Origin of the sequence: Grimontia celer (assembly GCF_900055185.1) — a bacterium.
Lineage (GTDB): Bacteria > Pseudomonadota > Gammaproteobacteria > Enterobacterales > Vibrionaceae > Enterovibrio > Enterovibrio celer.
Window position 1 is genome coordinate 1 of record NZ_FIZX01000003.1, and the last position, 115,343, is coordinate 115,343.

At 50.1% G+C, this 115,343-nt stretch carries 103 protein-coding genes, 1 tRNA gene, 3 rRNA genes, 1 other RNA gene and 1 riboswitch (1 of these 109 running past the window's edge); of the genes, 63 read left to right on the forward strand and 45 right to left on the reverse strand.

What is annotated here, in order from left to right; all coding sequences use genetic code 11:
* The 5 genes from GCE9029_RS18590 to metA form a co-directional block, all read left to right on the forward strand.
* A 23S ribosomal RNA gene (locus tag GCE9029_RS18590) occupies window positions 1-238 on the forward strand; the annotation flags it as partial.
* 119 nt (window positions 239-357) lie between these two features.
* Window positions 358-473 (forward strand): 5S ribosomal RNA (gene rrf, locus GCE9029_RS18595).
* A 54-nt stretch (window positions 474-527) separates the two neighbouring features.
* A tRNA-Thr gene (locus tag GCE9029_RS18600) sits at window positions 528-603 on the forward strand.
* A gap of 14 nt (window positions 604-617) precedes the next feature.
* Window positions 618-733, forward strand: a 5S ribosomal RNA gene (rrf, locus tag GCE9029_RS18605).
* Between the two features lie 150 nt (window positions 734-883).
* The gene (gene metA / locus GCE9029_RS18610) at window positions 884-1,840 is read left to right on the forward strand and encodes a homoserine O-acetyltransferase MetA (protein ID WP_062665830.1); all 957 of its coding nucleotides are present in this window, start codon (window positions 884-886) and stop codon (window positions 1,838-1,840) included.
* Window positions 1,841-1,880: 40 nt separating this feature from the next.
* On the opposite strand, the gene GCE9029_RS18615 is transcribed toward metA, so the two are convergent.
* Window positions 1,881-3,215, reverse strand: coding sequence for a cation:proton antiporter (locus GCE9029_RS18615; RefSeq protein WP_062665832.1), 1,335 nt, complete (start codon window positions 3,213-3,215; stop codon window positions 1,881-1,883).
* Window positions 3,216-3,409: 194 nt separating this feature from the next.
* Between GCE9029_RS18615 and metH the strand changes: the two genes are divergently transcribed.
* Entirely contained in the window at window positions 3,410-7,084 is a 3,675-nt protein-coding gene (gene metH, locus GCE9029_RS18620) for a methionine synthase (RefSeq protein WP_062665841.1), read from the forward strand.
* A 67-nt stretch (window positions 7,085-7,151) separates the two neighbouring features.
* Here the strand turns inward: metH and lysC are convergent, their stop codons facing one another.
* Window positions 7,152-8,501: a lysine-sensitive aspartokinase 3 gene (lysC, locus tag GCE9029_RS18625; protein WP_062665843.1), complete on the reverse strand. Its 1,350-nt coding sequence runs from the start codon at window positions 8,499-8,501 to the stop codon at window positions 7,152-7,154.
* A gap of 102 nt (window positions 8,502-8,603) precedes the next feature.
* Window positions 8,604-8,779, reverse strand: a riboswitch (Lysine riboswitch).
* 218 nt (window positions 8,780-8,997) lie between these two features.
* Here lysC and GCE9029_RS18630 point away from each other — a divergent pair.
* The gene (locus GCE9029_RS18630) at window positions 8,998-10,116 is read left to right on the forward strand and encodes a pyridoxal-phosphate-dependent aminotransferase family protein (RefSeq protein WP_062665845.1); all 1,119 of its coding nucleotides are present in this window, start codon (window positions 8,998-9,000) and stop codon (window positions 10,114-10,116) included.
* 48 nt (window positions 10,117-10,164) lie between these two features.
* Here the strand turns inward: GCE9029_RS18630 and GCE9029_RS18635 are convergent, their stop codons facing one another.
* The 21 genes from GCE9029_RS18635 to GCE9029_RS18735 form a co-directional block, all read right to left on the reverse strand.
* On the reverse strand, window positions 10,165-11,817 hold the full coding sequence (locus GCE9029_RS18635; protein ID WP_306455701.1) for a Wzy polymerase domain-containing protein: 1,653 nt from the start codon (window positions 11,815-11,817) through the stop codon (window positions 10,165-10,167).
* A 44-nt stretch (window positions 11,818-11,861) separates the two neighbouring features.
* Window positions 11,862-14,696 carry an excinuclease ABC subunit UvrA gene (gene uvrA, locus GCE9029_RS18640; RefSeq protein ID WP_062665849.1) on the reverse strand — a complete coding sequence of 945 codons (2,835 nt, stop codon included), beginning with the start codon at window positions 14,694-14,696 and terminating at the stop codon, window positions 11,862-11,864.
* Window positions 14,697-14,857: 161 nt separating this feature from the next.
* A complete protein-coding gene (galU, locus tag GCE9029_RS18645; RefSeq protein WP_002541270.1) occupies window positions 14,858-15,724 on the reverse strand; it encodes a UTP--glucose-1-phosphate uridylyltransferase GalU in 867 nt (288 codons plus the stop codon).
* A 141-nt stretch (window positions 15,725-15,865) separates the two neighbouring features.
* Window positions 15,866-17,179: a flippase gene (locus GCE9029_RS18650; protein WP_062665851.1), complete on the reverse strand. Its 1,314-nt coding sequence runs from the start codon at window positions 17,177-17,179 to the stop codon at window positions 15,866-15,868.
* 9 nt (window positions 17,180-17,188) lie between these two features.
* A complete protein-coding gene (locus tag GCE9029_RS18655; protein ID WP_062665853.1) occupies window positions 17,189-18,910 on the reverse strand; it encodes an SLC13 family permease in 1,722 nt (573 codons plus the stop codon).
* A 3-nt stretch (window positions 18,911-18,913) separates the two neighbouring features.
* The gene (locus GCE9029_RS18660) at window positions 18,914-19,957 is read right to left on the reverse strand and encodes a glycosyltransferase family 4 protein (RefSeq protein ID WP_062665855.1); all 1,044 of its coding nucleotides are present in this window, start codon (window positions 19,955-19,957) and stop codon (window positions 18,914-18,916) included.
* Window positions 19,957-20,769 carry a putative capsular polysaccharide synthesis family protein gene (locus tag GCE9029_RS18665; RefSeq protein ID WP_062665857.1) on the reverse strand — a complete coding sequence of 271 codons (813 nt, stop codon included), beginning with the start codon at window positions 20,767-20,769 and terminating at the stop codon, window positions 19,957-19,959. The genes GCE9029_RS18660 and GCE9029_RS18665 overlap by 1 nt, the downstream gene beginning before the upstream one ends.
* A complete protein-coding gene (locus GCE9029_RS18670) occupies window positions 20,766-22,010 on the reverse strand; it encodes an O-antigen ligase family protein (RefSeq protein ID WP_062665859.1) in 1,245 nt (414 codons plus the stop codon). Before GCE9029_RS18670 ends, GCE9029_RS18665 begins: the two co-directional genes overlap by 4 nt.
* The gene (locus GCE9029_RS18675) at window positions 21,994-23,046 is read right to left on the reverse strand and encodes a glycosyltransferase (protein WP_062665861.1); all 1,053 of its coding nucleotides are present in this window, start codon (window positions 23,044-23,046) and stop codon (window positions 21,994-21,996) included. Before GCE9029_RS18675 ends, GCE9029_RS18670 begins: the two co-directional genes overlap by 17 nt.
* Before the next feature lie 313 nt (window positions 23,047-23,359).
* Window positions 23,360-24,769 carry a sulfate adenylyltransferase subunit CysN gene (gene cysN, locus GCE9029_RS18680; protein WP_062665863.1) on the reverse strand — a complete coding sequence of 470 codons (1,410 nt, stop codon included), beginning with the start codon at window positions 24,767-24,769 and terminating at the stop codon, window positions 23,360-23,362.
* Between the two features lie 58 nt (window positions 24,770-24,827).
* A complete protein-coding gene (gene cysD / locus GCE9029_RS18685; RefSeq protein ID WP_062665865.1) occupies window positions 24,828-25,745 on the reverse strand; it encodes a sulfate adenylyltransferase subunit CysD in 918 nt (305 codons plus the stop codon).
* Between the two features lie 13 nt (window positions 25,746-25,758).
* Window positions 25,759-26,730: a DHH family phosphoesterase gene (locus GCE9029_RS18690; RefSeq protein WP_062665867.1), complete on the reverse strand. Its 972-nt coding sequence runs from the start codon at window positions 26,728-26,730 to the stop codon at window positions 25,759-25,761.
* A gap of 30 nt (window positions 26,731-26,760) precedes the next feature.
* On the reverse strand, window positions 26,761-28,980 hold the full coding sequence (locus GCE9029_RS18695) for a GumC family protein (protein ID WP_062665869.1): 2,220 nt from the start codon (window positions 28,978-28,980) through the stop codon (window positions 26,761-26,763).
* Window positions 28,981-29,042: 62 nt separating this feature from the next.
* Entirely contained in the window at window positions 29,043-29,567 is a 525-nt protein-coding gene (locus GCE9029_RS18700; RefSeq protein WP_062665871.1) for a polysaccharide biosynthesis/export family protein, read from the reverse strand.
* Window positions 29,564-30,772, reverse strand: coding sequence for an outer membrane beta-barrel protein (locus GCE9029_RS18705; RefSeq protein ID WP_062665873.1), 1,209 nt, complete (start codon window positions 30,770-30,772; stop codon window positions 29,564-29,566). Before GCE9029_RS18705 ends, GCE9029_RS18700 begins: the two co-directional genes overlap by 4 nt.
* A gap of 10 nt (window positions 30,773-30,782) precedes the next feature.
* Window positions 30,783-32,180, reverse strand: a complete 1,398-nt coding sequence (locus tag GCE9029_RS18710) for an undecaprenyl-phosphate glucose phosphotransferase (protein WP_062665875.1) — start codon at window positions 32,178-32,180, stop codon at window positions 30,783-30,785.
* 421 nt (window positions 32,181-32,601) lie between these two features.
* Window positions 32,602-33,894 (reverse strand): HlyD family type I secretion periplasmic adaptor subunit, encoded by a 1,293-nt coding sequence (locus tag GCE9029_RS18715; protein ID WP_062665877.1) that lies wholly within the window; start codon window positions 33,892-33,894, stop codon window positions 32,602-32,604.
* Window positions 33,891-35,600 carry a type I secretion system permease/ATPase gene (locus GCE9029_RS18720; RefSeq protein ID WP_062665879.1) on the reverse strand — a complete coding sequence of 570 codons (1,710 nt, stop codon included), beginning with the start codon at window positions 35,598-35,600 and terminating at the stop codon, window positions 33,891-33,893. The genes GCE9029_RS18715 and GCE9029_RS18720 overlap by 4 nt, the downstream gene beginning before the upstream one ends.
* A gap of 129 nt (window positions 35,601-35,729) precedes the next feature.
* Complete coding sequence (locus GCE9029_RS18725; RefSeq protein ID WP_062665881.1) at window positions 35,730-36,347, reverse strand: calcium-binding protein; 618 nt, start codon at window positions 36,345-36,347, stop codon at window positions 35,730-35,732.
* Between the two features lie 321 nt (window positions 36,348-36,668).
* The gene (locus tag GCE9029_RS18730; protein ID WP_062665883.1) at window positions 36,669-37,286 is read right to left on the reverse strand and encodes a calcium-binding protein; all 618 of its coding nucleotides are present in this window, start codon (window positions 37,284-37,286) and stop codon (window positions 36,669-36,671) included.
* 328 nt (window positions 37,287-37,614) lie between these two features.
* The gene (locus GCE9029_RS18735; protein WP_062665885.1) at window positions 37,615-38,292 is read right to left on the reverse strand and encodes a LuxR C-terminal-related transcriptional regulator; all 678 of its coding nucleotides are present in this window, start codon (window positions 38,290-38,292) and stop codon (window positions 37,615-37,617) included.
* Between the two features lie 356 nt (window positions 38,293-38,648).
* Here GCE9029_RS18735 and GCE9029_RS18740 point away from each other — a divergent pair, with 356 nt between their 5' ends.
* Entirely contained in the window at window positions 38,649-39,179 is a 531-nt protein-coding gene (locus GCE9029_RS18740) for a single-stranded DNA-binding protein (RefSeq protein WP_062665887.1), read from the forward strand.
* A 76-nt stretch (window positions 39,180-39,255) separates the two neighbouring features.
* Here the strand turns inward: GCE9029_RS18740 and GCE9029_RS18745 are convergent, their stop codons facing one another.
* Window positions 39,256-40,134, reverse strand: coding sequence for a LysR family transcriptional regulator (locus tag GCE9029_RS18745; protein WP_062665889.1), 879 nt, complete (start codon window positions 40,132-40,134; stop codon window positions 39,256-39,258).
* Between the two features lie 144 nt (window positions 40,135-40,278).
* Here GCE9029_RS18745 and csrD point away from each other — a divergent pair, with 144 nt between their 5' ends.
* The 24 genes from csrD to tldD all read left to right on the forward strand — a co-directional run bounded on the left by csrD (window position 40,279) and on the right by tldD (window position 68,507).
* The gene (gene csrD, locus GCE9029_RS18750) at window positions 40,279-42,231 is read left to right on the forward strand and encodes an RNase E specificity factor CsrD (protein WP_062665892.1); all 1,953 of its coding nucleotides are present in this window, start codon (window positions 40,279-40,281) and stop codon (window positions 42,229-42,231) included.
* Between the two features lie 142 nt (window positions 42,232-42,373).
* Window positions 42,374-43,828 (forward strand): type IV pilus biogenesis protein PilM, encoded by a 1,455-nt coding sequence (locus GCE9029_RS26575; protein ID WP_062665894.1) that lies wholly within the window; start codon window positions 42,374-42,376, stop codon window positions 43,826-43,828.
* On the forward strand, window positions 43,825-44,481 hold the full coding sequence (locus GCE9029_RS18760) for a type 4a pilus biogenesis protein PilO (RefSeq protein WP_062665896.1): 657 nt from the start codon (window positions 43,825-43,827) through the stop codon (window positions 44,479-44,481). The genes GCE9029_RS26575 and GCE9029_RS18760 overlap by 4 nt, the downstream gene beginning before the upstream one ends.
* Entirely contained in the window at window positions 44,465-44,788 is a 324-nt protein-coding gene (locus tag GCE9029_RS18765; protein ID WP_062665898.1) for a hypothetical protein, read from the forward strand. Before GCE9029_RS18760 ends, GCE9029_RS18765 begins: the two co-directional genes overlap by 17 nt.
* A 47-nt stretch (window positions 44,789-44,835) precedes the next feature.
* Window positions 44,836-46,404: a pilus (MSHA type) biogenesis protein MshL gene (gene mshL / locus GCE9029_RS18770; RefSeq protein ID WP_062666320.1), complete on the forward strand. Its 1,569-nt coding sequence runs from the start codon at window positions 44,836-44,838 to the stop codon at window positions 46,402-46,404.
* A gap of 9 nt (window positions 46,405-46,413) precedes the next feature.
* Window positions 46,414-47,244, forward strand: coding sequence for an ExeA family protein (locus tag GCE9029_RS18775; protein ID WP_062665900.1), 831 nt, complete (start codon window positions 46,414-46,416; stop codon window positions 47,242-47,244).
* Window positions 47,245-47,250: 6 nt separating this feature from the next.
* Entirely contained in the window at window positions 47,251-48,339 is a 1,089-nt protein-coding gene (locus GCE9029_RS18780) for a tetratricopeptide repeat protein (RefSeq protein ID WP_062665903.1), read from the forward strand.
* On the forward strand, window positions 48,329-50,044 hold the full coding sequence (locus GCE9029_RS18785) for a GspE/PulE family protein (RefSeq protein ID WP_062665905.1): 1,716 nt from the start codon (window positions 48,329-48,331) through the stop codon (window positions 50,042-50,044). Before GCE9029_RS18780 ends, GCE9029_RS18785 begins: the two co-directional genes overlap by 11 nt.
* On the forward strand, window positions 50,044-51,261 hold the full coding sequence (locus GCE9029_RS18790) for a type II secretion system F family protein (protein WP_062665907.1): 1,218 nt from the start codon (window positions 50,044-50,046) through the stop codon (window positions 51,259-51,261). The genes GCE9029_RS18785 and GCE9029_RS18790 overlap by 1 nt, the downstream gene beginning before the upstream one ends.
* Entirely contained in the window at window positions 51,262-51,867 is a 606-nt protein-coding gene (locus GCE9029_RS18795; RefSeq protein WP_062665909.1) for a hypothetical protein, read from the forward strand.
* Window positions 51,864-52,295, forward strand: coding sequence for a type II secretion system protein (locus tag GCE9029_RS26945; protein WP_062665911.1), 432 nt, complete (start codon window positions 51,864-51,866; stop codon window positions 52,293-52,295). Before GCE9029_RS18795 ends, GCE9029_RS26945 begins: the two co-directional genes overlap by 4 nt.
* A gap of 9 nt (window positions 52,296-52,304) precedes the next feature.
* Window positions 52,305-52,769, forward strand: coding sequence for a type II secretion system protein (locus GCE9029_RS18805; protein WP_062665913.1), 465 nt, complete (start codon window positions 52,305-52,307; stop codon window positions 52,767-52,769).
* On the forward strand, window positions 52,756-53,361 hold the full coding sequence (locus GCE9029_RS18810) for a type IV pilus modification PilV family protein (RefSeq protein WP_062665914.1): 606 nt from the start codon (window positions 52,756-52,758) through the stop codon (window positions 53,359-53,361). Before GCE9029_RS18805 ends, GCE9029_RS18810 begins: the two co-directional genes overlap by 14 nt.
* A complete protein-coding gene (locus tag GCE9029_RS18815; RefSeq protein ID WP_062665916.1) occupies window positions 53,361-54,110 on the forward strand; it encodes a prepilin-type N-terminal cleavage/methylation domain-containing protein in 750 nt (249 codons plus the stop codon). Before GCE9029_RS18810 ends, GCE9029_RS18815 begins: the two co-directional genes overlap by 1 nt.
* A 31-nt stretch (window positions 54,111-54,141) precedes the next feature.
* Complete coding sequence (locus GCE9029_RS18820; RefSeq protein ID WP_197475406.1) at window positions 54,142-54,537, forward strand: MSHA biogenesis protein MshP; 396 nt, start codon at window positions 54,142-54,144, stop codon at window positions 54,535-54,537.
* A gap of 116 nt (window positions 54,538-54,653) precedes the next feature.
* Window positions 54,654-57,602, forward strand: coding sequence for a DUF6701 domain-containing protein (locus GCE9029_RS18825; protein ID WP_197475404.1), 2,949 nt, complete (start codon window positions 54,654-54,656; stop codon window positions 57,600-57,602).
* Between the two features lie 116 nt (window positions 57,603-57,718).
* On the forward strand, window positions 57,719-58,762 hold the full coding sequence (gene mreB / locus GCE9029_RS18830) for a rod shape-determining protein MreB (RefSeq protein ID WP_002537278.1): 1,044 nt from the start codon (window positions 57,719-57,721) through the stop codon (window positions 58,760-58,762).
* 32 nt (window positions 58,763-58,794) lie between these two features.
* The gene (mreC, locus tag GCE9029_RS18835; RefSeq protein ID WP_062665928.1) at window positions 58,795-59,718 is read left to right on the forward strand and encodes a rod shape-determining protein MreC; all 924 of its coding nucleotides are present in this window, start codon (window positions 58,795-58,797) and stop codon (window positions 59,716-59,718) included.
* On the forward strand, window positions 59,711-60,199 hold the full coding sequence (gene mreD, locus GCE9029_RS18840; RefSeq protein ID WP_039849728.1) for a rod shape-determining protein MreD: 489 nt from the start codon (window positions 59,711-59,713) through the stop codon (window positions 60,197-60,199). The genes mreC and mreD overlap by 8 nt, the downstream gene beginning before the upstream one ends.
* Window positions 60,200-60,211: 12 nt before the next feature.
* Window positions 60,212-60,799: a Maf family protein gene (locus GCE9029_RS18845; RefSeq protein WP_062665929.1), complete on the forward strand. Its 588-nt coding sequence runs from the start codon at window positions 60,212-60,214 to the stop codon at window positions 60,797-60,799.
* Window positions 60,796-62,265, forward strand: coding sequence for a ribonuclease G (gene rng, locus GCE9029_RS18850; protein WP_062665931.1), 1,470 nt, complete (start codon window positions 60,796-60,798; stop codon window positions 62,263-62,265). The genes GCE9029_RS18845 and rng overlap by 4 nt, the downstream gene beginning before the upstream one ends.
* A gap of 17 nt (window positions 62,266-62,282) precedes the next feature.
* Window positions 62,283-66,158, forward strand: a complete 3,876-nt coding sequence (locus GCE9029_RS18855; RefSeq protein ID WP_062665933.1) for a YhdP family protein — start codon at window positions 62,283-62,285, stop codon at window positions 66,156-66,158.
* A 3-nt stretch (window positions 66,159-66,161) separates the two neighbouring features.
* Window positions 66,162-66,980, forward strand: coding sequence for a carbon-nitrogen hydrolase family protein (locus GCE9029_RS18860; protein ID WP_062665935.1), 819 nt, complete (start codon window positions 66,162-66,164; stop codon window positions 66,978-66,980).
* A gap of 81 nt (window positions 66,981-67,061) precedes the next feature.
* Window positions 67,062-68,507, forward strand: a complete 1,446-nt coding sequence (gene tldD / locus GCE9029_RS18865; protein WP_062665937.1) for a metalloprotease TldD — start codon at window positions 67,062-67,064, stop codon at window positions 68,505-68,507.
* A gap of 44 nt (window positions 68,508-68,551) precedes the next feature.
* Here tldD and yjgA read toward each other — a convergent pair whose 3' ends face one another.
* Complete coding sequence (gene yjgA, locus GCE9029_RS18870; protein WP_062665939.1) at window positions 68,552-69,082, reverse strand: ribosome biogenesis factor YjgA; 531 nt, start codon at window positions 69,080-69,082, stop codon at window positions 68,552-68,554.
* A gap of 137 nt (window positions 69,083-69,219) precedes the next feature.
* Here yjgA and pmbA point away from each other — a divergent pair, with 137 nt between their 5' ends.
* A complete protein-coding gene (gene pmbA, locus GCE9029_RS18875; protein WP_062665941.1) occupies window positions 69,220-70,560 on the forward strand; it encodes a metalloprotease PmbA in 1,341 nt (446 codons plus the stop codon).
* A gap of 88 nt (window positions 70,561-70,648) precedes the next feature.
* On the opposite strand, the gene GCE9029_RS18880 is transcribed toward pmbA, so the two are convergent.
* From GCE9029_RS18880 to GCE9029_RS18940, 13 genes are all read right to left on the reverse strand, one after another.
* A complete protein-coding gene (locus GCE9029_RS18880) occupies window positions 70,649-71,701 on the reverse strand; it encodes an acyltransferase family protein (protein ID WP_062665943.1) in 1,053 nt (350 codons plus the stop codon).
* A gap of 235 nt (window positions 71,702-71,936) precedes the next feature.
* Window positions 71,937-73,304: a magnesium transporter gene (gene mgtE, locus GCE9029_RS18885; RefSeq protein ID WP_062665945.1), complete on the reverse strand. Its 1,368-nt coding sequence runs from the start codon at window positions 73,302-73,304 to the stop codon at window positions 71,937-71,939.
* Window positions 73,305-73,436: 132 nt separating this feature from the next.
* The gene (locus GCE9029_RS18890; protein WP_002537296.1) at window positions 73,437-73,712 is read right to left on the reverse strand and encodes an HPr family phosphocarrier protein; all 276 of its coding nucleotides are present in this window, start codon (window positions 73,710-73,712) and stop codon (window positions 73,437-73,439) included.
* The gene (rapZ, locus tag GCE9029_RS18895; protein ID WP_062665947.1) at window positions 73,709-74,560 is read right to left on the reverse strand and encodes an RNase adapter RapZ; all 852 of its coding nucleotides are present in this window, start codon (window positions 74,558-74,560) and stop codon (window positions 73,709-73,711) included. Before rapZ ends, GCE9029_RS18890 begins: the two co-directional genes overlap by 4 nt.
* A gap of 20 nt (window positions 74,561-74,580) precedes the next feature.
* Window positions 74,581-75,024 carry a PTS IIA-like nitrogen regulatory protein PtsN gene (gene ptsN, locus GCE9029_RS18900; protein ID WP_062665949.1) on the reverse strand — a complete coding sequence of 148 codons (444 nt, stop codon included), beginning with the start codon at window positions 75,022-75,024 and terminating at the stop codon, window positions 74,581-74,583.
* A gap of 2 nt (window positions 75,025-75,026) precedes the next feature.
* Complete coding sequence (gene hpf / locus GCE9029_RS18905) at window positions 75,027-75,314, reverse strand: ribosome hibernation promoting factor (RefSeq protein WP_002537302.1); 288 nt, start codon at window positions 75,312-75,314, stop codon at window positions 75,027-75,029.
* A gap of 26 nt (window positions 75,315-75,340) precedes the next feature.
* On the reverse strand, window positions 75,341-76,831 hold the full coding sequence (locus tag GCE9029_RS18910; protein ID WP_062665952.1) for an RNA polymerase factor sigma-54: 1,491 nt from the start codon (window positions 76,829-76,831) through the stop codon (window positions 75,341-75,343).
* Window positions 76,832-76,906: 75 nt separating this feature from the next.
* Window positions 76,907-77,632 (reverse strand): LPS export ABC transporter ATP-binding protein, encoded by a 726-nt coding sequence (gene lptB, locus GCE9029_RS18915; RefSeq protein ID WP_062665953.1) that lies wholly within the window; start codon window positions 77,630-77,632, stop codon window positions 76,907-76,909.
* A 6-nt stretch (window positions 77,633-77,638) separates the two neighbouring features.
* Window positions 77,639-78,148: a lipopolysaccharide transport periplasmic protein LptA gene (lptA, locus tag GCE9029_RS18920; protein ID WP_062665955.1), complete on the reverse strand. Its 510-nt coding sequence runs from the start codon at window positions 78,146-78,148 to the stop codon at window positions 77,639-77,641.
* Window positions 78,129-78,695, reverse strand: a complete 567-nt coding sequence (gene lptC, locus GCE9029_RS18925; protein ID WP_062665957.1) for an LPS export ABC transporter periplasmic protein LptC — start codon at window positions 78,693-78,695, stop codon at window positions 78,129-78,131. The genes lptA and lptC overlap by 20 nt, the downstream gene beginning before the upstream one ends.
* The gene (gene kdsC, locus GCE9029_RS18930; protein WP_062665959.1) at window positions 78,692-79,249 is read right to left on the reverse strand and encodes a 3-deoxy-manno-octulosonate-8-phosphatase KdsC; all 558 of its coding nucleotides are present in this window, start codon (window positions 79,247-79,249) and stop codon (window positions 78,692-78,694) included. Before kdsC ends, lptC begins: the two co-directional genes overlap by 4 nt.
* On the reverse strand, window positions 79,249-80,214 hold the full coding sequence (locus tag GCE9029_RS18935; protein WP_062665961.1) for a KpsF/GutQ family sugar-phosphate isomerase: 966 nt from the start codon (window positions 80,212-80,214) through the stop codon (window positions 79,249-79,251). The genes kdsC and GCE9029_RS18935 overlap by 1 nt, the downstream gene beginning before the upstream one ends.
* A gap of 11 nt (window positions 80,215-80,225) precedes the next feature.
* Window positions 80,226-81,188: a calcium/sodium antiporter gene (locus tag GCE9029_RS18940; protein WP_062665963.1), complete on the reverse strand. Its 963-nt coding sequence runs from the start codon at window positions 81,186-81,188 to the stop codon at window positions 80,226-80,228.
* Between the two features lie 402 nt (window positions 81,189-81,590).
* On the opposite strand from GCE9029_RS18940, the gene mlaF reads away from it, so the two are divergent.
* The 7 genes from mlaF to murA are packed head-to-tail and all read left to right on the forward strand — an operon-like array spanning window position 81,591 to window position 86,153.
* Window positions 81,591-82,388 carry a phospholipid ABC transporter ATP-binding protein MlaF gene (gene mlaF, locus GCE9029_RS18945; RefSeq protein WP_062665965.1) on the forward strand — a complete coding sequence of 266 codons (798 nt, stop codon included), beginning with the start codon at window positions 81,591-81,593 and terminating at the stop codon, window positions 82,386-82,388.
* Window positions 82,389-82,396: 8 nt separating this feature from the next.
* On the forward strand, window positions 82,397-83,167 hold the full coding sequence (gene mlaE, locus GCE9029_RS18950; protein ID WP_192815500.1) for a lipid asymmetry maintenance ABC transporter permease subunit MlaE: 771 nt from the start codon (window positions 82,397-82,399) through the stop codon (window positions 83,165-83,167).
* A gap of 4 nt (window positions 83,168-83,171) precedes the next feature.
* On the forward strand, window positions 83,172-83,648 hold the full coding sequence (mlaD, locus tag GCE9029_RS18955; protein ID WP_062665967.1) for an outer membrane lipid asymmetry maintenance protein MlaD: 477 nt from the start codon (window positions 83,172-83,174) through the stop codon (window positions 83,646-83,648).
* Window positions 83,649-83,652: 4 nt separating this feature from the next.
* Complete coding sequence (mlaC, locus tag GCE9029_RS18960; protein WP_062665969.1) at window positions 83,653-84,300, forward strand: phospholipid-binding protein MlaC; 648 nt, start codon at window positions 83,653-83,655, stop codon at window positions 84,298-84,300.
* On the forward strand, window positions 84,297-84,620 hold the full coding sequence (locus tag GCE9029_RS18965) for an STAS domain-containing protein (RefSeq protein ID WP_062665970.1): 324 nt from the start codon (window positions 84,297-84,299) through the stop codon (window positions 84,618-84,620). The genes mlaC and GCE9029_RS18965 overlap by 4 nt, the downstream gene beginning before the upstream one ends.
* Window positions 84,621-84,622: 2 nt before the next feature.
* Complete coding sequence (ibaG, locus tag GCE9029_RS18970; RefSeq protein ID WP_002537320.1) at window positions 84,623-84,880, forward strand: BolA family iron metabolism protein IbaG; 258 nt, start codon at window positions 84,623-84,625, stop codon at window positions 84,878-84,880.
* A 16-nt stretch (window positions 84,881-84,896) separates the two neighbouring features.
* The gene (gene murA / locus GCE9029_RS18975) at window positions 84,897-86,153 is read left to right on the forward strand and encodes a UDP-N-acetylglucosamine 1-carboxyvinyltransferase (RefSeq protein ID WP_062665972.1); all 1,257 of its coding nucleotides are present in this window, start codon (window positions 84,897-84,899) and stop codon (window positions 86,151-86,153) included.
* A 79-nt stretch (window positions 86,154-86,232) separates the two neighbouring features.
* On the opposite strand, the gene degS is transcribed toward murA, so the two are convergent.
* From degS to zapG, 3 genes are all read right to left on the reverse strand, one after another.
* Entirely contained in the window at window positions 86,233-87,297 is a 1,065-nt protein-coding gene (degS, locus tag GCE9029_RS18980) for an outer membrane-stress sensor serine endopeptidase DegS (RefSeq protein ID WP_062665974.1), read from the reverse strand.
* A gap of 140 nt (window positions 87,298-87,437) precedes the next feature.
* Complete coding sequence (locus GCE9029_RS18985) at window positions 87,438-88,805, reverse strand: Do family serine endopeptidase (protein WP_062665975.1); 1,368 nt, start codon at window positions 88,803-88,805, stop codon at window positions 87,438-87,440.
* A gap of 87 nt (window positions 88,806-88,892) precedes the next feature.
* Window positions 88,893-89,306: a Z-ring associated protein ZapG gene (zapG, locus tag GCE9029_RS18990; protein ID WP_062665977.1), complete on the reverse strand. Its 414-nt coding sequence runs from the start codon at window positions 89,304-89,306 to the stop codon at window positions 88,893-88,895.
* Window positions 89,307-89,487: 181 nt separating this feature from the next.
* Between zapG and zapE the strand changes: the two genes are divergently transcribed.
* The 8 genes from zapE (at window position 89,488) to sspB (ending at window position 95,841) form a co-directional block, all read left to right on the forward strand.
* Complete coding sequence (gene zapE / locus GCE9029_RS18995) at window positions 89,488-90,591, forward strand: cell division protein ZapE (RefSeq protein ID WP_062665979.1); 1,104 nt, start codon at window positions 89,488-89,490, stop codon at window positions 90,589-90,591.
* Window positions 90,592-90,824: 233 nt separating this feature from the next.
* Entirely contained in the window at window positions 90,825-91,253 is a 429-nt protein-coding gene (gene rplM / locus GCE9029_RS19000) for a 50S ribosomal protein L13 (protein WP_002537332.1), read from the forward strand.
* 12 nt (window positions 91,254-91,265) lie between these two features.
* The gene (rpsI, locus tag GCE9029_RS19005) at window positions 91,266-91,655 is read left to right on the forward strand and encodes a 30S ribosomal protein S9 (protein ID WP_002537334.1); all 390 of its coding nucleotides are present in this window, start codon (window positions 91,266-91,268) and stop codon (window positions 91,653-91,655) included.
* A 392-nt stretch (window positions 91,656-92,047) separates the two neighbouring features.
* The gene (gene petA, locus GCE9029_RS19010; RefSeq protein ID WP_062665981.1) at window positions 92,048-92,638 is read left to right on the forward strand and encodes a ubiquinol-cytochrome c reductase iron-sulfur subunit; all 591 of its coding nucleotides are present in this window, start codon (window positions 92,048-92,050) and stop codon (window positions 92,636-92,638) included.
* Complete coding sequence (locus GCE9029_RS19015; RefSeq protein WP_062665984.1) at window positions 92,638-93,903, forward strand: cytochrome b; 1,266 nt, start codon at window positions 92,638-92,640, stop codon at window positions 93,901-93,903. The genes petA and GCE9029_RS19015 overlap by 1 nt, the downstream gene beginning before the upstream one ends.
* Window positions 93,900-94,637, forward strand: coding sequence for a cytochrome c1 (locus GCE9029_RS19020; RefSeq protein ID WP_062665986.1), 738 nt, complete (start codon window positions 93,900-93,902; stop codon window positions 94,635-94,637). Before GCE9029_RS19015 ends, GCE9029_RS19020 begins: the two co-directional genes overlap by 4 nt.
* Before the next feature lie 86 nt (window positions 94,638-94,723).
* Window positions 94,724-95,359 (forward strand): stringent starvation protein SspA, encoded by a 636-nt coding sequence (sspA, locus tag GCE9029_RS19025; RefSeq protein ID WP_062665988.1) that lies wholly within the window; start codon window positions 94,724-94,726, stop codon window positions 95,357-95,359.
* Window positions 95,359-95,841, forward strand: a complete 483-nt coding sequence (gene sspB / locus GCE9029_RS19030) for a ClpXP protease specificity-enhancing factor (RefSeq protein ID WP_062665990.1) — start codon at window positions 95,359-95,361, stop codon at window positions 95,839-95,841. Before sspA ends, sspB begins: the two co-directional genes overlap by 1 nt.
* Before the next feature lie 41 nt (window positions 95,842-95,882).
* Here the strand turns inward: sspB and GCE9029_RS19035 are convergent, their stop codons facing one another.
* Genes GCE9029_RS19035 through GCE9029_RS19050 form a run of 4 tightly spaced genes read right to left on the reverse strand, consistent with a single transcriptional unit; the run spans window position 95,883 to window position 99,227 of the window.
* A complete protein-coding gene (locus GCE9029_RS19035) occupies window positions 95,883-96,431 on the reverse strand; it encodes a BON domain-containing protein (RefSeq protein WP_062665992.1) in 549 nt (182 codons plus the stop codon).
* Between the two features lie 2 nt (window positions 96,432-96,433).
* Window positions 96,434-97,024, reverse strand: a complete 591-nt coding sequence (locus GCE9029_RS19040; protein WP_002537348.1) for a phosphoheptose isomerase — start codon at window positions 97,022-97,024, stop codon at window positions 96,434-96,436.
* Window positions 97,025-97,027: 3 nt separating this feature from the next.
* Window positions 97,028-97,396 carry a YraN family protein gene (locus GCE9029_RS19045; RefSeq protein ID WP_062665994.1) on the reverse strand — a complete coding sequence of 123 codons (369 nt, stop codon included), beginning with the start codon at window positions 97,394-97,396 and terminating at the stop codon, window positions 97,028-97,030.
* Complete coding sequence (locus tag GCE9029_RS19050; RefSeq protein WP_062665997.1) at window positions 97,380-99,227, reverse strand: penicillin-binding protein activator; 1,848 nt, start codon at window positions 99,225-99,227, stop codon at window positions 97,380-97,382. The genes GCE9029_RS19045 and GCE9029_RS19050 overlap by 17 nt, the downstream gene beginning before the upstream one ends.
* A gap of 55 nt (window positions 99,228-99,282) precedes the next feature.
* On the opposite strand from GCE9029_RS19050, the gene rsmI reads away from it, so the two are divergent.
* The 15 genes from rsmI to ftsA form a co-directional block, all read left to right on the forward strand.
* Window positions 99,283-100,143 (forward strand): 16S rRNA (cytidine(1402)-2'-O)-methyltransferase, encoded by an 861-nt coding sequence (gene rsmI / locus GCE9029_RS19055; RefSeq protein ID WP_062665999.1) that lies wholly within the window; start codon window positions 99,283-99,285, stop codon window positions 100,141-100,143.
* Between the two features lie 55 nt (window positions 100,144-100,198).
* Window positions 100,199-100,578: RNase P RNA component class A (gene rnpB, locus GCE9029_RS19060), an RNA gene on the forward strand.
* Window positions 100,579-100,873: 295 nt separating this feature from the next.
* A complete protein-coding gene (gene mraZ / locus GCE9029_RS19065; protein WP_002537357.1) occupies window positions 100,874-101,332 on the forward strand; it encodes a division/cell wall cluster transcriptional repressor MraZ in 459 nt (152 codons plus the stop codon).
* A gap of 12 nt (window positions 101,333-101,344) precedes the next feature.
* Complete coding sequence (gene rsmH / locus GCE9029_RS19070) at window positions 101,345-102,298, forward strand: 16S rRNA (cytosine(1402)-N(4))-methyltransferase RsmH (RefSeq protein WP_062666001.1); 954 nt, start codon at window positions 101,345-101,347, stop codon at window positions 102,296-102,298.
* Window positions 102,298-102,612 (forward strand): cell division protein FtsL, encoded by a 315-nt coding sequence (gene ftsL / locus GCE9029_RS19075; RefSeq protein ID WP_002537361.1) that lies wholly within the window; start codon window positions 102,298-102,300, stop codon window positions 102,610-102,612. The genes rsmH and ftsL overlap by 1 nt, the downstream gene beginning before the upstream one ends.
* A gap of 1 nt (window position 102,613) precedes the next feature.
* Complete coding sequence (locus GCE9029_RS19080; protein ID WP_062666003.1) at window positions 102,614-104,362, forward strand: penicillin-binding transpeptidase domain-containing protein; 1,749 nt, start codon at window positions 102,614-102,616, stop codon at window positions 104,360-104,362.
* Window positions 104,362-105,849: a UDP-N-acetylmuramoyl-L-alanyl-D-glutamate--2,6-diaminopimelate ligase gene (gene murE, locus GCE9029_RS19085; RefSeq protein ID WP_062666005.1), complete on the forward strand. Its 1,488-nt coding sequence runs from the start codon at window positions 104,362-104,364 to the stop codon at window positions 105,847-105,849. Before GCE9029_RS19080 ends, murE begins: the two co-directional genes overlap by 1 nt.
* Complete coding sequence (locus GCE9029_RS19090) at window positions 105,846-107,210, forward strand: UDP-N-acetylmuramoyl-tripeptide--D-alanyl-D-alanine ligase (protein ID WP_062666007.1); 1,365 nt, start codon at window positions 105,846-105,848, stop codon at window positions 107,208-107,210. Before murE ends, GCE9029_RS19090 begins: the two co-directional genes overlap by 4 nt.
* Window positions 107,204-108,286: a phospho-N-acetylmuramoyl-pentapeptide-transferase gene (gene mraY / locus GCE9029_RS19095; protein WP_002537368.1), complete on the forward strand. Its 1,083-nt coding sequence runs from the start codon at window positions 107,204-107,206 to the stop codon at window positions 108,284-108,286. Before GCE9029_RS19090 ends, mraY begins: the two co-directional genes overlap by 7 nt.
* The gene (murD, locus tag GCE9029_RS19100) at window positions 108,287-109,639 is read left to right on the forward strand and encodes a UDP-N-acetylmuramoyl-L-alanine--D-glutamate ligase (RefSeq protein ID WP_062666009.1); all 1,353 of its coding nucleotides are present in this window, start codon (window positions 108,287-108,289) and stop codon (window positions 109,637-109,639) included.
* Window positions 109,636-110,847 (forward strand): cell division protein FtsW, encoded by a 1,212-nt coding sequence (gene ftsW / locus GCE9029_RS19105; protein WP_062666011.1) that lies wholly within the window; start codon window positions 109,636-109,638, stop codon window positions 110,845-110,847. The genes murD and ftsW overlap by 4 nt, the downstream gene beginning before the upstream one ends.
* Window positions 110,819-111,889 carry an undecaprenyldiphospho-muramoylpentapeptide beta-N-acetylglucosaminyltransferase gene (gene murG / locus GCE9029_RS19110; protein ID WP_062666013.1) on the forward strand — a complete coding sequence of 357 codons (1,071 nt, stop codon included), beginning with the start codon at window positions 110,819-110,821 and terminating at the stop codon, window positions 111,887-111,889. The genes ftsW and murG overlap by 29 nt, the downstream gene beginning before the upstream one ends.
* An 11-nt stretch (window positions 111,890-111,900) precedes the next feature.
* Window positions 111,901-113,364, forward strand: coding sequence for a UDP-N-acetylmuramate--L-alanine ligase (murC, locus tag GCE9029_RS19115; RefSeq protein ID WP_062666015.1), 1,464 nt, complete (start codon window positions 111,901-111,903; stop codon window positions 113,362-113,364).
* Between the two features lie 207 nt (window positions 113,365-113,571).
* Entirely contained in the window at window positions 113,572-114,348 is a 777-nt protein-coding gene (locus tag GCE9029_RS19120; protein ID WP_062666017.1) for a cell division protein FtsQ/DivIB, read from the forward strand.
* A gap of 11 nt (window positions 114,349-114,359) precedes the next feature.
* A protein-coding gene (gene ftsA / locus GCE9029_RS19125; protein ID WP_062666020.1) for a cell division protein FtsA crosses the window boundary here: on the forward strand, window positions 114,360-115,343 show its 5' portion. It continues 273 nt past the right edge of the window; 984 of the gene's 1,257 nt are visible here — the first part of the coding sequence; it begins with the start codon at window positions 114,360-114,362; the stop codon falls past the right edge of the window.

The following is a 115,343-nucleotide window of genomic DNA, read 5'->3' on the forward strand; positions in this document are numbered from 1 at the left end:
CGGAGTGGACGAACCTCTGGTGTTCGGGTTGTCACGCCAGTGGCATTGCCCGGTAGCTAAGTTCGGAATCGATAACCGCTGAAAGCATCTAAGCGGGAAGCGAGCCTCAAGATGAGTCATCCCTAGGGCTTTAAGTCCTCTAAAGGGTTGTTGGAGACTACGACGTAGATAGGTCAGGTGTGTAAGCGCTGCGAGGCGTTGAGCTAACTGATACTAATTGCCCGTGAGGCTTAACCATACAACACCCAAGGGGTTTTGACGGACTCGAATAGAACATTGAATGTGTAGAGAACACAGAAACAGCTTTCCAAGATTTTGGTTTTGACCTTTTTAAAGGTGAAGACTTAGCAGAATTTGCTTGGCGACCATAGCGTTATGGACCCACCTGACTCCATGCCGAACTCAGTAGTGAAACGTAACAGCGCCGATGGTAGTGTGGGGTCTCCCCATGTGAGAGTAGGACATCGCCAGGCTTGAATTTCATCTAAATGAAGCAGTTATTGTAAGACTTCAGACGGATAAGAATTGCTGATATAGCTCAGTTGGTAGAGCGCACCCTTGGTAAGGGTGAGGTCCCCAGTTCAAATCTGGGTATCAGCACCAGAATTTAAAATTTGTCTGGCGACCATAGCGCGATGGCCCCACCTGATCCCATGCCGAACTCAGTAGTGAAACGTTGCAGCGCCGATGGTAGTGTGGGGTCTCCCCATGTGAGAGTAGGACATTGCCAGATGTCTCTTCAAACCCGTAGCGGAAACACTGCGGGTTTTTTCATATCTGCCCTCTGATCAATCTCACAAATGTACTTGAACCCCTAAAGGGGATGTTATAGGGTTAATGGAATTCTAGACGTCTATACATCTTAACGAGGGAGTGATTTAAGATGCCGATTAAAATTCCTGATCAGTTACCGGCGGCCAGCACCCTGCGTCAGGAAAACATCTTCGTGATGTCGGAGACCCGCGCAGAAAGTCAGAACATCCGTCCCCTTAAAGTACTACTTCTCAATCTGATGCCCAAGAAGATTGAAACAGAAACGCAGTTTATGCGTTTGCTTTCCAATAGCCCAATTCAGGTTGATGTTGAACTGCTGCGTATTGATGACAGACCGAGTAAGAACACTCCTACCGAGCACTTGGATACTTTCTACAGACAGTTTCAAGGTATCCGTGAGCGCAATTTCGATGGATTGATCGTGACAGGCGCACCCTTGGGTCTGGTTCAGTTTGAAGACGTGATTTACTGGGAACATTTGCAGGACATCATGAACTGGGCGAAAGACCACGTGACATCGACGCTTTATGTGTGTTGGGCGGCGCAAGCGGGCCTGAAGCTGCTTTATGATTTGCCGAAGAAAACACGTAAGGAAAAGCTATCCGGCGTGTACTGGCATAAAACACATAAAGAGCACAGTAAAAACCCTATACTTCGTGGTTTTGATGACTCTTTCCTTGCGCCACATTCCCGCTATGCGGACTTCTCTCCTGAGTTTCTAGCCGAACATACTGATCTCGATATCCTTGCAACCTCCGCCACTGCCGGTACTTACTTAGCCGCAACCAAAGATAAACGAAATGTGTTTGTCACCGGGCATCCGGAATACGATTCTCATACGCTGCATAATGAGTATGTGCGTGATGTAGGTGAAGGCATGGAGCCGACAGTTCCATCTAATTACTATCCGGATGACGATCCAACACAAGAACCATATGTGAGTTGGCGAAGCCATGGGCACATGCTTTTTGCCAACTGGCTTAATTACTGTGTTTACCAGCAAACGCCTTACGACCTCGATCATTTCTCAGAGTCTGCATTTACTAAAGACGACGATGATGAGTAATAAAAAAGCCTGCGATTGCAGGCTTTTTTGCTTTTGAGGTTTAGTCCTGGGTGACTTCTGTTCTTGGTTCGGTATTTTGATAACTGCTAGGTTTGATCTCCATATCCCGCTCAGCAACTTTGGATTTCTCAATCATCTTGGTGATGGTTGAACCCTGAACCAGGATAGAGAAGACCACCACGGCATAAGTCATCACCAGAATGATTTCCCTTACATCAATATTCTTTTCTGGCAGCACCATATAACCCGCAGGAACAGCCATCGCCATTGCTATCGCAAGGCCTCCACGCAATCCTCCCCAGGTTAGAATTCTCACTGAGTAAGGGTTGTAGTCCCGGTAACGGTTAAAACCAACATAGCAAAGACGGACGCTGAGATAACGCGATACCAGCACCAGCGGTACAGCGAATGCCATGATGATCCAGTCTTCCTTATGGAAACTGAATGTCAGCATGCTGAGGCCAATCAATAGGAAGAGCACGCCATTGAGGAACTCATCGACCAACTCCCAGAAGTGGTCGAGATGATCTTCACTTTCTTTTGAGAAGCCGATGTAGCGCGTCCAGTTACCAATCATGATACCGGCTACCACCATTGCCAGCGGCCCAGAAACACCAATCAGGCTGGCAAATACATAGCCTGCAGTTGGTATGCCTAAGGTCAATAACAACTCCATTGAGTGGTCGTCGGTATGACAAATCAGGTAATGGAACAACAAGCCAAGTAAGAAGCCATACACGATGCCGCCAATCGCTTCATGCAGGAAGAGCTCAACGACGCCTATTACGGTTGGAGCTTCAGTGCCGAATGCGACAGTGAACAGGGTGATAAAAATCACCAGACCAAAACCATCATTGAAAAGGGACTCGCCCTCAATCTGCGTCGAGATACGCTTTGGCGCATTGAGCTTTTTAACAATGGCAAGAACAGCGATAGGGTCTGTAGGAGAAATCAGGGCACCAAACAGCAGGCAGTAGATGAAATCGAACGGAATACCGATGAGCTGGAAGAAGAGCCAGGCGACACCACCGATAAAGAAGGTGGAAACCAACGTCGCTCCAAGTGCCAGCACCGTAATTTCCCATTTCTGATCTTTTAGGTTGGGTAGTTTTACTCCCAGGCCGCCAGCGAAAAGTAAGAAACCCAACACGCCTTTCAACAAGAAATCATCGAAGTGAATTTCATTGAGGGTCTCGGCAGCAAGGTCTTTTAAATCAAACCAATTGTTGTGTCCCGAGATAACGATCCCAAGTGAGAGGATAAGGGCACCGGCAGTGATAGCGATAGTTGTCTGCATTTGGCCAATTTTGCTATTGATAAAGGCAATCAGCATGGCTGCCGCAGCGAGAAAGCAGAGCGTTGTGTAGACGGTCATTGATGACCCCGTGTAGGCTGAGATTATGATTCGGAAAGTTGTAACGAAATATAAATCCAAGCGGCGCAGAAAACTACAACAAATGTATGTCAGCAGAGAGGTTAAGGCTTAGCTGAGGTTAATTAGACGTCTAGATTTCCATTTGGTCTGTGATACTATGCGAATAGCGAGAAATATAAGAAGGATCTGCGGTTGTGAGTAGTAAGGAAACACTGGAAAAACTGTTAGCGGAACGCATTCTGATCATCGATGGTGGCATGGGCACCATGATTCAGGGCTATAAGCTCGAAGAAGACGATTACCGCGGTGAACGCTTTGCTGATTGGCATTGCGACCTTAAAGGCAATAACGACCTTTTGGTACTCACGCAACCCCAGATGATTAAAGATATCCACGCAGAATATCTTGAAGCTGGCGCGGATATCCTTGAAACCAATACCTTTAACGCGACCACCATCGCCATGGCTGACTATGAGATGGAAAGCCTGAGTGAGGAGATTAACTTTGCGGCAGCCAAGTTGGCGCGTGAAGTCGCAGATGAGTGGACAGCGAAAAATCCGGATAAGCCTCGCTTTGTCGCTGGCGTTTTGGGTCCAACTAACCGCACCTGTTCGATTTCTCCTGACGTTAACGATCCCGGTTACCGTAATGTCAGCTTTGATGAGCTGGTGACGGCATACTCTGAATCGACCCGCGCGCTTATCAATGGTGGCTCGGACCTTATTCTGATTGAAACCATCTTTGACACTCTGAATGCCAAAGCCTGTGCCTTTGCGGTTGAGACCGTTTTCGAAGAAATGGGCACCCAACTGCCGGTGATGATTTCCGGTACGATCACTGACGCGTCAGGCCGTACCCTGTCAGGCCAGACGACAGAGGCTTTCTATAACTCTCTACGTCACGTCAAACCGATCTCCTTTGGTCTGAACTGTGCGTTGGGCCCTGATGAACTGCGCCCTTACGTGGAAGAACTGTCACGCATCTCTGAAACCTTTGTTTCTGCGCACCCGAATGCCGGCCTTCCGAATGCTTTCGGTGAATATGATCTGTCTCCGGAGGACATGGCTGCTCATGTGAAAGAGTGGGCGGAAAGTGGCTTCCTGAACATGATTGGTGGCTGTTGTGGTACGACACCAGAACACATTCGCCACATGTATGAGGCGACCAAGACGGTTAAGCCCCGTGCATTACCAGATCTTCAGGTGGCTTGTCGCTTGTCTGGCCTTGAGCCATTGACCATTGAAAAAGAAACCCTGTTCATCAACGTTGGTGAGCGTACTAACGTGACAGGTTCTGCGCGCTTCAAGCGTTTGATCAAAGAAGAGCAGTACGATGAAGCGTTGGAAGTGGCACGCCAACAGGTAGAAAATGGTGCCCAGATCATCGATATCAATATGGATGAAGGCATGTTGGATGCGGAAGCCTGTATGGTACGCTTCCTTAACCTCTGTGCCTCTGAGCCTGAGATCTCCAAAGTGCCGATCATGGTCGACTCTTCCAAATGGGAAGTGATTGAAGCTGGCCTTAAGTGTATTCAGGGCAAGGGCATCGTTAACTCCATCTCGCTCAAAGAAGGCAAAGAGAAATTCGTTGAGCAGGCGAAGCTGATTCGTCGCTATGGTGCAGCCGTTATCGTTATGGCCTTCGATGAAGTCGGTCAGGCTGAGACCCGTGAACGCAAACTCGAAATCTGTACCAATGCCTACCGCATTCTCGTGGACGAAGTTGGCTTCCCACCGGAAGACATCATTTTTGACCCGAATATCTTTGCTGTCGCAACCGGTATTGAAGAGCACAACAACTATGCCGTCGACTTTATCGATGCGGTTGCAGACATCAAACGCGATCTGCCGTATGCGATGATTTCAGGCGGTGTGTCGAACGTCTCCTTCTCGTTCCGTGGCAACAACTACGTGCGCGAAGCTATTCACGCTGTGTTCCTTTATCACTGTTTCAAGAACGGCATGGACATGGGCATCGTGAATGCCGGTCAGCTTGAGATCTACGATAACGTCCCCGAGAAACTGCGTGAAGCGGTGGAAGACGTGGTACTGAACCGTCGTGACGACAGTACAGAGCGCCTTCTGGATATCGCTGCGGAATACGCAAATAAAGGTGTCGGCAAAGAAGAAGATGCTTCTGCGCTGGAGTGGCGAACCTGGGCGGTAGAGAAACGTCTTGAGCATGCTCTGGTGAAAGGTATTACCGAGTTCATCGTTGAAGACACAGAAGAAGCTCGCGTTAATGCTTCCAAACCGCTTGAAGTGATCGAAGGGCCACTGATGGATGGCATGAACGTCGTCGGTGATCTCTTCGGTGAGGGTAAAATGTTCCTGCCTCAGGTCGTGAAATCAGCCCGCGTAATGAAACAGGCGGTGGCGCACCTTGAGCCTTTTATCAACGCTGAAAAACAGGCAGGCTCCACTAACGGTAAGATCCTGCTGGCAACGGTAAAAGGTGATGTTCACGATATCGGTAAGAACATCGTTGGCGTTGTACTGCAATGTAATAACTACGAAATCATCGACCTCGGCGTGATGGTGCCTTGCGAGAAAATTCTCAAAGTCGCCAAAGAAGAGAACGTTGATATTATTGGTTTGTCCGGTCTTATCACGCCATCACTCGATGAAATGGTTCATGTCGCGAAAGAGATGGAGCGTCTGGGCTTCGACTTGCCGCTACTGATTGGCGGTGCAACGACCTCCAAAGCCCACACAGCGGTGAAGATTGAGCAAAACTACAATCAACCCGTGGTGTATGTGAATAACGCATCACGCGCGGTGGGTGTGTGTTCGTCGCTGTTGTCTGAGAAGCTCAAGCCTGCGTTTGTTGAGAAGCTTCAGGCGGATTACGAAGTGGTGCGTGAGCAGCATGCGCGCAAGCGTCCGCGCACTAAGCCTGTGACGCTTGAAAAGGCACGTGAGAACAAAGTCGCTATCGATTGGGAAAGCTACACACCGCCAGCGCCAGCGAAACCGGGTGTTCATGTGTTTGAAGACTTTGATGTGGCGACTCTTCGTAACTACATCGACTGGACGCCATTCTTTATGACCTGGTCATTGGTGGGCAAGTACCCGACGATTCTTGAGCACGAAGAAGTAGGGGAAGAAGCGAAGCGCTTGTTCAAAGATGCTAACGATCTGCTGGATCGCGTTGAACGCGAAGGCCTGATGAAAGCCAGTGGTATGTGCGCCTTGTTCCCGGCAGCAAGTGTGGGTGATGACATTGAAGTCTACACCGATGAATCACGTACTGAGGTTGCCAAGGTGCTGCATAACCTTCGTCAGCAAACGGAGAAACCGAAAGGCTTTAACTACTGCCTGTCTGACTACGTTGCGCCAAAAGAGAGCGGTAAGAAAGATTGGATTGGTGCGTTTGCAGTAACAGGCGGTATTGGTGAACGTGAACTTGCGGACGAATATAAAGCGCAGGGCGATGACTACAACGCCATCATGATTCAGGCGGTGGCAGACCGTTTGGCTGAAGCGTTTGCGGAATATCTGCATGCACATGTCCGTAAGGAAATTTGGGGTTACGCTGCGGACGAGAATCTATCGAACGATGACCTTATCCGTGAGAAATATCAGGGTATCCGTCCTGCTCCGGGCTATCCAGCCTGTCCTGAGCACACAGAGAAAGGCACCTTGTGGGAGTTGCTGAATGTAGAAGATACCATTGGTATGTCGCTGACCACTAGTTACGCCATGTGGCCAGGTGCATCGGTATCTGGCTGGTACTTCTCGCATCCTGATTCGCGCTACTTTGCCGTTGCGCAGATCCAGGAAGATCAGCGTGACAGCTATGCCGATCGCAAGGGCTGGGATTTGATCGAAGCAGAGAAGTGGTTGGGGCCAAACCTCAACGGTTAATTTTTGGGAAATTAAAAAGAAAAATGGCGCTCAGTGAGCGCCATTTTTGTATCCACAGAAGAAGAAATTAATCTTCGAACAACTCTTTGTGTAGCGCGCGGACAACTTCTTTAGATTCTGACGTGCTAGTCAGGAAGCAGAGGTTGTGGTTGCTTGCGCCATAACAAATCATACGTAGGTTGTAGTCTTCCAGTGCACTGAAGATCTTGGCGGCTGCACCTTTTGATTCGCTCATGTGGTTACCAATGAGCGCGACCAGACACATGTCTTGCTCTACGGTTACCTTACAAAGTGCAGCCAGCTCCTGTTCTGCCGCTTCAGGCAATTTAGGCGCACCACCTTTGGTGTTGGTTTGATCCAGTGTCAGAGAAACACTGACTTCAGACGTGGTGATGAGATCGACCGACACTTTGTGCTTTGCCAGAATGTTGAACACTTCCGCCAGGAAACCATAAGCATGGAACATATTCAGACTGGTGAGCGTCACCATGGTCTGGTTGCAACGCAGTGCCAGCGCGCGGAAAAGCGGAGATTTCTCTGCTTGATGACGAATCCAGGTACCGCCTTGTTCAGGGGCTTTAGATGAGCCAACGAACACAGGAATGTCCTGACGCATTGCCGGGATAAGCGTCGCCGGGTGTAGGATTTTCGCGCCGAAGTTTGCCATCTCTGACGCTTCACTGAAGCTGATTTCATCGATAGGGCTCGCTGCTGGGGCGACGCGAGGGTCAGTACTGTAGATACCCGGAACGTCGGTCCAGATTTCCAGCGAAGTTGCTTTGACGGCTTCAGCTAAAAGCGCTGCGCTGTAATCACTGCCACCGCGACCCAGTGTGGTGGTGTTGCCTTGTGTATCAGAGCCGATAAAGCCCTGCGTCACGACAACTTTGTCTTCAAACAACGGCGTGAGCACGGTTTCAGCGTGGTGCGCTGTTTCAATCAAATCTGGGGTTGCTTTACCAAACACGTTGTCGGTTTTCAGCACATCACGGACATCAGCGCGAACAGCATTGATGCCTTTATCGTTCAGCAGGTGGGTAAAAATATGGGTCGACATCAACTCGCCACAAGCGACGAGGGCGTCAGTAATTTTATCTGAAGGTGAAGTTTCTGCCGCCGCAGAGAGTGTTGCTACTTCATCGAGAATTGCATTCACACCTGATGCAACTGCCGGTGCTTCCGGAAGCTGTTTCAGAATGCTGAAATGAATATCGTGCAGTTTTGTCAGCACTTCCTGCTGCCTGTCATTGGCAACACCATTTGCCAGTTCAACCAGTAGATTTGTTACGCCAGAACAAGCGCTAATCACTACTAGTCGAGTGCTCAAATTCCCTTTAATCACCGCTGCACAGTTAGACATAGCTGTGTAGTCGGCTACACTCGTGCCGCCAAATTTTGCGACATTTAATGCGTTCACTTCCCTTCACCTCCCATAATCGCGAATGGAGTAATCCTGAATAAACAAAGTAATAAGTTGGGAGACAGATAGAGGGTGCGAGCGGGCAGGAAGAAAGGGTATTTCTCCAGAAGCGCTCCATCTCCGTTGAGATGACAATCCGAAGGATTCAACCTTCTAGACCGACAACCCAGCCCCCAAGGTCTGGTATTGCCTCGGCGTCTTACCCCCTCATCGGATTGCATTGGAGTTGGGGCTCCGCAATTCGACTACCTGGTAGACGCGCCTCTTCTGTCTCTGCAGAGCACAAATTGTGCTGAGCAAAAATTGCCCTCTATTGATAAATGTTTGTAATGTTATTGTCAACGTTTGTTTGAGTTTCAAGCGCCTCTTTTCAGCCGAGTGAAGGACTTTTGCTTGATGATGCTTGGGTTTATTCAACGTTGAGATTTTAGCCAGCCCTATCCGGTGGTAGGGTAAATAGACCCAAGGAACAAAAGGCAATGGAGAGCAAATAATGACAATTTCACGCTTTATCCCACCACAACGTACCCTGATGGGGCCTGGTCCCTCTGATGTTTCACCACGCGTATTGCAAGCGCTGGCTCAGCCAACGATTGGTCATCTAGACCCTCTTTTTGTGGGAATGATGGATGAAGTTAAATCACTGCTTCAATACGCATTCCAGACCGAAAACGCCTTCACCATTGCGGTGTCCGCCCCGGGCAGTGCAGGTATGGAGACCTGTTTTGTCAACCTGATTGAGCCGGGCGATACGGTGATCGTTTGTCGAAACGGTGTATTTGGCGAACGTATGCGTGAAAACGTAGAACGTTGCGGTGCGACGTCAGTGATGGTTGATGACGAGTGGGGTAAGCCTGTTGATCCGGCAAAGGTCGAAGCGGCTTTGAAAGCGAACCCAGAAGCATCGGTGGTGGCGTTTGTTCACGCTGAGACATCGACCGGCGCACTCAGTGATGCGAAGACAATTTCGTCACTGGCGCGTGAGCATGGCTGCCTGACGATTGTTGATGCAGTGACCTCTCTTGGCGGTGTGCCATTGCTGGTGGATGAGTGGCAACTGGACGCTGTGTATTCTGGCAGCCAGAAATGCCTCTCCTGTGTACCGGGCTTGTCGCCAGTGACTTTCTCTCCGCGTGCAGTAGAAAAAATGCAGCAGCGTACTGGTAAGGTACAGAGTTGGTTCCTCGATCAAAGCCTTGTGCTTGGCTATTGGAGTGGTGAAGGCAAGCGTAGCTATCACCACACCGCGCCAGTAAATAGCCTTTACGCCTTGCATGAGTCTTTGCTGATGCTGAAAGAGGAAGGTCTGGAGAATGCATGGCAACGTCATCGTGATATGCATGAGTTACTCAAAGCCGAACTGGAAGCGCTGGGTGTTAACTTCCTTGTTGATGCTGACCATCGCCTGCCGCAATTGAATGCTGTCGCAGTACCTGAAGGCGTCGATGATGCCGCGGTGCGTGCGAAACTTCTCAATGACTACAATCTGGAAATTGGTGCGGGTCTGGGAGCACTGGCAGGTAAAGCGTGGCGTATCGGTTTGATGGGTTATGCGGCTAAACGTGAAAACGTAGCCTTGTGTGCGAAGGCACTGAAAGATGTGCTTGGTTAAGCGGAATTGAATTGAGAAACGCCCCGCATGAATGCGGGGCGTTTTGTTTTATTCCGCTGGAAGCTCAGAAAAGTCAGGTTGAAATTTTCGGTACGGGAAAAGCAGTGATGCTTCATCCTTTAACTGTTTGGCAACCGTTTTATGCCCAGTGAGCATCGCCAGCTCAATCAGAGATTGATAGCCATCAGCATTCGGAGAGGTTTCCAGTCGGGAGATTTGCCCCCGAAGGTACAATTCCTGCGCGCGTAAATCCCGGCTTTCAACACTTTCCAGAAACGCCCGCTTTCCTTCCACTTGCTGATAGAAGTCATTCCACCAAGGGTGCGTTTGATACTGAGTCAGCTTACCGTCGCGTATCTGATAGGTGCGAAGCGCCTGTTCGCCAAGATAGATTGAAGACAACACCAAAACCAGCGTGGCAGTCAGCACCGTGTTAGCGGCGATTTTCATTGGCCGTGGATAAGGCAAAAGTACGCGGCGGTATCTCGCGGTAAGGTTATCAATCCAGTAAAGCAGCACCACAAACAGCATGCCCAGTGCCAGGTTGGTTTCAATGTAGTCTGTCAGTGCTATGCCAATGAGGGATGGCAGAATGATTGCTAGCAGCATCAAGCGGGTGCCATTCGGTGCTTCTAACAACTTACGCACCACCAGTGTGAAGAGCACACCAAAGCTCGCCCAGTAGGCAATGCCGCCCTGAATTAAACTTGCGAGCAGCCAACTCGGATACATTTCTTGAAGCGGCAGAACATGGTTTTGCTCGATGCCAAACAACAGCTGTGCTTTATCGAGCTGCCCCAGACCTATGCCTTCAAACTGAGCCTGCCCCAGTAATGCCCATGCCTGCGATAGTACCTCTAACTCCTCGGCTGAATAACGGGCAGCGAAAAGAGCCGAGTGAGGAACACTTCCAAACTTCCAAGCGATAGCAAAGCCCGCCAATACCGCGAAATTCCAAAGACCATGGTGTCTTTTTTGGCTGAAACGGAATAAGAATGGCTGACTGAAGATCACCAGCACTAAAATCACGGTGATTAGCCAAGGCGATTTCAATGCCGTGAGAGCCGGAATGGTGAGCAGTGGCGTCGCAAGTAATAATGCATGGACGGGCACCCAGTTGCGCTTGTACGCTTTAGTCCGCGCGAGCAAGTAAGCTGACAGCATTAAAGATGTCAGTAGGACGATGCCCAGTACATCACTGTTGCTTTTGAAGTCTGGAAGGCTTGATGACGATATCTCGCTGATATTAGGCAGCAACAAAGGAATAGCGAGCAGCCAGCCGCTTAAAAGCGGTAACCAGAGGAGATATTGCCGTTGAAGATGGTTAAAGCTGAACTGCTGCAAGGTACAAAAAAGCAGTAAGGACAACAGAACGCTGAACCCCTGCCATGCAGCCGAATGCCAGTCGGCGTGAAGATAAAATGACGGTATCAGGGCGAAACTCGTGCTCAGCGCCAGCCATCCTGTCATGGTCGTGTGACTGAAACGCCCTTGTCTTGCTGCTTCCCAAACACCGAAGCAAACGATGGTAACTGCTAACAAGAGCGTTAAGGCTGTCGCAGGATGTTGAACACCGGAGAAAACGAGTGGAATTTGGTTCAGTGGCAGGCAGAACAAAAACAGCGCAGCCAGCGCAATCAGCACTGGCTTAACCAAAGGCTTTCTGGCCACTTTTGATGGCCAGAGGTTTTGAAAACGCATTGTTTGCATAGACTGTTTTTCACTGGCTTACGCCAGTATCCGCCCTATGATGCTTTTTGTTTAAGCAAGGGTTTCAGGAACCTTGCTGTGTGCGAACCCTCAACCAAAGCCACGTCTTCCGGTGTGCCTTCGGCGATGATCATACCGCCACCGCTACCACCTTCAGGGCCTAAGTCGACAATCCAGTCCGCGGTTTTTATCACGTCCAGGTTGTGTTCTATCACCACAATGGTGTTGCCGTGATCGCGCAGTCGGTGCAGTACCGTCAGTAGTTGCTGGATATCATGGAAGTGTAGGCCAGTGGTTGGCTCATCCAAGATATACAACGTCTTGCCGGTATCACGCTTGGAAAGCTCACGCGCCAGTTTCACGCGTTGCGCTTCACCACCGGAAAGGGTGGTTGCAGCCTGTCCCAAGCGGATGTAGGAAAGACCGACATCCATCAGCGTTTGCAGTTTGCGCGCTATCGCTGGCACGGCATCGAAGAACTCTCGGGCATCTTCCACTGTCATCTCAAGGACTTCATCAATGGTTTTGCCTTTGTAGCGGATCTCCAACGTCTCACGGTTATATCTCTTACCTTTGCACACGTCGCACGGTACGTAAACATCTGGGAGGAAGTGCATTTCCACTTTGATAACGCCGTCGCCCTGACAGGCTTCACAGCGGCCGCCTTTGACGTTAAAGCTGAAACGGCCCACTTTGTAGCCACGGGAACGCGCTTCCTGTGTACCAGCAAACAGCTCTCGGATAGGTGTGAAGATGCCTGTGTACGTTGCCGGGTTGGAGCGTGGAGTGCGTCCAATCGGGCTCTGGTCGATATCAATCACCTTATCAAAATGACCCAGACCGTCGATGTCCTTGAAAGGTGCAGGCTCGCCGGTGGTTGCACCGTTCAATCGCTGGTGGGCGATTTTGTAGAAGGTATCGTTGATAAGGGTTGATTTACCCGAGCCGGATACGCCGGTCACACAGGTCAGCAAACCAACAGGAAGAGTCAGGTTAACGCTCTGCAGGTTGTTGCCTGTTGCCCCCTTAAGCTTCACGACCTTTTTCTTGTCGTAAGAAATTCGCTTGGCAGGGACTTCAATCGCCTTTTTCCCGCTGAGGTATTGGCCAGTTAAAGAGTTTTCATTCTTGATGATTTCTTCATACGTCCCCTCAGCAACGATGTGGCCACCATGCACTCCGGCTCCTGGTCCGATATCGACAATGTAGTCTGCCGCGCGGATAGCATCTTCATCGTGCTCAACCACCAGCACAGTGTTACCCAGATTACGAAGGTGCTCCAAAGTCGCCAGCAGGCGTTCGTTGTCACGCTGGTGGAGACCAATGGATGGTTCATCCAGCACATACATCACGCCGACCAGACCCGCACCAATCTGACTGGCTAGACGGATTCGTTGCGCTTCACCACCTGATAGGGTGTCCGCACTGCGCGATAGGTTGAGGTAGTTCAGACCGACGTTGACCAGAAAACTCAACCGGTCATGAATTTCTTTGAGTACCTTGTCGGCAATTTGTGCACGTTGGCCCGTTAGCTCCAGATCTGCAAAGAAGGTGAGTGCTTCGTGAATGCTCATTTCACACACGGCTGGCAGGTTAGTGTCACCGACAAAGACGTGGCGAGCTTCTTCACGAAGGCGAGAACCACCGCAGCTTGAACATGGCTTGTTGGCGATGTATTTCGCCAGCTCTTCACGCACGGCCATGGATTCTGTATCACGGTAGCGGCGGTTGAGATTATTTAAAATCCCTTCAAACGGATGCTTACGCACAGTGATATCACCGCGATCGTTCACGTACTTGAAAGCAATTTCAGTATTGCCGGAGCCGTTTAGAACCACGTTTTGAATGGTTTTCGGTAAATCCTGCCAAGGTGTTTCGATGTCGAATTCATAATGATCGGCAAGCGAGCTCAGCATCTGAAAGTAGTAGAAATTACGGCGGTCCCATCCACGGATGGCACCACCAGCAAGGCTTACCGCTTCATTTTGGACCACGCGGTTTTCATCAAAATACTGTTGTACCCCTAGACCATCACAGGTTGGGCAGGCACCTGCTGGGTTGTTGAAGGAAAACAGGCGTGGCTCAAGCTCTTGCATGCTGTATCCGCAATGCGGACAGGCAAAGTTGGCTGAGAAAATGAGATCATCACCGTCACCATCCATAAAGCTGACTACAGCTGTGCCGCCCGTCAGCTCAATGGCGGTTTCGAAAGATTCCGCCAAACGCTGTTGCAGATCGTCGCGCACTTTGAAGCGGTCAACGACCACTTCAATGGTATGCTTTTTGTGAAGCTCCAGTTTCGGTGGATCAGAAAGGTCACAGACTTCGCCATCAATACGCGCGCGGATAAAACCGTGGGCGACCAGGTTTTCCAGCGTTTTGACGTGCTCTCCCTTACGTTCTTTTACGATAGGAGCCAGCAGCATCATCTTGCTGCCTTCTTCAAGCTCCAACACCTTGTCGACCATTTGGCTCACGGTCTGTGCTTCCAGTGTCACATTGTGCGTCGGGCAGCGCGGGTCACCTACACGCGCGTATAGGAGACGCAGGTAGTCATAAACTTCGGTGATGGTACCAACGGTTGAGCGTGGGTTGTGAGACGTCGATTTTTGTTCGATAGATATAGCCGGGGACAAGCCTTCAATATGGTCGACGTCTGGTTTTTCCATCAGGGAAAGGAACTGGCGTGCATAGGCAGACAGTGATTCTACATAGCGGCGTTGGCCTTCTGCATACAATGTGTCGAAGGCCAGTGATGACTTGCCGGAACCGGAAAGTCCAGTGATCACGATCAGCTTGTCGCGTGGGATCGTCAGGTTAATGTTTTTCAGGTTATGGGTGCGAGCCCCTCTGACGTCTATCGTATCCATGTCTACCTTGCCCTTAGCGCTCAGGTTTGCAGCCTGAAGAAAAAACGAATGAGGAAGTATCCCACATTATCGCGTGATGAAAAAGAAGAAAGCTGTATAAATATACAGCTTTCTTCAGTGTTGCGACATGCAAATTTTAACGGTGCTTCAGCCTGAATCGATCAGCCTGTTTTTACCGTTTTTTGAGGCTGGTTCGGTGCATCAGACTTCAGGTAGATATTTTCGTAGCAATAGTTGGTTGCTTCGATAAATCCTTCAACGCTACCACAGTCAAAGCGTTCACCTTTGAATTTGTAAGCCAGTACACAGCCGCTTTGTGCTTGTTTCAACAGGGCATCGGTGATCTGGATTTCCCCGTTTTTGCCTGGCTCTGTTTTTTCCAGGATGTCGAAAATGTCTGGGGTCAGGATGTAACGGCCGATGATCGCCAGATTACTTGGCGCGGTGCCTTGCTCTGGCTTTTCTACCATGTTGTCGACACGGTAAAGATTATCACGCATCTCTTCACCGGAAATGACGCCGTATTTATGAGTCTCATCTTCCGGCACTTCTTCCACAGCAACGATAGAGCAACGGAACTGCTTGTACAGCGCAACCATCTGGGAGAGTACGCCGTCTTCCAGATTTACACACAGGTCATCTGCCAGCACAACGGCAAATGCCTCGTCACCTACCAGCTCGCGACCAGTCAGGATAGCGTGACCCAAACCTTTCATTTCTTTCTGACGAATATAGGTGAATGACGCTGCATCGATAGTCGCGCGAATGTCTCCCAGCAGGGCTTCTTTGTTCGTGCCGCTGATTTGATGTTCCAACTCGTAGTTTTTATCGAAGTGATCCATCAAGCTGTGCTTACCACGACCGGTAACAATACACATGCCAGTGATGCCGGCTTCAATCGCTTCGTCAACGCCGTACTCAATCAGCGGCTTGTTAACGATTGGCATCATTTCTTTTGGCATAGACTTGGTTGCAGGCAGAAAACGGGTACCGTAGCCAGCCGCGGGAAAGAGGCACTTCTTAATCATAGGTTGTCCTTAATACAATTCATCCAACTATCTAGTCGTCATGATAGAAAAATTAGGCAGATAGGATGTTAACATTAATCAGTTACAAATCTGTCTCATTGTTTGATTATGCGTGCAGAGCGAGTCTTCAACAAGATAGGCTTATCCGATAGGCCAAAAACCGAGTCGTTTTTCGACCTTGTGCACAGCGAGAATGTTCTGTGTGCTCACGCCAATACTCACTGCTAGGGCCGCACCGACGATTCCCCATAATGACGTAAATATCAGTATCAAAGTCACGGTGAGGATCCCGGCAAACAAGGTAATGTTTCGCATGTCTCTCTCATAGCCACACATAGTGAGAAGAAATCCGACAGATCCTGTCATCACATTGATGGTCTGGCCAACGGCCAAGATAACCAGAAGTTGACCTGATTGTGAAAACTCTTTGCCGAACAGTGCCATGATAGTATCCGGCCAGATGAGAACAACCGTTAACACCGGGATGGAAAATACTATCATCAGACGGGTAGAAAATTGAGCCAACCGTTTCAGCTCATCGAACTTATCTGCTTTGAATAGTGCCGAGAACCTCGGAGCAGCAACGAAATTAATGACCATCAACATAAAGCTGATGAGCAGGGACGTTCGTTGAGCTGCAGAAAAATAGGCGACTTCCTCAGAGGTCACAAACAGACCTACAATCACCACGGACGCCCAAGGGATTGCCTGGCTGGTGGCCGAAATCAACCAAAGGTTAGGCACAGATTTCCAAAGTGCCGGCATCTTGCGGTCACTGGTATCGAGGCGATGTGTCGGCACTCGAAACCATAACCACATACCACTTAACACCACTAGCCCGGAGGCAATGACATAAAGCACAGATGCTGTGCCTGCCATCGGATTAGGCTGATAATGGGCGAGCATCAAGAGAGCGGGCAGTGCAAGGACAGTCACACCAAGTTGCATGGAACAGACAGAGGCAATGACTTTGCGCGTTGCTTGAAGCGCATAGCCGTTAAGAAAGAACAGGCTGACAAACGGTATCGCCAGAGAAAAGTATCTCAGACTTTCTGTCGCTTCGGGTTTACTAAACACATTGATTGCTAGCCAAGGTGCAGCCAAATAGGTCATTCCACCGACCATCGCTGAGAAGGGGAGCACTGCAAACAGTGCATTGGTGAAGACTTGATTGGTTAAGTTCGCATTTTCCTGTTCTCCAGCCAGTCCAATAAACCGCAGAAGTGCGTTTTCCATCCCCATCAGGCAGAGAGTGCCCAGCAAAATCGCAAGACTCATACCAAGGAAAAACAGGCCTGATTGTTCTGCGCCAAGTACCCGTGCGGCAACCACGCTAAGTAAAAACGCCGCAGCAGCAGAAAGAACCCGGAAGATGGCTGCAAGGGCTGCGTGAAACAGAAACTGTCGGCGGGCAGGTTCCATGGACTGAATGCGGTGAACAAGTTGAGAAATCATGGAACGGCCTTACCAGGGAAAGACGAAAGGAATAAGAGAAAGCACAAGCACACCATAAACCAGACTCAAAGGCAGCCCGGCTTTAAGGTAGTCTCTCGGCACATAACGACCTGCCGTATAAACCATAAGGTTAGTTTGATAGCCAAAAGGAGAAAGAAAACTGGAGCTGGCTGCAAAGGCCACGGTCATGATAAATGGCATAGGATCAATTTGATACTGAGCGGCAATGGCTAAACCTACGGGAAAGCTTATTGCTGCGGCGGCATTATTGGTGATGAGTTCTGTCATCATCCAGGTGGCGAGATACAAAATCACTAATGCCCCGAAAGCGCCACCTGCGTTCCCGATACTCATAATGATATCTGCAAGCGTATCTGCAAGCCCTGTCAGGGCGATAGCTTGTGCTAACCCCAAAGCAGAGCCAACCACCAGGACCAGTTCAAACGGGAAGCGGCGTCTTAAATCGTGAATAGACACCAGACGTGCACCAACAGCAATGGCCAGCAGCAGAATCAATCCTTTGTAGAGCGGTAGCCATTCCAGAAAGCTCGCGACAAGCGCGCTAATCGCACCCACGCAAAAGAGCAAAGACTGGGAGCGTGAGAGCAACGCATTGTTTTCCTGTTGCCCGACCAAGATGAAGTTTTGAGCCAGATTTCCTCGAGTGAAAAAGTCCTCTCCCACTGCCAGCACTAACAAATCACCACCTTGCAGCTTGACCTGACCCAGACCGCCGCGGATTTGATCTTCACCACGTTTGACGGCGACGACCGCAGCACCAAATTGCGCTCGGAAGTTGAGGGATTTTATTGTTTTCCCTGAAATCACTGCATTAGGAGTAACAACCACACTGACGAGGTTATCAGAGGGAAGCTGCTCACCTTGTGTTTTCAGCGATAACCCTTTGAATTTATCAAGCAGGGCTGTGGCATCTAAATCACCAGAGAAAACCAGAATATCGCCACCCTGAAGGCGTTCTGAGGGAGAAACTGGGGAGATGATGCGATCTCGGCGAACTAATTCAACGAGGAACAAACGCTCTAAATGACGAAGTCCACTTTGCCCGATGCTTTGGCCAATAAGTGGCGAATCTTCATCAAGCTGGGACTCCAACAGGTATGCCTGAGAGGATTCGTCTTGATTGCTTTTCCGGCTCGGGAGCATTCTGATAGAAATAAGAGTGATGACAGCAACACCAACGAGGAAAACCGGAACACCAATCAGCGTAAAATCGAAAAAGCCAATACCTGGCAAACCTGCGTTGAGAGTAAAACCGTTGACCAAAAGATTGGTTGAAGTGCCAATCAAGGTCATGGTGCCCCCGAGAATGGCTGCATAAGAAAGCGGTATCAGCAATTTACTGGTTGGGTGTGAGCTCCTCGTCATGCTTCTCATCAGGGTAGAAACCACCGCCGTATTGTTAATGACGGCTGAAAGCAGGCCCGCAGAAAGTGTGGTCTGGAATGTCACCTTTCGAAGGTTGCCACTGGTACACCAGCGACCCAGCGCACTGATGAGCGGTGTGCGCTCTAAGATCACAGAGACCATGACCAAGAGTACCAGCGTGATCAACGCGGTGTTGGTGAAGTTATTGAAAAGCTGAATAGCAGGGACAATATCGAGCAGCAGAAGTGCAGTGAACACAGCGCCGAACACCAAAGCCGGGCGCAGGTTGGTAAGCAGCAGCGTGACCAGCAACCCTGCAATCAAGAGAGCCACGACCACGCTCATTGGTTAGGCCTCATAAATCAGGTGCAACGCCTCGCGTTGTTTTTCCGCACTGAAATCGCTGTTGAAAGCATCAATCGCTTGCTGATAGTCCGGGTGGTCAGGACGCTTACAGTAGTTAACGATTTGTTTGGCCATGGTGTCTGGTGAGCTCACCATAAACGGATAGTGCAGGTTCTGCGTTGCACCGATAATGCGCAATACCATAGGGATGCGTAGTTTGGCTGCTTCCAGAATAGTGAGCGGCATGCCTTCCCATGCAGCGGTATGAAGGTATAGATCTGCACTGTTTAAGGTTTGCATCAGTTGCTGGTGAGGGATCATTCCGGTGACCTCTACGCCAGCGTCACGCAATGCTTTTTCCATTTCCGGATCGCCACCGCCCAGCCAATGCAGTTTGATTTGGGTGGCTTCTGGGTATTCGTTCAGACTGGTAATAGTATCCAGCAGAAACTGCGGGTCTTTTTGTGGCGAGATTCGTCCAACAACCATCACATTGTATGGGGGCGTTTCACTGTCAGCTTCAAGTGATGCCAGTTCTCTATCAAGGTCAGCATAGTTATTAAGGTGCACGGCTTTTTTTGCGCCCAGTGCAAAGCCAAGTTCACACTCCCTCTCGCTGCAGCCGGCAATCATGTCGATGCGGGATAAGCCTAATTTCTCAAGGCGCATATACACTTCCTGCATGAAATCAGAAATGTCCCGGCGCTCGAATGCGTAGCAATGCGGGGTGTAGACAATTTTGGTGTTGCCTTTTTTGGGTAGAAACCGACCCAGAAACCCAGCAAAGCTGGAATGAAGGTGGATCACATCTGGTTGCAGCTGAAGTACCGCTTTTCTCGCTTCACGGAAGAAAGCCAATAATCCCCCTTCCATGGTTTGAACATCATCGAAAAGGGTAGTGATCGCCATACCGGTATCATCATTGGGGCGTAGCCTGGCAAAGAGGTGATGTCGAATCGGGTCCTCTTGGGTCGATTTCGCATAGCTGCAGAGCGCGGTTTGAATACCGCCACCAAACGCTTCCGTAATATGGAGAACGGTTTTCATTACTGCCCCCATTTCTTCTTAAATTGAGTGATTTCCTCTTCACTGTAGACGGTGCGATACAAAGGCGCATCATAGAGGTGGAACAAACGCTCAAAGGGATAGGTTTCTTTAAAGCGTTGATAAAGCGCGGAATACCATTTGTTGGACGCTTCATTGCTTGATTGCAGCTTGAAGTCCGGCAGTTCAAGAAACTCACCCAGCACATCTGTTGATTGGTTAATCGCTTCACATTTCATTAGCAGCACATCGCAGCCACCTTGCTCGATGCGCCAGTACGTTTGCGATGGGTCCTGAACATGTTTAAGCACATCAATGTCGAACTGACGCTTTAGTTCCCTATCGAACCAATCGGTGAAGTAATCCAGACGCATCTGGGTTTCAAAGGCATCAGTCAGGTGGCGCAGCGTGGCATCCATATCGCCATGAATGGCTTCATTCTTTTTACCAGCAATGAACTGAATGTGCAGATCCTGGAAGAAACGGGAGACCACGGTAGCTATCGGGTCGCGCACCAGAGTGATGATTTTCAGGTGATCACGCTTTTGCAAAATGCGTTTACGGTGCGACAGGGTTAGCTTGTACGCCGCACGAATATGCCAGTCGAAGAAGCACGAAACATCGTCAGTGTTATGGTACATCTGGAACTCTTCGTTATCGTCGAAGGTGTGAATGTGCCAGCTGGGAATATTTGCATGCTCAAGGGATGCTTCAATAGACGATGAGCCAACCTTTCCCATTTGGTAAACCAGGACAAAATCCGGCGCGTTCAGGGTTTGGTCAAAAGCGCGCTGTCGGGCTAGGCTGAACTTCATTTTTTATCCTCTTGAAACTCGATGGTTGAAAGCGGCGTCACGGCGTCCAGAGATTGCGTTGAAGAAATGGATGCTTCGGGTAAAGGTTTTGGAGCTGTACGCGTATTGATGAAAAAGGGAAATAGGAACATCAGCATGATGGTGCTGTTCACAGCGACAAAGAGCACCATGGCGAGAATGTAAACCGCCAGCAGAAATGACACCGGGTTGATAAAGCGTTGCCTAAACAGGTGGCGAAGACCCAGCAGGAAACCACCAATAAGAATGGAAAGTCCTACCAAGCCATATTCAATCGCCACATCGAGGGCAAAGTTATGGGTGTAGATAGCCAGTTCCTGATTCTGAAAATAGTTAGCGATGTAGACGGGCAGCATTTTGGGCCCAACGCCGAATATTGGGTATTCCAGGAACAGAGCAAAACCATTGGCCAGCAGCAGTTTTCGCCATAACTCAGAATCCCAACGCGCCTCATGTTGGTCGGCGAAAAGAATGTCGAATTGGGTAAACTCAAACTTATCGAGAATGGCGTGTGTGCCAACCATATACCAGACAGAAAGCAGTGCCAGTACACCGCCCATCAATCCAAGCGTGCCCAGTGCAAAGGCGGTTTGCCGGGAGCGTGGGTGCGACACGTCACGACAAAACAGCAGATCGCAGGCGATGAGCGCTGCAATGCCTAACAGGGCTTTACGTTCGCCGGACATCAAGAGCATGATGGCTGCTGCCGCAAGCAAGATATGACCAAAGCGAATCTGGTCACGCAGGATGTAGAGCAGGGCGCAGGTAAACCCGAAGAAATACTTGGTGTTTCCAAGCTTTTTGAAGTCGTTGTACTCGGGGTGCATTAAGTGCCACCCCGCCGTGTAAAGCGCTCCCATAAAGGTATAAATCGCAACAAGACACAGAAAACGAGGGGACGCTAACAGGCCGGCTTGATGCAGTACACCGAGAAAGGCGGCCACAGAAAGCCACTGGATCATTTCGATAACGACAAGCTTCGGCGGCACACTGCTAATGATCCCGGTTAGCACGATGTAGGCGGCAAAGACAAAAATGAAGCCACCCGCACGCAAGGTCGATTGCAGCAGTTTTCCGCGAATAGCCGTAAGACCAAGAAAGCCGAGCGCAGCGATACCGACAAAGTCTGCAAGATAAAGACTGACACCGGCTACGCTGATTTTTGTGGGGACAAAAAACAGAACAACGGCGAGGGCTGCTGCATGTTCAAGCGATCTTGTCATCCGCTAGCTCCTGATAAGCTTGATAATATTGCTCGCGGAAAGTCTCCAGTTTATAGAGCTGGCAGCGTGACAAAGAACGTTGCGATGCCTGCGTGTATTTCTTAGGGTCTTCACAAATTGAAGCAATCTTTTGAGCAAGTGCTTCGTCATCGCCCAAGGGAAACAGATATTCTTCGGTGCCGATCACCTCATCGATGCCTTGAACGTTCGATGCAAGAACGGGTAATCCTGCGGCCATGCCTTCCACTGCCGCCAGACCAAATCCTTCGATAATGGTGCTCTGAACATAGATGTTCAGCCCGTCCAAAAACACAGGAATATCTGAGCGCACACCGTGGAAGACCACTCTGTCTTCAAGACCAAGATCTTTGACCAAGGTTTCATACTCGCTCCGGCGATCGCCATCTCCAGCGAGGTGAAGTTCATAGCGGGCTGGCAATCTGGCAAGCGCACGTATCAGCGTTGGGTGGTCTTTATAAGGGTGCAGTCGCCCCGCCATGCCGATACGAACAGGCGCATCTTCTGCAGGTGACTGCTTCTCTTGCATGGAAAACTTGCTGAGGTTGATGCCATTGAGGATCACTGAATAGTGCTTCTTCCAATGCGGGAGGAAATCTTCCAGCGCATTTTGTACCTGCCCTGTGATACACACGGTTTTCTGGTAGCGCCAGTAAAGCAGCCATTCGAAAGGCTTCATCCAGATGTGGTCGCGGCGTCTGTTATGCGAGTTGTGCTCAGTTTGAATTCGCTTCTTACCAAACGCTGCCAGCGCTACATAAATAGAGGGAAAGAGGTGGCCATGTACCACATCAGGCCATCTTAAAATTTGCCACTTTTCCTTTAGGGACAGCTTTTTCCAGACGATGCATTCCACACCGGCAGCTTCCAGCTCGCTGGACAGGTCGTTGATATCGTCCAATATCACGACCTTGCTCTCGTATCCCTCAGGCGTTGGGCACGCCAAATCAACGACAAAACGCTGAGCGCCGCCGTTTCGTGACAGATCATTAATGATGTGCAGTACTTTTACCGCCATGGTGGTGCTTCTCTCTTCCTCAGGGTCTGTTAACCTTTGGGGGTGAAATTTTGTTCTAGCCCTAAGCGTTTTAGGCGCGGCGAGGTGTGTGTCGCCTAGTGGTTCTAAGCAAACACACCTTAACAAAGCATAAAACGCTTAGGGCAGAACCCTTCGGGCAGCGTTTGTGGGGACTTTCTCCTGCGTTATCGGCTTCTCATGTAGGCTAGCTACACATCGAAGCCTCTGCCTTGTATAAAGTCCCCACAAACTGCTGCAAAAATCATCACCAAAGGTCAACAGACCCTCGCCTTTAGCGTCAACGTATCCACGTTCATTCGACCGATTTGGTTTCCCATTCCGGGTAGTGCTCGCGGATGTAACGGTTCAACGCAATTTCTGCCGCGGTGTAGGTACGTTTCGCTTTTTGTTCATGTGGTGCGTGGAGTGCTACCACCATGCCAGCTCCCACCGTGATATTGGTGAGACGGTCAATCACAATGAACGCGCCTGTTTTATGGTTCAGGCTGTAATTATCTGCCGCGACCGGTGCATTCAGACGTAAATCCACTTTGCCGATTTCATTCAGTGCCAACTCATTGGCTGACAGCGTTTCAAAGCTGTTGATATCGACTTTGTGTTCAATGCCAGTAATGCGACCTGTCACGTTATGACTGGCGAACTTGAAGTCATAGTCACGTTTGGTCTTCATGGTGTCCTGCGACATCCAGACAATGCTGGCGCTAAGGCTGTCTGTGACAGTAGGAGCGGTGTCCGGGTGCACTAACATGTCACCACGGGAAATATCGATTTCGTCTGCTAAAGTCACGGTCACCGCATTTTTCGGCGCAACGGCATCGATCTCTCCGTCATAAGTCACAATCGATGTGACTGTGCTTTGCTGGCCGGATGGCAATGCCATAACGGTATCGCCTTTGCGCAGAATGCCTGATGCGAGGGTGCCGCAGTAACCGCGAAAATCGAGGTTAGGGCGGTTCACAAACTGGACCGGGAAACGCATTTGGTCGAGATTTTGGTCGCGACTGATTTCGACACCTTCCAAAAGCCCCATCAGAGAAGGACCCTTGTACCAAGGCGTGTTTTCACTGGCACTGACCACGTTGTCACCTGCCAGTGCTGAAATCGGCACGTAACGGACGTCTTTGATGCCCAATTGGGAAGCCATTGCCTGATATTCTGCCTGGATGGAATCAAACACGGTTTGGTCAAAATCGACCAAATCCATTTTGTTCACGGCAACAACCACATGTTTTATGCCAAGCAGGCTCGCGATGTAGCTGTGGCGTCTGGTCTGGGTCAGCAGCCCTTTACGTGCGTCGACCATCACAATCGCGAGTTCACAGTTAGATGCACCCGTCGCCATGTTGCGGGTGTACTGCTCGTGTCCTGGGCAGTCAGCAATGATGAATTTGCGTTTTTCTGTTGAGAAATAGCGGTAGGCCACATCAATGGTGATGCCTTGTTCGCGCTCGGATTGTAGGCCATCTACCAACAGCGCCAGATCCAGCGCTTCACCGGCGTTACCGACGCGGGCGTTGTCTTTGTGCAGACTGGTGAGATGGTCTTCAAAAATCAGTTTGGTATCGAACAGCAGACGACCAATCAGGGTCGACTTACCGTCATCCACGCTGCCGCAGGTCAGCAGGCGTAGCAAATCCTTGTTTTCATGCTGATGAAGATAGGCTTCGATGTCCGATGCGATCAGCGATGAGCTATGACTCATGAGTCACTCCTTGTGCAGGCAAGCAAATGTTTAAATGTTTTTCGAGGCTTATGATTATTTAGAAGTAGCCTTCGCGTTTTTTCTGCTCCATGGAGCCCGCCTGATCGTGGTCAATCACACGGCCTTGTCGCTCTGAAGTTTTGGTCAGCAGCATTTCCTGAATAATCTCAGGCAGCGTCGCCGCCGTTGATTCCACCGCGCCTGTCAGTGGGTAGCAACCAAGGGTACGGAAACGCACAGATTTCATTTCCGGTTTCTCGCCTTTTTCCAAGGGCATACGGTCGTCATCCACCATAATGAGGGTGCCATCACGTTCGACAACTGGACGCTTGTCGGCAAAGTACAGCGGTACGATGTCGATGTTTTCCAGATAGATGTATTGCCAGATATCCAGCTCGGTCCAGTTTGAAAGCGGGAATACACGGATACTCTCGCCTTTGTTTACACGGCCGTTGTATACGTCCCAAAGTTCCGGGCGCTGATTTTTTGGATCCCAGCGATGGTGTTTGTCGCGGAACGAGTAAACACGTTCTTTAGCGCGGCTTTTCTCTTCATCACGGCGCGCGCCACCAAAAGCAGCATCAAAGCCGTATTTATCCAGTGCCTGTTTCAGTGCCTGGGTTTTCATCACATCAGTGTGTTTGGCACTGCCATGGGTAAACGGTCCCATACCCATGTCCACGCCTTCCTGATTGATATGCACCAGAAGATCGAGACCATGACGCTTGGTGAATTCATCTCGGAAGGTAATCATTTCCTTGAACTTCCATGTCGTATCGACATGGAGCAATGGGAAGGGCGGTTTACCCGGGTGAAAAGCTTTCATCGCCAGGTGGAGCATGACTGCCGAATCTTTACCGATAGAGTAAAGCATCACGGGGTTATCGAACTCAGCGGCGACCTCCCGGATGATGTGTATCGACTCGTTCTCAAGCTGTTTGAGATGGGTTTGGTTTAGCGAAATCTTGTCCACCATGGTCAGTCCTTTTTTACGTATCCAGCGGGTAACGCTGGTGGAACGCATCAATAAAATCGTTAAGCAATTCTGCGGGCAGGGAGTTAATGCCTGCCGCAGCTTTTCGGCCGCCGCCAGTTGGGAAAGAGGCTGCCAGTTCATCAGCACCAACGCGGTTTTTCAGCGGCGCGCGGATGCTAACCAGATAGTTTCCGTCTGCTTTGGCAGTGATCACCGCGTTCGCCACTTCCGGGTCGCGGTTGGTTAAATCATTGGAGTACACGCCGCTGATACGGCGCGCCCAGGCTTCATCCGGCAACATAAACACACGGGAACCTGCTCGCTCGGAGTAAGGCATAATCGCAGCCGCTTTTTCACTGTCGCCGACAAAACCATCTTCCAGTGTCGCGTAGACATCCGGACGCTCGGCAATGAAATTAAATGGCGATGGATAAGCTGCCATTAGGCGGTAAATTTCCGCGGGTGCGAACAGCAAATCGCTGAGCGATGAGCCGTAGCCGTTGTAGTTAAGATAAGTACCGAATTGCATCAGCTTGATGCGGTCTTGATCGCACAGGCCTGATTTATTGGCCAGTGTGTCAGCGGTAGCAATCATGTTGTCGCCATACGCGCCAACCAGAGCCCACTCGCGGTAACGGCCATCCAGCAGTTTGTCGACAATGAGACTTGTGCAGGTATTTGCGGCGGTGTTGATATGTGTGGTCAGCGACGCATGATCCGGCACTTCTCCCGGGTTATGGTGGTCGGCGTAAAATACACGCACGCCCTGTGACAATAAGTTATCCAGCGCAGCGCGGTTTTTCTCCATGGCCACATCCAACACAGTCACGTCTTGGGCGACAGCGGGATCGACCTGTTTCAACAGGGCGATATCACGCTTTACCCCGGTGATCAGTACGCTGTCTTTCGGGGTGGCGAGGCGAAGCTGAAGCAGGGCGCAAATCCCGTCAGCATCGCCGTTAAAAACATCAAAACTGGTTTTCATTGGTATTGTTAATCCTTGTTCTGAAAGCGATTAACTCGCTTCCAGTGTTTCGTCATCCTGCTTGTTATTGTTGTAATAACCATAGTGCAGCTTGTATTTTTCCTCCGCATATTTGGCGGAGAGTTGGTTTAGCACTACACCATCGATGGCGATGTCATGACGAACAAGTTGACTGATCGAACGGTTGACCTGTTTCTCCGTGGTTGCTTCTGCTTTCACCACCAGGATCATGCCACCAGCCAGACGCCCCAGAATCAATCCATCGCTCACCACCTGTACCGGTGGGGTGTCGAGAATGATCCTGTCATAGCTCTGTTTCAGCTGGTTGATCAGTGCCGAGAACTTGGTTGAGCCCAGAAGCTCCTGCGGGTTTTGTGGCAACAGGCCAGCAGGCAGGATATCGAGTTGCGTTTCATCATCGTGATAGATGCAATCCGTCACTGGTGCGCCCATCACCAGTACATTACTCAGTCCCGCTTGGTTGCGTGGCAAGCCATAACGCTGTCCGACAGCAGGCATTCGCAGGTCGCAGTCAATCAAGAGCGTGCGTTCCATCTTGGCAAGGGACTGGGCGAGGCTCATCGCCACGGTAGTTTTGCCTTCAGAGGGCAGTGAAGAAGTCACTGCAAGCACATTGCGCTTACTGTTGGTGAGCGTAAGCAGAATAGAAGTGCGGATAGTACGGACCGATTCGCTGAACAAAGCTTCATCTGGGTCCAGGTAAAGTGTGTGATCAAGCGGTACATTCTTGAATCGCTTTGCTTTTACACGGGGCAGAAATCCTAGGTGCTGCAATCCCAACTTCTCCTCAACATCGTCAGGTTTTTCAATGGTGTTGCGGTAAGCATCCGCTAAAAACGCACCAACGATACCGAGCAGCAGGGCGAATGCGGCGCTGATCACGATCAATTTGCCCGTCTGAGGGCTGGATGGATGTTGAGGGACAGCTGCACGATCTGTGAAGCGTGCGTTCACTGCATCGAAGTCGCCAGCAACTGTGGTTTCTTTCTGGCGGTTCAGGAACAAATCGTAGAGCTGGCGGTTAGAGTCAACGTCGCGCTTGAGTGAATCATACTGTGCACGTTTTGCACTGATATTCTGGTAATCGCTCTTCTTGCTTTCAAGCTGTGCTACCAGCGCGCGCTCTTGCTGACGTGCGCTGTTCAGTTCTTTCTCAATGCCTTGCGCCAGGTTATTGATCACCGAGTACATACGCTCTCGGACCGCGTCCAACTGTGCTTGAGCCTGGATCATTTTGTCATGTTTTGGACCATAGCGTTTAGCCAGCTCTGAAACACGGCGTTCTGCATCTGTTTCGGCATTTTTAACGTCACGTACCTGAGGGTGGTTGGAGATTTCCGGCACTGTCATCAGGCTGCCGCTGGCGTTGTTTTTCAGTTGGTCAAAAAGACTTTGTGCCGCAACCCGACGTTCACGTGCTTCGTTAACGCGAATAGACAGGTTAGTGAGTTCTGAGCCCGCCAACTGGTCGATATCATCAAGCTCTATCAGACCTTCTTCTTTCAGGAAGTTGGTCAGGGCAAGCTCGGCGGCATCCAAATTGTCTTTCAGTTCTGTGAGGCGCTCGGTGATCCAGAACGACGCGGTTTGGGTGGCCACCAAACGGGCTTCCAGATTGGACTCAATGTAAGCCTGACCAAGAGCATTGGCGACTTTTGCTGCCAGTTCAGGATCGATAGAACCAAAATGGATGTTAACTAACTGCGTATTACGAATCGGTTCGATTGTTAGGTGCGATTTAAACTTATTCAAAACAGCTTGGCGCGCAGAAGCATCATCGGTGAGCTCTGAAGGAGAAACCGGCTCCGGAAGGAACTGCTGCAATGGCCCGATGTTATGAAGAAAGCCCAATAGCTTCTCACGGCCTGACAACTCACCAACCTGATTATTGAATTCGCGGATATTGGCAATACCCAGATCCTCAATCACTTTTTCTGCAATGTGGTTAGAGCGCAGGATTTCAAATTGAGTCTGGTAGTACTCTTTCTGGCTGGTATCTAGGGTATATACTTCTTCGATTGATACCGCCTTGTTGGCTTCAGACTCAATAAGCAGCGTTGCGGTCGCACGGTAAACCGGAGTAATAGCAAGGATCAGCACTGTCGCGACCAAGGTCACCACCGCCACGAACGTAGCAATCGGCAACCAGTAACGCAGAAGAATGCCGACGTAACGCTTGAGATCGAGACGTGCAGGTTCGTTGGCCGGGTTAGGCTCGATAAGTTTCATGATGTTTACTAGTCCTTTTTATCTTCCGTGCGCAAAAAAAAGCTGTTCTTTCGGTTGGCTTCTTAGAAGAAGCTCTGATCCACTACGATGATGTCGCCAGGGCCAACAGATTTCGACAGACCAACGTTGTTTTCTGTTCTTCCGCTTTTGGCTTCTGTTTGTTGAATTTTGTTTCTTGAAGCGCGATCCGTGAAACCGCCGGCAATCGCAATGGCTTTGCCAATCGTTAACCCAGGCTGATAGTCATAACCGCCCGGATGATGTACCTCTCCGTTCACGTAGAACTTACGGAACTGCATAACGTTGACCGTCACTTTAGGGTCAATCAGATAGTCGCCTTTCAGCCCTCTCTGAATGATTTCCTGCAGTTGTCCGACGGTTTTTCCTGCTGCTTCCAGCCTGCCGAGATAGGGATAATCAAATCGCCCACGGGTGCTGAGAAGAATGTCCATGGAGAGGTCTTCCTCGCCATACACTTTGATAGAAATTCTGTCACCGTCATCTAGCACGTACTGCTCATTGTCAGCGTACGCGGTGACTGAAAATGTCAGCAGGGCGAAAAGAATAAAGCTAAATCGTTTGATCACAGGCTCACCTCCATGCCGAGAAAAAATCTTGTTTGATCATAACTATAGCCAGTCAACGTAGAGTCACGCTCAAACCAGCTGACGCCTGCCGTTACATCCCACCAGCGGGCAATGCTGTAGGTTGCACTTACGTCAAACTGGGTGTCGTCATCTTTACGGATACCCGGATAGTCATTGGTTCCATACCTAGCGGAGGCCGTTGTTGTCACTAATGGGGTCCATTTATGTTCCCAGTCAATCTTGATGGATTGATCTTCTACGTAGTCAGCGTTGAGGTTCGGGTCGCGCGCGAAGTCACGGCCCTCTAGGCGAAACTCACTGTAATCAGTGGGTTTCCAACTCAATCTCAGCTGCCAGCTGAAACCCTGGAAGTTCTCGCGCTGGTCACTGTCGAAATCTTTATTTTGGAAACCAAGTAGCAGTCGCCCTTGTGTTTTACCTGTGACATCCCAGTCCAAACCGCCATAAAGGAAGGTGTTGTTGTTGTCACGGCTGCCGCCAGGGCCCGTAAAGAGGTTGTCGTAACTGCGTATTTCATGTCGGAAGATAGTCAGCGCATGGAAATAGCTTGAGACCGCGTAATAAAACTCACCGGCCACATAAGGCATGTCCCAGTTATAGAATTTGGTGTCGACAGTAACGCCATTGGTGCGGACAAATACTTCGTCATCATAGTCTTTGGCTTCATAGCCTAAGATACCGACCAGACGGCCAGGTGCACCGTTGGCACCATACATATAGCGGGCGTTGGCATCATGGCGTCTGAAACGTAAAGGTTCATCGACCTGAAGGCTCGAACCTTCAGTCAGCCCTGTTCCGCGTGCTTCGCTCGCCACACGATAGGTGTAATCAAGACGAAGGCGATGGCGGATATCGAACAGCCAGAATGCATTTCCATGAAGCTCGTGGTTCACGTAGTCGTCTTCGCTGCTGTCGGTAAAGCTCACTGCGTCAAGCGTATAGTCGAACTGATAGGCTGAGCGGCGCGTTTCAAGCTGGGCAACAACCTTTGGCGTCACCCTGTACATGGCAGAGTCGACAGGATCGGTTTCTGTCCTGCGAACATTGTCATCGTGCCCAGCGCTGAATTGCAGCGTTGGAATGATGTCGATGCCATTTTCCGTTTGATAAGGAAACGGCTCCACTGCCTGTACAGAGAGAGGGACAGTACACAATGAGTAAAACAATAAGTTACGGCTTTTCACCTATCTCTCCCTAGTACGCCGTCTTACCGACAAACCCTTTGAACACGGTGGCGAAGACAATCTTGATGTCCATCCACAGCGACCAGTTCTGGATGTATTCCAAATCGAACTGAATACGTTTTTCCATTTTGTCCAAAGTGTCAGTTTCACCGCGGTAGCCATTGATCTGCGCCCAGCCAGTAATGCCCGGTTTTACTTTATGGCGCAGCATGTAGCGGTCTACGATGGCGCGGTATTGTTCGTTGTGTGCAACAGCATGAGGACGCGGGCCGACGATAGACATTCTGCCTTGCAGCACATTGAAAAATTGCGGCAACTCGTCAAGTGATGTGCGGCGGATGAAAGCGCCAAAAGGCGTCACGCGTGGATCATTCTTGGTGGCTTGTTTCACATCATCACCATTGTCCATGACAGACATAGAGCGGAACTTCCACACATTGATTTTGCTGCCATCAAGCCCGTAGCGGTGTTGCTTAAAGATGACTGGACCTGGTGATGAAAGCTTCACGCCAATCGCAACAGCCAGCAGCACTGGGGAAATCAGGAGCAAGATCAGAATAGACAGCACAATATCTTCCAGACGCTTCGCCCAGGCAGCAATGCCGCTGAATGGCGTGTCATGCACGCTCAGAGTATGAACGTGGCCAATGGTCTGCCAGCGGCTGTGCAGCAGGTTGTAAGTAAAGAAGTCGGGTACTAGATACGTCGTCGCCGTAGTGTCAGCAAACTGGTTCAGGTAACGGGCGATGCGGTCTTTAGCATGCATTGGCATTGCAATATAGACGTGTTGCAACTCACCCTGGCGCGCCAGTTCAAGTGCTTCACTGACTTTGCCTAACATAGGGGCTGGTAAGGTGCCTTCGACACGATCACTGCTGCGATCTTCATAAAAACCGAGGAGTGTAATTCCCAGCGTGTGGTTGCGCTGAAACTCTTGGGCCAGTTCTATACCGTTGGCTGTTGTACCGATAATGACTGCACGGCGAGTGTTGAAGCCATGGTTGCGCAGGCGGCTTAGCGCAGCTCGCGCCATAAAGCGCCAAAGTACTAAGCCTACAGCTGTACCAGTGAACCAAAGTGTCATCACAACACGGGAAAACTGAATGCCGCTTTTTGAGAAGAAGAAATAGGCAACAAGAAGTAAGCAGGCGCCACACCACGGCAGCAATGTTGCGACCATTTGTCCCTGAAAGTTACTGATACGCCAAGAACGGTAAAGGTGAGAGCTTTCAGCAAATAGCAGATAGAAAATACAAATCAGCGTGGCAAGATGTAACCAGGCTTCACTGATTGAACCCAGGTAGATTTGGCTAACAATTGCCAATGTGCCGCTGATGACGGCCAAATCACACAGTCGATAGAGAATGGCAAATTCAGTTCCATGTGTGCGGATTTTTCTACTATCCATGATTAGGTTCTCTGTAGTGATCAGGACTGAAAGCGATTGGTTCTATTTCATTTCTTCTTATTAAAAAGTAAACCACGCATTCCAAGCTCGCTAGCTCAGGTTTGACTTTCAACCAATTGCGTATCTCGCGATTTCTGAGGTGTAAGTAAACCAGTATGCGACTGAGCAGAGAAGATGAAGTTTGTCCGATTTTGGCATGTGACATTTGTACTTCCCTGTCATTACACTATTTAGCAAGTCATCAATAGCTGTTCAGAAATGCAGACAGCAAGTGACTTTTATTCCACAAATGCTGTGGCGATGTGTTGAAATTGAGATTTAGCGTTGAATTTATCGGATGTTGAATTCACGCGAATTTGATTGAAGGCCATCACCACTCAGTCTTGAGGATTAGAAAAGACTGAGTGACCTATGACGAAGATCACTGTTCACGAAATGCGCGATTAAAGCTTTCTGTGAGTGGTTTCAGTAAATATTCGATTGGCGTGCGCGGTTCGGTCAAAAGCATGACCTCTGCCTGCATTCCCGGATACAGCTCAATGCCTTCCAGAATGTCGCTAACGTTATCAATGAGTTTGACCCGGGCAAGGTAATAAGCGAGGCCTGATTGCTCGTCTACCAATCGGTCAGCCGATACTGTTAGAAGCTCGCCATCCAGTGGTTTGACGCTTCGCATACTGAGCGCTGTCAAACGGATCTGCGCTTTCATGCCGGATCGCACCTGATCGATATCTGAAGGATCTACCTTGGCTTCGATCACTAGCCCCTCATTACTTGGGACGATGTCGAGCAATGGCTGTCCCGGAGTGATAACACCTTCTTCAGAAAAAACCTGAAGATTCAATACTGTGCCGGATAACGGTGCGGAAATCGTGGTGCGGTTGAGAATATCTTTCGAAGAAGCAATTTGTTCATCAAGATCGTAGCGCTCCTGACGGCTTTCACGCAGACCTTCAACGATCTCTTTGATGCGCTCCAGTTCCTGCTCTCTAAGTTGTGCCTGACTCTCTGCTACGTTCTGAGCCAAACGACTGGCATTTGCCTGAAGTTGACTGATGGTACTGAGGATTTGTGCCTCTTCACGCTCCAGTCGTAGCACCTGTGTTTTACTCACATAGCCTTTTTCAGCGAGTTGACGGTTACCATCAATCTCTTCGCCGATAATCGAGAGGCGACGCTTTTCAATTTCCAGACGCTTCTTCTGGCCTTCCAGCTCCGCATTGTTCTGCGCCAGCTGTTTGTTGATGATCTCTTTCTGTGATTCAGAGAATCCGCGGCGGGCGGTGAAGATGCGCATTTGGTTGGTCAGGAGCTCTTCGACACGAGGATTATCACGCACTGTCTCGAGCTCTTCCGGGAAGGTAATGGTTTCGAGATTGTCACGCTCAGCTATCAGACGGGCTTCACGCGCCAGGGCATTTCGCTGACGGGAAGTCAGCTGCTCCAACTGCGCCTGTGGCTGGGTTTTGTCGAGATAAATCAGAGGCTGGCCTTTTTCGACCGTCGCCCCTTCAGTCACCAGCATTTTCTCAATAATACCGCCCTCTAAATGCTGGACGGTTTTCCGCTGGCTATCAACGGTAACCACACCCTGTGCAATCGAAGCGCCTTCCAATGGACTGAAGACAGACCAAATACCAAATGTACCGAAGAAGAGTGCGATGGTGCCGAAGCCAATAATAATCAGGCGTTTGATGGATGGGATCTCGTTCATTTCTGGCCTCCTTTCTGAGCGATGGCTGCACTTTGCTCAAGGAGCGGTTTCAGTACTTCGTCGCGCTCACCAAAGGCGCGGATTTGAGCATCCTGGAGAACCAACAGTTTATCCATGGATTGCATCATGCTCGGTCTGTGTCCGACCAGAATGATGGTTGCCTTGCGGGATTTGAGATAGGCAATCGCTCGTTGCAGTGCCGCTTCACCGACACCATCGAGGTTTGCATTGGCTTCATCCAACACAATCAGGCTAGGGTCGCCATAAAGCGCACGGGCGAGGGCAATGCGCTGGCGTTCACCACCGGAAAGTCCCAAGCCGCGCTCGCCAACGACGGTGTCGTAGCCTTTTGGTTGGCGAAGAATAAGCTCATGGCAACCCGCCAGTTTGGCGGCATGGATGACCATATCCGGGTCACCTTCAGACATACGTGCGATGTTCTGGCGAAGAGTGCCAGGGAAGAGCTCCACATCCTGTGGCAAGTAGCCGCAATGTGGGCCTAAATCGTCAGGGTCCCACTTCGCCACGTCCATATTATCCAGACGAACGGTTCCGGCTGTCGGTGTCAGGTTGCCGAGCATCAGACGTGCGAGCGTTGATTTACCGGTTCCAGATGGGCCGATAATGCCAAGCGCTTCACCGGGTTCCAGCTTGAAGTTAATGCCATGCAGCACTGGCTCCGCACCGCCCGGATGGAAGTAGGTGACTTTCTCAACCGAAATCAGCCCTTTTGGCTTTGGCAGCGGCATAGATTTCGCGCGCTCTGGGAAAGCCGGGATCTGTTCTTTCAGGCGCTGGTAACTTTGACGCGCAGAAATCGCCGTACCCCAGGCACTAATGGACTGTTCAACTGGTGCCAATGCCCGCGCCATCAGAATTGAACCGGCAATCATGGCACCTGCTGTCATTTCGTTTTCAATCACCAGATAAGCACCAACACCCAACATGGAGATTTGCAGCAACATGCGGATGAACTTTGAAGAGGCTGTCAGTAGTGCGCCTTTCGAGTTCGCAGTGACCTGCCCCTGAATGCTGTCATTGTTGAGTGCCGTCCAGCTTTTAATGAAGTTAGGCATAATGCCCATCGCTTCAATGGCATCAGCATTTCGCGCTGCTGACTCCGCCTGTTGCATCGCCATGATAGAGGCTTCATTGGCCTTTTTGTGCGCCTGACGGGTAGACATGTCATTGATAATGGCAATGGCGAACAGGATGAGTGCGCCCACCGTGGCGATAATGCCAAGGATAGGGTGAAGCAAGAAAACAAAGCCAAGGAACACCGGTGTCCAAGGGGCGTCCAGCGCGGGGATAATCGCATTACCACCGATAAAAGCGCGGATGGCGGCAATGTCACGAAGGCTTTGTACGGAAGCGGAAAGTCCCTGACGCAGTTGTAGGGCAATACTGCCGCTCAATATATCGGGAGACAGGCTTTCATCAAACCAGGCGCCAATCCGTACCATAAGACGTGTCCGGATATTTTCCAGCACCGCCATGGTTAAGAGGGCAAAGATGGTGATCATGCTGAGAAGCAGCAAGGTATCGATAGATCGGGAACTGATCACGCGGTCGTAAATTTGAAGCATGTAGATGGGCAAACACAGCACCAGTATGTTGATAACAAAACTGAATGCGATAACGAAAACCAGCGCTTTTTTACATTGCCCGAGAGTGTTTTCTAATTGCTTTTGTGTAGTGAGAGACATGTTATATCCGATGACGTTGCATCGCTATACGTATGGATACAGCCACGTAGCGAAAGATTTAATGAGCCCCAAAAAAAACAACCAGCATAGGAAGATACTGCTGGTTGTTTTGAGTATAGCTCGCCTGAGTTAGACGATAATAAAGTCATCTGCTGACAGGTCTGTCGCAGTGATGTTGTTCAGAGTAAAGCTTGAGCCGTCCGCCAGATTGACCAGCGTATTGTTGCCTACTTGGGTAATGTCCAGTGAAGCAAAGTCGGTGTCGCCAGTTGAGCGAATGATCAGTGTGTCGATGCCAACTTCGAAATCCACAACGCGGTCATTACCAGTGCCTTCACCCAGCAGGTTATGGAAGACAAAAGTGTCTGCGCCGTCGCCGCCAAACATGAAGTCGTTTCCTGTGCCGCTGAACAGCCAGTCATCACCGTTACCACCGTACATGAAGTCGTTACCGCTGTTTGCGTGAAGAACATCATTGCCCTCACCGCCAAGCAGTTTGTCGTCGCCTTCACCACCTTGGAGGTTGTCTTCGCCTGTACCGCCGCGCAGTACATCGTCGCCTTCACCGCCTTTCAGCAGATCGTCGCCTTTACCACCGATGAGTAGATCGTTACCTGCACCGCCGAGGATTTGGTCATCGCCGCTAAAACCTACAATGCGATCATCGCCACCCAGGCCGCTGATCACATCAGCATCGTTTGTTCCTTCCAGTGACTCTGGATTATTGGTTCCTACAATGTCAGCCATTTTTTATATGTCCTTTTGATACTACCTACCTTTGTCTTAACGATGCTCAGGTGATTTTTCACTTCTTCACATCGGCGACTGGCAGACAGGTATGACCTCGCCCAACTAGCCGCGCTACCACTTTGCAGGAATCGCGTTGAGAAAATTGTCTCAATAGTGATTTGATGTGCGAGATTACTGTCTGATCTGTATGACAGATTTATTGCCATGTTATGAGACCCAAATAGGACTGTTGGGATTTCGAGAAGCAGTGTCAGAGAATTGAGAGAAGGCAGCAGAATTCTGCTGCCTGATATTAATTCATTGATATATATGAAGAGATTAAATGATGTTGAAGTCGCTGGCTGATAGGTCGTCGACATCAATGTTGTTCATAATGATGCTTGAGCCGTCGGCTAAGCTGACAAGTGTGTTATTGCCGACCTGAGTCAGACTCAATGAAGCAAAATCGGTATCACCGGTTGCACGGATCCAAACCAAATCGGTACCGATTTCAAAGTCGGTAATACGGTCATTGCCCGTACCGTTACCGAGAATGTTGTCGAACATGAAGACATCTGCACCTTCACCACCGAACAGGAAATCGTCTCCCGTACCGCTGATCAATGCATCATCGCCTTTGCCACCGAAAAGCACATTGCTGCCTTCGCGGGCGTAGAGTAAGTCATTGCCGATACCTCCATTGAGGACATCATCGCCTTTACCAGCGAACAGGATGTCGTTCCCGCTGCCGCCGGCAACGTAGTCGTCGCCTTCACCGCCACGGACAAAATCATCCCCGGCGCCACCGGTGATCCTGTCATTGCCTTTACCGCCATAGACTACGTCATCACCACCAAAGCCCACGATGACATCGTCTTCGAAAAAGCCGATCAATAAATCATCATCATTTGTGCCGCCAAATGTGTCGGCCAGATCTGTACCTAAGATTACGCTCATAATGCTAACCCTCTGTGAGTGAGATTACCTTTGTCAAATAGGGAGATGCGTACGTCGACGAGTGAATAGATGTGTCATCGCATCGGTGCGAAAGACAGCGAGACGCGGCTTTATATAGAAGTGTTTTTGGAAGGCCTGCCTTCGCATCGCATTTATAACTGTGACGCATTGACGAGCGGGGATTTGTCTCAGTTCTGAACGAACATGAGAGAAAGCTAATAAAGTGTAAATAAATCTAACGGTTAATCTCAGGCCAAAGAGCGTTCACTGCAGAACATTGCGTCCCTGCTGATGAAAACCGCAGTGAATGTGGGGGCCGCAGGAATTTTTAGCCTTGGTAGTCCAAACCGATAACTGACAGATTGTTCTTAGCCCAGAACACAGCTTGAACACGGTTCTTCACATTGATCTTCTTAAAGATGTTGTAGAGGTGCGATTTAACTGTGTGTTCAGATACAAACAAGCTATCTGCGATTTCGCTGTTAGAAGCACCGGTGACCAGTTTACGGAGGATTTGCTGCTCACGGTTGGTCAGGCAGATTTCTGAGTAGTCGATAGCGTTGTTGTTGTTCTGTTGGTAATAGTGAATGAGCTCAGCCAGTTTCTGACGTGGCAACCAGTATTCGCCAGACAGCATTTTTTCGATGCCGTGACAAAGGTGCTCTAGATCATCTTCTTTTTTGAATACGCCTTTGATAAACGGCCAACTCGCCAATTCCTTCGCGGAAAGGTCATGTGCATTGAACAGTGCAAAAACATGTTGCTCGCTGAAAGGAGCGAGGCTTTGTTTGACGAAGCTGACGGTATCGCCTTCAAAAGCGCTCAGGTCAATTAACACCAGACCAGAAGATGTAGAGAGTTTCTCACTGATTTCTTGTTTCTCTACCAAAGACACTGCGCTCTTAATTTCCTTCTCCAGGCAAGAAATCAAAGCTGTGATGGTCATGCTTGGCTCTGAAACGAGGAGTATCGTGTATTTGTCTGAGGTGGTCTCGATGTTCTGCATGTGTATCCCTAAATGCCTGTAACTGTGCTAGTTGCATCCCGACGGTGTGTTCCCGTCTATGAAAACGCATTCGCAGCATTCTAAAGCTCAATGACAATGCGATTCGTATCATTTTTAGAACTAACAACCGAAGCTTTGTGTGTAAAACGCGCCCAAACTCATTGTTAGTCTAATACAATTTGATTTTAGGCGCTGATTTCTGCGTAACAGAATTCATTCTTACACAGTAGATTTCATCAGGTTGCATTTCAGTCACACTGTCGACATTAAAGATTGTGACGATTTTTTTTGCTTCTGTTATCATCGCCGTTTACCGTCACCCACGTGATCAATAAATAAAGGTTTGGGAGCAAAATATGGCCAGCCGTGGAGTAAACAAAGTTATCTTGATTGGCAACTTGGGTAACGATCCTGAAGTTCGCTACCTGCCAAATGGCGGAGCGGTTGCCAATTTGACCGTTGCAACCTCAGAAACGTGGCGCGACAAAAACACCGGTGAAAACAAGGAAATGACCGAGTGGCACCGTGTGGTAATGTACCGTCGCCTGGCTGAAATTGCGGGTGAATACCTGAAGAAAGGTTCTAAAGTGTACCTGGAAGGTCGCTTGCAAACCCGTAAATGGCAGGGTCAAGATGGTCAGGACCGTTACACAACGGAAATCGTTGCGAACGAAATGCAGATGCTGGATAGCCGTTCAGGTGGTGGCATGGGCCAAGGTGCACCAATGCAACAGCAACCACAGCAAGGTGGTTGGGGTCAGCCGCAACAACCTCAGCAGTCGAACTACCAGCCGCAACAGCAGCAACCTGCGCAGCAGCCGCCACAACAACAGGCGCCTCAGCAGTACAACGACATGCCAGATTTCGACGACGATATCCCGTTCTAATCAACGCGATATTATCGAATCTGCACAACCCCGCTTTTGGCGGGGTTTGTTTTATCTGGCACTTTGAAAATGTTTTTTAGTGACCGACTTTCTGCTTAAGAAAATCAATGAACAGCCGCGTTTTGGTGTGGTTGTACTCAAGTTTCGGATAGTAGGCGTAAGCCGCGCTTTTTGGCTGGCGTACTTCTGGTAGTACAGGTACCAACAAGCCCTGATCGAGCTCTTTTCTTACCGTCACATCTCCAACCAGAATGATCCCAAGCCCAGCAACAGCAGCATTCACCAGTGCTTCTGGGTTTGGTGAGACAAAGTTTCCACTCAAACGCAGCTTTCGGTCATGTTCAAACTCGTGCTCTTGTGGGTGGCTGGTCGAGCCATAGAGCAGACAGTTGTGATGCAAAAGTTGCTCAGGATCGACAATCGGTGGATGTTGCGCAAGGTAAGTGGGCGAGGCAAAAAAGCGCGGTTGGAAATCAAACAGCTTGGTTGCGATAAAGCTTGCGGAGTTGAAGTCTGCCAGTTCGCGCGTGATCACCACGTCGAGATTTGGGTCTGGGAGTTGCCCGGGTGCGAGAGTATGAAGCTCCACCTGAATGTTTGGATATGCCGAAAGAAACTCGCCGATATTGTTAACCAACAGTCGGCTTCCAGTCGCAAGCGGAGCACCAATTCGCAGCACGCCGCTAACTTCACCGTAAGTGGATGTGGTTTCAGAGACCAGTTGCGTCCAGTCATCTAGTAGCAGTTTTCCGCGCTGATAAAACAAGCGTCCTGCATCGGTCATGGTCAAAGTACGGGTGGTACGCTTTAACAGCTGAACCCCAAGCTGATTTTCCAGCCAGGCCAACCGCTTGGAAAGGGCAGAGCTTGATGTGTTGAGCTTGGTCGCGGCCTGAGCCAGCGAGCCCATCTCTACCACAGTGACATAACTTTTCGCGCAGGTAATCCAATCCATTTATTGACTCATTATCAATCGAGTATCGACTTTGCGTTCACTTTCATAACAGGAACAACGATAATAACTAATTCAAGGCCGATTGGCCTTCTGAACTTATTTTTGCTGAGAAGGGATCAGCAAAACCCTTCATTTGGATAGTACATGAGAAAAGTTGCCGGGATGAAGCTGACCAACAGATTGGTCGCTTTTGTAACGCTTATTGTTGTTTGTGCCATGTTCGTGCTTTTTATCGGCGGCGCAATCAGTTTTCGCAAGCTGGGGACGGATTTCCTCTCCCATTATCTTGGCAAAGTGGTGGTTGAAATTGACCATGCGATTGCTAACCCCACATCTAATGAAAACATCGGTCTTTGGCTGCCGCAGCTGTTAAAAGCCAGTGATATTGTTGAGCTTGAGATCAACAGCAAGACTGGTCTTCTCTATCGCTATGAACAAATTTACACGACGACACAGCCACTTGAACTGATTGAAAACCGCTACGCTCTGCCGAGCAACCCCGGCTTCTATATTAATATCAAGTCGGTGCCGCCATATGCGGACTTTGCTTACTCCATAGGGGCGATGTCTTCGCTTTCGCTCGCGGTATTAGTCATTGTGTTGGCTCTTTCCTGGGGTATTAGATGGCTTCGAACCCAGCTTCTGGGTGCCGAACTGTTAGAACATCGAGGTAGGTTGATTTTAGCCGGGCGGGCGGAAGAAGTGCATACCGGTGATGAACGGGAATGGCCAGCAACGGCCAGTATCGCCCTCGACCAGATGATTGCAGAACTTCGCGAAGCGCGTCAGGAACGCAGTCGCTTTGATACGTTTATCCGTTCCAACACTTTCCTAGACAAGCTGACAGGTGCGGCCAACCGCGTGATGTTCGACAACCGCCTGCAAACATTGCTGCAAGATAAAGGTGCTCAGGGTGCTGTGCTAATGATCCGCATTGGCGACTGGGACACTCTGGTGCATGAGTCGGGCAAAGAAGGCGCAGACGAGTGGGTGAAAGAAGTGGGTAACGTGTTGTCCAATGCCATCCTTCGTTTCCCTGATGCCGTCCTTGCGCGCTATTACGACACCGAATTTGCTGTATTGCTGACGCACCAGTCGGCAAAAGATGCCCGTCTGTTTGCCACCCAATTGATGAAAGCGCTTGAACGTTTAACGCCACCTGAATGCCTTGAAGAAGAAAACTGGGCGCATCTGGGGATGACTTTCTTTACCACCGGTGAACGCCGAGGCCGGTTGATGGAAGAAGCCGACATGGCCAAACGTAGCGCTGTGCTTCAGGGAAGCAATGGCTGGTATGCGTTTAAGAAAGATGTTGTGGCAGACGATGCCCGTGGCAGCGTTCGCTGGCGAACTTTGTTGACCCGGGTGTTTGAAGCGGGTGGCCCAGACCTTTACCGTCAAATAGTGAAAGACGCCAAGGGCGAGGAGCTGCATACCGAGTTGCTGGCACGCATCAAAGATGAAAACGGCCTTATCATCAAAGCGTCGCGTTTTATGAACGGTATCGATCTAGTGGGGATGCACGGTACGCTTGATAGGCGTGTGGTGGGTAAAGCCCTTCACCTTCTTCGTACGGGTGATGGACGTGAAGTGTTATCCATAAACGTCTGCGCCGAATCACTGGGTCAACGTGCTTACCAAATCTGGCTGCGTGACACTTTGCTACAAACGCCGCGCAGTGTGTTGAACCGTCTGCAAATTGAAATCTCTGAAGCCCCGCTGGTAAAACACTTCGATGCGGTGAGACCAACACTACGTATGGTTCGCGCGCTGGGTTGTGCGGTAGTGGTCGATCAAGCTGGCCGTTCTGTGGTAAGTACCCACTACGTAAAAGATATCCAACCGAAGCACATCAAGCTTCACCGAAGCCTTATCCGCGACATTCACCAGCGACCAGAAAACCAACTGTATGTCCGCAGTATGTTGGGAGCCTGTGACCCGACACCAACGCAAGTGCTGGCAGTGGGAGTGGAATCCCAACAGGAATGGAAAGTGCTTTTACAACTGGGAGTTATGGGCGGCCAGGGGCGTTTTCTGGGGGCAGAACTTTCCTCCAGTCCAGCTACGCGAAAGAGGCAACGTTGGCGCAAACAATGATATGGATCGAGCATTGTTTATAAAACGCTCAATTGCGTCATGAAACTGTCGCGCACGTACTTATTTTTTGGCGGGAAATTTGATAGAATATAGTGTACTTCAAACACTTTATTAACATTTCCCGAGCAATTATTAGGTGCAGATGGCAGTTTCTACTCTTTTTGCAAAGTTTTCCCCAGTAAAACAACGGCATGTTGTTAGCTTGGTTGCGTCCGCCGAACAGGTCGTGATTGCGTATCAGGACAACGCTGGAAAGACGCAACTGGATGCGCAAACCGTCACTCAATCTGACCCGTGGACGGCAGCGTCACTACTGATTTCCCGTCACGGGATCAGCAAGGCAGACGTACATCTTGTGCTCGGGCATGGTTTGTATCAATCTCTGTTGATTGATGATCCCGGTTTGTCTGATGAAGACAAACGCGCAGCTTTACCATTCCAGTTAAAAGACTTCATTTCTGATTCGCCGTCGGACATTGTTGCCGATGGCTTTAGCTCGCCGGTGGCTAACCGTTTTCAGGCATTTGTCTGCCACAAACTGCCGCTTATCCAATTCAGCAAAACACTGGAAAAAAATCAGTGCCGACTCACCAACGTATCGCTTGAAGACGTGGCGCTGCGTCAGTGGACACAGCTGGATAAAACCGAGATGGTGCTAAGCCGTGATAGCCATGGCGTATTGCAACTAGCTGCCTTTCATCTTGGCCAGCTTTGCTTCCAGCGCCAGATTCGTGGTGTGATGCTCGAAGGGCAAATGATGCCGCCATCGGTTGTTGACGATTTGGCACTGGAAGTGCAGCGTTCCCTCGATTACCTGCGTTCACAACTGAAAAGCGCCCAGGTGACTGGGCTGGTTATCAGTGTTCATGGCATCGACGATACCGAACTGGCGTTTCAACTGTCTTCACGTCTTTCTGTGGCCGTGCGTCCACAGCAGCTTTTTGATACCGGCACCCATCATCAACACATCGCGATTGCGGCTTTAAGCCACGACTATTCCCCGGATGTGAATCTGTTCAGTGACGATCTGTCGCCAAAAGCGCCGCTGCTGACGTTCGAAAAAATGCTGCTGGTATGGGGCGCAACCTCGCTGCTGGTGGTGTTAGTGGCTGCTTACCAACAATTTTCATTGGCGCAAGCCGAGAAATTCTTTTCACTGGCAGACAGCGAGCGACAGAGCGCACAAAGTCTTTCCGATGAGCTTAACAAGCAAATGGCTTTGCATCTGCCATCGGTAAGCCTGACCAATGAGGTGAATGAGAAAAAAGCCGCCATTGACGCTAAGCGCAAGGCGTTGGCAGCGGTGAAACAGCACGATGCAGCGCTGCAGCAAGGCCATGCAGATACCTTCCGCGCGCTGGCCTCACTTTCTCGCCGCGATATTTCCGTGTCTTCTATTTCTGTTAGTCAACAGTCGCTCGATTTGAGCGGACTGGCTGCTACTCCTGCTTCTGTTCCTGCTTGGCTGCAGACATTCAACACTCAACCACCACTGGCTGATCGTGTGTTTGAACAAATGGCGCTGAGTCGAGATAAAGGCAACCGCCTGAACTTCAATCTGGTATCCAAGCGTGAAAGCGGGGAGAGCGCGAAATGAATGCACTATTGACCCGTGGAAAAGACGCGTTTGACGCGCTGAGTCTTCGCGAGCAGTGGATGATTGCGCTGGCTGGTTGGGTGGCGATTCTCGGTTTGGGTTTGTTCCTCTTTATTGAGCCAGTAAGTAAGACGCTGGCGCAGCTGGAAACGCAGATTCTTCAGTCAGAGCGCACGACCGAAGACTTGGTGACACTCAATCGTCTGAAGCAGGAAAAGCTGCACACCTCACCGAATTCTGAGCTTGAAGCCGAGCTGGCAACACTCAACAAAGAGATTTCAGCGCTTGATAGCGAAATGGAGCGCAAGGTGGATGGTTTGGTTACCGCTGCCCAAATGTCTTCATTGATGGAAGCTGTGCTGAGACAGTCTGAGCGTTTGACGCTGGTATCAATGAATTCCTTGCCACCACAACAACTGACAGACACTGAGGATGCGGGTTACTACATCCATCCTGTCGAAATCACGCTGGAAGGTCGCTACTTCGACATTGTTGATTACTTGAGTGCGTTAGAAGCCTTGCCCGTCAAATACTACTGGCAAGGCGTAGATTACAGCGTGAAAGAATACCCAATGGCGGAAGTCACCATTGAGGTTTACACCCTGGGTGAAAGTGCTGTGTTTATTGGGGGCAAAAATGAAATTACTGAATAGCATTCTGATTATGTTTTTGCTGTTGCTGCCGATAACGTCTTTAGCAGAGAGCGACCCGACGGCGCCTTTGGGTTTTACGCCTTCCTCCCAGCCTACCCAGAAAAAGGTGTACCGCTTACCAAAGCTGGACGCGATTTTGTGTGCGAGCGATGGCAGTTGTTCTGCCGTGCTGAATGGCAAGAGCGTGGGGAAAGGGCAAAGCATCAATGGCTATGTCGTCAGTCAAATTGATGAAGAGCGCGTAACGCTGAGCCGTGGTGGCAAGCGTTGGGCATTGACCGTATTTAATGAGCAGGTAGTACAGTGAAGACACATTCATTACTGAGCAAAGGTTTGCTGACCTTCGCCGCAGCGATGCTGTTGTCGGCGTGTCAGAGCGTGGGACATCAAAAGCCAACTGAAATACAGGAAGCGCTGAACGAGGCCTATGCACAGAGCACTTCCCAGCCATTGACGGAATTACCAGATGCGGTCACTCAGGATTTGATGGGGGATTTCTCTGACACCTCTGGCAGTGGCGTGTTGACCGAAAAACGCCTGCGCATAAATGCCAACAATGTGGATGCCAAAGCCTTCTTTGGTTCTTTGGTGCAAGGCACGGATTTCAATTTGGTGATGCACCCGGAAGTGAGCGGGAAGGTCACCGTTTCCCTGAAAGATGTCACCGTGCCTGAAGCGCTGGAAGTGGTTTCTGATATCTATGGCTACAACGTCGAAATCAGTGGTCGTCTGATCCAGATTTTCCCGGCGGTACTGCGTACGGAAACTTTTCCGGTAGATTACCTACAGCTTCAACGTGCTGGCGTGTCACTGACTTCAATCAGCACAGGTGCAGTTTCGACGGACTCCAGCTCCGGCAGCGGAGATGATGAAAAAACTGAGCGTACCTCAGTGCCGACGGGCGGAACCGTGATTGAAACCCGCGCGGAAAGTAATTTCTGGGCGCAGCTTGAACGTGCTGTGGCCGCCATGATTGGTAATGGCGATGGACGCAGCATTGTGGTGTCGCCACAAGCAAGCCTTATCACGGTGAAGGCATACCCGAATGAACTTCGCGAAGTGAAACGTTTCCTCGACGCATCACAAGCACGCCTGAAGCGTCAGGTGATATTGGAAGCCAAAATCCTCGAAGTAACACTGAGTGACGGCTATCAGCAAGGCGTTAACTGGTCAAACATTACGTCGTCGATTGGCAGCGGTGGTGTGGAAATTACACGAGACGCGGCTGAACTGACCGGCGACTTTATTTCCAATGTGATTGGCGGACAAACCAATATCACCATCACGGATGGTAACTTTTCTGCTGTGATGAATTTCCTTGATACTCAGGGCGATGTGAACGTGCTGTCGAGTCCACGTGTCACAGCGGCAAACAATCAAAAAGCGGTCATTAAAGTCGGTGGTGATGAGTACTTCGTTACGGATATTTCATCCAGCGACACCTCGGGCGATAACTCAGACTCTGGCCCAAACATCGAGTTAACACCTTTCTTCTCGGGTATTTCTCTGGATGTGACGCCACAAATCGATGATGAAAATGGCGTGCTGCTGCATGTTCACCCCGCGGTGATTGATGTAGTGACAGAAGAAAAAACCATCCAGCTTGGCACTTCCGCCCAACCTTATGTGTTGCCACTGGCGAAGACCTCTATCCGCGAATCGGACTCTATCATCCATGCTCAATCCGGCGATGTGGTCGTCATTGGCGGCTTGATGAAATCGAGCTACGAAGAAATGGTCTCTAAAGTGCCACTTCTCGGCGATATTCCGGGTCTTGGCCATTTGTTCCGTAACGTGAATCGCATGAAGCAGAAAACCGAGCTGGTGATTTTGCTACAGCCTTCTGTGGTGGGTGAACAAACCTGGCAGGAAGAAATCAACCGCTCGCGTCAGTTGCTGAACGACTGGTTCCCGGAAAATTAAGCCAGCCCTATGTATATGTCGCACTTTGGCCTCAATGCCGCGCCATTTAGCTTAACCCCAGACACACGTTGCTTTTTCGGCGTGCGTTCTCACGTGGATGCGATAAATACCTGCGTGTCGGCGATGGAAATGGGCGAAGGCTTGGTCAAAGTGACAGGCGAAGTAGGTACAGGAAAAACCATGGTGTGCCGTTTGGTGCTCAAAGCATTGAGCGACAGCTTCACCTTGGTATTTCTGCCAAACCCGGCCAATACGGTGGCAGGGTTGCACCGCCTGATTGCTGATGAGCTTGGTATTGATGAACAGGTGACAGAAGACAAGCTGCTTGGTGCAATCCAACAGGCAGCTATTGTGGCTGCACGAGATGAAAAGCCTGTCGTGATCCTTTGCGATGAAGCGCAGGCCATGCCGGATGAAGTGCTTGAAGCGATCCGCTTGCTGGGCAATCTGGAAACCGAGCAGCGTAAGCTGATTCAACTAATTATGTTCGGCCAGCCAGAGCTTGATGAGCGTCTGTCACAGCACAATATGCGCCAGCTACTGCAGCGTATCAGTTTCAGCGCAGAATTAACGCCGCTGAGCTTTGCCGAAACGTCGGCCTATATCGACCATAGATTACAAGAACAGGGCGCTTCGCCACTGTTCTCTACGTGGGCAAAGCGCCGCATTTGGGTCGCCAGTCAGGGCATTCCGCGACTGGTGCATCAGCTTTGCCATAAATCGCTGTTACTGAGTTTTGGCAGGGGTAAACGCTGTGTCAGCGCGCATGCTGTTCGCCTTGCCATTAAAGATACACCTCTCGCCCGCAAGCACTCAGTGCTTCAGGCCGTTTGGGGGTAGGAAATCATGAGTGAATTAAACCGCATGTTGAGCGACCTATCGTCGCCGAAAAACAATGAAAAACATGTCAATGTGGCGCCAATCCCTTCTGTATGGGGCTTTCGTTTTGCACGTGTCGTGCTGGCACTGATAGCGACTTTGGTGGGAGCGACGGGTATTTCGTGGGCACTTTCGAGTGGCAGTGAGAGAACGGTTCTACCGGCGTCAACTTTGATACCTGAACCCGTATTCGTTGAGCCGGCACCTAAAGCCGTCCCTTCGCCTACCCAGAAAGTAGTGAAAAGTGAAGTCAGCTATGTGGCAATGAAAATGACGCCGAAGGTGGAAGCTGTTGAGCCTGTCTCTGAGGCGAAAGTCGAAACCAGAGCAACTGCACAGGTAGCTGAACCTGTGCTGATTGCGAAAGCAGAGCCAGTTAAAGCTGCGCCAGTGCAAGAAACAGTAGAAGTTGAACAAGCGGCCTCACTGTCAGTAGAAACCATCGAACTGACTGGCGAACAGTTGGCAGATATCGCTTACGAAAAAGCGCAGAAACGCGCTCAGGTTGGCGATACACAAAAAGCCATCGCTTTTCTGCGTGATGCGGTGAAATACAACCCGAGCCACATTGCTGCCACCAATCAATTGGCTGGGCTTTTGTATGGGCGCAGCCAATTGCGAGATGCAGAAAACGTGCTGCGTAAAGGCATCAGCGCCAACCCAAATTCCGCAACATTGAAACTCACACTGGCGCGCATGTACCAGCAAAGTGGCAGCGAAGAATCTGCGCTGAATGTGCTGTCTTCTTCGGTGAACTTGCTGGACGGCGAGCAGGTACGATTTGTATCCATGCGCGCGGCCTTGGCACAAAAGCTGGGTAAGAACCTTGAAGCCAAGCAAAGCTATCAATGGCTGACAGAGCAAGAACCGATGGACGGTCGCTGGTGGCTCGGACTGGGTGTGTCTGCTGAGAAAACCGGTGCCAATGAGGAGGCCGCAAAAGCCTATGGCAAAGCTGTGAAGTCCGGCGGTTTGAGCAACCAGTCAGTGAACTTTGCCCGCCAGCGTTTGCTTTACCTCCAGAACCTGAAACAGGGAGCGACAGATGGCCGTTAAATTACGAAAGCGTCTTGGCGACCTGCTGGTTGAAGAGCACATCATCACTGATGCACATCTGAATGCTGCGCTAGCCCGTCAGTCTGAGACCGGACGTAAGCTTGGCGATACCTTAATGGAGATGGGCATTCTGACCGAAAGTCAGATGCTGGACTTCCTTGCCCGACAGCTTGGCGTACCACTGATTGATCTCAGTCTGACCCAAGTCGATCCAAGTGCCGTCAGTTTGCTGCCAGAAGTGCATGCTCGACGCCTTCGCGCGCTGGTGATTGGTCGTATCGGGAACACGGTTCGTGTGGCGATGTCCGATCCCGCGGATCTGGCCTCACAGGAAAGTGTGCTGAATCAGCTGCATCAATATCAGGTAGAGCTTTTGATCACGGCAGAGCAGCCGTTGATCGACGCATTTGATCGCTACTACCGCCGCACCAGCGAAATCGCTTCTTTTGCTGAGCGACTGCAGGCCGAGCATGGCGTAAAGCTGGAACAAAACTTCGGGGCAGACGAAGAGCAATCTGAAGAAGTCACCGTCGTTAAACTGATTAACTCGCTGTTTGAAGACGCTGTACAAGTGAATGCTTCGGATATTCACATTGAGCCTGATGCCGATGCTCTGCGAATTCGCCAGCGTATTGATGGCGTGCTACACGAAACGCTATTGAAAGAACGAGCGATTGCTTCTGCACTGGTGCTTCGCCTGAAACTCATGAGCGGCATGGATATCTCTGAAAAACGTCTGCCGCAGGATGGCCGCTTCAACATCAATGTCCGTGGCAATGCCATCGACGTGCGTGTGTCGACGCTTCCTGTGCAATACGGCGAGTCTGTGGTGATGCGTCTTCTTAACCAGTCGGCCGGTGTGCTGCAGCTGGAAGAGGTCGGTATGGATGCGCAGATGCTGGTGCGTTTCCGAAACCAGCTTCGCCGTCCACACGGCATGATTCTGGTCACCGGCCCGACAGGCTCGGGTAAAACCACCACGCTTTATGGCGCGCTCAATGAACTGAATGTGCCGGGCAAAAAGATCCTGACTGCGGAAGACCCGGTGGAATACCGTCTCCCACGTATCAGTCAGGTACAAATTCAAAGCAAGATTGGCCTGAGCTTTTCTTCCGCGCTTCGCACCTTCCTTCGTCAGGATCCGGACATCATCTTAGTCGGTGAGATGCGTGATCTTGAAACTGTGGAAATCGGTCTTCGCGCGGCACTGACAGGTCACTTGGTGCTCTCGACCTTGCACACCAATAACGCCATTGACAGTGCGCTCCGCCTTTTGGATATGGAAGCGCCGGGTTATCTGGTGGCGAGTGCAGTGCGCGCGGTGCTGGCGCAGCGATTGATCCGCCGCATCTGCCCGGACTGTAAAGTGCCCCACGCCACTGACGATGTTGAGCAGGTTTGGCTGACAACCACCCGCCAAGAAATGGCAGGGCATGGCTTCTACAAAGGCCGCGGCTGTCAGAGCTGTAACTTTACCGGTTACAAAGGGCGAATTGGTGTGTTTGAGCTTCTGGAAATCACGCCAGAGTTGATGGACGCCTTGCGCGCTAACGACACTCAATTGTTCTCTGCGCTGGCGGAGCAACAAGCGGGCTATAAGCCGTTAGTTCACAGTGCGCTGGATTTTGCCAAGCAAGGACAAACCTCGCTGGAAGAAGCGATGAAGCTCTCTGAAGCGGCAGCAATGTCGCTGATAGGTGCCTGATGCCAAGGTATCGCTACACCGCGCGCAAGCCGAACGGAAAACGTGTTTCGGCGATTATTGAAGCTGCCAGCGAGAGTGATGCGATCGCTAACGTGTCAGCGTCTGGCGCGGTGTTGTTATCACTGGAAATCACCAAGGCGCGGGCACAAAAAGCCAATGCGCCGCTGTTTCAGCCAAAGGTGAAACTGGAATCGCTGGTGATTTTCAGCCGTCAGGCATACAGCTTGATAAAAGCGGGTGTCCCGCTGCTGCGTGCCATTAAAGGCTTAGGGCAAAGCACCACGGATAAGCCATTGAAAGCTGCGCTTGAAAGCGTCGCCAATGAGCTTTCAAACGGTCGCCCGATGTCGGCGGCAATGCGTGACCACGAAAATGTGTTCAGTGATTTGTTTGTCTCGCTGGTACAGGTGGGGGAAAACACGGGTCGTCTCGATGATGCCATGCTCCAGCTGGCTGAATACTACGAGCAGGAAATGGAAACCCGCCGCCGGATCAAATCGGCGCTGCGTTACCCAACATTTGTGTTGATGGTGATCATCGGTGCGATGGCGTTTTTGAACGTCAAAGTGATCCCGCAGTTTGCAGGCATGTTTGCCAAATTTGGCTCTGATTTGCCACTGCCGACCAAGATTTTGATGGCGACATCGAGCTTTTTTGTCGATTTCTGGTGGCTGCTGGTCTTCGGCACCGTTTGCTTGGTAGCAGGCTTACAGGTGTGGAAAAACACCGAGCAAGGCCGGGTGAAGTGGGACAAATTCAAACTGCGCATTCCGCTGGTCGGCAACCTGGTTAATCGCGCTTTGATGTCGCGCTTCTCGCGAACATTCGCCTTGATGCTGCGTGCTGGTGTGCCGCTCAACACTGCACTGCAAATGTCTGGTGAAGCGCTGGATAACCACTTTCTTGGTGGCGAAGTGGACAAGATGAAAGCGGCGATAGAGTCGGGGATTAACCTCAGTTCCGTCACCGCAGACAGCCAACTGTTTACGCCACTGGTTCACCAGATGATTCAGGTGGGCGAGGAAACCGGTCAGATTGATAACCTGCTGCTGGAAGCGAGCGACTTTTACGACCGCGAAGTGGATTACGACCTGAAAACCCTGTCAGCGCGGATGGAGCCTATCCTGCTGCTGATTGTGGCGGGCATGGTGTTGATCCTCGCATTGGGTATTTTCCTGCCAATGTGGAACATGCTCGACCTGATCCGCGGCGGCTAAATGCGCTGGATTTTTAGGTTCAGGGAAAGCAGTGCTACCCAGTGGGCTTTGCTTACCGCGATTATCGGTATTGTCGTGATGGCAGCGATTCCCGCTTTTGAGCGTGTGATGCAGTTTGCCGATGAAGTGGAGTTTCGTTATCTCGCCAATGCGTTTGAAGGCTCTGCCAAGAATGTGCATTTGCGAGCTGCTTTAAAAAACGAGAGTAAACAAAAAGATATCGTTACTGTTGAGGATGTCAGTTTCCGATTGAATCCAACAGATAACCATCAACAAGGTTTTCCTTTTGCGCTGGAAAATGGCGCAAAAACACTGGCAGATTTACACAGCCAAGATTGCGGTGCGCTGCTGGAAAAATTTACCGACCAGTCTTACTGGCTGGATGACAGATTACAGGCTGTGGCAGAGCAAATTTCGCAGCCAAAGATTCGCGCAATAGTGGTGAAGGACAAAGGTAACAACGCCCAACCTTATTGCCGATTTGAGAGGCCGGCACGCGCCGGTATTTGGAGTGATGGCACGTCAAATTCGGCGCGTCATGTTTTTACTTATTACCCGGCATCTGGTCGCGTAGAAGTATTGAGAGAAACTGGAGAAGTAAAATGAAACGTCAAGGCGGTTTTACGCTGATTGAAATGATCGTTGTGATCGTAATCCTGGGTATTTTGGCGGTTACGGCAGCACCTAAGTTCATCAGCTTCCAAGATGATGCACGCAAGGCATCACTAAGTGGTCTTGCAGCAGCAATGCAAAGTGCAGCATCCATGGCCCACGGTAAGTACTTGATTGATGACACCTACGAGTCAGCTAATATGACCAATGGTTATCCATCTGCGACAGCAGAAGGTATTGGCGCTCAAATTGTTACTGATGGCTTTTCGGCAAACGGTTTTGCTCCAGAGAACTCAATCCAGTACAAGTTGACAGAGAACTCTGGTACTGACTGTGTCCAGTACACTGCTGCGGAAATAAAAGATGGAGAAACAGAGGTTTCACCGCCAGTTGTGTCAATTGAAACCTGCGCGACAAGCTAAATACCGTAAATGAACAAAGGCTTCACCCTGATTGAGCTGATCACCGTACTGGTGATACTTGGGGTCATTAGTATCTTTGTCGTACCGAGCCTGTCGGGATCTGAAGCCTTTTCAGTGACCAGCGCTCGGGATACGGGTTTGTCTGTTGCCAGACAAGTCCAGCTCAGGGCGATGCAGCAGGAGACGCCGTCTTCTGCCTGCAATGCCTTGTATGTTGCTGCCTCCCGAATGGGGGGCAGTAGCAATTCTGCCTGTGGTTTTGGTGAAACCCGCAGTGATGCGGTGGATCTTTCTGAATCACAGGTGCGCATTTCACCTGCTCAAACGATTTATTTTGATTTGCTGGGACGTCCGGTAAATTCAGTAGGCGGCCGCCTTTGCACTTCTGAACGGTGCGAGTTCACCTTCTCCCAAGGCAATTCAGAAGCCAGAATTTGCTTAAACAGCGAGGGCTATTTCCATGCCTGCAGCTGAAAAAACCTATCGAATTTCAATCTATCAGCGTGGCTATACGCTGGTGGAATTAGTGATTGGCATCGTCGTATTTGGTGTTGCCATGGTGCTACTCAGTACCACCCTTTTCCCTATGTTCGCCAAATCTGCCAATCCGCATTATGAAGCCCGCGCAGCCGCGTTAGGGCAAGCGGTGATGAACGAGATCCTGGCACGTCAGTTTGATAAAAACTCTGATCCCAACGGCAGTCGCTGGCGCTGTGATGAAGACGCTGACGCCGTTTTGGCGCAGGGTATTGTTGCCCCGAATCCTATTCAAACCTGTTCTTCTCCACTTACAGCAGGAACGGGTTTTGTTGCTGTTGAAGACTATATCGGGTGCTGGGGAGGAAGCTCGTCCTGCACTCGAACCCACAGAGGCGATTTGAGTGCTCTGGTTGGAGCCTCTGCGTCGGATTACAAAGGCTTCACTGTCGATATCAATGTCGAGTACGACAGCAGTACTTTTGCGGACAGCACCAACAACGCCAGACTCTACAAACGCATCGACCTGTACGTCGATACCGGCAGTTTTGGCCGATATGACTTCACGTCCTATCGGAGTAACTTCTGATGATTCTGTTCACCCGTAGACCTAGCGGATTTACGCTGGTTGAGCTAATCGTTACCTTGACGATTTTGGCTATTGTTTCGGTCGGTATCTTTGGTTTTATCGAATCCAGCGCATCAGGCTATGTTGAATCGCGAAACCGTGAAGCTTTGCAATCTGAAGCCCGTTTTGCGGTTGAGCGGGTAGGCCGGGAGCTGCGTCATGCGGTGCCAAATAGCCTGCATGTATACAGTGGTGGGGAATGTTTGGTATTTACGCCGATTCGCTATTCCGGCACTTACCATCAGTTAGTTGAGGGAGAAAATACGCTGAGCGTTGCACTCTCTACCAAAGAGACAGATTGGCAATCCAATGTGAGCGAGAATCATCGGATTGTGTTCTTACCTTCATCGCCTGCAGATTTAACAGGAGACAACAGCTACCAGATCACTGGTGTTGTTGGCAATACAATCACAACATCGAAAACGGCTGCGGACCTGTGGCCTGCTGAGTCACCCTCCCGTCGTTTCTTTATATATGAAAACTCAGTGAGTTTTTGCTTTGATAACAATACAGATTCGCTTGAACGCCGCATCAATAACGGCACTCAGAACAGTACGACCTTGGCAATGAACATTGCTGCGGGCAGCGGGTTTAACTTGGGCACCACATCTTTAGCCAGCGGTAACCTAATCAATATCACTTACAAGTTCAGCCAATCCGGCGAGTCTTCGGTTTATAACCAACAAGTGCAGGTTCTCAATGCACCGTAAAGTTACTTCTCTCAAACATCAAAAAGGCAGCATGTTAATCATCGCGGTATTTGCGATGACAGCCTTGGCAGCTCTCGGTGCAGCGCTGATGCAAATCACCACCTCACAAAGTGATACAACGACCCGTGAAGTGTTGGGTGCCCGCGCCTGGCTTGCGGCAAACAGTGGCACTGAATTGGCGATGGCGAGACTATTTCCGCTGGCCAAAGATGCTAACAATCTACCTGCAGCAACGTGCAGCGAAACACCTGTTGTGACGAATTTTGGTAGTGCAGGTCTTAGAGGCTGTTCTGTGTCAGTGACTTGCGAAACCATTGATGCTGGGGAGTTTGTTCAATACCACGTTGAAAGTAAGGGGCAGTGCGGTAGCGGTGCGTATCAGGTTGTTAGGGTTCAGGAAAGCTGGGCAAGGGGAATAAGCGAATGAAGAGAGCTTTTCTTTGCTTACTGTTACTACACGTTATTCCTATGTCTGTATGGGCGAATCAATTGTATTTCCCGGGACCTGCACAGTCTGTGGTTAACACTTCCTCAAAGCTAGATATGACTGGCTATGGACAATTGATTTATCCAGGGAAAAGAGACTTTGAAGTCGGTTTTTCTGAATTTCAGTGGCGTTGGGGTTTTTTACATTGTTCCGATTTGACTGATAGTTTCGAATGTAATGAGGCTCCTGGCTTCAGAGTTCCTGACCCCAATTTACCTCCTTTATCAGGTGAACTGGATAACATTTCCCTTCCAGATGACTGGCCACAGCCTTGGCCAGGTGACTGGCCATCAAACACCTACTATGTGAGTCAGTCTGATCCGAGCTTCAAAATCGTGAGAATTCCTCAAAATGGGGTTCTGTACCTTGAGTCAGGAACCTATTATTTTGGGCATGTGGAGCTAGGACAGTATGCTCGCATACATATTTCAGGTGATGTTGAGTTACATGTAAACAGTTTCAAAACGGCTAACAACGCAAAAGTTAACGTTGATGATAATGGGCTTCCAACTGACCATAAGCTAGTAATTTGGTCGCGAGGTACGGATGCCTCCGCAGCGGGCTATGCAGTACAACTTGGAGCAGATTCTGACACCAGTGCATTTATTTATTCATCCGATACCGTAAAGCTCGCGGGGTCTTTATCGGCTGGTGATGACATCACTCGGTTATGGGGTGGAGTAACTGCAAAGCTACTCAGCATGGCTGATCAAAGTGAAATTGTTTATACAGAACCTGATAGTTATGAACTTCGCCTGAGCCCCACTCAAAGTCAGTCAGATACTTGCTCGAGAATCCCTATAACGTTCAATGTTACGAATGACAAAGGGGAAGTTCTTAGGAATATTTCAGGAGATCTGACTGCCAAGGCTCTAAATTTTAGGGATACAGCATGCTGGGCCACTAGTGAAAACGGGGTATGTTCGAATGGCCCAGATAAAACCGTTGTTTTACGCTCAGGGAGTACCAGACTCTGGCTACAAAACAAAGCCATCGGAACTGTCAACGCAGAAGCTACTTTTACCTCAAATGAAACCGGCGAGCTAAAATCCGAGCAAGGTAATTACACTTTTACTGCTGGTGGGTTCCGCTTCTCTCCTTCGCCATTAAAAATGGTGGCAGGTAAACCGGAGAAGTTAACCATTGAAGCAATTTATGGCGATTGTGACCCAACGCCTATCCCTGAATATGAGGGGAGAAAACAACTGAGTGTTGGGAATGCCAGCTATCAGCAACCCAACTACACCTCCACAGGAGCACCACATAAACCATCGGTAAATGGAACTGTCGGTGAGCAAACCATCGAAGTGGAGTTTTCTAAAGGCGTAGCAACAGATGCTCTGACCTTAAATTATTCTGATGCAGGTGTGCTCTCTATTCCCATCTCTGAAGTTCAAAGTGCAAATGCTGCTGGTAGCGATAGCGCCACTGAAGTTGAAGAAGATTCGAATGGTGTTGAAAGTAGGCAATTGAATGGGGATGTCTCTCTGCATGCGCGCCCATATACTTTTGCTGTTTGCGGCAGCTTACCTTCACTCTCAGATGTGTCGAATCAGAAAGCTTTTATCAAAGCGGGTGACCCGTTTACCGTCACATTGAAACCTGTTGTGTGGCAAAGCGGAGATTTGACAGGGGCCGCACTGACCAATGGGAGCGTTGTATCGCTTAAACCAAATTTCTGTAATCGTTCACCAACGCCGAGCTTTTGGCACCAGAAAGCGCCTGACGCCACAGTAACTTTGGATGAAACAGCCTATGTCGTCACGCCAGTTGACGGAAGCAATGCAGCGATAACTGGCATTGTTCCTCTTACGCATACAGAAACGAATAATGCGGGTGATGTTAACAATGTTCGTTATCGATTTGCGGATATTTCAGTTGATGAAGTCGGCGCATTTGGAGTTCGTTCAAAGCTGGCAGCAAATTACCTCGATATGACAGTCAATCCAGGTGAAAGGCCATTAGGACGTCTTTATCCCTCCCACTTTTCTGTTTCTGGCAGTTTGACTTCTGCTATCACTGCCAGTGAAGACAGTGGTGGCGATGGGTTTACTTACCTCAATCAGCCTTTCGATGGTCAATACACGATTTATGCGATGACGGCCAATAATAGGGCGGTCAAGAATTACCATTTACTTGGCGACGCTTACAAAGCTGAATTTGAGGATTGGGTAATTAACCCAACTTCGACCAATCCGGTTGTTGGCCAAGACCTCTCTGAGCGTTGGGTGAGGGCAGGGAAAACAGGCTGGAAGGCTGGAAGTGATGGTACGAGCCAGTTATCGCTTAATTCGGAACGCATGATCCTAGAAAAAGGAAACGCGCCTGAACGACCTTTTGACCCGCTGCACTTTGCGGTTGGGGTGATCAAAGACGATATCGATAACACCGGCTTCATCTATTGCGACGTTCAAAATGTCGCGGGGTGCGAGACCAAGGTTGTCAGGCCTGTTAGTGGTGATAGACCATCAATAGATGGTGCCGAATTTTCTTCGGGTGAATTTATGTTTGGCCGGATGCGCATGGAAGGATTTACTGAAACCCAAGATCTTTCGCGTGAACAAAAGATGCCTGTCGTAGTCGAAGTCTTTAATGGTCAGCGTTTTTTCACCAATACACGAGATAATGCATCAGAAATATCGACCGATATTGGTGAGAAAGAAGTGCTATTCAGCAGTACCAGCGAAGAAGCCAACCGTGCCCAGATTTTCTTGCGCGATAGCGCCAACCACACCATAACGAAGAAAACTGTCGAAAATGGCCGCTCCGAGTTTGTCGTGAAGGCTCCGGTTCAAAATGGCAATTTAAACCGGGAGCAGTTCCGTTACTGGCAGAGGCTTGATAGGGCGATCGGCAGCGCTGCACCACAAGCCTGGTTGCAACATAATTGGCAGGGTACGCAATTTGATGATGATCCCAGCGCTATAGGAACCTTTGGGTTTTATCGGGGAAGTGATCGTGTCATCTATAAAGGTGAAAAAAACATCACATTGACAGGGGAATGAAAAAAAAGACAGATCTCATTCAGGTTTGTAGATCATCACCTTGCCGCGCCCCGTCAGCGTTGGTACATTTAGCGGAATTTGAAGAATTTTAACGCTTGCAGGATTAACCGAAGATTATGTTTAAGAAACTTCGTGGCATGTTCTCTAACGATCTGTCTATCGATCTGGGAACAGCTAACACTCTCATCTATGTAAAAGGACAAGGGATCGTTCTGGATGAACCTTCCGTTGTCGCAATTCGTCAAGATCGTGCAGGCTCACCAAAAAGCGTCGCGGCAGTCGGTCATGAAGCAAAACAAATGCTGGGCCGTACGCCAGGAAACATCGCAGCAATTCGTCCAATGAAAGACGGCGTTATCGCTGACTTCTACGTGACTGAGAAAATGCTGCAGCACTTCATCAAAACCGTTCACGACCACAGCTTTATGCGTCCTAGCCCACGCGTGCTGGTGGCAGTTCCTTGTGGTTCTACCCAAGTTGAGCGTCGTGCAATTCGTGAATCTGCATTGGGTGCAGGCGCGCGTGAAGTGTATTTGATTGACGAGCCAATGGCGGCGGCAATCGGTGCAGGTCTGCCAGTGTCTGAAGCGACCGGTTCTATGGTGGTCGATATCGGTGGTGGTACGACAGAAGTTGCCGTTATCTCTCTGAACGGTGTGGTTTACTCATCTTCTGTACGTATCGGCGGTGACCGTTTTGACGAGTCCATCATCAACTACGTGCGTCGTAACTACGGCAGCCTGATTGGTGAAGCAACGGCTGAGCGTATCAAGCATGAAATCGGTTCTGCGTACCCAGGTGACGAAGTACGTGAAATCGAAGTACGCGGTCGTAACCTCGCAGAAGGTGTGCCACGTAGCTTTACGCTGAATTCCAACGAGATTCTGGAAGCGCTGCAAGAGCCGCTGACAGGTATCGTGTCTGCTGTGATGGTTGCACTGGAACAGTGTCCGCCAGAACTGGCATCTGACATCTCCGAGCGCGGTATGGTTCTGACTGGTGGTGGTGCGCTGCTTCGCGACCTTGACCGTCTGCTGACAGAAGAAACCGGCATTCCGGTTGTTGTTGCTGAAGAGCCGCTGACCTGTGTTGCACGTGGTGGTGGTAAAGCGCTGGAAATGATCGACATGCACGGTGGCGATCTGTTCAGCGAAGATTGATCTTCTTCCATCAACAAACAGGTTGTAACTGAATGAAACCAATTTTTGGCCGTGGGCCATCGCTACAATTACGCCTGTTCTTCGCTCTTTTAATATCAGCCAGCCTCATGCTGGCTGATAGTCGTTTGGGTGCTTTCACTAATTTCCGTTATTTGTTGAACTCGCTGGTGGCACCGCTGCAATACGCATCAAATGTACCACGTGATCTGCTCGATAACGTCTTCCGTCAGTTCACCTCGCACCAACAGCTGTTGATTGATAACACCAAGCTCAAAGAAGAAGTGCTGCTGCTGCGAAGCGGACAGTTGATCCTGGATCAACTAGAGCAAGAAAATCGGCGTTTGCGCGAGCTGCTGGGCTCACCGTTTGTGCGTGACGAACGGAAGATGGTAGCGGAAGTAATGGCGGTAGACTCTGACCCTTACAAGCATCAGGTGATGATTGATAAAGGGCGCACAAACGGTGTGTACGAAGGCCAACCAGTGATTAACGAGCGCGGTATTGTGGGGCAAGTTTCCTACGTAGGCGCGCACAACAGCCGCGTATTGCTAATCACTGACCCAACCCATGCGATTCCGGTACAGGTGGTGCGCAACGATATTCGTGTTATCGCTTCAGGTCGCGGTGACAACGACAATATCCAACTGGAAAACATTCCAAGCAGCACGGACATTGAACCTAGCGACATGCTGGTCACGTCTGGCTTGGGTGGTGTATTCCCTGAAGGTTATCCGGTGGCGAAGGTCACGTCGTTCTCTTTCGACAATAAGCGCCCGTTCGCGCAAGTGGATGCTAAACCAGAAGTACAGTTTGACCGTTTGCGATACCTATTGCTGGTGTGGCCAACTGACGTCGAGAAAAAAGAAGTGGTTGAAGGGGAAGAGCCAGCACCTGCAAGTGAAGAGGCCCAACCTTCAACGACCGAAGAACAAACCGAAGAGGTAAGCAATGGCTAATTCAAGCATGCGTGGCCGTGCGCTTATCTGGCTGTCGTTTATTATCGCACTGATCCTTCAGGCCGCGCCGTGGCCTGGTGAGCTGGCACCTTTCCGCCCGTCTTGGGTGTTGTTGGTGGCTTTCTATTGGGTATTGGCACTGCCACACCGCGTGAATGTCGGTACGGCATTGGTAGTCGGTTTGCTCTGGGATTTGATGCTGGGCTCCACACTCGGTGTGCGCGGCTTGATGATGTCAGTGCTGGTTTATATTGTCGCACTGAACTTTCAGATGCTGCGTAATATGTCGCTCTGGCAACAGGCAGCACTCTTGTCTTTGCTTACTTTGGCAGGAAAAGTGCTAGAGTTTTGGGCGGAGTACTTGGTATCCAATGTGCAGTTCGATCCCGCGCAGCTTTGGGCAGGTCTGCTTAACTTCTTATTATGGCCTTGGCTGTTTTTGCTGCTGCGACGGGTGCGCCGTCAGTTTTCGATTAAGTAATCTGGAGAAATCATGGCAGATCTTCAACTTTATCTCGCGTCTGCCTCACCTCGCAGAAAGGCGCTGCTGGAACAACTCTCTGTCCAGTTTGAGATTTTACGTGTTGACGTTGAAGAACAGCGCCAGCCTCATGAACAAGCGGCGGACTATGTCCGCCGTTTATCCCTCGATAAGGCAAAAGCCGGCGTGGATGTCGCGCCTATCGACCTGCCAGTGCTGGGCTCAGACACCATCGTTGTCTGTGACGGTAAGGTATTGGAAAAGCCCGCAGACCTCGATGCTTCGCGCACCATGCTACGACAGTTGTCTGATCGTCAACATCAGGTGATGACAGCTGTCACGCTGGCAGATCGGAACCATTCTCTGACCACACTGGTCACAACCAATGTATGGTTTAAACCTCTGAGTGATGAAGAAATCGAGACCTATTGGAATAGCGGTGAGCCCTGTGATAAAGCGGGAAGCTATGCCATTCAGGGGTTGGGTGGTCGGTTCGTGACCCGAATTGACGGCAGTTATCATGCTGTGGTCGGTCTGCCACTTTACGAAACAGATACTCTGTTAAAAGAATTCCAAAAATTACGCGGTAAAAACCTATGAACGCAGAGTTATTGATTAACGTGACGCCTTCAGAAACCCGGGTCGCCATGATTGAAGCGGGTAATCTACAGGAAGTGCATATTGAGCGCGAAGCGAAGCGCGGCATTGTCGGCAACATTTACAAAGGCAAAGTGAGCCGCGTACTTCCAGGTATGCAGGCAGCTTTTGTTGATATCGGTCTGGATAAGGCGGCGTTCCTGCACGCCTCAGATATCGTTCCTCACACCGAATGTGTGGCCGAAAACGAAAAGCAACAGTTCCAGGTGCGCGATATTTCTGAGCTAGTCCGCCAGGGGCAGGATATCGTGGTACAGGTGGTGAAAGACCCTCTGGGTACTAAAGGCGCGCGTCTGACCACAGACATCACCTTACCCTCGCGCTACTTGGTGTTTATGCCGGGGGCGGCACATGTGGGCGTGTCTCAGCGTATTGAAAGTGAAGAAGAACGCGAGCGCCTTAAGAGCATCGTGTCTGACTACTGTGATGACCTCGGCGGCTTCATTATCCGCACCGCGGCAGAAGGCGCATCGGATCAGGAAATGGCTCAGGATGCGGCTTTTCTAAAACGTCTTTGGAACAAGGTGCTGGAGCGTCGTGCCAAGCGTCCTTCCAAGTCGATGCTTTATGGCGAGTTAGGTTTGGCCCAGCGTATTTTGCGTGATTTCGTTGGTACTGAGCTCAATATTATCCGTGTTGATTCCCGCACAGCGATGGAAGCACTTCGCGAATTTACTGAAGAGTTTGTGCCAGAGCTATCTGACAAGCTTGAGCTCTACACCGGCGAGCAGCCAATCTTCGATATGTATGACACCGAGAATGAAATTCAGCGCTCACTTGATCGTAAAGTGGAGCTGAAATCTGGTGGCTACCTGATTATCGACCAAACCGAAGCCATGACCACGGTGGACATCAACACCGGCGCGTTTGTGGGTCGACGTAACCTTGAAGAGACCATCTTCAACACCAACACCGAAGCTACCCGTGCCATTGCGCGCCAGCTTCGTCTTCGTAACCTCGGTGGCATTATCATCATCGACTTTATCGATATGAGCTCGGAAGAACACCGTCAGCGCGTATTGCAGTCACTTGAGCAAGCGCTGTCGAAAGATCGCGTGAAAACCAACATCAATGGCTTCACTCAACTTGGTCTGGTGGAGATGACCCGTAAGCGCACCCGTGAAAGCATTGAGCACGTCCTTTGTGGCCAATGTCCTACTTGCGAAGGTCGTGGTTCAGTGAAGACGGTGGAAACGGTTTGCTACGAAATTTTGCGTGAAATTACCCGAGTGAACCGTGCGTATGATGCTGACAAGTTTGTGGTGTATGCGTCACCGTCTGTAGGCGAAGCGCTCGAAGGTGAAGAATCGCATGCAGTTGCGGAGCTTGAAGTATTCATTGGTAAACAAGTAAAAGTGCATGTAGAGCCGCTGTATACCCAAGAGCAGTTTGATGTAGTGATGATGTAAGCGAGACCGTTCTTTTAATGGCGAAATTTGCTCAACGCTTAGCAGTGACGGTGAAATGGCTTCTCGTTGTTTTACTGGTGTGTGCTGCGGTATTTACCGCGGCCATGCGTGTTGTATTGCCTAACTTGGATGCTGCTAAAGCGCCGATACAACGTTGGGCAAGTGACACCTCCGGCTTTACCATCGACTTTTCTACCTTCAAAGGGCACTGGCGTTATCTGGTGCCTTCATTGTCTTTACACGATCTGACACTCTCTACTGAAACTTCCCATCTGGAAATTCTGACAGCCGAAAGTATCGACATGCAGTTCGATCTCTGGGCAAGTCTCCAGCGCCGGAAGCCGACATTTTCCAATGTGACTATTACTGGCTTAAATGTCGATTTGACCCAATTACCAGAGCGTGACAATACAGGCAACGAAAGTCTGAAGTCTCAGTTGGAACGCCTGTTTCTGGTTGGGCTTGGGCAGTTTGCGATTCATGATGCCAAAGTCACTTTGCTGTCGCCGTCTGAAGAGCGCAAAACCATTGATATTAACTCCCTGCTTTGGGACAACCGCGCAGGGACTCACCATGTTCAAGGTGTGGTGAGTGTTCAGGGCACATCACTCAATAAGCTTGATGTGCAGGGCGTGTTTACTGAACGTAACGGTTTGGGGTCACTTGATGGCGAGTTTTACCTCAAAGCGGATGATGTGTCGCTGAAAAGCTGGATCAGCAAATTCATTAATCCAGAGGTATCACTGGCAACGGCTAAAGTCGGTGGCGAAGCTTGGCTGACCGTCGAAAAAGGGAATGCGCGATCAGCCCTTATCAGCGTGAATAAGAGCGACATTGCCTGGTTCCCCAATGCTCCTTCACTGCAAAGCCAGAAAAGCAGCACCCAATCGGTTCAGGTTCAGCGTGGACAACTTCTGATCGAACAATCTGGCGAAGGCTGGCATATCGCTACCGATAACTTCGCGATTAAAACTGATGGCAAACTGTGGCCCGAACCGAACTTGCGCGCAGATATCAGTGATGAAGCTTGGAGAGTTAACGCCAATTATTTCGATGTGGGCTTACTCCTTCCGTTGCGTGAACTGATTGCTTTGCCAGAGGGTGTTGAAGATGCTATCAGTGCTTTGTCTCCGGAAGGGATAGCGCAGGACATCCGCATCGAGCAGCCAAAAGGTGGAGAGGTTCGATATTCTGCCGCGCTGAAAAATGTCAGCTTCAACCATTGGAGCTACTTGCCAGAAGTTCACAAGCTGGACATGACACTTGCAGGCGTCGGCAAGAACGGCAAAGTCACGTTGGCCATGACAGACGACATCCTGCCGTATGGCGGCTTCTTTCAGGCGCCGCTCAATATTGAGCAGGGTGATGTAGTCGGCTACTGGCAGCTGCATGAAGATAGCGTCACTATTTGGTCTGACAGTGTGGCTGTTCGCTCACCTCACCTTGATGTGATGGGTGAGTTTCGTTTGGATATCCCGTTTGATGAACGTAGTTCCTGGCTTGCGTTTTACGCCGAAGCCAGTCTGAACAATGCTGGGGAAACCTGGCGATACCTTCCTGCTTTAGCACTTGATGAAGAGCTTACCGACTACCTTTCTGCGGCGATTCGCGGCGGACAGGCTGATCACGCCAAACTGGTATGGTACGGAGATTTTGAAACCTTCCCATACCTTGAGCATCAGGGGATTTTCCAAGCTTATGTGCCGCTTAAAAATGGACAGTTCAGCTTTGATACCCAATGGCCGACACTGACTGATTTGGAGCTGGATCTGCTGTTCCAAAATGACGCCCTATACCTTGATGCATCCCATGTCGGATTGATGGGTGCTCGCGGCTATGGGTTAAAAGGGGAAATCCCTTCTTTCAGCGCAGACTACAGTGTGCTTTTGATTGACGCGAATGTGGCATCAAGTGGTGCTGACTTGCGTGACTATATGTTGGCGACACCACTTGTAGACTCTGTCGGTGCTGCACTGACCCATGTTCAGGTTGATGGAAAAGTGAATGGCAAAATTTCACTGAATATCCCGCTCAATGGGGATGATGTATTGGCTAAAGGTCAGGCATCGCTGAAAAGTAGCACCGTCTCCATTGTCAGCCCTGAAATGACATTTGAGAAAGTCAGCGGCACCATCAAATTTGATAACGATGTGGTGTGGGCGAAAAAGCTCAAAGCCAATCTGTTGGCTCAGCCCATCAATATCGGGTTTAAAGGTGAAACCGAGTCCGATAACTATCTGGTCAACATTGATATTGATGGTAACTGGGAAGCAGACAGACTGAAGGCCGCGTTGGCTCAGCCAGACATGTCCTTCATTGAAGGGAAATCTGCATGGGACTTAAATGTTGGCATTGCACTGAAAGATGTTGGCTTTACCTATGACGTGAAGCTGGATGCTGATCTGACGACCTTAGATTTCAACTTGCCGTCTCCACTGGATAAGCCTTCATTTATCAAAGGTCAGGGGAGCATGAAAGCCTCTGGCGATGCACAAAGTCTTGTTGGGCAGGTAGAGCTGCCAAACGTGAAATATCAGGCCAACGTCGATATCAGTGGTGAGTTGCCAGTTGTCACCAAGAGCCGCACTGTGATTGGCGATGGTGAATTATCATTGCAGCCGCTTTCCGGCAACGCGCTCAGCATTGATGTGCCGCTGTTGGACATTCACGCTTGGAAAGAAGTGGTGGCAAAAGCTGAGGCCGCGCACCGCAATTCCAAAGATTCCATGCCCGTTGTTTTGCCAAGCCCTTCGCGCCTGAATGTCAAAGCTGACAAGGTTAAAGCTGGAGAACTAGTCTTCAATAACTTTTCCATGGCAGCACGAAAGAAAAGCGATGGCTTCCATGTATTGGTTGGTAGTGAAGAGCTGGCAGGTGATGCCTGGTGGGATGAAGATGATTTCCTGACTGTTTCTATTGATCACCTTTTCCTCAATGTGGATTTGGACAAAGAGACGCCGGAAGAAGGTTCTGAGCGCAAAGGTGCCCGACTGGCAAATGATGTGGACCAAGCCCTGATGCACTACATCCCATCGACCGATCTGACTATCAAGGAGTTGTGGTTGCAGGGGTACCGCGTTGGTAAGGTTGAAACCCAACTGCTGAAGCGTGGCAAGACGATCACCATGCCGAAGTTTTCCATCGACAGTGGCGGCACCCGGATTCGTGCCAATGGTGATTGGTCTATCTCGAATAAAGGGTTTAACCATTCTGAACTTACCTTTGATGTATCAGCGAAAAACAGCAGCGATCTCATGGGGCGCTTTGCTGTGACGGGCGGCATTCAGGACGCAACGGTGAAAACCTCGGGTGAGCTTAGCTTCGATGGTGCGCCTTGGTCTGTGAATGTTGAAACCTTGAATGGCGTGCTCGAAACCAAAATCGAGAACGGATATATCAGTGGTGTTGGTGGCGCAGGGCGTTTGCTTGGTCTGTTTAGCCTGGATTCTATCTTGCGGAAAATGCAGCTCGACTTTACCGGTGTGTTTGAGGATGGTCTTGCTTTTGATGAGATCAGCGGCAGTGCCTCAATCACTAACGGGGTAGTTGTCACGGATAATATCCAGATGAATGCGCTCGCAGGTGATATGTTTATTAGAGGGATAGCAAATCTTGCGAAAAATCAGGTTAATGCGGACGTGAGATTCGTGCCTGATTTAACCTCGGGGATTCCGGTTTTGACCGCATTTGCTGTCACCCCTCAAACCGCACTCTATGTTTTGGCAGTCACTACCGTGCTCTCGCCAGTTGTAGATGTGTTCACACAGGTTCGTTATCAGGTAAGCGGGGCCATTGATGATCCCGTCGTCAGGGAAGTTTCGCGCAGCACAGGCGAAGTGACGTTGCCTGAGCAGGCCACCAAGCGCTTGCGGGAACAGCAGAAGGAGCAATGAGTAATGACCAAATTTGGCGTCGTACAAATGAATTCAGGGATGGATCCCGAAGCAAATCTGGAAGTGCTGGAAGGCCAGCTTAAACATCTGAAAACACAAGGTGCCCGTTTGGTGCTGACGCCGGAAAACTGTCTGGTGTTTGGCACAAAGGAAGACTATGACAAGCACGCCGAGGTACTTGGTCATGGCCCTTTGCAAAAGAAGCTTTCCCAGCTGGCATTTGATCTCGGTATTTGGCTGGTGATGGGTTCATTTCCCATCCGCAACAACGACGGTACCTTGAGCACAACCTGTCTGGTTTACGATGCCGCCGGTAATCTGCGCGCCTCCTATGAAAAGCTGCATATGTTTGATGTTGATATCGCCGACAATCACCGTAGCTATCGAGAGTCAGATACATTCAAGTCCGGTGACAATTTGGTGCTGGTCGATACGCCTTTCGGTACCCTTGGGCTTTCTATTTGCTATGACATCCGTTTTCCACAGCTCTATTCTGCACTTCGCCAGCGCGGCGCAGACATCATAGTGGTGCCAGCAGCGTTTACGAAAGTGACCGGTGCGGCGCACTGGGAAGTGTTGCTGAGAGCACGTGCGATTGAAACACAATGTTGGGTGCTTGCAGCGGCGCAATGTGGCAGCCATCAGGGCGGCCGAGAAACCTACGGCCATTCAATGATTGTTGACCCGTGGGGACAAGTGGTCACAGGTCTGAACGAGCAGATTGGCACTGCTTGGGCAGATATTGATTTGGCCTCTAACAGCGCCATTCGCAGCAAAATGCCTGTCATGCAACATGCCCGGTTGCAATGCGCGATGAAATAGCGCAGTCTCGAACCCATATCTCTCCCGCAATACACCTCATTGCGGGACATTCCTTTTTTAGCGCTAAAGAGCAGTTTATTCATGAGCCTGGAACACGTGGAAGAAACCATGCTGCACCTTTCCGGTGTCAGTAAAAGTCAACTAAGCCAAACGCTTGAACATTTGGCGGCAAGAAACATCGACTATGGTGATGTTTACTTCCAGTCGTGCTGGCACGAATCGCTGGTGCTTGAAGATTCGATCATCAAAGACGGCTCATTCAACATTGATCGTGGTGTTGGTGTCCGAGCTATCACTGGCGAAAAAACCGGATTTGCTTATTCAGACCAGATCAATGCCGATGCCTTGATGCAAAGCGCGACCGCTGCACGTGGAATCGCAGACAAAGGCGGAAAGCTAAAAGTGTCTGCGTTTGCTTCACGCCAATACCCAATGATTTATCAGGCGATTGACCCGCTGAAGAGCATGTCCAAAGAGGAGAAAATCGCACTGCTGAAAGAAGTCGATGCTTATGTTCGCGCTAAAGAGCCTTTGGTGCAGGAAGTATCAGTCAGCATTGTGGGTGTGTATGAGCAGGTTTTGATTGCGGCAACCGATGGCACTTATGCAGCGGATGTTCGCCCTCTGGTCCGTTTCTCTGTTAGCGTGCTGGTGGAGAAAGATGGTCGCCGTGAGCGCGGTTCTGCGGGCGGTGGTGGCCGTTTTGCTTATACCTATTTCATCTCGGAAGAGGACGGTAAAACCGTCGCAATGAATTACGCGGATGAGGCAGTCAGACAGGCGTTGGTGAATCTTCATGCCAAAGGCGCGCCAGCAGGTACCATGCCGGTGGTGCTGGGCGCAGGTTGGCCTGGTGTTTTGCTGCACGAAGCGGTAGGCCATGGCCTTGAAGGGGACTTCAACCGTAAAGAGTCTTCTGTGTTTACCGGTCAGGTTGGCGAGCAGGTGACTTCCCCACTTTGTACCATCGTTGATGATGGCACCTTACAAGATCTCCGTGGCTCGCTGAACATTGACGATGAAGGCGTACCGGGTCAGTACAATGTGTTGATTGAAAACGGCATCTTGAAAGGTTACATGCAGGATAAACACAATGCGCACCTGATGGGTGTAGCGCCAACGGGCAATGGCCGCCGTGAATCTTATGCGCACTTGCCAATGCCTCGTATGACTAACACTTACATGCTGGCAGGTGAAAGCTCACCGGAAGATATTATCAGCAGTGTGGAATACGGCCTATACGCACCTAACTTTGGTGGCGGGCAGGTGGATATCACCTCAGGCAAATTCGTGTTCTCTACCAGTGAAGCCTACCTGATTGAAAATGGTAAAGTGACGACGCCGGTGAAGGGCGCGACGCTAATTGGCAGTGGTATTGAAGCCATGCAGCAGGTGTCTATGGTCGGTAACGACCTGAAGCTGGACCGCGGTGTGGGTGTATGTGGTAAAGCAGGTCAGAGCGTGGCGGTTGGTGTGGGTCAACCTACCTTGAAACTGGACGCTATGACGGTAGGTGGCACGGAATAATTGCTGCGAGTGAAATACAAAAAAGCCGGGTAACCCCGGCTTTTTTAGTCTTCAGACTCTGCTTTCAGTGTTTTCAGCATCTGGAAGATTTCGCGGTAAGCTTTTGGCGGCTTATTGCCTTCCTGTTCTTTCTTCGCCTGACGGGCTAGTTGACGCAGCTTCTGGCGGTCAGCACTTGGGTACTGCGTCATGACATCGTTGATGGCTTTGTCGCCTTCAGCCACCACGCGATCACGTAGCTTTTCCATCTTGTGCAGTTCAATAGACTGTTGGCTGTGCTTATTGCGTAGTAAATCCAAAGCAGCCTGAATCGGCTCAGGATCGCGGGCACGCATCATTTTGCCGATAAATTGCATCTGGCGACGCTTGGCTTCTTTATCAAAGCGTTGCGCATCGGTAATGGCGGTGCGCAGATCGTCGTCCAGCGGAAACTTTGCCAGTACAGAAGGTTTCAAAGCGACCAGCTCTTCACCCAGTTTTTGCAGCTCTTCCATGTCACGTTTCATTTCGGTCTTGCTGACCCAAATGATCTCTTCTTCCTCTTCCCAAGGCTCACGTTTGTTCTTACGGCCCATAATTCTTCCCGAGGTTGTTTGACGGTTTCGATAACGGCGTATCTTATCAAGAATGTCGAATTTTGCTGGTGTTTTTTAAGCATTGCGGCCCTTTCGAGTGGTATGCTTATCAGCAACACTCATTAATTTAAGACCTTATGGACGTGAAACAACAGGTTGCTCAGCAACGTACTGAGCTGGAAGCGGCGGTGACCCGTGCATTGGAGTTGGCCGGTAAAAAAGCTGACGCGGCTGAAGTGGCGATCACCAAAACGACTGGCATCAGCGTATCAACCCGCATGTGCGAAGTGGAGAGCGTCGAATTCAACAGCGATGGTGCGCTGGGTATTACCGTTTATCGCGGCAACCGTAAGGGTAGTGCTTCTACGTCTGACTTGTCTGAAGAGGCGATTGCCCAGACGGTAGAGGCGGCATTGGATATCGCCAACTATACCTCTGAAGATCCATTCTCTGGGCCAGGCCCGAAAGAGATGATGGCGTTTGATTATCCGGATTTGGATCTTTTCCACCCAGATGAGCCAGAACCCGATCACGCGGCAGAAAAAGCGATTGCAGCCGAACGTGCAGCACTGGATCACGACAAGCGCATCAAGTTCAGTGACGGTGCTAGCTATGACAGCCATTACGGTGTGCGCGTTTACGGCAACAGCCATGGCATGCTGGGCAGCTATGCCTCCAGCCGCCACAGCATCAGCTGCAGCGTGATTGCTGAAGACAGCAAAGGTATGGAACGCGATTACAGCTATACCGTTTCCCGTGATAAAGATGAGTTATGGGCACCGGAAAAAGTGGGTATCGAGGCGGCGAAACGCACTCTTTCCCGCATGGAGCCGCGCCGTCTGGCGACAGGGCAGTTCCCTGTTATGTTTGCAGCTGATGTGGCAACCGGCCTGCTAGGCCATCTGGTAATGGGGATCAGCGGCTCAAACCTATACCGTAAATCTTCCTTCCTGCTGGACAAGCTGGGTCATCAGATCCTGCCTGAATGGTTTGAGATCAACGAGCGTCCACACATTTTGAAAGGCATGGCGAGCGCACCGTTTGACAGTGAAGGTCTGGTGACCCGCGATTTAGATATTATCAAAGGTGGTGAGCTACAAACCTACCTGGCAACCAGTTATGCGGCTCGCAAGCTGAACATGCAGCCGACAGGCCATGCTGGTGGCATTCACAATTGGTTTGTGAAGAACACAGGTCAGTCGTTTGAACAGATGCTGCAAGAGTTGGGAACGGGTCTTTTGGTGACAGAGTTGATGGGCCAAGGCGTTAACATCGTCACGGGTGACTATTCGCGTGGCGCGGCGGGCTTTTGGGTCGAAAACGGTGAAATCCAGTATCCTGTCAGTGAAATCACGATTGCAGGTAATCTGGCTGACATGTATAAGCAAATAGTGGCGGTTGGTGCAGATACGGAGTTCCGTAGCCAAATCCAGACTGGCTCAATCCTTATAGAGTCAATGAAAGTGGGTGGTGAGTAAGCTCAACACTTAGCTTATCCTGACGACTAAATGAAAAAGCCACCTGCGATAAGGTGGCTTTTTTGTCGGTTCTATCTGATTGCTAGTGCTAGTAGCCAATGATATAGCGGGATTTCACTTTCCCTGTCAGGAGTTTGTTCAGGGCAACGGCTATCAACACACTGAGCGCAATGACGACAAAACAGGTCACAAGATAGTAGGGAATATTGGTCGATTCCGGGTGATCCAGAAATGGAAGCCTTTTAATGGTGGTTAACACCCAAGGGTGGATAAAGAAAATCGCAAAACTGGTATCAGATATCAGGTCTGTTAATTTAGTTTTGAATACGAAGGTTTCCAGCAAGAAATAAAGCCCAATAGATAAAAACATTTTCTGAATAAACATGATGTCAATACCACCATATTCAAAAATACTCTTTGAGTAACTTCCCTCGTGTCCTTGAATGTATTGATAGAATGCTAAGAGTAAAGCAAAAGAAAGGAATATTGATGCCTTTGTCCCACAGCTCTTGTTAATGTCTTCTCTATAAAGAGAAATGTATATCCCAACCAAATAGAAAGGTGTGAAATATACCAGCATCTGTATTGGGTTTATATTCTCATATGATCGATGCAAGAAAATAGAAACAACAGAAAATAAGGCTATGAGGACGATCTGTGTACGCTTGGATAGCTCAATAAATTTAAAATGAAGAGGAGAAACCAGGAATAATAGAATCGCAAAAGGAATATACCAATAGGCGGTTAGCATTCTCCCCGTCAAGTAATATTTAATGGTTGTTGAGAAGGCACTGTCATCTGGAGAGAAAAATACAATTCTGTAATAGTCCGCATCAGGAGCGAAGAAACCAGATTTAATAACATAAACCAGAGGGATAGCGAGTGACGTAAGAATTAAATAAGGAACAATGATCCTCTCAAACTTGCCTTTCATAAAGGATTTATATTGATATCTCTTATAGAAAATATGATGAAACATATATCCTGAGATAAAAACGAAAAGTGCAGTGCCACCAGTGAGAATATTCTTAAGAACAGAAACGAATCCGGTTGTATCTTCAAAGCCGTAAACATAAGAATGGCTCATAACAATAGCGATAATAGCCACGGCTCTGTAATTATGGATCGATTGCAAGAACATTATAAACTCCTGTGCTAATATTCCAGCTGCATATTTTACTTTTGTTATGTTAAGAATAGTGTCTAACTTTTGATTGTCGAGAAAAAATCAACAGTATGAAGTTTCGATGACTTTTTCATTTACAAAAGTAGGGGTAATGTGTTTTTTGGGAGGGTGTCGATAAAGGAATGTGACTTTTTCTACGAAAAAACCTCCCGAAGGAGGCTTTGTTATATTGATGTTAAATTTGATGATATTAAACTAAAAATAGGGTTGCGAGGCCCAAGAAAACAGAAAGACCAACCATGTCAGTGATGGTAGTCAGTGCCATACCTCCAGCCAAGGCGGGGTCAACCTTCATCTTCTTGAGCAATATTGGGACTGTCACACCCGCAACACCGGCAACCACTAGATTGGTCAACATGGCTGCGGCAATGATACCACCCAACATCAAGTTGCCTTTCCAAAGTACTACAACACCGCCAATGATACAGGCCCAAATAACGCCGTTCAGCAAACCAACCAATGCCTCTTTGTTCAGAAGCCAGCGGGTGTTGGAGTCACCAATATGGCCAACAGCGAGACCGCGAATGACTAGGGCAACAGTCTGGTTACCTGCAACACCGCCCATGGAAGGGACGATGGTCATCAATACTGCGATGGCTGCCATCTGATCGAGAGTGTTTTCGAAAAGGTTTGATACAGAAGCAGCAGCAAGCGCGGCAAGGACGTTAGCTCCCAGCCAGATGCTGCGGCTGCGGGCTGATTTCAACACAGGTGCGAAGGTGTCTTCTTCGTCATCCAGACCCGCCATACTCATCATTGAGTGCTCAGCATCTTCACGGATGATATCAACCACGTCATCGATGGTGATACGACCGACAAGCTGATGCTCTTCATCGACAACTGGTGCAGATACCCAGTTGCGGCGCTCAAACAGGCTGGCAACATCGCTGTCGCTCATGTCGACGGGGATCGCGTCATCCACATCTTCCATCACTTCCAGCACTTCGGTATCGGGCTGGGAAGTGAGCAGTACGGTAATGGGTAATTCACCAATCAGGCGGCTGTTTTCATCGACCACATAAAGAGCATCAGTGGCTTCAGGCAGTTCACCCTTCATACGCAAGTAGCGCAGTACCACGTCCACGGTGACGTCTGAGCGAATGGTCACCACGTCGGTGTTCATCATCCCACCGGCGGTTTCTTCCGGGTAGGCAAGGGCTTGCTCTACACGCGCACGGTCTTGTGCGTCCATCTGCGATAGAACGTCCTGAGAGACGTTGTCAGGCAGGCTTCGAAGCAGGTAAGCCACATCATCGGTATCCATGCCTTCCGTCGCAGCTGCAAGCTGCTCAGGCTGCATTCGCACCATGATGCCGTCTTTGACATCTTCAGAAAGCTCTTCGAGGATCTCGCCTTGTTCTTCAGGATCGGTCAACTGCCAAAGAACCAGACGGCTCTTCGGTGGAGATGCTTCCAGGAGGTGCGCAATGTCCTCGGGCTCCATGTCTTCGAGCATGCGACGGACATGAACAAACATGCCGTTTTCGAGGGCGCGACTTACTTCCTGCAGCGTTTGGTGCGTTTGGCTAGGTTGTTCTACTTCGTAATTCTCTGCCATGGGAGTGTCCGTATGACGGCGGGTGACGCAATGACATGAATATTAACGCAAACAACCAAAGCTGTCTTTGGAGTTTAAGAAGGAAAAGAGTGGGAAATGAGAAAATGTTTCTTTGGGAACGAAGGAGAAGGGTTAGTTCTCCTCGTCAAAGCCTGCTTCAATGAGCGCAGTTATGGCATCAAAAGCCTGCTGTGCTTCGGAACCCTCTGCTGAAACCGTGATTTGTTCGCCCTGACTGGAGTCGAGAAGAAGAATACCCATCACGCTGTCTGCGGTGACGGTTTGTTCATCTTTGGTCAACATCACCTGTGCATCAAAGCTTTGTGCTAATTCGACCAGTTTGACTGCTGCGCGGGCATGCAACCCTAACCGGTTGCGGATCAATACGTCCTTGCTGAGTTGACTCATACTTGTCCTTCGAGAGTACGGTGGCGAACTTGAACCTGGTGACCTGTCGCGGCAAAGTAATCGGCAAGGTATTGCGCGATATATACAGAGCGGTGCTGACCGCCGGTACAGCCGATAGCAACCGTCAGGTAGCTGCGGTTATTGTTTTCCAGCGCGGGCAGCCAGGACTCAAGGAAGCTTTTTACCTGCGCAATCAGCATGGCGACATCCTGTTCGCCTGCGAGGAACATTTTCACTGGCTCATCCAGTCCTGTGAGTGGTCGAAGTGCTGGTTCCCAGTGCGGATTAGGTAGAAAACGAACATCGAACACATAGTCAGCATCTGATGGCAAACCATGTTTGAAACCAAAAGATTCAAACACCATCACCAAATCACGGTTGGTGCGGCCCAGCACGAGTGAGCGTACCGCTTCACTTAAATCATGCACCGAGTGTTTGGAGGTGTTGATGACTTTGTCGGCGCGCTCTTTGAGTGGTGTCAGCAGTTGCTTTTCACGCTCAATGGCTTGCTCAAGGGAGAGATTATCACGGCTGAGTGGATGAAGGCGTCGGGTTTCACTGAAACGTTTGACGAGCTCTGGGTCGTCGGCATCGAGGAAGAAAATATCAATATCGACATCATTCGGCAGCTTAGCCAGTGTGTGCGTAATTTCGTCGGGATCGGCCGGCATATTACGGATATCAATACTGACAGCAATGAGGCTATCTTGGTCATTCTGCGCGGCAATAAACTGCGGAAGAAGGTTCACCGGTAGATTATCAACGCAGTAATACCCCAGATCTTCTAAAACCCTGAGTGCAACAGATTTTCCAGAGCCAGAGCGACCGCTGACAATTTTTAGCTGCATGATGCGCGTCCCTGAGCTGCTTAGCTTGTAATTATATCGTAGAGCTCTTGGTCAGAGCTTGCATTGCGAAGTTGGCGGCAAACCTTTTTGTCACCGAGCTTTTGTGCAATCAATGAAAGTGTTTTGAGGTGCTCCTTACACTGGTCATCCGGCACCAGTAGGGCAAACAGCAGATCAACAGGTTGGTTGTCGATAGCATCAAACTCGATAGGCTCAGCACATTGAACAAGCACACCAACTGCATGATCACTGTTGAAGATACGGCCATGGGGAATGGCAATTCCATTCCCTATGCCCGTACTGCCCATTTTCTCTCGGCCAAGCATACACTCGAACAGCTTTTGCGGGTTTTGATCCAATTGGCTGGCAGCCAGTTCGCTAATCACTTCAAGTGCACGTTTCTTACTTGAACAAAGGACTGCACTTTTGGTGCAGTCCACTTTGAGTACGTCTTTGAGTTCCATGATTAATGGTGATTCATCTTTTCTTTGTGTTTGGTTAACTGTTTAATCAGCTTATCGGTCAGCGAGTCAATCGCCGCATACATGTTTTCGGAGTCGGCTTTTGCGTGAATTTCGCCGTTATTCACATGCAGGGTCGCTTCGGCAATCTGCTGCAGTTTTTCGACGTTAAGCACTACATGAACGTTATTGATGTGATCAAAAAAGCGCTCAAGCTTATCAAACTTGGTTGTCACGTAGTCTCGCAGAGCGTCGGTAATTTCAACGTGGTGACCGGTGAGGTTGATTTGCATAAACATCTTCCTTTTGGTTGAGACGCCTAGATAAGGCGCTTGCGCTGATTGGACGGTGCAATACCCAGAGACTCACGATATTTTGCTATCGTTCGTCGCGCGACCTGGATCCCTTGCTCCGCCAGCAGTGTGGCAATCTTGCTGTCGCTGAGTGGTTTAGCCGGATTCTCGGCTGCAACCAATTTTTTCACCAGCGCGCGTATTGCCGTAGAGCTGCATTCACCGCCATTGTCAGTGCTGACATGGCTTGAGAAGAAGTATTTCAATTCAAATATGCCACGTGGTGTGTGCATATATTTCTGCGTGGTAACACGGGAGATAGTGGACTCGTGCATGTCCACAGCCAGCGCGATGTCATTAAGGACCATCGGCTTCATGGCTTCCTCACCGTATTCAAAGAAATCCTGTTGATGCTCCACAATGCAACGCGCTACTTTCAGCAGGGTTTCATTGCGGCTTTCGAGACTCTTAATCAGCCATTTGGCATCTTGCAAATGACTGCGGATAAATTGACTGTCTGCAGCACTGCAGCCATTTTTGGTGAGTGCTGCGTATTGTTGGTTTACTTTAAGACGCGGTACTGCATCCGGGTTGATTTGCACCACCCACTTGCCACGGTCTTTGAACACGGAAACGTCAGGAATCACGTATTCCGCTTCATTGGTGACGATGAGATTACCCGGACGCGGCTCCAGACTATGGATAAGACGCATCACTTCTTTGAGTTCAGGCTCGCGAAGCTTGGTATCTTTCATTAACTGGCGATAGTCACGGTTGGCAAGCAGATTCATGTGCTCACGAAGCACCATTCTCGCTTCTGCCAGCCAAGGCGTGTCTTCGGCAAACGCAGCCAATTGGATCAACAAACACTCCTGCAGTGAACGCGACGCGACACCCAGCGGGTCAAATTGTTGAACGCGTTTGAGCACTGCTTCGACTTCATCGAGTTCCACTTCACCTTCTTCTGCGCCAAGGCTTTCGAGAATATCTTCCGCAGAAACGGTGAGGTAGCCTTTGTCGTCTACCGCATCAATGATGGCGGTAGCAATGGCGAGGTCGAGTTCGGTAAATGGGGTGAGTTGCAGTTGCCAGTTAAGGTAATCGTAGAGGGTTTCGGTGGTTTCGCCTTGATAGACGGGCGTGTCATCACTGACGGAGATTCCAGTGCTGCCAGTATTGGCGCTATAGAAATCATCCCAGGTCGTATCGACGGGTAAGTCGTCGTGTATTTCCTGCTGGCCCAGCGCATCAGAACTGTCCATGGTGTCAGGTCCTTCATTTTCGGACTCTGACGCCGAAGCGCTGACTTTCTCTTCACCCTCAAACTCCTGAGCGCTATCGCCGTCGATATTGTTATCGGCGTTTTCGTCTTGCTCTAGGAGTGGATTAGCCTCCAGCGCTTCCTGGATCTCCTGTTGCAAATCAAGCGTCGACAGCTGAAGCAGGCGAATTGCCTGTTGCAGCTGTGGAGTCATTGCAAGTTGTTGGCCAAGCTTGAGCTGAAGCGAGGGTTTCATAGTTATACTGGCACCTTTCCTTTTATCTATTATCAGTGCATATATTGGAGCGATTCGCCAACCGTTCTCCTTTAACTATAGCCTGAACTGGTCTCCGAGATAGACTCGTTTCACGTGCTCGTCGTTGAGCACTTCATCAGGTGTGCCGTGGGCAATCAAGTGCCCTTGGCTAACAATATAGGCGTGTTCACAAACACTGAGTGTCTCACGTACGTTGTGATCGGTGATTAATACCCCAAGACCGCGGTCGCGGAGATGCTCAATGATTTTTTTAATGTCGATAACCGAGATGGGGTCTACGCCTGCAAACGGCTCATCAAGAAGAATAAATTTCGGATTCGCTGCCAATGCTCGTGCGATTTCCACGCGGCGGCGTTCACCCCCTGATAAAGCCATGCCCATGCTGTTGCGAATGTGCTGGATATTAAACTCGTCCAGCAGATCCTCCGCTTTGTCCTGACGCTCTTCTTTGGTCAGGTCCGAACGGGTTTGCAACACGGCCATCAGGTTATCGTAAACGCTGAGTTTACGGAAAATAGACGCTTCTTGAGGCAGGTAACCGATACCCATACGGGAACGGTTGTGCATCGGCTGGATGCTAATATCTAATTCGTCGATTTTAATGGTGCCTTCATCGCGTGCCACTAGACCAACAATCATGTAGAAAGAGGTGGTTTTACCTGCGCCATTTGGGCCAAGTAGCCCAACGATTTCGCCAGACTTAACTTCCAGACTAACATCCGTAACGACCTTGCGGCCGTTATAGCTTTTCGCGAGATTTTGAGCGGTGAGAATAGCCATGCAGGGTTAGTTCTTCTCTTGTTTTGACTGTGGCTGCAACACCGTGGTGACGCGACTGCTGTCATCACTTTCGGCAACCAGCAATTGTTTGTCGATGTTGTACGTGATCTTCTGACCTTCCACCTGATTGCCGCCTTCCTGAGTCAGCACAGCATTGCGCTTCATGGTGAGGAAACTTTTACCGGTTTCGTAGCGAAGGTCGAAAGCTTCACCGTTAATTTTCTTTCCGTCGTCCATGGTTTGTTCGAAAGTGGCCGGTTTGCCATAGGCATCGATCACTTCTACTCCTTCTTCACCACTTGGGCGGGTCACGACGACCTTGTCCGCGTTAAGGCGAATAGAGCCCTGACGCAGATAAACGTTACCGGTGAAAATCACGGTGTTGGTGTTCATGTCGAGGTTCTGCGAGTCGGAGTCAATATAGATCGGCTGCTCGGAGTCTGTTGACAGTGCCATCGCAGTGCCAGATAACAGCACCAATACCATGGCAAAAAATTCAGTTCTTTTGTTGTTCATATCTGCTCTTCACTTGGTCAATCAGTTCCATTTGGTGGGAGCCAAAATTGCCTTTTACTCTCTCGCCACGGGTTTGCAGACCCACGCCGGTAATTTCGGTTTCGGTGTCTGACCAGAAATCACGGGTCACGAGATCCAGAGTTAGTTCTTCTGTGGTGACAACTTTTATTTGTGCGTCGGGCAACAGGTTAAAAATCCTGACTCTGCCAGTCATCACCAAGGTTTTTGTATCTTCGAGAACGGCGAACTCGGAACTGACACGCCACTCTTCTTCTTCCCCGTTACTATATGTCCAAAGCACGGGCTCATTAAAGTGAGTCTCGTCGAGTTGCTGATAGTTCTCTACATGCACGGACTCGATGCGGTAGCTTCGGATCCCTTGCATGTTGTATGTGGTGGAGTTGATATTGTCAGCCGTGAAAAGTGGCTTCTCAGCATCGGGAGCAACCTGTATCTCTGCTTCCCAGTAGTGCTGGGTTAGCAGGTAGTACCCTGCATAACCACATACTGCGAGAAGGGCAACGATACCAAGGCGTTGCAACATCATATACTGAGTCCCTTATGCGCATCGAGTTCCCCGCGCGCTTCGAGAATCAAATCGCAGACTTCACGTACGGCTCCGTAACCGCCTGGGGTGTGGGTAACCAAATCAGCGCGTTTGGCCAAAAGGGGATGACCGTCATTCACACAAACAGACAAGCCAACCTGAGACATGACCGCCCAGTCGATAAGATCGTCACCGATGTACGCGGTTTGCTCAGCAGGCACGCCTAAGCGGTTGACGAGATCTTGATACGCAGAGGCTTTGTCATCCTGTCCCTGATAAATGTGCTGTATACCAAGGGCGCCCATACGACGTTCGACAATGGCAGACTTGCGACCAGTGATGATAGCGATTTCGACACCGGCATTCATCAGTGATTTGACGCCGTAACCGTCACGGGTATGAAAGGCCTTCAATTCCTCGCCATCGTTACCCATATAGATGCGGCCATCAGAGAATACACCGTCAACATCGCAAATCAGCAATTTGATGTCACGGGCACGTTCCACCAATTCAGTGGATACAAGGCCATAAAGGGTTTCAGTCATGGGTTGCATTACATCACTCCAGCTTTCAGCAGATCGTGCATATTCAGTGCGCCAATCAGCTTGTCATTATCTGTGACCAGCAATCCGTTGATTTTCTTCTCTTCCATTAGCTTCAGGCCTTCAGCCGCCAACATATCAGGGCCAATGAGTGTTGGCTTTTTGCCCATCACTTCGCCGATTTCGGTAGCGTGAACGTCTATACGCTGATCCAGAAGCCGACGCAGATCGCCATCGGTGAAAATACCGAGCACGGCGTCGCTGTCATCAACAACAGCCGTCATGCCAAGGCCTTTGGCAGACATTTCCAATAGCGCGTCACGGATGGTGTTGTTTGATGAGACTTTTGGCAGTTTGTCGCCAGAGTGCATGACATCAGCAATACGCATCAATAGCTTGCGACCCAGTGCGCCGCCTGGATGGGATAGGGCAAAATCGTCGGCTGTGAAACCTTTGGCTTGCATGAGTGCAACTGCCAGTGCATCACCCATGACCAGTGTCGCAGTGGTACTGGACGTCGGCGCAAGACCAATCGGGCAGGCTTCTTTCGGCACTTTAATGCAAAGGTTGATTTGTGCCAGACGTGCCATGGTTGAAGAGGGATTGCTCGTCATGGTGATGAGCGTAATACCACGGCGTTTAACCACAGGCAGCAGCGTGATGATTTCTGAGGCTTCGCCAGAATTTGAAATTGCCAGTACTACATCGCCTTTTTCAATCATGCCTAAGTCGCCATGGCTGGCTTCACCCGGGTGAACAAAGAAAGAGGGCGTGCCGGTGCTTGCCAGTGTCGCAGCAATCTTGTTACCGATGTGGCCGGATTTTCCCATGCCCATCACAACGACTTTGCCTTTGGCTTCAAGAATGAGCTTACAGGCATTGTTAAAGTCTTTGTTGATGTATTGCTCGAGCTGGGAGATTGCATCCAATTCAGTTTTCAGTGTTGCAATGCCTGCCTGGCGAAAATCAAAAGTCATAGTTAATCCGGTTATGCCGCGAGATGCGAGAACAGGTAGCCTTGGTAACCCACGAAGCAAACAAGAAGTGCAATGCCTTCCCAGCGGTTAATCGTACGCGCTTTGCCGACAGCGAACAGGAACAGCAATACTGACAGTGCCAGCATGACGTAAAAGTCACGATCCATCGCCAGTGGGTTAATGGCAGATGGTGCCAGTATACCCGGAATACCCATGACCGCGAGAATATTGAAGATGTTAGAGCCGATGATGTTACCCACCGCCAGATCGTCTTCGCCTTTCATCACACCTGCAATCGATGCTGCCAGTTCAGGAAGGCTGGTGCCGACCGCAACGATTGTCAGACCAATCACCAGGTCGCTCATACCAAAGGCTTTTGCAATGATAACGGCAGAATCAACCACCATGTCTGCGCTGAAAATGAGAAGCACCAGACCAACAACCACCCAGATACCCGCAGACACGTTACTGACGCCTTCAGGAATTTCAGATTCCTGCTCAGCGAGCATAGGATCCTCTTCCCCGCTTTCACGGCCGAACTTCATCATCAGAAGCAGGAAACCCGCAAAAAACACTGCGAGGAGAACACCTTCAAAAAAGCTCAGGTAGTTGTTCCACAAAATAGCACCAGCAAGCAAAGTCACACCTAGCATCAGGGGCAACTCGCGGCGGAGAATGCCGGAACTGATAGCGAGAGGCTTTATCAGAGCCGTCACACCAAGAATCAGAGCGATGTTGGCAATGTTTGAACCGAGAACGTTACCTACAGCGGTGTCTGTTTTCCCGCTGAGCGCGGCCGTTGCCGAAACCACCATCTCTGGCGCTGAACTTCCCATTGCCAGAATAGTCATACCGATGACAAGGGGAGAGATGCCCACATTACGGGCAATAGCGGCTGCTCCGTAGACGAGTCTGTCGGCACTCCATACCAACAAACATAGGCCCACGACGAGAATGGCGGTCGCTTCAAACATTTAGATACCTTCAGAATTAGCTGGGGCTAACAACAATACAAAAGGGCAATTTTGACCGCTAATTGAGTAAATGTGAAGGAAAAGGACGGATGAGTTTTGGCAAGCTAGACGGGAATTCGTCAGACAGTGAAGTATCTTCCATTGAATTACCCTGTCTTCAATTCACAGAATCATAAAAAACCTTACTCATTGAAGGTAAAAGTAGCTGACGGTTTCTAGTCTGAAAATGAGTGATCTTAATTCCAATGAGTGCATATAGGAAAAGACAGTGATTGTCTGAAAATTGATAGATTTCTAATAAAGATTTTGCAAATGAATGGTGTACAATTACTTGTTTTGCCTTTGTTACCCTTCTATGATCGGGCAATTAACACTCAAGGAAAACAACGTCAAAGGGCCTTGATGAGTACTACGAATCTGGTTGAAGTGAACAACCTGACTTTCTCGCGTGGCGAGAGGGTGATTTTTGACAATGTCAGCCTCACTGTTCCTGTCGGTAAAGTCACGGCAATCATGGGGCCTTCAGGTATTGGTAAGACGACTCTGCTGAGATTGATAGGCGGACAACTCCAGCCAGAAAATGGCACTATCGAATTCGCAGGTCAAAACATTCCTACACTGTCGAGAAGCAAGCTCTATGACGTGCGAAAGCGCATGAGTATGCTGTTTCAGTCTGGCGCATTGTTCACGGACATGACGGTTTTCGATAATGTCGCTTTTCCCCTGCGCGAACACACAGAACTTTCTGAATCTCTGATTAAAACCATAGTGCTGCTTAAGCTCGAAGCGGTTGGCTTGCGAGGAGCTGCCGATTTGATGCCAAGCAGCCTTTCCGGTGGTATGGCAAGACGTGCAGCACTGGCCCGTGCAATTGCGCTCGATCCTGAATTGATTATGTTCGACGAGCCTTTTGTTGGTCAGGACCCTATCACTATGGGTGTTTTAGTTTCCCTTATCCGCAACCTCAATCAAGCATTGGGCCTGACCTCTATTGTGGTTTCCCACGATGTGCCGGAAGTCATGAGTATCGCCGACCATGTATATCTGTTGGCAGATGGCAAGATCATCGCATCAGGCTCTCCGCAGTCTTTGCGTGACAACCCTGATCCGCGTGTCAGTCAGTTCCTTCAGGGTGATGCCGATGGTCCGGTACCTTTCCGCTATCCGGCAAAGGACATTAAACAGGAGCTTTTCTCGTGATTGTAAGCATGGTGCAGGCAATCGGCGCTCGTGCAATGGCAGTATCCCAAACCATGGGGCGTGCGACCTTTGTGCTGCTTGGTGCGTTGATCGGCAAACCTCAGCCAAGAAAAATGTTCCCGTTGTTGCTGACCCAGATTTACTCCGTGGGTGTGCGCTCACTGGCGATCATCATGGTGTCTGGCCTTTTTATCGGCATGGTATTGAGCCTTCAGGGCTATCTGGTACTGGCGGACTTTGGCGCGGAAAGCTCTCTCGGGCAAATGGTGGCATTGTCACTGTTACGTGAACTTGGCCCGGTCGTGACGGCACTCTTATTCGCCGGCCGTGCGGGCTCAGCATTGACGGCAGAAATCGGTTTGATGAAAGCGACAGAACAGCTTTCAAGTCTCGAGATGATGGCGGTTGATCCGCTGCGCCGTGTGGTTGCACCACGCTTTTGGGCGGGTGTCATCTCCATGCCGCTTTTGGCAATGATTTTTATGATGGTAGGCATCTGGGGTGGACAGCTCGTGGGTGTCGACTGGAAAGGTATTGATTACGGTAGTTATTGGGCGGTGATGCAGTCCTCCGTTGAGCTGGGTTACGACATTGGACAGTCCTTTATTAAGAGTCTGGTGTTTGCCATTACGGTGACCTGGATAGCTTTGTTTAACGGCTATGATGCGATTCCAACGTCAGAAGGGATCAGCCGCGCCACTACACGTACCGTTGTGCATTCATCTTTGGCAGTGCTGGGATTGGACTTTGTCCTCACGGCACTGATGTTTGGGAGCTAATTAAATGCAACAAAACCGAAAAACAGAATTTTGGGTAGGCACTTTTGTCATCGCAGGTATTGCTGCAGTGCTACTGCTCATTTTTCAGGTCGCTGATGTGAAGAGCTTTTCGCGCTCTGAGCATTACTCGCTTGAAGCGCATTTCGATAACATTGGTGGTTTGAAAGTTCGCTCTCCGGTGAAAGTAGGCGGCGTTGTTGTGGGTCGTGTTAGTAACATCGCTTTGACGGCACCGGACTACGTCCCAACCGTGACGATGGAAATCGAGCGTAAATACGGCTACTTCCCGGAAACCAGTTCGGCGGCGATTTTAACGTCAGGACTTCTGGGTGAACAATATATTGGCATTCGCCCAGGGTTTCTGGATGAAGACATAGATGTCCTACAGGATGGCGATTTGCTGGAAGATACACGCTCAGCGATGGTGTTAGAGGACCTGATTGGTCAGTTCCTTTACAGCGTCGGTGGGTCTGAGGAGTAAAGTAATGAAAAAGTGGTTTGTTACTCTATTTGCTGCGCTGACAGTGGCATTCTCATCAATTTCTTTTGCGGCAGAGATTGACGCGAAAGACCCATACTTTTTGATTAATGGCGTAGCTGAAAATGCATTTAGCCGCTTGAAGGCTGATAAAGATCAGTACATTCAAAACCCAGAGCTTTTGCGCGTTGTCGTTAAAGAAGAATTGATGCCCTACATCAATGTCCGCTACGCGGCGATGAAAGTCCTCGGTCCTCAGGCACGCAAAGCCAGCAAAGAAGAGCGTGACTTGTTCACCGAAGCGTTTTACGACTACCTGGTTGCTTCCTACGCCCAAATCCTGACCCAATATACGGATCAGGAAATCAACGTGGAACCGGCAAAGAAAATTGATGCCAAACGTAAGGTGGTGTCTGTTCGCGTTGATATTTTGGATAGAGCGCGACCGCCAATTCGTCTGGATTTCGCTTTGCGTAAAAACCGCAAAACGGAAGAATGGCAGGGCTTTGATGTACAGGTTGAAGGTGTAAGTATGCTGGACACCAAAACCAGTGAATGGAGTGCAGAACTTCGTCGTAATGGTATCGAAGACGTTGCCAAGCAGTTGATTGAACGCTCGAAAGCGCCAATCACCCGCGATGAGGCAGCGTCGTGAGTGAAGCATTATCACTTCAGCGACTCACAAATGGTCATTACTGCTTGTCAGGAGAGCTTGATCGTGACACAGTTCCAGCATTTTGGAGCCGCCGCGCCAATTGGCTACCGTCAGACAAGCAGGTTGTAGTCGACCTGTCTTCGTTAAAGCGTGTCGATTCGGCGGGTATGGCAATGTTGCTCCACTTGCAGCAAGAGCTCAATGACAGACAACAAACTCTGATGTTGAGCAACACTCCTTCGCAGCTTAGCGTCTTGCTGCAGCTGAGCAACGTGGAAAGTCTTTTTACTGATGAAAGTGCATCGGTTGACGGGGAATAGTTGTGGAACCTACTGAAATCAAAGCCATTCTAGAGCAAGCTCTGACGCTGGAAGAAATTCATGTTAAAGGTGACGGCAGTCACTTCGAAGTGATAGCAGTTGGCGACATGTTCGATGGCATGTCACGCGTGAAGAAACAGCAGACTATCTATGGCCCACTGATGGAACACATCAGAACTAATGCAATCCATGCTCTTAGCATCAAAGCGCTGACTCCGACTGAGTGGGCGCGCGACAAAAAACTGATGCAACCGCTATAAGTTCACGAGGAACAGCATGCAAAAATTCCGTGTCCACGGTGGTGGCCCACTGCGTGGTGAAGTCACAATTTCCGGTGCCAAGAATGCGGCACTGCCTATTTTGTTTGCCGCGCTACTGGCTGAAGAGCCTGTAGAAGTCGCGAACGTTCCTAAACTGCGTGATATTGATACCACCATGGAGTTGTTATCACGTCTGGGCGCCAAAGTAACCCGCAATGGTTCTGTTCATGTTGATGCCAGTGAGATCAACGAATTCTGCGCGCCTTACGATTTAGTCAAAACCATGCGCGCGTCGATTTGGGCGCTTGGACCGTTAGTGGCGCGTTTTGGTAAAGGCGAGGTATCACTACCTGGTGGGTGTGCTATCGGCGCACGTCCAGTTGACCTGCACATTCATGGTCTGGAGCAGCTTGGTGCCACTATTACTTTAGACGAAGGCTATGTGAAAGCCCATGTTGATGGCCGCCTTAAAGGCGCACATATCGTCATGGACAAAGTGAGTGTGGGTGCAACGGTGACCATTATGTCTGCGGCGACGCTGGCAGAAGGCACCACAGTGATTGAAAATGCAGCGCGTGAACCTGAGATTGTGGACTGCGCGAAATTCCTGAACATGTTGGGTGCGAAAATCACTGGCGCGGGCACTGATGCCATCACGATTGAAGGTGTTGAGCGTTTGGGCGGTGGCTATCACGAAGTGGTGGCGGACCGTATTGAAACTGGCACCTTCTTGGTCGGTGCGGCGGTATCTGGCGGCAAAGTGATGTGCTACAACACTTCGCCAAAACTGATGGAAGCGGTACTGGCTAAACTGGAAGAAGCGGGCGCGCTGGTGGAAAGTGGTGAAGACTGGATTTCGCTGGACATGACGGATCGCGAGCTCAAGGCTGTGAACATTCGCACTGCTCCACACCCAGGTTTTCCAACTGACATGCAAGCCCAATTCACGCTACTTAACCTAATGGCGAAAGGCACAGGTATCATCACAGAAACGATTTTTGAAAACCGTTTCATGCATGTGCCTGAACTTCAACGCATGGGTGCTCATGCCGAAATCGAAGGTAACACGGTTGTCTGTGGTGATTGTGATGGCCTGAGTGGTGCGCAGGTGATGGCGACTGACCTTCGTGCATCAGCCAGCCTTGTCATTGCTGGTGCTATTGCGAAAGGCGAAACCATCGTTGACCGCATTTATCATATTGATCGCGGTTACGAGCATATCGAAGATAAGCTTAAAAAGCTGGGTGTTAGCATTGAGCGTTTCAGTGACTAATCGCTGATCTGACAGAATAAAAAAGGCCGCTTTTAGAAGTGGCCTTTTTTGTGTCTGTAGAATTGTTGAGTAACAACGCTTACTGAAGTTTTTCTTCGCCAATCGTTACGATGACATCAATAGGCTGACCGCCGCGTATCACTTTGAACGGTACTTTAGTGCCTGGGCGGGTATCAGCAACGATATCCAGAGCGTTGCGGAAGCTGCTTATTGGCTTGTCATTAATGGCAATGATGAGGTCATTGACCTGCAAACCCGATGTTGCAGCAGGGCCACTCGGCTCCATGCTGGCAATTAGCACACCACGTAACTGTTCCGCATCAAGAAGCCTTGCCATTACAGGGTTGACCTCACGTCCTTCCACGCCAATGTAGCCACGAATAACGCGCCCATCTGCGATCAGCTTCTGCATGACTCGCAAAGTGAGGGAGTAGGGGATCGCGAAAGAAATACCGTAGGTGTCTACATCAGTGGCTTGTTGGAATGACGCAGTATTGATACCTACCAGCTCACCACGGCTGTTGACAAGTGCACCGCCTGAGTTGCCTTTGTTGATTGCAGCATCGGTTTGCAAAAAATCTTGCTGGCGGTTGAAGCTCATCCCCGGACGGCCAGTCGCGGAAATAATACCAAAGGTGGTGGTTTGGCCAAGGTTGTAGGGGTTACCAATGGCAAGCACCACATCACCGACATTGGGTTCATAGCTGTCGTTGAAAGGAATGACTGGCAGGTTTTCCAGCTCAATTTTCAGCACGGCTAGATCAGTTCGCTGATCTTTACCTACCAGTTGCGCAGTACTGATACGTCCATCTTGCAATGCAACAATGATTTGGTCTGCGCGTGCGACGACATGGTAGTTGGTGACGATGTAGCCTTTGTCGCTCATGATTACGCCAGAGCCAAGCCCTTCAGCGTTGAGCTGTAAGCGGTTCTCTGCACTGTAGCGGCGGGTGTAGATGTTTACAACGGCAGGTGAAGCTCGTCGTACTGCATAATTATAGGAAATGAGGCTGTTATTGGTTTCAAAAGTGGCGAGGGTAGCTTCGGGCAAAAGCTGGGCATTTCGCAATGAGGGAATAGCAATAAGCAGCACTGCAGCGACCAAGACGCCATAAACCACAGAACGTGCTAAAAAAGCCAGCATGCCATTCCCCATAAAACCGTTAAATACGAAGCAATGAGAATACCATTGAATCCCTGATATGAGTAGTTGGTGAAGGTGAATAAAGAAGAGCCTGACACTGTCAGGCTCCTGATTTGAAACACTTTGCGTAAAGCGTTGAGTTAGCGGATCACTAGGTACATGGTGGAATCTCCGCGCAGGATATTCAGAGCTAATACCGATGGTTTGCTTTCTAGTTGTTTGCGCAGGTCACCAAGGTTTTTAACTTTGTTGCGGTTCAAGCCAACAATCACATCGTCTTGCTTCAAACCATAACGTGCGGCGATGGAGTCTTTTTCGACACTTGAAACACGGACACCTGACACTTTGCCTTCTTTATAATTTTCCAGCTCTGCGCCTTTTAGTGCTTCATGTAGCGTCTCTGCATTGGCCTTGGCAAGGCTAGCTTCCTTAAGCTTGGCGGTAACGGTCTTTTCTTTGCCGTCGCGAATGATGCCAAGTTTTACTTCTTTACCTGCCCCTAGCGTGGCAATTTTCGCGCGAAGTTCGCCAAAGCTGCGAATTTCCTTGCCGTTTACAGAAACGATAATGTCACCGGCTTCAATACCCGCGTTTTCAGCTGCAGAGTCAGGTACTATCTGACTGACAAAGGCACCATGGTTAGTTTCATAACCAAACGCTTCCGCGAGTTCTGATGTTAGCTCGCCACCTTGAACTCCTAACACCCCTCGCTTCACTTCACCAAACTCCAGGATTTGGTCGACGAGGTTTTTCGCCATGTTCACGGGAATCGCAAAGCCAATGCCGACATTACCGCCGTTTGGCCCCAAGATAGCGGTGTTGATACCAACCAATTCACCGTTTAAGTTCACCAGCGCACCGCCAGAGTTACCGCTGTTAATGGCTGCATCGGTTTGAATGAAGTTTTCAAAGTTCTCCACATTCAGGCCGCTTCGACCCAGCGCTGAAATGATGCCTGAAGTGACGGTTTGGCCTAGGCCAAATGGGTTACCAATGGCAATGGCAAAGTCGCCAACGCGCAGAGCATCAGAGTCAGCAAGCTTGATTTCGGTAAGATCTTCCGACTCCTCCAGCTTCAGTAGGGCGACGTCAGACATACCATCGCTGCCAATAAGCTCTGCGTCGTATTCACGACCATCGTGTAGCTGCACACGGATTTTGTTTGCACCATCAATGACGTGATGGTTAGTGATCACATACCCTTTGTCTGCGTCAATAATGACGCCTGACCCCAGACCTCTAAATGGACGTTCTCTAACTTGTTCAGATGGAAAATCCGGGCCGAAGAAGAAACGGAAAGACTCAGGAATGCGTTGTTTTGATGTGTGACTGCCTTCCACAGCAATGCTGACAACTGCCGGGCTGACGGCTTCCAGCATGGGTGCAAGGCTTGGTAGGCTCTCACCAGCAACCGCAGCGGGTAGTGCTGCAGTTGTCGGCAAGGCTGTCATGGTTGTACTAACGGCGAGTGCAATCGCACTCAAAGTAAGCAAAGACTTCTTTTTCATAAACACACTCCCCTCTATAGGTACGTTTTAAGAGTGGGGGTGGGTCAAAAAAGTTCAATGCCCTATAACGTGATATTTGTGATCGAGTTAACTCGCTTTGCTGGTTTCTTTCTGATCTTTTAGTAAGCCTGATGCACCATCAGAGTAATCACGTGGTGGTTCCTGCGAAGGAGCTGGTTCCTCGGTCACTTCAGAAAGTTTGCTGATGCGTTTAGCGAATGGATTGTCTTGCTCTGGCAGGTTCGGCATTAGCTCTGCTGAAGTATTCGCCATGTGTTGATAGAGCTTGCTGTAATCACGAGAAATATTATCGAGCAACTCTGCACTCTGAGCGAAGTGGTCGACTAACTCCTGACGGTACTGTTCAAGCTCGTAGCGCGACTTCTCAAGCTCTTTTTTCAAATCTTTCTGTTGCGAGTTATCACGCATTGTCAAACGGGCAATAATGAAGCCAATGACAATACCGATGACCACAAATACTAACGTGTTGATCCAAGCCATAAGTGCTCCTTAACTTATATCTAACGGTTTGGATGAATTGCAGTTTTTACCATTGAGACGGCAAAGAAAAAGTAAACTGCAATGCCCCTAATGCATTATCTTCACTATACATGGCAAGCCAGACGCATGGTACTATTGATTTTGAGAACGCCACGGGTGCAAGTGAGAGCTAGGTTCAAGGATGACACCACTAGAGCAATACCATAACGACTTACAAAGACCGGACTTTTTTGAAGATGCTTCCCAGCGCAATGCGGTAGAGAAACTTGAAGATCTTTATCACCGTTTGGTGGTGAGGGCGAATGCGCCAGTTGAGAAGCCGGGTTTTCTAGAGTCCCTCTTTAATAAAAAAACGTCCGTCAAAGCGCCGGAAAAAGGTCTCTACTTTTGGGGCGGCGTCGGCCGCGGAAAAACCTATCTTGTTGATACCTTCTTCGAAAGCCTGCCGTTTGATAAGAAACTGCGGATGCATTTTCACCGCTTTATGCACCGCGTTCATCATGAGCTGCAGCTTCTCGATGGCGAACAAGATCCTTTGCAAAAAATCGCTGATAAGCTCGCCGGTGAAGCCCATATTCTTTGCTTTGATGAGTTTTTCGTTTCTGATATTACGGATGCGATGATTTTAGGCACGCTAATGGAAGCTCTTTTCGAGCGTGGTATCTGTCTGGTTGCGACTTCTAACATTGTTCCGGATGAACTGTACCGAAATGGCTTGCAACGTGCTCGGTTCCTCCCTGCCATTGCTTTGATTAATCAGCACTGTGAGGTCGTCAATGTGGATGCAGGAACGGACTACCGTCTTCGTACCCTGGAACAAGCAGAGATCTTTCATTTTCCTTTAGATGAAGCTGCAGGTGAGAACTTAAAAGAATATTTCTATAAACTCGCCACTGAGCCTTGTCATGAATCACTGGAAATAGAAATTAACAACCGAAAGCTTATTGCGGAACGGGAAGCAGAGGGCGTGGTTCATTTTGAATTTGCCACGTTATGCGACAGCCCACGTAGCCAATCGGACTATATCGAGATAGCGCGTCTCTATCACACGGTTTTACTGGCAAACGTACCGCAAATGGGGCTCTCGAAGGATGATGCTGCGCGTCGATTTATCGCGATGGTCGATGAATTCTACGAAAGACACGTGAAACTTATCATTTCGGCTGAAGTTGCCTTGAATTCACTGTACACAGACGGGCGCTTGTCATTCGAATTCAAACGCTGCATTTCGCGTTTGAAGGAGATGCAAAGCCATGATTACTTGGCTTTGGAGCATCTTCCATAACCAGCCTTGCGGTAATGACAGTATTGATAAAAATCTAATGGAGAAAAAGTCGGGACTTTTTTTGAAAAAAAGGTGATTTTTTCTCCACCCTTCCTTATAATCCTGCGACCCACCGTTACTGTTGAAAGGCTTCGGCCGAGGGAACCACCACTCGAAGGGGTGCTGAATGGGCTCTTAACAGTGGGAGCGAGAGCTCCTTAAGTGAAATCTAAATTTATCGGGTAATTATTAGCATGAAAACATTCGTTGCTAAACCAGAAACTGTAAAACGCGACTGGTACATTGTAGACGCAGAAGGTAAAACTCTGGGTCGTATCGCAACTGAAATCGCATCTCGTCTGCGTGGTAAGCACAAGCCGGAGTACACTCCGCACGTTGACACTGGTGACTACATCGTAGTTATCAACGCGGAAAAAGTTAAAGTAACTGGCGCGAAAACTACTGACAAGATGTACTACCACCACTCTGGTTTCATGGGTGGCATCAAGTCAATCAGCTTCGACAAACTGATCGCTAAGAAACCAGAAATGGTTATCGAGCTTGCTGTTAAAGGTATGCTACCACGCGGTCCTCTAGGTCGTGCAATGTACCGTAAACTGAAAGTTTACGCGGGCGCTGAGCACAAGCACGCGGCACAACAACCGCAAGTACTGGACATCTAAGGGGACTTCAAAATGGCAGAACAATACTACGGCACAGGTCGTCGCAAAAGCTCCGCAGCTCGTGTATTCATCAAGCCGGGCAGCGGCAACATCGTAATCAACAAGCGTTCTCTGGAAACCTATTTCGGTCGTCCAACCGCTCGCATGGTTGTTATGCAACCTCTTGAGCTGGTAGAAATGACTGAGAAACTTGACCTGTACATCACCGTTGCTGGTGGTGGTATCTCTGGTCAAGCAGGTGCAATCCGCCACGGTATCACCCGTGCGCTGATGGAATACGATGAGACTCTGCGTCCTGCACTGCGCGCAGCTGGCTTCGTTACTCGTGACGCACGTCGCGTTGAACGTAAGAAAGTTGGTCTGCGTAAAGCACGTCGTCGTCCACAATTCTCTAAGCGTTAATTCGCTTCCGGATTATCCGGGAATTCTGGTCCAAAAAGCCTGGCTTATGCCGGGCTTTTTATTATCTTCATTCAGGCATTTACCCCTCCCGTCAACGCGTGAACTGTGCGCTTGTCCCCAATTTCCTTATTTTGATATTTCCGTAAATTTTTTCTTTTTTGGCAGTTAGTTAAAAAAACGGTGTATACCTCACATTTGTTACAAAAAGGTAGCTTTATCTTGTCAAAAAGTGGGGTTTTCCTTATCATTTAGGCGACGTATTAATAGGTTTTTGTTGGACAAACCACCCGTTTCTACGCAATAAAAATACTTAATTTGAGTTAGCCGTACGCTCCAGGGACGCATAAGGAAAGTTATAAGAATCCATGCGGGAGCACATGGGAGAATGTTGGATGAGCAATGCGCCAGTGAATTCCGGCCGACGTCGTTTCCTGACTCTATCAACCGCAGTGGTTGGTGGTGTGGGTGCAGCTGCAGTCGCTGTACCTTTCATCAAGTCTTGGAATCCAAGCGCCAAAGCGAAAGCTGCCGGTGCCCCGGTCGAAGTCGATGTGAGTAAGATTGAAGAAGGTCAGCTTGTTAGGGCGATTTGGCAGGGTAAACCCGTGTGGATCGTGCGCCGTAGTAAGCAGACGTTAGAAAAATTAGACCAGATTGGGGACAAATTACGTGATCCCGAATCCCTTGAACCACAACAGCCTGAATACATCGTTAATACGTACCGTTCTGTTAAACCAGAAATCTTCGTCGCTGTAGGCCTGTGTACACACCTTGGCTGTTCACCAACTTACCTGCCAGATAGCTTTGGCGAGCAGGTAGAAGGTGTATCTTCCGGTTTCTTCTGTCCTTGTCATGGTTCCAAGTTTGACATGGCTGGCCGTGTATTTAAAAGCGTACCAGCGCCACTTAATCTGGTTGTCCCACCTTACACGTACCTTAACGATAACCGTATTTTGGTTGGCGCAGATGAGGGGACAGCGTAATGGAAAACTTGCTTAACTGGTTTGAGAAACGTCTTCCAGCGGTGAATGCTTATAAAAAGCATTTATCCGAATACCCAATGCCGAAAAACTTTAACTTCTGGTACTTGTTTGGCTCACTGGCCATGCTGGTACTGGTAAACCAGCTATTAACCGGCATTTGGCTAACGATGAGCTACAACCCTTCTGCAGAAGGGGCTTTTGCGTCAATTGAATATATTATGCGAGACGTGGAATACGGATGGCTGTTGCGCTACATGCACTCCACCGGTGCCTCTGCGTTTTTCGTGGTCGTTTACCTACACATGTTTCGTGGTCTGATTTATGGTTCGTACCAGAAACCACGCGAGCTACTGTGGATCTTCGGTATGTTGATCTTCCTTGCACTGATGGCGGAAGCTTTCATGGGCTACCTGCTGCCATGGGGGCAGATGTCTTACTGGGGTGCACAGGTAATCATTTCCTTATTTGGTGCTATTCCGGTTATCGGTGACGACCTGACATTGTGGATTCGTGGTGACTATGTTCTGTCTGGTGCAACACTGAACCGCTTCTTTGCACTCCATGTTGTAGCGCTACCCATCGTGATTCTGTTGCTGGTTGTACTGCACATCTTGGCACTTCATGAAGTGGGCTCAAACAACCCGGATGGTATCGAAACCAAGCTGCCTAAAGGCACTAAAGGCGAAGGTTACGAAACTCAGTTCCCATTCCACGAGTACTACACCAAGAAGTACGACATCATCGACTCTGTGCCTTTCCACCCATACGGTACAGTGAAGGATCTGATTGGTGTGGGTCTGTTCGGTATTCTGTTTGCTTACGTTATCTTCTTCAATCCAGAGATGGGCGGCTACTTCCTTGAGCCACCTAACTTTGAAGCAGCTAACCCGCTGAAGACACCTGAGCACATTGCGCCAGTGTGGTACTTCACCCCGTTCTACGCCATCCTACGTGCAGTTCCTGACAAATTGATGGGCGTTGTGCTGATGGGCCTCTCCATTGCTGTTCTGTTCCTGCTGCCATGGCTGGACCGCTGTAAAGTACGTTCATACCGTTACCGCAGCAAAATCCATCTGGCAAACATTGCGCAATTTACTGTTTCGTTCATTGCGCTGGGTATTCTGGGTGCGCTGCCAGCAACCCCAACTTATACCTTGATGGCACAGATCTTTAGCTTTGGTTACTTCATGTTCTTTGTTGCGCTGTTCTTCTACAGCAAAAACGAAGCAACGAAACCATTACCGGAGAGGGTGAACTACAAATGAAGAAGTGGATTGTAATGCTGTTTGCTCTGCTGCCTTCTCTGGCGATGGCAGCAGGTCCAAGTATTCCTTTGGACGCAGCAAACAACGATTTGTCAGACAAAGCATCACTGCAAAATGGTGCGAAGCTGTTCATGAACTACTGTTTTGGCTGTCACGCCACTCAGTACCAACGCTATGAGCGTATTGCAGAAGATCTGGATATCCCGAAAGAGCTGATGCTGGAAAACTTGGTTTTTGACAGTAACGCGAAAATCGGTGATCTGGTGACCAATGCGATGACTGCAGAAGATGGTGCGACCTTCTTTGGTGGCCCAGCTCCAGACTTAACGTTGGTTGCACGTGTTCGTGGTACAGATTGGATCTATACCTACCTGCGTTCTTTCTACCAGGATGATTCCCGTCCATTTGGTGTGAACAACTCTGTGTTCCCAAGCGTGGGTATGCCTCACGTACTGGAAGAGCTTCAAGGCACACCTGTTAAACAGTACAAAACGGTACTGGTTGACGGTGAACAGGTTCAGGAGTTCATCGGTATCGAATCATTGGGTAACGGTGAGTTGAGCCCTGAAGAGTACGATGATGCGGTTCGCGATTTGGTGAACTTCCTTGAGTACTCAGGTGAGCCTAACAAGCTTGAGCGTCAGCAAATGGGTTACTGGGTGATTGGCTTTATGGTCATTTTCCTCATCCTTGCCATTCTGCTCAAGAAAGAGTATTGGCGTGACGTTCACTGATCGGTTAATCTAGTGAGTTGCTGATCCACAATGGGAGCAGGTGCTCCCATTGTTTTTTCTATAGATGAAACATTCTGGAGGGGTTAATGGCTGTTGCTGCCAATAAACGCTCGGTGATGACGTTGTATTCAGACGCATCAGACATGTATAGCCATCAGGTTCGCATCGTTCTGGCAGAGAAAGGTGTGACATACGAGATTGAGCTTGTTGATCCAACTAACCTGCCAGAGGATTTACTCGATCTGAATCCGTATAACTCGGTACCGACTCTGGTTGACCGTGAATTGGCGTTGTATAACGCGAATATCATCATGGAATACCTGGATGAGCGTTTCCCGCATCCACCGCTGATGCCGGTTTATCCGGTTGCGCGTGGTAACAGCCGTTTGATGATGTACCGTATCGAACGTAACTGGTACACACTGGCTGAGAAAATTGAAAAAGGCAATGCAGAAGAAGCTGATAAAGCGCGCCGTCAACTGCGTGAAGAGCTATTGGCTCTTGCTCCTGTGTTTGCTGAGTATCCGTTCTTCATGAGCGAAGAGTTTAGCTTGGTTGACTGCTACCTAGCTCCGCTACTGTGGCGCCTGCCGGTTATGGGGATCGAACTGAGCGGTCCTGGCGCTAAAGAAGTGAAAACTTACATGGCGCGCGTATTTGAACGTGACTCTTTCCTGGCTTCTCTGACCGAAGCTGAGCGTGAGATGCGTCTGGCGCAATAATGAGCGACATCAATCTCAAGCCTCGACGCCCGTATCTGTTACGGGCGTTTTACGACTGGTTACTCGACAACGATCTGACGCCACACTTGGTTGTGGATGCGACCATGCCCTACGTGAACGTGCCTTTTGAGTACGTGCAGGATGGACAGATCGTATTGAACATTGCACCACGTGCGGTGGGCAATCTTGAATTGGGGAATGACGAAGTCAGTTTCAATGCACGATTCGGTGGCCGGCCTATGCTGGTGACTGTGCCTATGTATGCTGTGATGGCTATTTATGCACGTGAAAATGGTGCTGGCACCATGTTCGATCCAGAGCCAGCATTCGATGAAGAGCTGGAGCGCATTGAATCTGAACCGGAACTCAATGCTGTCGAGGAAGTAACGGAAGACGAAGAAAATGTTTTGGAGACTGAGGAGCCAACTTCAGAACCAGAACAGAAGCCGAAAGGTCGTCCGACACTCACCGTCGTCAAATAAAAAAAGCAGCCCAGGCTGCTTTTTTCATTTCTGAATCTGACTTACTCGCTATTTGCGCTTGGCTCATAGTATTGAAAGCCTTTGATGACTTGCTTAACACCACTTAGGTTACGGGCAATTTCAGTGGCTTCATTCGCTTGCTCTCGGGTGACATAACCAAGCAAGAATACTTCGCCGTCCTCTGTGATCACTTTGATATTCACGTTGCGGAGCTTCTTGCTACCGATAAGAGCGGATTTTACCTTGGTGGTGATCCAGGTGTCTTTAGACACATCTCCCACAGACAAAGGCGCCTTGATGCGTATTTGGTCATAGACGGTCTCTACGCCTTCCAGTTCCCGGACTTTAGCAAGGATGCCGTTTTTAAGCGCTTCGGTTTTCGCCTGACCAATTAATAGCAGCTTACCATCATAGGAAACGGCATTAACACGGGTGTCGCCTTTGAAAGGCGCCTTGTTAACGATCCCGGCGACTTCCATTCCCAATTGTGTATCCTGCCACTCCGTTTTCGCGGTACGGGTATCCTGCTCGTAAATCGCTGAACAGGCACTCAACCCCAATACTGCTGCAAGTAAAAGCGCCTTCTTCATGTTTATTCTCCGTGTGTTGGAAACAGGTACTGGTCAATAAGATCGCAGAGGGTATGCAAAGTGATCAAATGAACTTCCTGAACGCGCGAAGTGCGTTGTGAAGGAATACGGATTTCCACATCCTGTTCACCCAAAAGTCCCGCCATTTCGCCACCATCTTTGCCAGTAAGCGCTACGATGGTCATGTCGCGTGTTACGGCTGCTTCCATCGCCTTGATGATGTCTTTGCTGTTGCCACTGGTAGACAGCGCCAATAGTACGTCCCCGCCTTGCCCGAAAGCACGGACCTGCTTGGAGAATACTTCATCGTGGTGGTAATCGTTCGCGACCGCTGTCAGCGTGACGGTATCCGCTGTCAACGCCAATGCAGGCAGGCTAGGGCGTTCAGTTTCGAAGCGGTTGAGTAGACAGGAAGCAAAATGCTGGGCATTCGCTGCGGAGCCACCATTACCACAACACAGGATTTTGTTGCCGTTAAGCAGACACTGCACCATCACCATTGCGGCTTTGGAAATCTGCTCTGGCAATGCCTCTGCCGCGGCGATTTGTGTCTGGATACTTTCGGTGAAACTCTCTTTGATGCTATCTAGCATTGATTACCCTTCAAATACGATATTTTTCATCCAGTTTACCGAGTTTACGTCGCCTTCAAAAGTCACGGCATCAAATCTAAACTCGGTATGTGTCGCGGACAGGCCATTTTTCGCCAGCCACAAATAGGCTGCTTTGAGCATGCGCTGTTGTTTTCGTGGAGAAATACTGGCTGCGGCGCCACCATAAGTGGTTTGGTTGCGGTATTTGACCTCAACGAAAACGAGGCAGCTTTGCTCCCGCATGATGAGGTCCAATTCGCCGCCCTTGAAGCGGGCATTTTTTTCGACGGTCTTAAGGCCCTGCCGCTCGAGAAAGCGGCAGGCTTGTGTTTCATAGTGGTCGCCGGTTTGCTTTTTACTTAACCGAAACAATCCCCTGATCCCCAAACATCGCCCAGGAAACGCTACGGTTGACGGTACAGTAATCGCCAAGTGACAACTCGCCGGACAGTCCTTCGAAACGGTATTCTGGCAATGCCTGCATTTGAGGAAGTGCTTCAATCAACGCATAAGCGTCCATTCCCAGTGCATAAAGGCGAGTCATGCCATTATCCAGCCCCGGCCAGAGTTGGTTGAAGCGCGCAGCGGTGGGATTGTTAGGCTCAACAAGAAGGGGCACGTCACTGAATTCGATACCGTGAAGTTCACCAATTTCGCCAACGCCGTTCACTCGGTTGTTAGAGCGTGAGCTTGCGTAAAGTTTCGGCGGTTGAACGTCCGGGTTGATGGCGACTTCAATGAACGGTTTAAGCAGCGTGAGTTCGCCTGCATTGGCGACAAGGTAGACGGCATCCACATCACGGCGGCTGCGCTGCTCTGATTCCATCTCCAATCCCAGAAGCTGCTGCATCTGTTGAATACGTCCTTGGCTCTCGGTCAAACCAAATACGCGTTGGACGGTCTTCTGCATGGCTGTGCGGTTTTTGAAAAACTCAATTTCCGCGGGCTCGCCGGTTTGCTCTTCCCACTGTTTAGAGAAGGCTTCACTAACGCGTCGACCAAAGCCATTGTCCGGGGCAATCACCAATGGGTATTGGTGCTTGTTCTGTTCAATATGTAATGCCGCTTGCTCGGCTTCTTGCTCTGGGGAGAGTGTGAAGAAGCAGGTGTTTGCTGCGCCATCTTCCTCTTTAGGGATATTCAGAGCAAGCGTAGGAATCGCGTTCTGGCTCACTGTCAGAAACTCTTCCACTTTGTCTTTGCGAAGAGGGCCGATAGCAAACTGAATGCCATCAGTACGCATTTGATTCACGATGTCAGTCGTTGAAAGCGCATTGGTATCGTAGAACATCACTGAAGGCGCAGTGTTCCCAGAATCATCATCTAACAGGGCCTGAACTAGGCCATTGCGAATGGCTTCACCCTGTGCCGCGAACTTGTCGCTCAGAGGCAGCATCACACCGATGCGGTCAGGGCGAAGGATCTCCATCGACTGAAGCGCAGTAAGATCGTTTGGCAAGTAGCGGTTGGCCGGGTGCGATGGATTGGCAGCGAGCCATTGGTTCAGCGCTTCTTGTTGTTGCGCAGGACGACCTGAGTAACGGCGCAGTAGGTTCACCAGCTCGACCCAGCCATTTAGAACAGGGTTGGTTGTTGCAGACAGAGAGTTAAGCTCAGACGGCGGCATTTTTACCAGCAGTGTCCAAACGTTTTCCCAGTTTTGCTGCTTATCGTAATTGTCCGTAATGTAAGGTGAGCCTTCAGCGTAAGACAATACAGCACCTGGCAAATTCCCCAGCGCTTCGTAAAGCTCACCTTTCAATTGGTAATAGCGCTGGTATTGAATAGCTGGAATACCCCAAGATGGCTGGAAGTTCAGGTTATCAACAGCGGTCTGCAGATCGCCTTTTTGCTGAGATAACAAGGCACGGTTCAGTTGCCATTCGGAAAGTTGCAGTGGGGTCAGTGGTAGTTTTGCTAAACGACTGACTAAAACGTCTGCTTGTGCGTACTGTTTTTCAGCAATCAGTGCTTTTAACGCCAACAGATACCAGTCAGCTTTTGCTTCTCCGGTTTCGGTTTCGGTTTCTGCTTTCAGCAAATAGAAAGTCGATGACTCCAGCGCTGGCGCCGTGATGTCATATTGCGGTCCTTGCTCAACAGGTGGTGTGGTGGTACACGCCGAAAGCACCAACGCCAGCGCGATTGGTGGAAGAACTCGTGATACACTTTTGCACTTATGGGTTATTTTACGCATGAACATCTTCTGTCCGTAACTTGTTGCCCTCTATATTAATCGCCGAAGGGTTGTGAAACAAATGACTGATGAAACTTCAACCATGGTTGACGTCTCAACTTTATATATCGTGCCGACACCGATCGGAAACCTGGGAGATATCACCCAGCGTGCTTTGGAGATTTTGCAGCAGGTCGACATCATCGCTGCCGAGGATACCCGCCACACTGGTAAACTACTGTCCCATTTTGGAATCACCACCCGAACTTTCGCGCTGCATGACCATAATGAACAACAGAAAGCAGATTTTCTGATTGAAAAATTAGTCAGTGGGCAAAACATCGCGCTGGTGTCTGATGCGGGCACGCCGTTGATATCCGATCCAGGTTACCATTTGGTGACCCGTTGTCGTCAGGCGGGTGTCAAAGTTGTTCCTTTGCCGGGGCCTTGTGCAGTTATCACCGCGTTGAGTGCGTCTGGTTTACCTTCTGATCGCTTCAGCTTCGAAGGCTTCCTGCCCCCGAAAAGTAAAGGGCGCCGAGATAAGTTTTTTGATATTGCAGAAGATCCACGAACTCTGATTTTTTACGAATCACCACACCGTATTCTCGATACGCTCGATGACATGCTGGTGGTATTGGGCGCGGAACGTCAGGTAGTGTTGGCACGGGAGCTGACCAAAACCTATGAAACTATTCATGGCGCGCCGCTGGGCGAGTTGATTGAATGGCTGAATGAAGACAGCAACCGTATCCGTGGTGAAATGGTGCTTTTGATTGCGGGTCACCGTGCAGAGAAAGAGGATTTGCCATTAGAGGCAACCAAAGCGGTTACCTTGCTGGCGAAGGAGTTGCCATTGAAGAAGGCGGCTGCGATTGCAGCTGAGCTATATAATGTGAAAAAAAATGCCCTCTATAAGTGGGGTTTAGAAAATCTCGAGTAAGAAGTCCGGTGTTTTCACTGGATCCATGGCGGTGAACTCTATATAATCCGCCGCCTGAGTTGGCCGGGTAGCCGCTGCTTCGTTGATGTCCTTTGGGAGACTGGCGAGGGGGAGGAAAGTCCGGGCTCCACAGGGCAGGGTGCCAGGTAACGCCTGGGGGGCGCAAGCCTACGACCAGTGCAACAGAGAGCAAACCGCCGATGGCTCTTCGGAGATCAGGTAAGGGTGAAAGGGTGCGGTAAGAGCGCACCGCGCGACTGGCAACAGTTCGTGGCACGGTAAACTCCACCCGGAGCAAGACCAAATAGGTCCCCTTTGGCGCGGCCCGCGTTGGGGACGGGTAGGTTGCTGGAGCCTGTGAGCGATTGCAGGCCTAGACGAATGGCTACCACCGTTTTTACGGTACAGAACCCGGCTTATAGGCCGACTCACTAAATTAAATGGGCGAGTTTATCAATAAACTTGCCCCAGAGAAGGCGAGCATTAGCTCGCCTTCTTTTGTTTTGGCTTCATTAAAAGTTAGCGTCTGCAAGGGCGGAATGCCGTGCGGTTAAAAAATGCATGGCTTAGCAAGGTGTTCAAGCTGTTGAAATAGAATGCGCTTCGCGATTACGTGATCTTTGTCGCGCTCGATGCTTGCTTGACTTTCTTTTTGCCTGATACTTACACTTCCTAGTGGGAAAATGTGGAATAAAGTGGGTTATTCTGGTGAAAAAGGGTAGTCAGTGACATGTTGAGGGGCGTCAGCGCCATATCGCCCGACGCGAAAGGTCGCGTCGCATTGCCAAAGCGTTATCGGGAAGAACTCGATGCGTTGTGCGATGGCGTGTTTGTCTGCACCATTGATCATCAGTTACCATGCCTGCTGCTTTATCCCTTGCCTGAATGGGAGCGCATCGAAGCCAAGCTATCCCGCTTATCCAGCCTCAATCCAGCCGAGCGTCGTTTACAGCGATTGCTGCTTGGTCATGCGTTTGAGTGTGAGATGGACGGACAGGGGCGAATTCTGATTGCACCAACACTGCGCGATTACGCCGGTTTGAATGGTAAAGCCATGCTGGTGGGACAGCTCAACAAGTTTGAGATTTGGAACAGTGATAAGTGGCAGCAACAGATCGACCAGGATATTCAACATCAAGCCGAATCAGCGGAAGCGCTGAGCGACAGGCTCAGTAACTTATCGCTTTAGGTAATCAAGATTATGTCAGAGCAGTTTTCACACATTTCCGTCCTCCTCCACGAATCCATCGAAGGTCTCGCACTCAAACCTGACGGCATTTATGTCGATGGTACGTTTGGCCGTGGTGGACATACCCGAGAAATTTTGCGTCGTCTGGGTGAAGGTGGTCAGCTTTATAGTATTGACCGCGATCCGCAGGCGATTGAAGAAGCAGGCACGATTGATGACCCTCGCTTCAACATTATTCATGGCCCATTTTCCGGCATCCAACAATACATTGAAGAACGCGGTCTGAGTGGCAAGATTGACGGCGTATTGCTGGACCTTGGGGTGTCTTCACCGCAATTAGATGATCCAGAACGTGGCTTTAGCTTTATGCGCGATGGTCCTTTGGACATGCGCATGGATCCGACTTCAGGTATTCCAGCTTCTCAATGGCTTGCCGAAGCGGACGCAGACGACATTGCCTGGGTGTTGAAAGAGTTTGGCGAAGAGCGATTTGCCAAGCGTATCGCTCGTGCCATTGTTGCCCACCGAGAAGATGAAACCAAAGAGCCGTTGACCAGAACTTTGCAGCTGGCCAACTTGATTGCTGCGGTATCACCTTCCCGTGATCGTAAAAAGCACCCGGCGACCCGCTGTTTTCAGGCGATTCGCATCTACATCAACAGTGAGTTGGAAGAGATTGAAACGGCGATGCAAGGTGCGCTTGAAGTGTTGGCGCCGGGGGGGCGACTTTCCATCATCAGCTTCCACTCATTGGAAGACCGTTTGGTGAAACGCTTTATGCGCAAGCAGAGCAAAGGGCCGGATGTACCGCATGGCGTGCCACTGACCGAAGATCAAATCCGTGCACTGGGTCAGGCAAAGATGAAGCTGGTGGGCAAAGCATTGAAACCGTCTGACGTGGAAGTCTCAGACAACACTCGCTCCCGAAGCTCGGTGCTGCGTGTGGCAGAAAAATTGGGTGACTGATGTCGGCAGAAAATCCAGGACTGACAAGGCAAATTCTGCAGGACCTGACCAGTATTGGTCGGGTTCCTATGGTGCTTTTGGTTCTGGTACTGCTTTCTGCATTGGGCGTGGTTTACATCACCCAGCAAACGCGTGCTGCGATAGCCCATCATGACCAACTTTTGATGGAGCGCGAGCAACTGGAAGTCGAATGGCGTAACCAGTTGCTTGAGGAACATGCGTTATCAGAACACAGCCGTGTCGAAGCCATGGCACGGCAGGATCAGGACATGATCCGTCCAGACAGTCGACGTGAAGTCATAGTGAGTCAATAGCGTGAAGGGAAAAACGAAACCGACCAATCAGCGAGCAAAAAAGCCCGCACCGAATTTGATTCGGTGGCGCTTTGTCACGGTCTGTTTCTGTATTTCTCTTGCCATGGTCGCGTTGATTGCCCGCGCCGCATTCATTCAGGTCATCGAACCGGATCGCCTTCTTCAGGAAGGCGATATGCGTTCTGTCCGTGTCAAAGCCCTTCATTCAGCACGCGGCATCATTACCGATCGCAATGGCGAGTCATTGGCTGTCAGTGTGCCGGTAGAGGCCGTGTATGTGGATCCGGTGACTGTATTTAAAAACGGTGGCCTGAAAGATATCGACCGCTGGTACGCGTTGGCTGATGTGTTGGGTATCGACCGTCAGGCGATGGTAAACCGCATCGAGCGCAATAAAAACAAACGCTTTATCTACCTGCAGCGTCAGGTTGGCCCTGCTGTTGCAGATTACGTATCTGGTCTTCGCTTACCGGGTATTGGTATGAATGACGAGTCCCGTCGTTTTTATCCGGCAGGTGAAGTTAGTGCTCACCTTGTGGGTGTAACCGGCATTGATGGCCGCGGTCTCGAAGGTATCGAACGTGGCTATGATGGTTGGCTGAGTGGTGAACCAGGCCGCCGTACTGTGCGCAAAGACCGCTATGGTCGCGTCGTTGAAGTCATTTCCAAAGAGGCCAAGGAAGAAGGCAAACCACTTCAACTCAGTATCGATCAGCGTCTTCAGGCGATTTCTTATCGCGCCATTAAGCAAGCGGTTGCGGACTACCGCGCGACTTCAGGCTCTTTGGTCATGGTAGATGTCCGCACGGGCGAAGTGCTGGCGATGGTGAATGCACCATCTTACAACCCGAATAACCGCGCCGATCTGAAAAGTTTCAAAATGCGTAACCGCGCCATCACTGATGTTTTCGAGCCAGGTTCCACCATCAAGCCTCTGGTGGTTTTGGCGGCATTGGAAAATGGCGTAGCGGATGAGTCGACCATCATTGATACGGGTAACGGCGTGATGAGCATCGGCGGAGCGCGTGTCCGCGATGTTTCCAAAGTCGGTGAAGCAAACCTCCGTAAAATCCTCCAAAAATCCAGTAACATCGGTGTCAGTAAACTGTCTCTTTCTATGCCGGTCGAAGCACTGCTTGGCCTTTACAGCAGCTTTGGCATCGGTGACGCAACTGGTGTGAATCTGGTCGGTGAGTCTTATGGACTGTATCCGAACCGTCGCCGTTGGTCTGACTTCGAACGTGCGACCCTCTCTTTTGGCTATGGCCTTTCTATTACGCCAGCTCAGCTTGCCCGTGCTTATGCGGTACTTGGCGCGGAAGGTGTGAATCGCCCGCTGTCGATTTTGAAAACAGAATCAGTGGTACCGGGTAAACAAGTGGCATCACAAGAAAACACCCGAAAAGTTCTCGACATGCTGGAGTCCGTGACGCAGGAAGGCGGAAGTGCCCGCCGCGCAGCGGTTGACGGTTACCGTGTCGGGGCAAAAACAGGGACAGCGAAAGTTGCGGTGGCCGGTGGCTACGGTGATGAATATATCGGTTATACGGCGGGGATCGCACCTTTGAGCGAGCCACGCATTGCCATGGTGGTGGTGATCAATGAACCCCAAGGCGACAAATATTACGGTGGTCAGGTTGCGGCCCCCGTGTTTTCTGACGTGATGAAGAGCTCGTTGCAGATCCTCAATATCGCACCGGACGCTCAGCAGCCATTTTTACAGATTGCTAATACGGACAATCGGAACTGATGCCGAACACGAGCTTTAAAGAATTATTGGCGCCTTGGTATGACGCCATCCCAGAGACACCTATTACCGGTTTGACGCTGGATAACCGCCAGATCCAACCGGGTGATGTATTTATTGCCGTTCAGGGGCATTCCCTGGACGCACGACGCTTTATTCCTGCTGCTATTGAAGCCGGTGCAGCAGCGGTGATTGCCGATGATGGCGATACTAACGGCCAGTTTGATGTCACTTTGCAAAATGGTGTGCCAGTCGTTGCCTTCCCTCACTTGAAATCCACCTTGTCGGAAATTGCTGACCGTTTCTATCAATCACCAAGCAAAATGATGAAAGTGATTGGTGTGACAGGCACCAATGGTAAAACCACGGTGAGCCAGTTGGTTGCGCAGTGGATTGACCTGCTCGATGGTAAAGCAGCAGTGATGGGTACTACAGGTAACGGCTTCCTTGATGCATTAGAGCCAGCTTTGAACACCACGGGCAGCGCGTTGGATATTCAGCAGCAACTGGCGGCGTTTAACCATCAGGGTGCGACTCACGTGGCGATGGAAGTGTCTTCTCATGGTTTGGTGCAGGATCGTGTGAAAGCCGTGGCTTTTGATGCTGCTATCTTCACTAACCTCAGCCGTGATCACCTTGATTACCACGGCACCATGGAAGCATACGCAGAAGCCAAGCTTCGCCTCTTTACCCACTATGGCTCACCGGTTTCCGTGATCAACGTTGACGATCCGGTCGGTGCTAACTGGGTCAGCAACATGCCGGAAGCGGTGGCGGTTTCACTTTCTGAAAGCAATGTCCACGCGCATGAAGGCCGCAAGCTTTGGCTAACATCTGTCGACTACGCGACAAGCGGTGTGACCATCAGCTTTGACTCTTCATGGGGTGCTGGTCAATATACTGCGCCGCTGGTTGGCGAATTCAACGTCATGAACCTTTTGGTTAGCCTGACCACGCTTCTGGGACTTGGCTACGAAAAAGAAACTCTGATGGCAGCTGCCAGCAAGTTGCAGGCGGTGATTGGACGCATGGAAGTTTTTCATCGTGCTGACAAACCTATGTTGGTGGTGGATTATGCTCACACGCCCGATGCCCTTGAAAAAGCGCTGATGGCTCTTCGTCGTCACTGCGATGGTAAGCTGTGGTGTATTTTCGGCTGTGGTGGCGATAGGGATACAGGTAAACGCCCAATGATGGCAGACATTGCTGAAAGAATGGCTGATGTGGCTATCCTGACCGACGACAATCCCCGCTCAGAATCTCCGGAAGCGATTGTGGCTGACATGCTCAAAGGCATGGTCGATCCCGCTCAAGCAATTATCCTTCACGACCGCGCGGAAGCGTGTGGCTATGCATTTGAAAATGCGTCAGAAAAAGACGTGATTCTGGTCGCAGGAAAAGGACACGAAGACTATCAAGTGCTGGCATCAGGTACTGTTCACTATTCCGATCGTGAGACCGTACGCCGTTTGTTGGAGGAAGAGGCATGATCCCAGTTTCGTTGAAATCACTGCAGACTGTTTTAGACGCTGATCTGGTCGGCGAAGATGTGGTGATTGATGCCGTTTCCACCGACACGCGAACGCTTGGCAATGGCGCTTTGTTTGTCGCGCTGGTGGGCGAGCGATTCGATGCTCATGATTTTGTAGAAACTGCGAATGAAAACGGCGCGTCAGCACTTTTGGTTTCCAAACCTGTCGATATATCACTGCCACAACTGATCGTGAAAGACACCAAGCTGGCTTTGGGGCAACTGGGCGCATGGGTGAAATCTCAATGTGACGTGAAGACGATTGCGCTCACAGGCAGTTGCGGTAAAACCACAGTCAAAGAAATGCTGGCTGCCATTCTGTCTCCAAAAGGCCAGACGCTGTATACCGCGGGTAACTTCAATAACGACATCGGTGTGCCGCTGACCTTGCTTCGCCTGCAACCTTCCGATGAGTACGCGGTGATGGAATTGGGCGCTAACCACATTGGTGAAATTGCATATACCACGTCTTTGGTTAAGCCGGATCTGGCGATGGTCACTAACCTGGCGGCAGCGCATTTGGAAGGCTTCGGTTCCCTTGATGGCGTAGCGAAAGCCAAAGGCGAGATCTTCCAGGGGCTTGATGATGGCGAGCTTGCAATCGTTAATCAGGACAGCAATGGTGGCGCATTTTGGGATGACGTACTGAGAAGTAAGCAAGTACTTACCATGACAGTGACTGACAAGCCTGCCGACTACCGTGCCGAGAATATTCATCAGGTCGACAACGGCTGCTATGCCTTCGATTTGGTTTCACCACAAGGTACCTATTCGGTGACACTCAGCCTTCCCGGTGAACATAACGTTTCGAACGCGATTCTCGCAGCCATCGCAGCGACCAAGATAGATAGTAAGGTGACAATGGACGATGTGGTCCGAGGTCTCGCTTCTGTGTCGCCTGTCAAAGGTCGTGGTGCGATAAGCTTCCCGCGCCCAGGTCTTCGTCTGATTGATGACAGCTACAACGCCAGTCTTGCAGCAATGAAAGCGGCGGTGGATTTGCTGGATGGCTTCGACGGAGACAAAGTTATCGTCTTGGCTGATATGGGCGAGATGGGCGAACACTCCGATTCGGTGCATGGAGAAGTGGCAGAGCACCTCAGCAAGGCCTCAATTCAAACCGTGATTACTTATGGACCTGCCAGCGCCGCGATCAGCGAGCGTTGTGGTGGTCAGCACTTTGAAGATAAAAGCGCATTGATTGCGCATGTAGTAGAACTGATGAAAACAAAACGCGAAGTATCCGTTTTGGTCAAAGGGGCCAACGGAATGAAGATGTCTGAAGTGGTTGCAGCAATAGAGGAGGCAGCCAAATGCTAGATTGGCTATCAGATATCCTAACCCAACACATTCCGTTTTTCCGACTGTTTGATTACCTGACATTCCGCGCCATCCTCAGCGTGTTGACTGCATTGACGCTGTCACTTTGGATGGGGCCGCGCCTGATTGCCCGCTTGCAGATGCTGCAAATCGGTCAGGTAGTGCGTAACGAAGGTCCGGAGTCCCACTTCAGCAAGCGTGGTACGCCGACCATGGGCGGCATCATGATTTTGACCGCGATTACGGTCACTGTGCTGCTGTGGGCTGACCTTTCCAACCCTTATGTTTGGGCGGTGCTATTCGTGACTCTGGGTTACGGTGCCGTTGGCTTTGTCGATGACTACCGTAAAGTGGTGCGCAAGAACACGGACGGCCTGATTGCCCGCTGGAAGTATTTCTGGCAATCCGCCATTGCGCTGGTAGTGGCCTTCGCGCTCTATATCCACGGTAAAGATACTGCCGCCACCCAACTTGTGGTGCCTTTCTTCAAAGACGTGATGCCTCAGCTTGGCCTGTTCTACATCGTCTTCACCTATTTCGTGATTGTCGGCTCAAGCAACGCGGTGAACCTTACTGACGGTCTTGATGGCTTGGCTATCATGCCAACCGTGATGGTAGCCAGTGGCTTTGCCTTTATCGCCTGGGCGACAGGTAACGTGAACTTTGCTGAATACCTGCACATCCCTTATATCAAAGATGCCGATGAATTGGTGATTGTCTGTGCGGCGATAGTTGGCGCAGGTTTAGGCTTCTTGTGGTTTAACACCTATCCGGCCCAGGTGTTCATGGGGGATGTGGGCTCTCTGGCACTGGGCGGTGCACTGGGCACGATTGCCGTGTTGGTGCGTCAGGAATTCCTGTTGGTCATCATGGGCGGTGTGTTCGTGATGGAAACCTTGTCAGTGATCCTGCAAGTGGGCTCTTACAAACTGCGTGGTCAGCGCATTTTCCGCATGGCACCTATCCACCACCACTACGAATTGAAAGGCTGGCCAGAGCCGCGCGTGATTGTACGATTCTGGATTATTACCCTGATGCTGGTTCTTGCAGGACTGGCAACATTGAAGGTGCGCTAAATGAAGACAGACGCCGCGAAAAACATTGTGGTGATTGGGCTCGGTATGACCGGGCTCTCTGTCGTTAATCATCTTGTGAGAAAAGATGATGGCGCGACTGTGAAAGTGATTGATACCCGTGCTAATCCGCCGGGCGCAGAGCAGTTACCGAAAAATGTGGCATTGCATGCCGGTGGCTGGAATATGGATTGGTTGCTTTCAGCAGACCAGATTGTGGCAAGCCCAGGCATTGCGCTGGCAACACCAGAGCTTAAAAAAGCGGCTGCGAAAGGCATTGAGATTGTCGGTGACATTGAACTCTTCGCCCGTGATGTAAAAGCGCCTGTCATTGGTATTACCGGCTCAAACGGTAAAAGCACTGTGACCAGTCTGGTTGGTGAGATGGCAAAAGCGGCAGGCATCAATGTCGGTGTTGGCGGCAATATCGGCTTTGCAGCTTTGGATATGCTGGCCAGTGAGCACGAGCTTTATGTACTGGAGCTGTCGAGCTTCCAGCTTGAAACCACCTCCTCCCTGAATTTGGAAGCGGCAGTGTTCCTCAATCTTTCAGAAGATCATATGGATCGCTATGAAGGGATGGATGACTACCGCGATGCCAAATTGCGTATTTTCGACCAAACCAAACTGTCGGTTTGGAACCAAGACGATCTCCAGACCAAAAATACACAGACCAAAGGCGGCAATGTGCCTGCTATCAGCTTCGGCTTCACGTCAGGTGAGTACACACTCACCGAGAAAGACGGCGCAGAGTGGCTGACAGCAAAAGGCGAGCTTGTGATGGCGGTGTCTGATATCGCGCTGGTAGGTCGTCACAACGTGGCTAACTGTCTGGCGGCGATGGCGCTGGCTGATGCGACGGGTGTGAACCGTGAAGCGCAACGTCAGGCAATGCGTGAATACCGAGGTTTACCTCATCGTTGTCAGCAAGTGATCGAACACAACGGCGTACTTTGGGTGAATGACTCAAAAGCGACCAACCCCGCGAGCACTGAAGCGGCGCTTGATGGCCTGCAGTTGGCAGGGCGTCTGCATCTTTTGGTGGGTGGCGATGGCAAAGGCGCCGATTTTTCTTCGCTGAAACCTATCCTCGACAAGCTGAACGTGACTTTGTATTGCTATGGCCGTGATGGTCATGCTTTTACAAATCTGGTTGCGTCGCCTGTGGTGATTGAAACCATGCAGGAAGCCATGGATATCGCGGCATCAACTGCGACATCTGGTGACATGGTGTTGTTGTCTCCAGCATGTGCGAGCTTCGATCAGTTCACCAACTTTATGGTGCGAGGTGATACCTTTGCTGCGTACGCGCAAGAGATTGCACAGCGAAGTGCAGAGGAGAGCGTGACGGAATGATGAGTGCGAAGTGGGACGACAACCGTTTTATGCGCTGGATTTCGAATCCAGCGCCAACGGCATTGTATGACCGCCAGCTGGTATGGCTCTCATTCGGCCTGATGATGGTTGGTCTCATCATGGTGTCCTCTGCTTCTATTCCTGTTTCTGTCCGTTTGGTTGATGAGCCGTTCTATTTCGCCATGCGTCAGGGCGTGTATCTCATAGGCGCACTTATCATTGCTGGCGTGGCCATGCAGATACCCTTGTCGCGCTGGCAACAACTTAGCATTCCTTTGCTGTTTATCTCGCTTGGGCTTCTTTTAGCAGTATTGGTTGTAGGTAAATCGGTGAATGGTGCTTCCCGTTGGCTGCCAATGGGCTTTTTTAACCTGCAGCCCGCAGAAGTGGCCAAATTATCACTCTTCCTGTTTATTGCAGGCTATCTCGTGCGTCGCCATGGCGAAGTAAGGGAGAGCGTCACAGGCTTTTTGAAACCACTGGCAGTGCTGGTGGTGATTGCAGGCCTGTTATTGCTTCAGCCCGACCTCGGTTCTGTTGTCGTCATGTTTGTCACGACGGTGGGCATGCTGTTTATTGCTGGCGCCAAGCTATGGCAGTTCGGTGTCTTGCTGTTTACCGGTCTTGGGCTGGTCGGTCTTTTGATCATTGCTGAGCCCTACCGTGTCGCTCGTGTCACCTCCTTCTTGGATCCTTGGCAAGACCCGTTTGGTAGCGGTTACCAGCTTACGCAATCTTTGATGGCCTTTGGCCGTGGCAGCTGGTGGGGACAAGGGCTCGGTAATTCTATCCAGAAACTCGAATACCTGCCGGAAGCGCACACTGACTTTGTTATAGCGGTGCTGGCAGAGGAGCTCGGCCTGATTGGCGTCACTGTCGTTTTGCTGATGGTATTCGCATTGGTTTTCCGCGCACTCTTTATCGGGAAACGTTGCCTTGAAGCGAACCAGCTTTTCGGCGGTTTTCTGGCATTTGGTATTGGTATCTGGTTTGCGTTTCAGGCACTGGTGAATGTTGGTGCTGCGGCAGGTATTATGCCGACAAAAGGTTTGACGTTGCCGCTGGTCAGTTATGGCGGTTCCAGTTTATTTATTATGTCGACGGCGGTGGCGCTACTTCTTCGCATTGACCACGAATACCGTTTGGAAACGGCGCAGGCGCACCAACGAATTGTCTCTCATGAAAAACGAAAACGAACAAAAACATAAACGATTATTGGTGATGGCCGGTGGAACTGGCGGTCACGTTTTCCCAGGACTTGCGGTAGCGAAAGAGTTGCAGGAACAAGGTTGGGAAATCCGCTGGCTGGGAACGGCAGACAGGATGGAAGCGGATTTGGTGCCAAAACATGGCATTGAGATCGACTTTATTGAAGTAAAAGGGCTGCGTGGTTCGGGCTTTGCGCGTAAACTTCTCGCCCCTTGGATGGTACTTAATGCTGTTGTTCAGGCAAAGCGCCATATCAAAAACTGGCAACCGAGTGCTGTGCTGGGCATGGGCGGATATGTGAGTGGGCCGGGTGGTTTGGCCGCATGGCTAAGCGGCATTCCCGTTGTGCTTCACGAGCAAAATGCTGTCGCGGGGTTAACCAACCAGTGGCTGGCAAAGATTGCCAAGCGTGTGTTGCAGGCTTTTCCTGGAGCGTTTGCTGACAAAGAAGTGGTTGGCAACCCGGTAAGAAAGGATGTTTGCGACTTGCCAGAACATAAGGCTTATGAAGATGGCGCACCGCTGAAAGTGTTGGTGATGGGAGGAAGCCAGGGGGCTCGAATCTTAAACCACACAGTGCCTGAAGCGATGGCAAAGCTGGACCGTGAAGTGGTGATTCGTCATCAGGCCGGTAAAGGCAATCAGGCTGACACGGCAGAGCGCTTCAAGAAAGCGGGCGTGGTAAATGCCGAAGTCACCGAGTTTATTGATGATGTCGCTGAAGCCTACGATTGGGCAGACATCCTGATTTGCCGCTCTGGTGCTTTGACAGTGTCTGAAGTGTCTGCGGCAGGCGTGCCATCGATCTTCGTGCCTTTCCAGCATAAAGATCGCCAGCAGGCACTGAATGCTGAGCACCTCGTCGAGAGTGGCGCGGCGCTAATGATAGAACAACCGGATTTGAGTGCTGACGCATTGGCGGCGGCACTGGAAGATAAAGATTCATCGTCATTGATGGCGATGTCGAAGGCTGCTAAAGCCGCGGCAATAACCAATGCCGCTGAGCGTGTAGCCAGTGTCATCAAAGACGTAGCGAAGTAGAGAACAAAGTGATGGGCAAATTTGATAGTCATCAATTAGAAAAAATTCGAACCATGGTGCCGGAAATGCGCCGTGTGAAGCGCATTCACTTTGTGGGTATTGGCGGTGCTGGTATGTGCGGTATTGCGGAGGTGCTGATCAACGAAGGGTATGAGATCACAGGCTCTGATCTGTCAGAAAACGCCGTGACCCAACGTTTGGAAAGCAAAGGTGCCAAAGTATTCTTTGGTCATGCTGAGACCAATGTCGATGGCGCAAGCGTCGTTGTGGTTTCTACGGCTATCCGTCAGGACAACCCAGAACTGGTTGCTGCGAAAGCCGCACGTATTCCAGTGGTTCGCCGTGCAGAAATGTTGGCTGAGCTGATGCGTTACCGCCACGGCATTGCCGTGGCAGGTACGCACGGTAAAACCACCACCACAGCCCTGACCACGTTGATTTATCAGGAAGCAGGTCTGGATCCGACGTTTGTGAACGGTGGTCTGGTAAAAAGCGCTGGCACGAATGCACGTTTGGGCTGTAGCCGCTACCTGATTGCGGAAGCCGATGAAAGTGATGCCTCATTCCTGCACTTGCAGCCGATGGTGGCGATTGTTACCAACATCGAAGCGGATCACATGGATACCTATGGCGGTAACTTCGACAACCTGAAGCAGACCTTCATCGATTTTCTACACAAGCTGCCTTTCTATGGTCAGGCGGTGATGTGTGTTGACGATCCTGTAGTACGTGAGTTGATCCCAAGCATAGGTCGTCAAGTCATCACTTATGGTTTCTCAGAAGATGCTGATGTGCGCCTGAAAGATTACCGTCAGGAAGGTCAGAAAGGTATTTTCACTATTTTGCGCGCGGGTAAACCGGAGGTTCACATTGAACTGAATATTCCGGGCCGACACAATGCATTGAATGCGGCAGCTGCGGTTGCAGTGGCAACGGAAGATGGTGTGGAAGATGACGCTATCTTACGTGCTCTGGCGAGCTTTGAGGGCACTGGCCGTCGCTTTGATCAGCTGGGTCTGTTCCCGGTGGAAGAGGGTCACGCGCTGCTGGTGGACGATTACGGACATCACCCAAGCGAAGTCGACGTCACCATTCAAGCTGCGCGTGCGGGTTGGGAAGATAACCGCCTGGTCATGGTGTTCCAGCCACACCGTTACAGCCGCACCCGAGATTTGTATGACGACTTCGCCAATGTGCTTGAACAGGTTGACGTACTGCTGATGCTGGATGTGTATTCTGCCGGTGAAGCGCCAATTGCGGGTGCCGATGGCCGAAGTCTTTGTCGTACTATTCGTGGCCGAGGAAAAATCGATCCGATCTTTGTACCGGATGTAGATGCTCTGCCTGCAGCACTGGCTGCGGTAATTCAGCCGGGCGATCTTGTGCTGACACAAGGTGCAGGTGATATTGGTAAGGTGGCTAGAAAACTGGCCGAATTGAAACTGGATAAAAAGGCGTTGAGCGAGCAGGTATAAACCTGATTACATGCGAAATTACTGAGCTCTGACAGAGTGATGTCTAATTTTTAACCTGTTTTTGGTGGTTTTGCATGTATTTGATCTCAGCTTCACCACTTCAACGCCAAGAAGGGTTGGTGACCTGTCAAACTGACCGTTATAATCGGTCGGCTTTGCTAGAGCAAAGCCGCAGGTTGCCTGACGATAGAGAGGCAATAGCCTGATATGACAAATATGACCGTTGAGGACATACCGGCTCAGCCTTCAATGTTGAAAGAACATTGGGGGGGGCTGGTGTTTTTAGTATTTGTCATTCTGGTAATTCTTTGGTCTCTGCTCCGGGTCATTGCCTGGATGGGTGACGAGGAACAACTGCCGCTATCCCAAATTGTTGTACAAGGCGAGCTTGAGCATTTAACACCGTTGGAAGTCCGTAATGCGGTTTTGCAACTCGGTGGCTTGAATAGCTTCATGATCCAAGATGTGGATGACATCCACAGTGCGATTTCTGCACTACCTTGGGTCGCTAATGTCGCAGTACGAAAACAGTGGCCGGATACGATCAAAGTCAATGTGACTGAATACCAGCCTCAGGCAGTCTGGAATGGATCGTTTCTTTTGGATGTTGGCGGGGACGTGTTTGGCGCGGATCCTGCTGAGGTAAAAAATTTGGGTCTGGTTTCACTCCATGGCCCAGATGGCAGTGAAAAAGAAGTGCTGGAAGCATGGCGAGAAATGCGCAGTATTCTGGCACCAACAAAATTAGAAATTGCTGCCTTGGCGCTCAACGAGCGTCGCTCGTGGCGAATTGTCACCCGTGATGGTGTGAGAATTGAATTAGGACGGGAGTCCCGCAACGAGAGATTAGAACGCTTTGTCGATTTACTTGACGACTTCAGGTCAACTGACAGGGCGATTCAATATGTAGACTTGCGCTATGACACTGGTGCTGCGGTGGGGTGGAAAGCCCCTGAAGCGGACGCTGGTGACGAAAATACCTGAGAGTAGGTGGAATGAAACAAACAACTGACAGACCGCTGATTGTTGGATTGGATATCGGAACCTCCAAGGTTTCTGTTCTGGTCAGTGAGATTTTGCCTGACGGTGCGATCAATGTGCTAGGCGTGGGCTCTACGCCTTCACAAGGCATGGATAAAGGCGGTGTCAATGATCTTGAGTCTGTCGTGAAGTCAGTGGAACGCGCGGTTAATGACGCCGAACTGATGTCTGACTGCAAGATTCGCTCCGTCTACCTGTCGCTGTCAGGTAAGCATATTCATTGCCAGACCGAACGCGGTATGGGCACGATTTCCGACGAGGAAGTCACGCAGGATGATGTCGACATGGTCATTCACACGGCGAAGTCGGTGAAGATCAGCGACGAGCAGCGCGTGCTGCACGTTATCCCGCAGGAATATAAAATCGACTACCAGGAAGGGATCAAGAATCCTGTTGGTCTTTCCGGTGTGCGTATGGAAGCCAGCGTGCACCTTATCACTTGCCACAATGATACCGCGCGAAATATCGAAAAAGCGGTGGAACGTTGTGGCCTGAAAGTGGACCAATTAATTTTCTCTGGTCTGGCGGCTAGCCACGCGGTGATCACTGCTGACGAGAGAGAGTTGGGGGTATGCGTCGTCGATATTGGCGGCGGAACCATGGACATTGCAGTATGGACTGGCGGTGCTTTGCGTCATGCAGCCGTTATTCCATACGCAGGAAATGTCATCACCAGCGACATTGCTTATGCCTTCGGTACACCTCTTAGCGACGCTGAGAAAATCAAAGTGAAGCATGGGTGTGCGTTAAGTGAACTGGTGAACAAAGATGCCAAGGTTAATGTGCCAAGCGTTGGAGGGCGTCCTTCACGGAGCCTTCAGCGCCAGACACTGGCCGAAGTCATTGAGCCACGTTGTAGTGAATTGCTGGGGTTGGTGCAGCAAGAACTGGAACGTGTGCAGGAACGTCTGCGCGGACAAGGTGTGAAACACCAATTG

What these genes read in the sequence shown, in the direction of transcription:
- GCE9029_RS18815 (WP_062665916.1), top strand. Translation starts at nt 53,361, where the DNA reads ATGATTCTGTTCACCCGTAGACCTAGCGGATTTACGCTGGTTGAGCTA.
- rplM (WP_002537332.1), top strand. Translation starts at nt 90,825, where the DNA reads ATGAAAACATTCGTTGCTAAACCAGAAACTGTAAAACGCGACTGGTAC.
- rpsI (WP_002537334.1), top strand. Translation starts at nt 91,266, where the DNA reads ATGGCAGAACAATACTACGGCACAGGTCGTCGCAAAAGCTCCGCAGCT.
- GCE9029_RS18670 (WP_062665859.1), bottom strand. Translation starts at nt 22,010, where the DNA reads ATGACAAGATCGCTTGAACATGCAGCAGCCCTCGCCGTTGTTCTGTTT.
- GCE9029_RS19040 (WP_002537348.1), bottom strand. Translation starts at nt 97,024, where the DNA reads ATGCTAGATAGCATCAAAGAGAGTTTCACCGAAAGTATCCAGACACAA.
- GCE9029_RS18790 (WP_062665907.1), top strand. Translation starts at nt 50,044, where the DNA reads ATGCCAAGGTATCGCTACACCGCGCGCAAGCCGAACGGAAAACGTGTT.
- GCE9029_RS18635 (WP_306455701.1), bottom strand. Translation starts at nt 11,817, where the DNA reads ATGCGTTTTCAAAACCTCTGGCCATCAAAAGTGGCCAGAAAGCCTTTG.
- galU (WP_002541270.1), bottom strand. Translation starts at nt 15,724, where the DNA reads ATGATTAAGAAGTGCCTCTTTCCCGCGGCTGGCTACGGTACCCGTTTT.
- GCE9029_RS18735 (WP_062665885.1), bottom strand. Translation starts at nt 38,292, where the DNA reads ATGCAGAACATCGAGACCACCTCAGACAAATACACGATACTCCTCGTT.
- GCE9029_RS18910 (WP_062665952.1), bottom strand. Translation starts at nt 76,831, where the DNA reads ATGAAACCCTCGCTTCAGCTCAAGCTTGGCCAACAACTTGCAATGACT.
- ftsW (WP_062666011.1), top strand. Translation starts at nt 109,636, where the DNA reads ATGATGAGTGCGAAGTGGGACGACAACCGTTTTATGCGCTGGATTTCG.
- GCE9029_RS18710 (WP_062665875.1), bottom strand. Translation starts at nt 32,180, where the DNA reads ATGGATAGTAGAAAAATCCGCACACATGGAACTGAATTTGCCATTCTC.
- ptsN (WP_062665949.1), bottom strand. Translation starts at nt 75,024, where the DNA reads ATGGAACTCAAAGACGTACTCAAAGTGGACTGCACCAAAAGTGCAGTC.
- GCE9029_RS18675 (WP_062665861.1), bottom strand. Translation starts at nt 23,046, where the DNA reads ATGGCGGTAAAAGTACTGCACATCATTAATGATCTGTCACGAAACGGC.
- GCE9029_RS19035 (WP_062665992.1), bottom strand. Translation starts at nt 96,431, where the DNA reads ATGAAGAAGGCGCTTTTACTTGCAGCAGTATTGGGGTTGAGTGCCTGT.
- GCE9029_RS18650 (WP_062665851.1), bottom strand. Translation starts at nt 17,179, where the DNA reads ATGATTTCTCAACTTGTTCACCGCATTCAGTCCATGGAACCTGCCCGC.
- GCE9029_RS18795 (WP_062665909.1), top strand. Translation starts at nt 51,262, where the DNA reads ATGCGCTGGATTTTTAGGTTCAGGGAAAGCAGTGCTACCCAGTGGGCT.
- mreB (WP_002537278.1), top strand. Translation starts at nt 57,719, where the DNA reads ATGTTTAAGAAACTTCGTGGCATGTTCTCTAACGATCTGTCTATCGAT.
- GCE9029_RS18690 (WP_062665867.1), bottom strand. Translation starts at nt 26,730, where the DNA reads ATGAAAACCAGTTTTGATGTTTTTAACGGCGATGCTGACGGGATTTGC.
- lptC (WP_062665957.1), bottom strand. Translation starts at nt 78,695, where the DNA reads ATGATGTTGCAACGCCTTGGTATCGTTGCCCTTCTCGCAGTATGTGGT.
- GCE9029_RS26575 (WP_062665894.1), top strand. Translation starts at nt 42,374, where the DNA reads ATGGCAGTTTCTACTCTTTTTGCAAAGTTTTCCCCAGTAAAACAACGG.
- GCE9029_RS18855 (WP_062665933.1), top strand. Translation starts at nt 62,283, where the DNA reads ATGGCGAAATTTGCTCAACGCTTAGCAGTGACGGTGAAATGGCTTCTC.
- murC (WP_062666015.1), top strand. Translation starts at nt 111,901, where the DNA reads ATGGGCAAATTTGATAGTCATCAATTAGAAAAAATTCGAACCATGGTG.
- GCE9029_RS18785 (WP_062665905.1), top strand. Translation starts at nt 48,329, where the DNA reads ATGGCCGTTAAATTACGAAAGCGTCTTGGCGACCTGCTGGTTGAAGAG.
- GCE9029_RS18630 (WP_062665845.1), top strand. Translation starts at nt 8,998, where the DNA reads ATGACAATTTCACGCTTTATCCCACCACAACGTACCCTGATGGGGCCT.
- cysN (WP_062665863.1), bottom strand. Translation starts at nt 24,769, where the DNA reads ATGAGTCATAGCTCATCGCTGATCGCATCGGACATCGAAGCCTATCTT.
- GCE9029_RS18890 (WP_002537296.1), bottom strand. Translation starts at nt 73,712, where the DNA reads ATGAGTCAACTCAGCAAGGACGTATTGATCCGCAACCGGTTAGGGTTG.
- GCE9029_RS18715 (WP_062665877.1), bottom strand. Translation starts at nt 33,894, where the DNA reads ATGAACGAGATCCCATCCATCAAACGCCTGATTATTATTGGCTTCGGC.
- GCE9029_RS18940 (WP_062665963.1), bottom strand. Translation starts at nt 81,188, where the DNA reads ATGTTTGAAGCGACCGCCATTCTCGTCGTGGGCCTATGTTTGTTGGTA.
- mshL (WP_062666320.1), top strand. Translation starts at nt 44,836, where the DNA reads ATGCTGTTGTCGGCGTGTCAGAGCGTGGGACATCAAAAGCCAACTGAA.
- zapE (WP_062665979.1), top strand. Translation starts at nt 89,488, where the DNA reads ATGACACCACTAGAGCAATACCATAACGACTTACAAAGACCGGACTTT.
- murG (WP_062666013.1), top strand. Translation starts at nt 110,819, where the DNA reads ATGAAAAACGAAAACGAACAAAAACATAAACGATTATTGGTGATGGCC.
- mreC (WP_062665928.1), top strand. Translation starts at nt 58,795, where the DNA reads ATGAAACCAATTTTTGGCCGTGGGCCATCGCTACAATTACGCCTGTTC.
- GCE9029_RS26945 (WP_062665911.1), top strand. Translation starts at nt 51,864, where the DNA reads ATGAAACGTCAAGGCGGTTTTACGCTGATTGAAATGATCGTTGTGATC.
- GCE9029_RS18725 (WP_062665881.1), bottom strand. Translation starts at nt 36,347, where the DNA reads ATGGCTGACATTGTAGGAACCAATAATCCAGAGTCACTGGAAGGAACA.
- GCE9029_RS19120 (WP_062666017.1), top strand. Translation starts at nt 113,572, where the DNA reads ATGACAAATATGACCGTTGAGGACATACCGGCTCAGCCTTCAATGTTG.
- GCE9029_RS18880 (WP_062665943.1), bottom strand. Translation starts at nt 71,701, where the DNA reads ATGTTCTTGCAATCGATCCATAATTACAGAGCCGTGGCTATTATCGCT.
- GCE9029_RS19020 (WP_062665986.1), top strand. Translation starts at nt 93,900, where the DNA reads ATGAAGAAGTGGATTGTAATGCTGTTTGCTCTGCTGCCTTCTCTGGCG.
- GCE9029_RS18935 (WP_062665961.1), bottom strand. Translation starts at nt 80,214, where the DNA reads ATGACTTTTGATTTTCGCCAGGCAGGCATTGCAACACTGAAAACTGAA.
- GCE9029_RS18985 (WP_062665975.1), bottom strand. Translation starts at nt 88,805, where the DNA reads ATGAAAAAGAAGTCTTTGCTTACTTTGAGTGCGATTGCACTCGCCGTT.
- rsmI (WP_062665999.1), top strand. Translation starts at nt 99,283, where the DNA reads ATGACTGATGAAACTTCAACCATGGTTGACGTCTCAACTTTATATATC.
- sspB (WP_062665990.1), top strand. Translation starts at nt 95,359, where the DNA reads ATGAGCGACATCAATCTCAAGCCTCGACGCCCGTATCTGTTACGGGCG.
- mraY (WP_002537368.1), top strand. Translation starts at nt 107,204, where the DNA reads ATGCTAGATTGGCTATCAGATATCCTAACCCAACACATTCCGTTTTTC.
- degS (WP_062665974.1), bottom strand. Translation starts at nt 87,297, where the DNA reads ATGCTGGCTTTTTTAGCACGTTCTGTGGTTTATGGCGTCTTGGTCGCT.
- mlaF (WP_062665965.1), top strand. Translation starts at nt 81,591, where the DNA reads ATGAGTACTACGAATCTGGTTGAAGTGAACAACCTGACTTTCTCGCGT.
- GCE9029_RS18615 (WP_062665832.1), bottom strand. Translation starts at nt 3,215, where the DNA reads ATGACCGTCTACACAACGCTCTGCTTTCTCGCTGCGGCAGCCATGCTG.
- mlaC (WP_062665969.1), top strand. Translation starts at nt 83,653, where the DNA reads ATGAAAAAGTGGTTTGTTACTCTATTTGCTGCGCTGACAGTGGCATTC.
- uvrA (WP_062665849.1), bottom strand. Translation starts at nt 14,696, where the DNA reads ATGGATACGATAGACGTCAGAGGGGCTCGCACCCATAACCTGAAAAAC.
- GCE9029_RS18660 (WP_062665855.1), bottom strand. Translation starts at nt 19,957, where the DNA reads ATGAAAACCGTTCTCCATATTACGGAAGCGTTTGGTGGCGGTATTCAA.
- GCE9029_RS18845 (WP_062665929.1), top strand. Translation starts at nt 60,212, where the DNA reads ATGGCAGATCTTCAACTTTATCTCGCGTCTGCCTCACCTCGCAGAAAG.
- lptB (WP_062665953.1), bottom strand. Translation starts at nt 77,632, where the DNA reads ATGGCTATTCTCACCGCTCAAAATCTCGCGAAAAGCTATAACGGCCGC.
- zapG (WP_062665977.1), bottom strand. Translation starts at nt 89,306, where the DNA reads ATGGCTTGGATCAACACGTTAGTATTTGTGGTCATCGGTATTGTCATT.
- murA (WP_062665972.1), top strand. Translation starts at nt 84,897, where the DNA reads ATGCAAAAATTCCGTGTCCACGGTGGTGGCCCACTGCGTGGTGAAGTC.
- GCE9029_RS19015 (WP_062665984.1), top strand. Translation starts at nt 92,638, where the DNA reads ATGGAAAACTTGCTTAACTGGTTTGAGAAACGTCTTCCAGCGGTGAAT.
- GCE9029_RS18720 (WP_062665879.1), bottom strand. Translation starts at nt 35,600, where the DNA reads ATGTCTCTCACTACACAAAAGCAATTAGAAAACACTCTCGGGCAATGT.
- ftsL (WP_002537361.1), top strand. Translation starts at nt 102,298, where the DNA reads ATGTCGGCAGAAAATCCAGGACTGACAAGGCAAATTCTGCAGGACCTG.
- cysD (WP_062665865.1), bottom strand. Translation starts at nt 25,745, where the DNA reads ATGGTGGACAAGATTTCGCTAAACCAAACCCATCTCAAACAGCTTGAG.
- sspA (WP_062665988.1), top strand. Translation starts at nt 94,724, where the DNA reads ATGGCTGTTGCTGCCAATAAACGCTCGGTGATGACGTTGTATTCAGAC.
- mgtE (WP_062665945.1), bottom strand. Translation starts at nt 73,304, where the DNA reads ATGGCAGAGAATTACGAAGTAGAACAACCTAGCCAAACGCACCAAACG.
- yjgA (WP_062665939.1), bottom strand. Translation starts at nt 69,082, where the DNA reads ATGGGCCGTAAGAACAAACGTGAGCCTTGGGAAGAGGAAGAAGAGATC.
- GCE9029_RS19090 (WP_062666007.1), top strand. Translation starts at nt 105,846, where the DNA reads ATGATCCCAGTTTCGTTGAAATCACTGCAGACTGTTTTAGACGCTGAT.
- murD (WP_062666009.1), top strand. Translation starts at nt 108,287, where the DNA reads ATGAAGACAGACGCCGCGAAAAACATTGTGGTGATTGGGCTCGGTATG.
- GCE9029_RS18780 (WP_062665903.1), top strand. Translation starts at nt 47,251, where the DNA reads ATGAGTGAATTAAACCGCATGTTGAGCGACCTATCGTCGCCGAAAAAC.
- GCE9029_RS18740 (WP_062665887.1), top strand. Translation starts at nt 38,649, where the DNA reads ATGGCCAGCCGTGGAGTAAACAAAGTTATCTTGATTGGCAACTTGGGT.
- GCE9029_RS18745 (WP_062665889.1), bottom strand. Translation starts at nt 40,134, where the DNA reads ATGGATTGGATTACCTGCGCGAAAAGTTATGTCACTGTGGTAGAGATG.
- GCE9029_RS18860 (WP_062665935.1), top strand. Translation starts at nt 66,162, where the DNA reads ATGACCAAATTTGGCGTCGTACAAATGAATTCAGGGATGGATCCCGAA.
- GCE9029_RS18805 (WP_062665913.1), top strand. Translation starts at nt 52,305, where the DNA reads ATGAACAAAGGCTTCACCCTGATTGAGCTGATCACCGTACTGGTGATA.
- GCE9029_RS18730 (WP_062665883.1), bottom strand. Translation starts at nt 37,286, where the DNA reads ATGAGCGTAATCTTAGGTACAGATCTGGCCGACACATTTGGCGGCACA.
- GCE9029_RS18775 (WP_062665900.1), top strand. Translation starts at nt 46,414, where the DNA reads ATGTATATGTCGCACTTTGGCCTCAATGCCGCGCCATTTAGCTTAACC.
- GCE9029_RS18820 (WP_197475406.1), top strand. Translation starts at nt 54,142, where the DNA reads ATGTTAATCATCGCGGTATTTGCGATGACAGCCTTGGCAGCTCTCGGT.
- mlaE (WP_192815500.1), top strand. Translation starts at nt 82,397, where the DNA reads ATGGTGCAGGCAATCGGCGCTCGTGCAATGGCAGTATCCCAAACCATG.
- GCE9029_RS18825 (WP_197475404.1), top strand. Translation starts at nt 54,654, where the DNA reads ATGACTGGCTATGGACAATTGATTTATCCAGGGAAAAGAGACTTTGAA.
- petA (WP_062665981.1), top strand. Translation starts at nt 92,048, where the DNA reads ATGAGCAATGCGCCAGTGAATTCCGGCCGACGTCGTTTCCTGACTCTA.
- pmbA (WP_062665941.1), top strand. Translation starts at nt 69,220, where the DNA reads ATGGACGTGAAACAACAGGTTGCTCAGCAACGTACTGAGCTGGAAGCG.
- tldD (WP_062665937.1), top strand. Translation starts at nt 67,062, where the DNA reads ATGAGCCTGGAACACGTGGAAGAAACCATGCTGCACCTTTCCGGTGTC.
- rapZ (WP_062665947.1), bottom strand. Translation starts at nt 74,560, where the DNA reads ATGCAGCTAAAAATTGTCAGCGGTCGCTCTGGCTCTGGAAAATCTGTT.
- GCE9029_RS19050 (WP_062665997.1), bottom strand. Translation starts at nt 99,227, where the DNA reads ATGTTCATGCGTAAAATAACCCATAAGTGCAAAAGTGTATCACGAGTT.
- GCE9029_RS18655 (WP_062665853.1), bottom strand. Translation starts at nt 18,910, where the DNA reads ATGAGCGTGGTCGTGGCTCTCTTGATTGCAGGGTTGCTGGTCACGCTG.
- metA (WP_062665830.1), top strand. Translation starts at nt 884, where the DNA reads ATGCCGATTAAAATTCCTGATCAGTTACCGGCGGCCAGCACCCTGCGT.
- csrD (WP_062665892.1), top strand. Translation starts at nt 40,279, where the DNA reads ATGAGAAAAGTTGCCGGGATGAAGCTGACCAACAGATTGGTCGCTTTT.
- mreD (WP_039849728.1), top strand. Translation starts at nt 59,711, where the DNA reads ATGGCTAATTCAAGCATGCGTGGCCGTGCGCTTATCTGGCTGTCGTTT.
- mlaD (WP_062665967.1), top strand. Translation starts at nt 83,172, where the DNA reads ATGCAACAAAACCGAAAAACAGAATTTTGGGTAGGCACTTTTGTCATC.
- GCE9029_RS18665 (WP_062665857.1), bottom strand. Translation starts at nt 20,769, where the DNA reads ATGAAGTTCAGCCTAGCCCGACAGCGCGCTTTTGACCAAACCCTGAAC.
- GCE9029_RS18765 (WP_062665898.1), top strand. Translation starts at nt 44,465, where the DNA reads ATGAAATTACTGAATAGCATTCTGATTATGTTTTTGCTGTTGCTGCCG.
- GCE9029_RS18810 (WP_062665914.1), top strand. Translation starts at nt 52,756, where the DNA reads ATGCCTGCAGCTGAAAAAACCTATCGAATTTCAATCTATCAGCGTGGC.
- rng (WP_062665931.1), top strand. Translation starts at nt 60,796, where the DNA reads ATGAACGCAGAGTTATTGATTAACGTGACGCCTTCAGAAACCCGGGTC.
- GCE9029_RS18695 (WP_062665869.1), bottom strand. Translation starts at nt 28,980, where the DNA reads ATGAAACTTATCGAGCCTAACCCGGCCAACGAACCTGCACGTCTCGAT.
- rsmH (WP_062666001.1), top strand. Translation starts at nt 101,345, where the DNA reads ATGTCAGAGCAGTTTTCACACATTTCCGTCCTCCTCCACGAATCCATC.
- kdsC (WP_062665959.1), bottom strand. Translation starts at nt 79,249, where the DNA reads ATGCAACCCATGACTGAAACCCTTTATGGCCTTGTATCCACTGAATTG.
- murE (WP_062666005.1), top strand. Translation starts at nt 104,362, where the DNA reads ATGCCGAACACGAGCTTTAAAGAATTATTGGCGCCTTGGTATGACGCC.
- lptA (WP_062665955.1), bottom strand. Translation starts at nt 78,148, where the DNA reads ATGAACAACAAAAGAACTGAATTTTTTGCCATGGTATTGGTGCTGTTA.
- mraZ (WP_002537357.1), top strand. Translation starts at nt 100,874, where the DNA reads ATGTTGAGGGGCGTCAGCGCCATATCGCCCGACGCGAAAGGTCGCGTC.
- GCE9029_RS18760 (WP_062665896.1), top strand. Translation starts at nt 43,825, where the DNA reads ATGAATGCACTATTGACCCGTGGAAAAGACGCGTTTGACGCGCTGAGT.
- hpf (WP_002537302.1), bottom strand. Translation starts at nt 75,314, where the DNA reads ATGCAAATCAACCTCACCGGTCACCACGTTGAAATTACCGACGCTCTG.